Annotated in this window: 107 protein-coding genes; 58 read left to right on the top strand and 49 right to left on the bottom strand. The window is 41.2% G+C overall.

Annotation, left to right across the window (positions count from 1 at the left end; genetic code table 11):
• Nucleotides 1-17 precede the first annotated feature (17 nt).
• Together V7K32_RS09530 and V7K32_RS09525 are read left to right on the top strand one after the other, a co-directional pair.
• Entirely contained in the window at nucleotides 18-824 is an 807-nt protein-coding gene (locus tag V7K32_RS09530; RefSeq protein WP_442938717.1) for a sensor histidine kinase, read from the top strand.
• 183 nt (nucleotides 825-1,007) lie between these two features.
• Nucleotides 1,008-1,994 (top strand): DUF4351 domain-containing protein, encoded by a 987-nt coding sequence (locus V7K32_RS09525; RefSeq protein ID WP_334992459.1) that lies wholly within the window; start codon nucleotides 1,008-1,010, stop codon nucleotides 1,992-1,994.
• A gap of 276 nt (nucleotides 1,995-2,270) precedes the next feature.
• Here V7K32_RS09525 and V7K32_RS09520 read toward each other — a convergent pair whose 3' ends face one another.
• From V7K32_RS09520 to V7K32_RS09480, 9 genes are all read right to left on the bottom strand, one after another.
• Nucleotides 2,271-3,848 carry an NAD(P)H-quinone oxidoreductase subunit 4 gene (locus V7K32_RS09520; RefSeq protein ID WP_334992457.1) on the bottom strand — a complete coding sequence of 526 codons (1,578 nt, stop codon included), beginning with the start codon at nucleotides 3,846-3,848 and terminating at the stop codon, nucleotides 2,271-2,273.
• 266 nt (nucleotides 3,849-4,114) lie between these two features.
• Nucleotides 4,115-4,501: a HEPN domain-containing protein gene (locus V7K32_RS09515; protein ID WP_334992456.1), complete on the bottom strand. Its 387-nt coding sequence runs from the start codon at nucleotides 4,499-4,501 to the stop codon at nucleotides 4,115-4,117.
• A complete protein-coding gene (locus tag V7K32_RS09510; RefSeq protein WP_334992454.1) occupies nucleotides 4,498-4,821 on the bottom strand; it encodes a nucleotidyltransferase domain-containing protein in 324 nt (107 codons plus the stop codon). The genes V7K32_RS09515 and V7K32_RS09510 overlap by 4 nt, the downstream gene beginning before the upstream one ends.
• A 168-nt stretch (nucleotides 4,822-4,989) precedes the next feature.
• The gene (locus tag V7K32_RS09505; protein ID WP_334992452.1) at nucleotides 4,990-5,217 is read right to left on the bottom strand and encodes a type II toxin-antitoxin system MqsA family antitoxin; all 228 of its coding nucleotides are present in this window, start codon (nucleotides 5,215-5,217) and stop codon (nucleotides 4,990-4,992) included.
• Complete coding sequence (locus V7K32_RS09500) at nucleotides 5,214-5,501, bottom strand: DUF4258 domain-containing protein (protein ID WP_334992450.1); 288 nt, start codon at nucleotides 5,499-5,501, stop codon at nucleotides 5,214-5,216. Before V7K32_RS09500 ends, V7K32_RS09505 begins: the two co-directional genes overlap by 4 nt.
• A gap of 430 nt (nucleotides 5,502-5,931) precedes the next feature.
• Nucleotides 5,932-8,034 (bottom strand): NAD(P)H-quinone oxidoreductase subunit 5, encoded by a 2,103-nt coding sequence (locus V7K32_RS09495; RefSeq protein WP_334992479.1) that lies wholly within the window; start codon nucleotides 8,032-8,034, stop codon nucleotides 5,932-5,934.
• Nucleotides 8,035-8,225: 191 nt separating this feature from the next.
• A complete protein-coding gene (locus tag V7K32_RS09490) occupies nucleotides 8,226-8,612 on the bottom strand; it encodes a thioredoxin family protein (RefSeq protein ID WP_334992448.1) in 387 nt (128 codons plus the stop codon).
• Nucleotides 8,613-8,733: 121 nt separating this feature from the next.
• Nucleotides 8,734-8,859: a hypothetical protein gene (locus V7K32_RS09485; protein ID WP_334992446.1), complete on the bottom strand. Its 126-nt coding sequence runs from the start codon at nucleotides 8,857-8,859 to the stop codon at nucleotides 8,734-8,736.
• A gap of 154 nt (nucleotides 8,860-9,013) precedes the next feature.
• Nucleotides 9,014-9,736 carry an NnrU family protein gene (locus V7K32_RS09480; protein WP_334992444.1) on the bottom strand — a complete coding sequence of 241 codons (723 nt, stop codon included), beginning with the start codon at nucleotides 9,734-9,736 and terminating at the stop codon, nucleotides 9,014-9,016.
• Nucleotides 9,737-9,947: 211 nt separating this feature from the next.
• Here V7K32_RS09480 and V7K32_RS09475 point away from each other — a divergent pair, with 211 nt between their 5' ends.
• From V7K32_RS09475 to V7K32_RS09455, 5 genes are all read left to right on the top strand, one after another.
• Complete coding sequence (locus V7K32_RS09475; RefSeq protein ID WP_334992442.1) at nucleotides 9,948-10,961, top strand: LysR family transcriptional regulator; 1,014 nt, start codon at nucleotides 9,948-9,950, stop codon at nucleotides 10,959-10,961.
• Nucleotides 10,962-11,229: 268 nt separating this feature from the next.
• On the top strand, nucleotides 11,230-12,630 hold the full coding sequence (locus tag V7K32_RS09470; protein WP_334992440.1) for a serine/threonine-protein kinase: 1,401 nt from the start codon (nucleotides 11,230-11,232) through the stop codon (nucleotides 12,628-12,630).
• A 25-nt stretch (nucleotides 12,631-12,655) separates the two neighbouring features.
• Entirely contained in the window at nucleotides 12,656-13,702 is a 1,047-nt protein-coding gene (locus tag V7K32_RS09465; RefSeq protein ID WP_334992438.1) for a PstS family phosphate ABC transporter substrate-binding protein, read from the top strand.
• Between the two features lie 729 nt (nucleotides 13,703-14,431).
• Nucleotides 14,432-14,983, top strand: coding sequence for a PEP-CTERM sorting domain-containing protein (locus V7K32_RS09460; RefSeq protein ID WP_334992436.1), 552 nt, complete (start codon nucleotides 14,432-14,434; stop codon nucleotides 14,981-14,983).
• Nucleotides 14,984-15,375: 392 nt separating this feature from the next.
• Nucleotides 15,376-17,283 carry a phospholipase C gene (locus V7K32_RS09455; RefSeq protein WP_334992434.1) on the top strand — a complete coding sequence of 636 codons (1,908 nt, stop codon included), beginning with the start codon at nucleotides 15,376-15,378 and terminating at the stop codon, nucleotides 17,281-17,283.
• A gap of 201 nt (nucleotides 17,284-17,484) precedes the next feature.
• Here the strand turns inward: V7K32_RS09455 and V7K32_RS09450 are convergent, their stop codons facing one another.
• Nucleotides 17,485-17,652 carry a hypothetical protein gene (locus V7K32_RS09450; RefSeq protein WP_334992433.1) on the bottom strand — a complete coding sequence of 56 codons (168 nt, stop codon included), beginning with the start codon at nucleotides 17,650-17,652 and terminating at the stop codon, nucleotides 17,485-17,487.
• Nucleotides 17,653-17,677: 25 nt separating this feature from the next.
• Between V7K32_RS09450 and V7K32_RS09445 the strand changes: the two genes are divergently transcribed.
• Together V7K32_RS09445 and V7K32_RS09440 are read left to right on the top strand one after the other, a co-directional pair.
• Nucleotides 17,678-18,403 (top strand): hypothetical protein, encoded by a 726-nt coding sequence (locus V7K32_RS09445; RefSeq protein WP_334992431.1) that lies wholly within the window; start codon nucleotides 17,678-17,680, stop codon nucleotides 18,401-18,403.
• A 110-nt stretch (nucleotides 18,404-18,513) separates the two neighbouring features.
• A complete protein-coding gene (locus V7K32_RS09440) occupies nucleotides 18,514-19,557 on the top strand; it encodes a PstS family phosphate ABC transporter substrate-binding protein (protein ID WP_334992429.1) in 1,044 nt (347 codons plus the stop codon).
• A 32-nt stretch (nucleotides 19,558-19,589) separates the two neighbouring features.
• On the opposite strand, the gene V7K32_RS09435 is transcribed toward V7K32_RS09440, so the two are convergent.
• A complete protein-coding gene (locus tag V7K32_RS09435; protein ID WP_100901811.1) occupies nucleotides 19,590-20,309 on the bottom strand; it encodes a Crp/Fnr family transcriptional regulator in 720 nt (239 codons plus the stop codon).
• A 525-nt stretch (nucleotides 20,310-20,834) separates the two neighbouring features.
• Here V7K32_RS09435 and V7K32_RS09430 point away from each other — a divergent pair.
• The gene (locus V7K32_RS09430) at nucleotides 20,835-21,602 is read left to right on the top strand and encodes a DALR anticodon-binding domain-containing protein (protein ID WP_334992427.1); all 768 of its coding nucleotides are present in this window, start codon (nucleotides 20,835-20,837) and stop codon (nucleotides 21,600-21,602) included.
• Between the two features lie 179 nt (nucleotides 21,603-21,781).
• Here V7K32_RS09430 and V7K32_RS09425 read toward each other — a convergent pair whose 3' ends face one another.
• Nucleotides 21,782-22,651 carry a Cof-type HAD-IIB family hydrolase gene (locus tag V7K32_RS09425; protein WP_334992425.1) on the bottom strand — a complete coding sequence of 290 codons (870 nt, stop codon included), beginning with the start codon at nucleotides 22,649-22,651 and terminating at the stop codon, nucleotides 21,782-21,784.
• Between the two features lie 128 nt (nucleotides 22,652-22,779).
• On the opposite strand from V7K32_RS09425, the gene polA reads away from it, so the two are divergent.
• On the top strand, nucleotides 22,780-25,719 hold the full coding sequence (polA, locus tag V7K32_RS09420) for a DNA polymerase I (RefSeq protein ID WP_334992423.1): 2,940 nt from the start codon (nucleotides 22,780-22,782) through the stop codon (nucleotides 25,717-25,719).
• Nucleotides 25,720-25,995: 276 nt separating this feature from the next.
• On the opposite strand, the gene psb27 is transcribed toward polA, so the two are convergent.
• The 4 genes from psb27 to V7K32_RS09400 all read right to left on the bottom strand — a co-directional run bounded on the left by psb27 (nucleotide 25,996) and on the right by V7K32_RS09400 (nucleotide 29,106).
• The gene (gene psb27, locus V7K32_RS09415; RefSeq protein ID WP_334992421.1) at nucleotides 25,996-26,400 is read right to left on the bottom strand and encodes a photosystem II protein Psb27; all 405 of its coding nucleotides are present in this window, start codon (nucleotides 26,398-26,400) and stop codon (nucleotides 25,996-25,998) included.
• Between the two features lie 269 nt (nucleotides 26,401-26,669).
• Nucleotides 26,670-27,368, bottom strand: coding sequence for a phosphatase PAP2 family protein (locus tag V7K32_RS09410; RefSeq protein ID WP_334992419.1), 699 nt, complete (start codon nucleotides 27,366-27,368; stop codon nucleotides 26,670-26,672).
• A gap of 31 nt (nucleotides 27,369-27,399) precedes the next feature.
• The gene (locus V7K32_RS09405) at nucleotides 27,400-28,104 is read right to left on the bottom strand and encodes a COG4705 family protein (RefSeq protein WP_334992477.1); all 705 of its coding nucleotides are present in this window, start codon (nucleotides 28,102-28,104) and stop codon (nucleotides 27,400-27,402) included.
• 234 nt (nucleotides 28,105-28,338) lie between these two features.
• A complete protein-coding gene (locus tag V7K32_RS09400; protein WP_334992417.1) occupies nucleotides 28,339-29,106 on the bottom strand; it encodes a COG4705 family protein in 768 nt (255 codons plus the stop codon).
• Between the two features lie 303 nt (nucleotides 29,107-29,409).
• Between V7K32_RS09400 and V7K32_RS09395 the strand changes: the two genes are divergently transcribed.
• A complete protein-coding gene (locus V7K32_RS09395; protein WP_334992415.1) occupies nucleotides 29,410-29,895 on the top strand; it encodes a PepSY domain-containing protein in 486 nt (161 codons plus the stop codon).
• Between the two features lie 19 nt (nucleotides 29,896-29,914).
• Here V7K32_RS09395 and V7K32_RS09390 read toward each other — a convergent pair whose 3' ends face one another.
• Together V7K32_RS09390 and V7K32_RS09385 are read right to left on the bottom strand one after the other, a co-directional pair.
• Entirely contained in the window at nucleotides 29,915-31,147 is a 1,233-nt protein-coding gene (locus V7K32_RS09390; RefSeq protein ID WP_334992413.1) for a sensor histidine kinase, read from the bottom strand.
• Between the two features lie 67 nt (nucleotides 31,148-31,214).
• Nucleotides 31,215-31,889, bottom strand: coding sequence for a response regulator transcription factor (locus V7K32_RS09385; RefSeq protein WP_334992411.1), 675 nt, complete (start codon nucleotides 31,887-31,889; stop codon nucleotides 31,215-31,217).
• 538 nt (nucleotides 31,890-32,427) lie between these two features.
• Here V7K32_RS09385 and V7K32_RS09380 point away from each other — a divergent pair.
• On the top strand, nucleotides 32,428-34,125 hold the full coding sequence (locus tag V7K32_RS09380) for an alkaline phosphatase family protein (protein ID WP_334992409.1): 1,698 nt from the start codon (nucleotides 32,428-32,430) through the stop codon (nucleotides 34,123-34,125).
• Nucleotides 34,126-34,235: 110 nt separating this feature from the next.
• Here the strand turns inward: V7K32_RS09380 and cofH are convergent, their stop codons facing one another.
• From cofH to V7K32_RS09350, 6 genes are all read right to left on the bottom strand, one after another.
• Nucleotides 34,236-35,384: a 7,8-didemethyl-8-hydroxy-5-deazariboflavin synthase subunit CofH gene (gene cofH, locus V7K32_RS09375; RefSeq protein ID WP_334992407.1), complete on the bottom strand. Its 1,149-nt coding sequence runs from the start codon at nucleotides 35,382-35,384 to the stop codon at nucleotides 34,236-34,238.
• Between the two features lie 56 nt (nucleotides 35,385-35,440).
• A complete protein-coding gene (locus tag V7K32_RS09370) occupies nucleotides 35,441-37,375 on the bottom strand; it encodes an ArnT family glycosyltransferase (protein WP_334992405.1) in 1,935 nt (644 codons plus the stop codon).
• 248 nt (nucleotides 37,376-37,623) lie between these two features.
• A complete protein-coding gene (locus tag V7K32_RS09365) occupies nucleotides 37,624-38,454 on the bottom strand; it encodes an energy-coupling factor ABC transporter ATP-binding protein (protein WP_334992403.1) in 831 nt (276 codons plus the stop codon).
• Nucleotides 38,429-39,241: a cobalt ECF transporter T component CbiQ gene (gene cbiQ / locus V7K32_RS09360; protein WP_334992401.1), complete on the bottom strand. Its 813-nt coding sequence runs from the start codon at nucleotides 39,239-39,241 to the stop codon at nucleotides 38,429-38,431. The genes V7K32_RS09365 and cbiQ overlap by 26 nt, the downstream gene beginning before the upstream one ends.
• Nucleotides 39,238-39,540, bottom strand: a complete 303-nt coding sequence (locus tag V7K32_RS09355; protein WP_334992399.1) for an energy-coupling factor ABC transporter substrate-binding protein — start codon at nucleotides 39,538-39,540, stop codon at nucleotides 39,238-39,240. The genes cbiQ and V7K32_RS09355 overlap by 4 nt, the downstream gene beginning before the upstream one ends.
• A complete protein-coding gene (locus V7K32_RS09350) occupies nucleotides 39,527-40,213 on the bottom strand; it encodes an energy-coupling factor ABC transporter permease (RefSeq protein ID WP_334992476.1) in 687 nt (228 codons plus the stop codon). The genes V7K32_RS09355 and V7K32_RS09350 overlap by 14 nt, the downstream gene beginning before the upstream one ends.
• Before the next feature lie 474 nt (nucleotides 40,214-40,687).
• Here V7K32_RS09350 and V7K32_RS09345 point away from each other — a divergent pair, with 474 nt between their 5' ends.
• The 5 genes from V7K32_RS09345 to V7K32_RS09325 all read left to right on the top strand — a co-directional run bounded on the left by V7K32_RS09345 (nucleotide 40,688) and on the right by V7K32_RS09325 (nucleotide 45,196).
• Entirely contained in the window at nucleotides 40,688-41,713 is a 1,026-nt protein-coding gene (locus tag V7K32_RS09345; protein WP_334992398.1) for a multicopper oxidase domain-containing protein, read from the top strand.
• Nucleotides 41,714-41,884: 171 nt separating this feature from the next.
• A complete protein-coding gene (locus tag V7K32_RS09340; protein WP_334992396.1) occupies nucleotides 41,885-42,919 on the top strand; it encodes a helix-hairpin-helix domain-containing protein in 1,035 nt (344 codons plus the stop codon).
• 173 nt (nucleotides 42,920-43,092) lie between these two features.
• On the top strand, nucleotides 43,093-43,530 hold the full coding sequence (locus V7K32_RS09335; RefSeq protein ID WP_334992394.1) for a ferritin-like domain-containing protein: 438 nt from the start codon (nucleotides 43,093-43,095) through the stop codon (nucleotides 43,528-43,530).
• Between the two features lie 131 nt (nucleotides 43,531-43,661).
• Nucleotides 43,662-44,630 carry an FTR1 family iron permease gene (locus V7K32_RS09330; protein ID WP_334992392.1) on the top strand — a complete coding sequence of 323 codons (969 nt, stop codon included), beginning with the start codon at nucleotides 43,662-43,664 and terminating at the stop codon, nucleotides 44,628-44,630.
• A gap of 113 nt (nucleotides 44,631-44,743) precedes the next feature.
• The gene (locus V7K32_RS09325; RefSeq protein ID WP_334992390.1) at nucleotides 44,744-45,196 is read left to right on the top strand and encodes a hypothetical protein; all 453 of its coding nucleotides are present in this window, start codon (nucleotides 44,744-44,746) and stop codon (nucleotides 45,194-45,196) included.
• Between the two features lie 154 nt (nucleotides 45,197-45,350).
• On the opposite strand, the gene V7K32_RS09320 is transcribed toward V7K32_RS09325, so the two are convergent.
• Complete coding sequence (locus V7K32_RS09320) at nucleotides 45,351-46,286, bottom strand: ABC transporter substrate-binding protein (RefSeq protein ID WP_334992388.1); 936 nt, start codon at nucleotides 46,284-46,286, stop codon at nucleotides 45,351-45,353.
• Nucleotides 46,287-46,562: 276 nt separating this feature from the next.
• Between V7K32_RS09320 and V7K32_RS09315 the strand changes: the two genes are divergently transcribed.
• A complete protein-coding gene (locus tag V7K32_RS09315; protein ID WP_334992386.1) occupies nucleotides 46,563-48,062 on the top strand; it encodes a family 10 glycosylhydrolase in 1,500 nt (499 codons plus the stop codon).
• Nucleotides 48,063-48,107: 45 nt separating this feature from the next.
• On the opposite strand, the gene V7K32_RS09310 is transcribed toward V7K32_RS09315, so the two are convergent.
• The 3 genes from V7K32_RS09310 to V7K32_RS09300 all read right to left on the bottom strand — a co-directional run bounded on the left by V7K32_RS09310 (nucleotide 48,108) and on the right by V7K32_RS09300 (nucleotide 51,182).
• On the bottom strand, nucleotides 48,108-48,704 hold the full coding sequence (locus V7K32_RS09310; RefSeq protein WP_334992384.1) for a molybdenum cofactor guanylyltransferase: 597 nt from the start codon (nucleotides 48,702-48,704) through the stop codon (nucleotides 48,108-48,110).
• A 121-nt stretch (nucleotides 48,705-48,825) separates the two neighbouring features.
• The gene (locus tag V7K32_RS09305) at nucleotides 48,826-50,886 is read right to left on the bottom strand and encodes a thioredoxin domain-containing protein (RefSeq protein WP_334992382.1); all 2,061 of its coding nucleotides are present in this window, start codon (nucleotides 50,884-50,886) and stop codon (nucleotides 48,826-48,828) included.
• Between the two features lie 140 nt (nucleotides 50,887-51,026).
• A complete protein-coding gene (locus V7K32_RS09300) occupies nucleotides 51,027-51,182 on the bottom strand; it encodes a hypothetical protein (protein WP_334992380.1) in 156 nt (51 codons plus the stop codon).
• A 467-nt stretch (nucleotides 51,183-51,649) separates the two neighbouring features.
• On the opposite strand from V7K32_RS09300, the gene clpP reads away from it, so the two are divergent.
• Nucleotides 51,650-52,261: an ATP-dependent Clp endopeptidase proteolytic subunit ClpP gene (gene clpP, locus V7K32_RS09295; protein WP_196517036.1), complete on the top strand. Its 612-nt coding sequence runs from the start codon at nucleotides 51,650-51,652 to the stop codon at nucleotides 52,259-52,261.
• A gap of 249 nt (nucleotides 52,262-52,510) precedes the next feature.
• On the opposite strand, the gene V7K32_RS09290 is transcribed toward clpP, so the two are convergent.
• Nucleotides 52,511-53,329, bottom strand: coding sequence for a hypothetical protein (locus V7K32_RS09290; RefSeq protein WP_334992378.1), 819 nt, complete (start codon nucleotides 53,327-53,329; stop codon nucleotides 52,511-52,513).
• A gap of 207 nt (nucleotides 53,330-53,536) precedes the next feature.
• Nucleotides 53,537-54,424 carry a hypothetical protein gene (locus V7K32_RS09285; protein ID WP_334992377.1) on the bottom strand — a complete coding sequence of 296 codons (888 nt, stop codon included), beginning with the start codon at nucleotides 54,422-54,424 and terminating at the stop codon, nucleotides 53,537-53,539.
• A gap of 1,024 nt (nucleotides 54,425-55,448) precedes the next feature.
• Between V7K32_RS09285 and V7K32_RS09280 the strand changes: the two genes are divergently transcribed.
• The 3 genes from V7K32_RS09280 to V7K32_RS09270 all read left to right on the top strand — a co-directional run bounded on the left by V7K32_RS09280 (nucleotide 55,449) and on the right by V7K32_RS09270 (nucleotide 59,443).
• Nucleotides 55,449-57,797 carry a ribonuclease R family protein gene (locus V7K32_RS09280; RefSeq protein WP_334992375.1) on the top strand — a complete coding sequence of 783 codons (2,349 nt, stop codon included), beginning with the start codon at nucleotides 55,449-55,451 and terminating at the stop codon, nucleotides 57,795-57,797.
• Nucleotides 57,798-57,814: 17 nt separating this feature from the next.
• Entirely contained in the window at nucleotides 57,815-58,435 is a 621-nt protein-coding gene (locus V7K32_RS09275; protein ID WP_334992373.1) for a flavin prenyltransferase UbiX, read from the top strand.
• A gap of 309 nt (nucleotides 58,436-58,744) precedes the next feature.
• Nucleotides 58,745-59,443, top strand: coding sequence for a LapA family protein (locus V7K32_RS09270; protein ID WP_334992371.1), 699 nt, complete (start codon nucleotides 58,745-58,747; stop codon nucleotides 59,441-59,443).
• Between the two features lie 19 nt (nucleotides 59,444-59,462).
• On the opposite strand, the gene V7K32_RS09265 is transcribed toward V7K32_RS09270, so the two are convergent.
• Nucleotides 59,463-59,657, bottom strand: coding sequence for a hypothetical protein (locus V7K32_RS09265; protein WP_334885269.1), 195 nt, complete (start codon nucleotides 59,655-59,657; stop codon nucleotides 59,463-59,465).
• An 845-nt stretch (nucleotides 59,658-60,502) separates the two neighbouring features.
• On the opposite strand from V7K32_RS09265, the gene V7K32_RS09260 reads away from it, so the two are divergent.
• Nucleotides 60,503-61,048 (top strand): shikimate kinase, encoded by a 546-nt coding sequence (locus V7K32_RS09260; RefSeq protein ID WP_334992369.1) that lies wholly within the window; start codon nucleotides 60,503-60,505, stop codon nucleotides 61,046-61,048.
• Nucleotides 61,049-61,141: 93 nt separating this feature from the next.
• A complete protein-coding gene (locus V7K32_RS09255; RefSeq protein ID WP_334992367.1) occupies nucleotides 61,142-61,897 on the top strand; it encodes a hypothetical protein in 756 nt (251 codons plus the stop codon).
• A gap of 288 nt (nucleotides 61,898-62,185) precedes the next feature.
• Here the strand turns inward: V7K32_RS09255 and V7K32_RS09250 are convergent, their stop codons facing one another.
• Nucleotides 62,186-62,326 carry a pentapeptide repeat-containing protein gene (locus V7K32_RS09250; protein WP_334992474.1) on the bottom strand — a complete coding sequence of 47 codons (141 nt, stop codon included), beginning with the start codon at nucleotides 62,324-62,326 and terminating at the stop codon, nucleotides 62,186-62,188.
• 136 nt (nucleotides 62,327-62,462) lie between these two features.
• Between V7K32_RS09250 and argB the strand changes: the two genes are divergently transcribed.
• On the top strand, nucleotides 62,463-63,359 hold the full coding sequence (gene argB, locus V7K32_RS09245; RefSeq protein ID WP_334992365.1) for an acetylglutamate kinase: 897 nt from the start codon (nucleotides 62,463-62,465) through the stop codon (nucleotides 63,357-63,359).
• Nucleotides 63,360-63,399: 40 nt separating this feature from the next.
• Here the strand turns inward: argB and V7K32_RS09240 are convergent, their stop codons facing one another.
• Complete coding sequence (locus tag V7K32_RS09240; RefSeq protein ID WP_334992363.1) at nucleotides 63,400-63,876, bottom strand: hypothetical protein; 477 nt, start codon at nucleotides 63,874-63,876, stop codon at nucleotides 63,400-63,402.
• Between the two features lie 169 nt (nucleotides 63,877-64,045).
• Here V7K32_RS09240 and V7K32_RS09235 point away from each other — a divergent pair, with 169 nt between their 5' ends.
• Nucleotides 64,046-64,588 carry a tetratricopeptide repeat protein gene (locus V7K32_RS09235; RefSeq protein WP_334992361.1) on the top strand — a complete coding sequence of 181 codons (543 nt, stop codon included), beginning with the start codon at nucleotides 64,046-64,048 and terminating at the stop codon, nucleotides 64,586-64,588.
• Between the two features lie 434 nt (nucleotides 64,589-65,022).
• On the opposite strand, the gene V7K32_RS09230 is transcribed toward V7K32_RS09235, so the two are convergent.
• A complete protein-coding gene (locus V7K32_RS09230) occupies nucleotides 65,023-66,330 on the bottom strand; it encodes a glycosyltransferase (protein ID WP_334992359.1) in 1,308 nt (435 codons plus the stop codon).
• 215 nt (nucleotides 66,331-66,545) lie between these two features.
• The gene (locus tag V7K32_RS09225; protein ID WP_334992357.1) at nucleotides 66,546-68,045 is read right to left on the bottom strand and encodes a lipopolysaccharide biosynthesis protein; all 1,500 of its coding nucleotides are present in this window, start codon (nucleotides 68,043-68,045) and stop codon (nucleotides 66,546-66,548) included.
• Between the two features lie 1,139 nt (nucleotides 68,046-69,184).
• Between V7K32_RS09225 and V7K32_RS09220 the strand changes: the two genes are divergently transcribed.
• Both V7K32_RS09220 and V7K32_RS09215 read left to right on the top strand, forming a co-directional pair.
• Complete coding sequence (locus V7K32_RS09220) at nucleotides 69,185-70,087, top strand: DUF3153 domain-containing protein (RefSeq protein WP_334992355.1); 903 nt, start codon at nucleotides 69,185-69,187, stop codon at nucleotides 70,085-70,087.
• Between the two features lie 92 nt (nucleotides 70,088-70,179).
• On the top strand, nucleotides 70,180-70,587 hold the full coding sequence (locus V7K32_RS09215) for a hypothetical protein (RefSeq protein WP_334992353.1): 408 nt from the start codon (nucleotides 70,180-70,182) through the stop codon (nucleotides 70,585-70,587).
• Here V7K32_RS09215 and V7K32_RS09210 read toward each other — a convergent pair.
• Nucleotides 70,584-70,946: a winged helix-turn-helix transcriptional regulator gene (locus V7K32_RS09210; protein ID WP_334992350.1), complete on the bottom strand. Its 363-nt coding sequence runs from the start codon at nucleotides 70,944-70,946 to the stop codon at nucleotides 70,584-70,586. The genes V7K32_RS09215 and V7K32_RS09210 overlap by 4 nt on opposite strands.
• Before the next feature lie 149 nt (nucleotides 70,947-71,095).
• On the opposite strand from V7K32_RS09210, the gene V7K32_RS09205 reads away from it, so the two are divergent.
• Nucleotides 71,096-71,719, top strand: coding sequence for an FMN-dependent NADH-azoreductase (locus V7K32_RS09205; RefSeq protein ID WP_334992348.1), 624 nt, complete (start codon nucleotides 71,096-71,098; stop codon nucleotides 71,717-71,719).
• A gap of 162 nt (nucleotides 71,720-71,881) precedes the next feature.
• Here V7K32_RS09205 and pdxH read toward each other — a convergent pair whose 3' ends face one another.
• Nucleotides 71,882-72,526 (bottom strand): pyridoxamine 5'-phosphate oxidase, encoded by a 645-nt coding sequence (pdxH, locus tag V7K32_RS09200; protein WP_334992346.1) that lies wholly within the window; start codon nucleotides 72,524-72,526, stop codon nucleotides 71,882-71,884.
• 576 nt (nucleotides 72,527-73,102) lie between these two features.
• On the opposite strand from pdxH, the gene V7K32_RS09195 reads away from it, so the two are divergent.
• Both V7K32_RS09195 and V7K32_RS09190 read left to right on the top strand, forming a co-directional pair.
• The gene (locus tag V7K32_RS09195) at nucleotides 73,103-74,188 is read left to right on the top strand and encodes an AI-2E family transporter (protein ID WP_334992344.1); all 1,086 of its coding nucleotides are present in this window, start codon (nucleotides 73,103-73,105) and stop codon (nucleotides 74,186-74,188) included.
• A 280-nt stretch (nucleotides 74,189-74,468) separates the two neighbouring features.
• The gene (locus tag V7K32_RS09190) at nucleotides 74,469-75,107 is read left to right on the top strand and encodes a PsbP-related protein (RefSeq protein ID WP_334992342.1); all 639 of its coding nucleotides are present in this window, start codon (nucleotides 74,469-74,471) and stop codon (nucleotides 75,105-75,107) included.
• A gap of 11 nt (nucleotides 75,108-75,118) precedes the next feature.
• Here V7K32_RS09190 and V7K32_RS09185 read toward each other — a convergent pair whose 3' ends face one another.
• Nucleotides 75,119-75,658, bottom strand: a complete 540-nt coding sequence (locus V7K32_RS09185) for a COP23 domain-containing protein (protein WP_334992340.1) — start codon at nucleotides 75,656-75,658, stop codon at nucleotides 75,119-75,121.
• Nucleotides 75,659-75,827: 169 nt separating this feature from the next.
• Nucleotides 75,828-77,993, bottom strand: a complete 2,166-nt coding sequence (locus V7K32_RS09180) for a tetratricopeptide repeat protein (RefSeq protein ID WP_334992338.1) — start codon at nucleotides 77,991-77,993, stop codon at nucleotides 75,828-75,830.
• Between the two features lie 451 nt (nucleotides 77,994-78,444).
• Between V7K32_RS09180 and V7K32_RS09175 the strand changes: the two genes are divergently transcribed.
• Together V7K32_RS09175 and V7K32_RS09170 are read left to right on the top strand one after the other, a co-directional pair.
• Entirely contained in the window at nucleotides 78,445-79,275 is an 831-nt protein-coding gene (locus tag V7K32_RS09175; RefSeq protein WP_334992336.1) for a ScpA family protein, read from the top strand.
• A 231-nt stretch (nucleotides 79,276-79,506) separates the two neighbouring features.
• The gene (locus V7K32_RS09170; RefSeq protein WP_334992334.1) at nucleotides 79,507-80,676 is read left to right on the top strand and encodes an NDP-sugar synthase; all 1,170 of its coding nucleotides are present in this window, start codon (nucleotides 79,507-79,509) and stop codon (nucleotides 80,674-80,676) included.
• 213 nt (nucleotides 80,677-80,889) lie between these two features.
• On the opposite strand, the gene speA is transcribed toward V7K32_RS09170, so the two are convergent.
• Nucleotides 80,890-82,902, bottom strand: coding sequence for a biosynthetic arginine decarboxylase (gene speA / locus V7K32_RS09165; RefSeq protein ID WP_334992332.1), 2,013 nt, complete (start codon nucleotides 82,900-82,902; stop codon nucleotides 80,890-80,892).
• Between the two features lie 238 nt (nucleotides 82,903-83,140).
• Here speA and ndk point away from each other — a divergent pair, with 238 nt between their 5' ends.
• Nucleotides 83,141-83,590: a nucleoside-diphosphate kinase gene (ndk, locus tag V7K32_RS09160; RefSeq protein WP_229483831.1), complete on the top strand. Its 450-nt coding sequence runs from the start codon at nucleotides 83,141-83,143 to the stop codon at nucleotides 83,588-83,590.
• Between the two features lie 218 nt (nucleotides 83,591-83,808).
• Here the strand turns inward: ndk and V7K32_RS09155 are convergent, their stop codons facing one another.
• Nucleotides 83,809-84,531 carry a TerC family protein gene (locus V7K32_RS09155; protein WP_334992330.1) on the bottom strand — a complete coding sequence of 241 codons (723 nt, stop codon included), beginning with the start codon at nucleotides 84,529-84,531 and terminating at the stop codon, nucleotides 83,809-83,811.
• Between the two features lie 351 nt (nucleotides 84,532-84,882).
• Here V7K32_RS09155 and V7K32_RS09150 point away from each other — a divergent pair, with 351 nt between their 5' ends.
• The 7 genes from V7K32_RS09150 (at nucleotide 84,883) to V7K32_RS09120 (ending at nucleotide 86,711) form a co-directional block, all read left to right on the top strand.
• Nucleotides 84,883-85,119 carry a DUF433 domain-containing protein gene (locus V7K32_RS09150; protein ID WP_334992328.1) on the top strand — a complete coding sequence of 79 codons (237 nt, stop codon included), beginning with the start codon at nucleotides 84,883-84,885 and terminating at the stop codon, nucleotides 85,117-85,119.
• Nucleotides 85,116-85,205, top strand: a complete 90-nt coding sequence (locus V7K32_RS09145; RefSeq protein WP_334992326.1) for a DUF5615 family PIN-like protein — start codon at nucleotides 85,116-85,118, stop codon at nucleotides 85,203-85,205. The genes V7K32_RS09150 and V7K32_RS09145 overlap by 4 nt, the downstream gene beginning before the upstream one ends.
• Before the next feature lie 30 nt (nucleotides 85,206-85,235).
• The gene (locus V7K32_RS09140; protein ID WP_334992472.1) at nucleotides 85,236-85,337 is read left to right on the top strand and encodes a hypothetical protein; all 102 of its coding nucleotides are present in this window, start codon (nucleotides 85,236-85,238) and stop codon (nucleotides 85,335-85,337) included.
• 19 nt (nucleotides 85,338-85,356) lie between these two features.
• Nucleotides 85,357-85,707 carry a hypothetical protein gene (locus tag V7K32_RS09135; RefSeq protein WP_334992324.1) on the top strand — a complete coding sequence of 117 codons (351 nt, stop codon included), beginning with the start codon at nucleotides 85,357-85,359 and terminating at the stop codon, nucleotides 85,705-85,707.
• A 313-nt stretch (nucleotides 85,708-86,020) separates the two neighbouring features.
• Entirely contained in the window at nucleotides 86,021-86,197 is a 177-nt protein-coding gene (locus V7K32_RS09130) for a DUF6888 family protein (RefSeq protein WP_334992322.1), read from the top strand.
• Nucleotides 86,194-86,463 carry a DUF6887 family protein gene (locus V7K32_RS09125; RefSeq protein WP_334992320.1) on the top strand — a complete coding sequence of 90 codons (270 nt, stop codon included), beginning with the start codon at nucleotides 86,194-86,196 and terminating at the stop codon, nucleotides 86,461-86,463. The genes V7K32_RS09130 and V7K32_RS09125 overlap by 4 nt, the downstream gene beginning before the upstream one ends.
• Complete coding sequence (locus V7K32_RS09120; RefSeq protein ID WP_334992318.1) at nucleotides 86,460-86,711, top strand: type II toxin-antitoxin system RelE family toxin; 252 nt, start codon at nucleotides 86,460-86,462, stop codon at nucleotides 86,709-86,711. The genes V7K32_RS09125 and V7K32_RS09120 overlap by 4 nt, the downstream gene beginning before the upstream one ends.
• A 53-nt stretch (nucleotides 86,712-86,764) precedes the next feature.
• Here V7K32_RS09120 and V7K32_RS09115 read toward each other — a convergent pair whose 3' ends face one another.
• The 4 genes from V7K32_RS09115 to V7K32_RS09100 all read right to left on the bottom strand — a co-directional run bounded on the left by V7K32_RS09115 (nucleotide 86,765) and on the right by V7K32_RS09100 (nucleotide 89,458).
• A complete protein-coding gene (locus V7K32_RS09115) occupies nucleotides 86,765-87,205 on the bottom strand; it encodes a hypothetical protein (protein ID WP_334992316.1) in 441 nt (146 codons plus the stop codon).
• Nucleotides 87,206-87,272: 67 nt separating this feature from the next.
• Nucleotides 87,273-87,962 (bottom strand): hypothetical protein, encoded by a 690-nt coding sequence (locus tag V7K32_RS09110; protein ID WP_334992314.1) that lies wholly within the window; start codon nucleotides 87,960-87,962, stop codon nucleotides 87,273-87,275.
• Nucleotides 87,963-88,054: 92 nt separating this feature from the next.
• Entirely contained in the window at nucleotides 88,055-88,783 is a 729-nt protein-coding gene (locus tag V7K32_RS09105; protein WP_334992312.1) for a Uma2 family endonuclease, read from the bottom strand.
• Nucleotides 88,784-88,813: 30 nt separating this feature from the next.
• The gene (locus tag V7K32_RS09100) at nucleotides 88,814-89,458 is read right to left on the bottom strand and encodes a restriction endonuclease subunit R (RefSeq protein ID WP_334992310.1); all 645 of its coding nucleotides are present in this window, start codon (nucleotides 89,456-89,458) and stop codon (nucleotides 88,814-88,816) included.
• 225 nt (nucleotides 89,459-89,683) lie between these two features.
• Between V7K32_RS09100 and acs the strand changes: the two genes are divergently transcribed.
• From acs to V7K32_RS09075, 5 genes are all read left to right on the top strand, one after another.
• Nucleotides 89,684-91,657, top strand: a complete 1,974-nt coding sequence (gene acs, locus V7K32_RS09095; protein ID WP_334992308.1) for an acetate--CoA ligase — start codon at nucleotides 89,684-89,686, stop codon at nucleotides 91,655-91,657.
• 126 nt (nucleotides 91,658-91,783) lie between these two features.
• Complete coding sequence (locus V7K32_RS09090) at nucleotides 91,784-92,182, top strand: DUF4365 domain-containing protein (RefSeq protein WP_334992306.1); 399 nt, start codon at nucleotides 91,784-91,786, stop codon at nucleotides 92,180-92,182.
• 91 nt (nucleotides 92,183-92,273) lie between these two features.
• Complete coding sequence (locus V7K32_RS09085; RefSeq protein WP_334992304.1) at nucleotides 92,274-92,756, top strand: DUF4365 domain-containing protein; 483 nt, start codon at nucleotides 92,274-92,276, stop codon at nucleotides 92,754-92,756.
• 172 nt (nucleotides 92,757-92,928) lie between these two features.
• Nucleotides 92,929-93,609: a tetratricopeptide repeat protein gene (locus V7K32_RS09080; RefSeq protein ID WP_334992302.1), complete on the top strand. Its 681-nt coding sequence runs from the start codon at nucleotides 92,929-92,931 to the stop codon at nucleotides 93,607-93,609.
• A gap of 558 nt (nucleotides 93,610-94,167) precedes the next feature.
• A complete protein-coding gene (locus tag V7K32_RS09075; RefSeq protein WP_334992300.1) occupies nucleotides 94,168-94,803 on the top strand; it encodes a hypothetical protein in 636 nt (211 codons plus the stop codon).
• An 85-nt stretch (nucleotides 94,804-94,888) separates the two neighbouring features.
• Here the strand turns inward: V7K32_RS09075 and V7K32_RS09070 are convergent, their stop codons facing one another.
• The 3 genes from V7K32_RS09070 to folD form a co-directional block, all read right to left on the bottom strand.
• Nucleotides 94,889-95,344, bottom strand: coding sequence for a divergent PAP2 family protein (locus V7K32_RS09070; protein WP_334992470.1), 456 nt, complete (start codon nucleotides 95,342-95,344; stop codon nucleotides 94,889-94,891).
• 279 nt (nucleotides 95,345-95,623) lie between these two features.
• Nucleotides 95,624-96,556, bottom strand: coding sequence for a geranylgeranyl diphosphate synthase CrtE (crtE, locus tag V7K32_RS09065; protein ID WP_334992298.1), 933 nt, complete (start codon nucleotides 96,554-96,556; stop codon nucleotides 95,624-95,626).
• A 161-nt stretch (nucleotides 96,557-96,717) separates the two neighbouring features.
• Nucleotides 96,718-97,593, bottom strand: coding sequence for a bifunctional methylenetetrahydrofolate dehydrogenase/methenyltetrahydrofolate cyclohydrolase FolD (folD, locus tag V7K32_RS09060; RefSeq protein WP_334992296.1), 876 nt, complete (start codon nucleotides 97,591-97,593; stop codon nucleotides 96,718-96,720).
• A gap of 417 nt (nucleotides 97,594-98,010) precedes the next feature.
• Here folD and V7K32_RS09055 point away from each other — a divergent pair, with 417 nt between their 5' ends.
• The 3 genes from V7K32_RS09055 to V7K32_RS09045 all read left to right on the top strand — a co-directional run bounded on the left by V7K32_RS09055 (nucleotide 98,011) and on the right by V7K32_RS09045 (nucleotide 100,547).
• Nucleotides 98,011-98,478, top strand: coding sequence for a hypothetical protein (locus V7K32_RS09055; RefSeq protein ID WP_334992294.1), 468 nt, complete (start codon nucleotides 98,011-98,013; stop codon nucleotides 98,476-98,478).
• 189 nt (nucleotides 98,479-98,667) lie between these two features.
• On the top strand, nucleotides 98,668-99,105 hold the full coding sequence (locus V7K32_RS09050; RefSeq protein WP_334992292.1) for an NUDIX hydrolase: 438 nt from the start codon (nucleotides 98,668-98,670) through the stop codon (nucleotides 99,103-99,105).
• Nucleotides 99,106-99,443: 338 nt separating this feature from the next.
• Nucleotides 99,444-100,547: an AI-2E family transporter gene (locus V7K32_RS09045; protein WP_334992290.1), complete on the top strand. Its 1,104-nt coding sequence runs from the start codon at nucleotides 99,444-99,446 to the stop codon at nucleotides 100,545-100,547.
• Nucleotides 100,548-100,660: 113 nt separating this feature from the next.
• Here V7K32_RS09045 and V7K32_RS09040 read toward each other — a convergent pair whose 3' ends face one another.
• Complete coding sequence (locus V7K32_RS09040) at nucleotides 100,661-102,028, bottom strand: sensor histidine kinase (RefSeq protein ID WP_334992468.1); 1,368 nt, start codon at nucleotides 102,026-102,028, stop codon at nucleotides 100,661-100,663.
• Between the two features lie 272 nt (nucleotides 102,029-102,300).
• Here V7K32_RS09040 and V7K32_RS09035 point away from each other — a divergent pair, with 272 nt between their 5' ends.
• The 8 genes from V7K32_RS09035 to V7K32_RS09000 all read left to right on the top strand — a co-directional run bounded on the left by V7K32_RS09035 (nucleotide 102,301) and on the right by V7K32_RS09000 (nucleotide 111,166).
• Nucleotides 102,301-103,902: an alkaline phosphatase D family protein gene (locus V7K32_RS09035; protein ID WP_334992288.1), complete on the top strand. Its 1,602-nt coding sequence runs from the start codon at nucleotides 102,301-102,303 to the stop codon at nucleotides 103,900-103,902.
• 189 nt (nucleotides 103,903-104,091) lie between these two features.
• Entirely contained in the window at nucleotides 104,092-104,328 is a 237-nt protein-coding gene (locus V7K32_RS09030; RefSeq protein ID WP_334992286.1) for a type II toxin-antitoxin system HicB family antitoxin, read from the top strand.
• Between the two features lie 130 nt (nucleotides 104,329-104,458).
• A complete protein-coding gene (locus V7K32_RS09025) occupies nucleotides 104,459-104,656 on the top strand; it encodes an AAA family ATPase (RefSeq protein WP_334992466.1) in 198 nt (65 codons plus the stop codon).
• Nucleotides 104,657-104,681: 25 nt separating this feature from the next.
• Entirely contained in the window at nucleotides 104,682-105,881 is a 1,200-nt protein-coding gene (locus tag V7K32_RS09020; protein WP_334992285.1) for an AAA family ATPase, read from the top strand.
• On the top strand, nucleotides 105,881-106,588 hold the full coding sequence (locus tag V7K32_RS09015; protein WP_334992283.1) for a DUF4276 family protein: 708 nt from the start codon (nucleotides 105,881-105,883) through the stop codon (nucleotides 106,586-106,588). Before V7K32_RS09020 ends, V7K32_RS09015 begins: the two co-directional genes overlap by 1 nt.
• 101 nt (nucleotides 106,589-106,689) lie before the next feature.
• Nucleotides 106,690-109,305, top strand: coding sequence for a DNA mismatch repair protein MutS (gene mutS / locus V7K32_RS09010; RefSeq protein WP_334992281.1), 2,616 nt, complete (start codon nucleotides 106,690-106,692; stop codon nucleotides 109,303-109,305).
• A 337-nt stretch (nucleotides 109,306-109,642) separates the two neighbouring features.
• Entirely contained in the window at nucleotides 109,643-110,110 is a 468-nt protein-coding gene (locus V7K32_RS09005) for a hypothetical protein (RefSeq protein ID WP_334992279.1), read from the top strand.
• Between the two features lie 435 nt (nucleotides 110,111-110,545).
• Nucleotides 110,546-111,166: a Uma2 family endonuclease gene (locus V7K32_RS09000; protein ID WP_334992278.1), complete on the top strand. Its 621-nt coding sequence runs from the start codon at nucleotides 110,546-110,548 to the stop codon at nucleotides 111,164-111,166.
• Nucleotides 111,167-111,277 lie beyond the last annotated feature (111 nt).

Genomic DNA, 111,277 nt, shown 5'->3' with positions numbered 1-111,277 from the left:
ATAGGAGCTAATGAAAAATGAAAGATATCTCCTTTGCCTTAATACATTTGTACTATTGTTTTGCGATCGCCCTGTGCCAGTTGCGTAAGTCCTGTCAAAAGTCTAATGTTAATTCAACATCTGAGGTAGAAGCTCATATAGAAGCGATTGATCTTGACTTTATGGCAGAGGATTTACCTAAAATTTTAGTTTCCATGAAAATGGGAGCTAATCGCATTCGGGAAATAGTTCTATCCTTGCGGAATTTTTCTCGACTTGACGAAGCAGATATGAAGCCTGTTAACATTCATGAAGGCATTGATAGCACACTACTGATTTTACAAAATCGCTTCAAACCAACATCTGGAAATCCCGGAATTCAAATAGTAAAAGCTTATGGTGATATCCCTTTAGTAGAGTGCTATGCCGGACAACTCAATCAGGTATTTATGAATCTGATCGGTAATGCCATCGATGCCCTAGATAGTTATAACAATCAGCGAACTCTTGAAGATATAGAAGCTAACCCCAGCCAGATTATAATTCGTACTCAGTTACGCAACCCAGATCGCATAACTATACAAATTGCAGATAATGGACCAGGTATGCCCCCAGCAGTTAAGCAACGATTATTTGACCCTTTCTTTACCACAAAACCCGCAGGTAAAGGCACAGGATTAGGATTGGCAATTAGCGCTCAGATAGTCACAGAAAAACACAATGGATCTATTTGGTGTATTTCCGAACCAGGGGAGGGAGCAGAATTTTGGGTTGAAATTCCAATTTGCCAAAGCTGTAAAGTAGCTCCTGCAACTACTGCTAGTTTAGCAGTTTTAAATCATTGATTAAATTCTAATTTTGTATTCTTGCCTGCGAGACGCTGCACCAATGTGGGTTGTTGAACCGAATTATTAAATAACTCGGTCATTTGGATATGATATAGTTTTTTTAAATGATTTTGACTGCCATATCTAAGATAAGGCAAACCTAATATTGGGATTGGTTAAATTATTATCTGTAATTAATTCATGAATAATGTTAACGATGTCTACGACGGGCTACGCCTACGCGCTGATTTTGATAGCCCTTGGAAAGAAATTATAGAAGTCTATTTTCCCCAAGCAATGGATTTATTTTTTCCAGAAATTTATGCATTAATTGATTGGGAACGTCCATACCAATTTCTAGATAAAGAATTTCAGCAAATAGCTTGTGAAGCCGAACAGGGTAAGAGATATGCCGATCAATTAGTCAAAGTTTGGCAAATCCAAGGGGAAGAACTTTGGTTATTAATCCATGTTGAAATTCAGGCACAAAAAGAAGATAACTTTAGCAAGCGGATGTTTACCTACAATTTTCGCATATTTGACCGTTTTGATAAACCAGCAATTAGTCTTGCAATTCTCTGCGATTCAAACCGCGAATGGCGACCAAGTAATTACAGTTACAATTATCCCAATACTAGGTTAATTTTTGAATTTGGCAGTATTAAACTTTTGGATTACGAAAGTCGGTTTCAGGAGTTAGAAAATAGCAATAATCCATTTGCAACTGTCGTCATGGCGCATTTGAAAACGCAGCAGACGCGCTCATCACCCGAACAACGAAAAATATGGAAATTTAGCTTAATTCGTAGGTTATATGATTTGGGCTTAGAAGAGCAGGATATTCGCAACCTGTATCGATTTATCGATTGGGTTATGATATTACCAAAGACATTAGAAAATCAGTTTTGGGAAGAGTTTAAACAATTTGAGCAGGAACGGACTATGAGATATATAACTACAGGTGAGCGCATCGGCTACGAGCGCGGAAAACAAGAAGGTGAACAAGAAGGTGAACAACGGCTGATTTTAAGATTACTACAAAGACGAGTGGGAGAATTATCACCAGAATTGCAAGAGCGCATCCAATCTCTTTCTTTAAATCAATTAGAAACCCTTGGCGAAGCTTTGTTAGATTTTACTGCTATGGAAGATTTAATTAACTGGTTGCAAACAAATAAATCAGCTTAAAATCTATTTCTAGAATAATTGTAATAAATACATTTACTCACTTACACCAATACGCTTGGGTTAAGGGTTATTGGTGTAGATGATTGGTCTTTAAAGAGGCGATAGCGTCTCTACATAGGGGTTTTGGGCTACCCCATACGGGATTTTTAGACTCAGATCGATGATTTTTTTGACTTTACCGAATCAAAAGTTACGACTGAGTAACAAAAAGGGCAGGTATAAAACCCGCCCTCAAAGCAATCAATATTAGAACTAAACTAAAGTAGCGATCGCAACTTAATTACCAATTTGAGGCGCACTCAAAGAAACCTTTAGTGCATCGTCTTTTTGCTGTGCTAATGTCGGCACAGAATCACGCAATCTTGCTGTCAATTGTACAGTTGTCGCGTCATACATCTGAGTCAGCAATTTTGGATAGAAACCAATACCAATAATTGGAATTAACAAACAGGCAATGATAAATACTTCACGGGGTTCGGCATCTATCAAAGCTTGGTGAGAAACTAATTCCTTGTTTTCTTCTCCGTAGAAAATTTCTCGCAACATTGACAGTAGATAAATCGGAGTTAAAATTACTCCCACTGCCATCAAGAATACTACAATGACTTTGAAGGTAGAGCTATAAGCATCGCTAGTAGCAAAGCCAACAAATACCATTAATTCTGCTACGAAACCGCTCATCCCTGGTAATGCCAAAGAAGCCATTGAACAGGTAGTAAACATGGCGAAAATTTTCGGCATTCTCTTCGCAACACCGCCCATTTCATCCAACATCAGGGTGTGTGTGCGATCGTAAGTTGCCCCAACTAAAAAGAACAAACTCGCCCCAATTAACCCGTGCGAAACCATTTGCAACACTGCCCCACTCAATCCCAAATCGGTGAAGGAGGCAATACCAATCATCACAAAGCCCATGTGAGAAATTGAGGAGTAGGCAATTTTTCGCTTCAGGTTGCGCTGGGCAAAAGATGTTAAGGCAGCGTAGATGATATTAACTACCCCCAAAACCACCAACACCGGTGCAAAATAAGCGTGGGCATCGGGGAGCATTTGGGCATTCATCCTAATTAAGGCGTAACCGCCCATTTTCAGGAGAATACCTGCCAATAACATGTGTACGGGGGCTGTAGCTTCACCGTGGGCATCAGGTAGCCAGGTGTGTAAGGGAATAATCGGCAATTTGACGGCGTAGGCAATCAGGAAGCCAGCATAGGCGGCAAGTTGGAAATTGAGGGCGAAATCTTTTAAAGCGAGCGATCGCATGTCAAACGTCACCGTATCGCCGTAAAATCCCATTGTCAGGGCAGACAGCAAAATAAACAGCGAACCGCCGGCGGTGTATAAAATAAATTTAGTCGCTGCATACTGCCGCCTTTTGCCTCCCCAAATCGACAGCAGAAAGTATATCGGTACTAGTTCCAGTTCCCACACCAGGAAAAACAACAGCATATCCTGGACAGCGAACACGGCAATTTGACCGCCATACATCGCCAAAATCAAGAAGTAAAATAGCTTGGGCTTGAAGGTAACAGGCCAAGCTGCTAAAATCGCCAGCGTGGTAATGAATCCAGTCAAAATAATTAGGGGCATGGATAAGCCATCTGCCCCTACTGACCAATTCAAATCTAGTTGGGGTACCCAGGGGTAACTTTCCACCAACTGCAAATCTGGATTGGAGAAATCATACCCAGTATAAAAAGCATAAACAATTAGTGCAAAATCTATCAGCCCTACGATGAGGGAGTACCAGCGCACTGTTTTGCCTTCTTTATCTGGGATGATGGGAATCAGTAGTGAGGCGGCTATCGGCAACAGAATAATCGTCGTCAGCCACGGAAAATTAGCTGTATTCATCACAATTCGTCTGCTATCAAAATCATGTTTGGCAAAAAGTCACTAGTTATTAAGTAACAGCTTTTTGGGGATTTCGTCTTCCTCGTTAGGTTGATTTAATTAAATTGGCAATCCCCTATTTTTCCTCTTGGGAGTCTTTTTTGACATTTGCGGGTGGGGAATGTGCGTTGTGATACTTCCAGTCAAGTCAAAAATTTACTTTAAAAAAGCCGATAAAATATAGTTTAGCGGTGCGCTCGCAATGATAAAGCTCTTTTTGTGCTTGTTCAAGAGGATAAAGAGTCAATATTTGCTTTGGCATAATTAAGAATTTCGAGAGTTCTTTGAATAATCTGATCGGCATCAGCTTGGGTAATATTAGGATCGGTATTATAGTCACCGCGTAAACGAGTTCTTTCTGCATCAATTAAATAACGATGAAATTCACGAGGAACTCGTTGTGGACGTGCAAATCTTTCTCCAAAAGCAGCAATTACGGCTGAATGTTTAGAGTAAGCCAGTCCTTCCCCTTCTAAAAAAGCGGTAGCAATATAAAACATCGCGTAATAGCCACGAGATGCTGCAAATTCAGCAAAACCTTTTTGGTTGAGTTCTTCTGCGGCTTGCAAACTTCTCTCCGCTTTTTCTAGGAGTCTTTGTTGTTCAGGGGTCATATTAATAACCCATCTTGTCTGACATTACGAAAGAAACCACTATTATAATTTTCTAGTTGTTCACTAGTAGCAAAAGCACAACTAATTAAAACATTATATTCTAAACATAAATCAGCAATAATTTGACTTATTTTTTCACTTTCTTGAGAATAGTTAAAGACATCTTTCAATACAATTAAAATATCAATATCTGAGTCTGGTTGTGCTGTTCCTCTGGCTTGTGAACCAAATAAAATTAGTTTGTCTAATTGTTCTCCATAGAGTTGTTTTAAATTTTTGCGTATTTGGGGTAAAACTGTTGAAATTTGTTTAGATAGCATAATTTAAAATAAACAATTCTTTGTTTTATGTCTATGCTAACTCAAAAACGATGTCTTCTCTGTAAGACGCTTTGCAAATAGCGATCGCAGCTATCACTAAAAATATACGTTCCTGTTTAGTGGTTGTAGACAAAAGCAATTTGGTGCAAAAAAAGCATAAAAATAACATTAAGCTACATATCTAATAATCTCCAATTCTGCTCCATTATTAATAGCTGACTCTGCTTTTTCTAAGACCTGTTTGGTAACTGCATCACTTAAATAATATTCACCGCAATTATCACAAATTTCTGCTGGAACTTTTTTTAAAACAATAATACATTCATCTCTTTCTAATGTCACAGTTACTAAACCAGGTTTAGTTTCTCCATGCTGACAAATTACACATTTCATCATCTTTGTCTCCTAGTTGTAAAACCATCTAACCAAATATTAGTATCAGGAATATAAGCTGTTACTACGTATCCTGTATCTGTAGCTTCATTGTAGGAAAATACAACATGAATCGGTTTACCTTCATTAAAATCCAATATTAGATAACTGGGGTAGGGTGTATCATCAGGATTTTCTTCTATCACTTCTCCATAGGAAATCGCAGTTTTTACTTCTTTTTGACTGATGCGACGATAAAACATTTGTTGGATAGCATGACGGGAGAAAACTAGATTTTGACAATACATGACATGAATTATTTTTTTTAAATTATATTTAGTGAAAAATTTATTATTTTGCTAAATGTTGGGCTTATATTAATTTTTCGGGTGGGTTACGGCTAATAGTTGAAAAAGAAGTTACTGAAATCATCACATGCGGTAAAAAAAAGGCCGCATTAAAATTATCTGCTTACGTTTGTTGTAAATGTTATGAACGATTTTATTCTTTGAAGAGCATTAAACATCTTGAAAAAATCAGAGCTGAACTAGAAGGCTAAACTTTTATGGCTTGAATTAAAAAATCTTGTCATCTTTTCAGACCCAACTCTCAATTCCTCTGTGCCACTCTGTGCCTCTGCGTGAAACAAAAAAGATTTAGTTCACTTACCTGAAAATGGCTATATCACAAAATTCAAAAAATAATGTAGGGGTGGACGATCGCCCACCCCAATAAAAATCAGGTAACACCAAAGACAATCACTAAGCCCAAAACCGCCCCAAATACAATCAAGGCATAGAATTGAGCGCGACCGTTTTCTAGGTACTTCAGACCTTCACCGCTAACAAGGGTAAAAAAGCCTGTGAGGTTAACAGCACCATCGACAACGCGGAAGTCAACTTCCATAACTTGTCTAGCTAGGCGACGCAAGCCGAGAACAAAAACCCGATGGTAAATGTCATCAAAGTACCACTTGTTGAGGGATAACTCGTAAAGTGGTTGGATTTTAGCAGCGATCGCAGCCGGGTCAATTTTACGGCGCAAATACATCAGCGAAGCCAGGGTAATCGCAATTAAAGAAATTCCGACTGAAGCACCCGCCATGATGTAGAATTCCGTCGGATTGAACTCGGAAGCCTTTTCTATAACTTCGGAAAGGGTTTCGCTAGGAGGAAAGATAAACTCTTCAAAATAATTGGCGTAGGGAGTTCCCACCAAACCAATCAAAATCGAAGGCACTGCTAGCAGTGCCAAGGGTAGGGTCATTGTCCACGGCGATTCGTGGGGGGAGTCGCTGTGATGCCCGTGGGAGTCATGGGAATCATGCTGCTCACCAGTTGCCGCCAATTCTCCTTTCTTCATCGCCCCAGGCCCAAAATTCGGGGCTGGTTCTGCTGACTCTAATTCCAGGACAATTGTCGCGGCTGCCTTCTTGAGTTTTTGTTTGATTTTCTCGTCATTACCCCGGAATTTGCCTTCAAATGTCATGAAATACATTCTAAACATATAGAAAGCAGTAATCCCGGCAGTTAGCCAGCCAATCAACCAAAGAAATGGGTTAGCCTCAAAAGCTTTCCCCAGAATTTCATCTTTTGACCAGAAACCAGCAAAGGGGGGAATACCAGAAATTGCCAAGCAACCAATCAAAAAGGTAGTTGAGGTGACGGGCATATACTTTCGCAATCCACCCATCAAGCGCATATCTTGTGCTAAGGCGGGGTCGTGACCAACGACACCTTCCATACCGTGAATTACTGAACCTGAACCCAAGAACAGCATCGCCTTGAAATAGGCGTGAGTCATCAAGTGGAATAGTCCAGCACTGTAGGAACCTATTCCCATTGCCATCACCATGTAACCAAGTTGGGAAATGGTGGAGTAAGCCAAGCCTTTTTTGATGTCGTTTTGGGTAATAGCAATGCTTGCCCCCAAAAACGCCGTAAACGCCCCAGTAAAGGCAATGACGTTCATGGCAACTGGAACATCTTCAAATACTGGGTACATCCGGGCAATTAGGAAAACACCCGCCGCCACCATTGTTGCCGCGTGAATCAAGGCAGAAATGGGGGTGGGGCCTTCCATTGCATCTGGTAGCCAGACGTGGAGGGGGAATTGGGCTGATTTTGCAACTGGCCCTAAGAAAACTAAAATCGCTAACAGGACAGCGAGAAAATTGCTGATAGAACCTGATTCTACGAGTTGAGCGAGGCGATCGCCCATGATATTAAAATCAAAGCTTCCTGTTGCCCAGTACAGCCCCAAAATGCCCAGCAGCAAACCAAAGTCGCCCACGCGGTTGGTGACAAATGCTTTTTGAGCGGCATCGGCTGCTGACTTGCGATCGTACCAAAAACCGACCAGCAAGTAAGAACACATCCCCACCAGTTCCCAGAATATATAAATCTGTACTAGGTTGGGGCTGATCACCAGACCTAACATTGAAGAGCCAAACAAACTGAGATAGGCGTAAAACCTCACGTAACCGGCATCGTGAGCCATGTAGCCATCGGTGTAAACCATGACTAAGCAGGCTACCGTTGTGACAATCACCAGCATTAGGGCTGTCAGGTGGTCAATAGTGTAGCCCATGCTCAGGTAAAAATTACCTGCTGCGGCCCACTCAAAGGTGCGAATATAAGGCGCGTGTCCTTGAATTTGACTCCATAGCAAGGCAAACGACAACCCCATAGCTGCTGCCATCATGGAGATAATCACCACAGCGTTAAGCTGGCGGAGGCGGTTGGTCACCTGATTCAACGAGATTAACCCTAGACCGACCAGCATTGCCCCAAGAAGAGGGAACACCGGAATCAGCCAGGCATACTGATAGATTACTTCCATCACTGACGCCTACTTTTAGAATTCTTGATTAGCGTGTCGAAACTGTTAATAATTGTGACACACGCCCTTTAGGATAAAATAACCCACCCAAGACTGATTGGGTGGGGTGTTAAGCATGGTTTTAGATTTGGTCATTAGTCATTGGTCATTGGTCATTAGTCTTTAGCCCCATGCCCTATGCCCAATATCCATCAGGCTGACCGATATTCTAAGTCCACTGTTTTTGAACTCTTGTAAATTTTCGGGCAACTGCTGTACTTAGCTTTAATCTCTTCTAAAGCTAGACGTAAATCTTCTCTACCGCGAAAGCATTCCAAGCGATGGCGAATAGTGCCATTTTCAATCAATAGTAAAGTGGGTAGTGATTTGAGCCTATAAGTAGTTGACAATTTAAAATTTTGATCGGCGTTAACCCCAACTAATTTAATTTCTTCGCCACACTGGGCTTGAAATTGCAATAACAGTGGGTGGATAATCCGACACAAGCCACACCAAGGTGCTTCAAAATTAACTAAAACAGGAATAGGTGATTCTAAAACTTCTTCAGTAAATGTCCGCTCACTAACCGACAAAACCATGATGCCTCTTGGATTATAAGGTTTTTATATTAAACTACCTATCAGCTTTGAAGTGAAAGATTGGCAAGTCAGTAACTACCGATAGATGCTTTCAGGAACCAAAACTCAGGACACAGAATAATTAGGGAAAAATCGAGCGCGTTAATGTGTCTCTGAGAAAAAAGCCACCGTGCAATTCGCGCTGGCTTTTTTGGATGTTTAACTCCTGATTGCCGTGGCTACCTGGGGATCTGACTGAATCTGCCATTTTTTCCCAATGAAAAACAACTGAGCAACAACTACCAATTTAAAATCTTAACTCGACTCAGACCACCCCCATTGATAGATGTTTGAACTTATCCTACATTGATTTAGGGCAATTGATAAGCTGAAATCGATTTTATGCTGACACTGGGGATCGCCTAGATTTCCCATCTTATCTTACTAGTTGCTTCGAGCAACAAAGGATGCGACAACCAAAGCAAAACTATAAAAATGGCAACTCCCAAGTAGGAAGGACGAAAAAATTCCTGCCATTTGATAGATTGACGCCCGTCGAGAATTGCTTTAAAGGGAATAATTGAAGTCCGTTGTTTGGCAATTTCAAAGGCTTCTCCATAGCGATCGCTCAAACGGCGATCCCCGTGCCAAACTCCAAACAAGTGATGCAACACCAATCCAATGGAAGTCACAAGTGTAAAGGTAGTACCCAGCCACAGAGTATGGGCAATACACCAAATTATTTGTCCTACCATCTGGGGATGACGAGTAATCCGAATAATTCCTGTTTCGTAGAGATGAACTTGGGGCTTTTGAATGGCAGCAATTTCTAGTAGATTGAAGGTAGCAGGATATAAAAATAAAAACGAGATAGCTGACAGCAGCCAAACAAATTCTTGCACTCCTGGTACTCCTTGTACCTGCCAAAGTTGCAAACCATCATAGCGATGCCCAAAAAAGTAAATAATTAATATGACAGCCAAAGGTAGGCTAACTAATGCAAAGAGAACGCGATAAAGCCTTGAACCAATATATTTTTCGGCCCTTGGACGCAAAGCAGCGCCTCCACTGTGAGCGATCGCAAATACTATTTGTAACCCCAGTATGACAAAATGACTGGGTGTGAACCAAGAAATCAGCAGCATATATACGGGTGAAGTAATTTAAAGAAAATTGAACTCAGTACAACCAATACCACAAAGTATTCAAAAGGGACTTTAGTTAAGATGTTGTGCTACTGTCTTTTTCGAGTCAAGCCTTCAAGTTTAATATGCAACAAATCATGCCCAGATGATTGCTGCCAAACCTGATTTTTTGTGTGCATCTGCTCCTTTTAAAGTTTGTGGATTGAGCCTTATGTCTGACCTTCCTTTCACTTTAGATCAGTTACGTATTTTAAAAGCGATCGCCCAAGAAGGAAGCTTCAAGCGTGCCGCTGATAGTCTTTACGTTTCGCAACCTGCCGTCAGCTTGCAAGTGCAAAATCTCGAACGGCAGCTAGATGTCCCCCTATTCGATCGGGGAGGACGACGCGCCCAATTAACCGAAGCAGGGCATCTACTTCTAAGTTACGGTGAAAAAATCCTCAGTCTGTGTCAGGAAACGTGCCGCGCGATCGAGGATTTACAAAATCTCCAAGGCGGTACTTTAATTGTCGGTGCTTCTCAAACCACCGGCACTTATCTTTTGCCCAGAATGATCGGCATGTTCCGACAAAAATATCCAGATGTGGCAGTGCAATTACACGTCCACTCTACCCGGCGGACTGCTTGGAGTGTCGCTAACGGACAAGTTGATTTGGCAATTATCGGCGGTGAAATTCCCGGCGAACTATCAGAATCCTTGGAGGTTGTTGCTTACGCTGAAGACGAACTAGCGCTAATTTTACCTGTTTTTCATCCCTTTAGCAAACTGGAAAAAATCCAAAAAGAAGACCTATACAAATTACAATTCATTGCCCTAGATTCCCAATCGACCATCCGCAAAGTAATTGACCAAGTACTAGCACGCTGTGAAATTGATACCAGACGTTTTAAGGTGGAAATGGAATTAAATTCTATTGAAGCAATTAAAAATGCTGTGCAATCTGGTTTGGGAGCTGCCTTTGTTTCAACTAGCGCGATCGCTAAAGAGTTACAAATGGGTGTTCTGCACCGTACCCCCATTGAAGGTGTTGTCGTCAAACGGACACTCTGGCTGATTTTTAATCCTAATCGCTATAGATCCAAGGCCGCAGAAGCTTTTAGTCGGGAAATTTTGCCCCAGTTTGCTAATCCTGGATGGAGTCAAAATGTGTTAACATTGGCACAAAAAAGCATACTGATATCTACATTAGATATAGCGACATCCACCTCTGCCGCCGACGACTAAATGGTGATTAGTCCTACCCTTAGGGCGTCTACGATATTTGTTCGATGTTTTTTGTGAATGACCAATGACTAAATAATTCTTAATTCGTAATTCGTAATTATTATTTCATAGCTTTTGGCGTAGCCTACCGTAAGCAAACTAAGAATTTGACATCAGTTAAAAAGTTTCCTGTTCTTGATAAAGAGATTTAGTTTCTATGTAACCTGAATGAATTACGAATTACGCATTATCAATTACGAATTATTTTGACTAATGACTAATCACGAAAATGGAAGTTTACTGTACTCGTCCACGTTGCCCACGCCCACAAAACTATTTTGCCGATTTAGATGATATTACGACGTTGAAAACAACGCAGCAAAAATACTGTACTACCTGTGGTATGCCATTGCTGCTAGATGGTCGATATGTCACCGTGAAGCTACTGGGAAGGGGAGGATTTGGAGCAGCCTTTTTGGCACGCGATCGCCGAATACCAGGAATGCGTCAATGCGTAGTTAAACAGTTTCAACCTGCCGGAAATTTAAGCTTAAATCAACTACAACAAGCACAGTTGATGTTTGAGAGAGAGGCAGAAGTTTTATCACAACTGGGTAACGATCACGAGCAAATCCCGGACTTGTTTGCTTTCTTTCCAGTCATAATTAATGGTTTGCAACCAGGACAGCAAGACCAGTTTTTTTACTTGGTACAAGAATACATTGATGGGCAAAACTTAGAAGAAGAATTAGTTCAACAAGGCAAATTTTCTGAGCAGCAAGTGTTGGAGGTGCTGCAAGAAATCCTGAAGGTGCTAAAGTTTGTCCATCATAGAGGCATTATCCACAGAGATATTAAACCCTCTAATATCATGCGCCGTCGTGATGGGAGACTTTTTTTACTAGATTTTGGGGCAGTTAAACAAGTAACAAATGTTGCACTTGGTTCTGCTGCTTCTTCCACAGGAATTTATTCTATGGGATTTGCACCGCCAGAGCAAATGGCTGGGGGTCAAGTATTCCCATCTACGGATTTATACGCTTTGGCTGTAACTATTATTATTTTGTTGACAAATCAAGAAGCAGTTCAACTATTTGATGCCTATAGTAACCAGTGGAAATGGCGAATGCAAGTAACTGTCAGCCCACGCCTTGCTGACGTATTAGATAAGATGCTGCTACCTGCTGCTAATCAGCGCTTCCAGTCAGCCCAAGAAGTTTTAGATGCACTTAACTCACAAGCGGCTCAAGCCGCTACACAACTTAATTCGCCCTCTGTAACCCTTCCGCCACAACCACCTAATTCTAGTCCCGTCGTCCCCCAGCGTTCACCAACTCAACCAGCGTTTTCGACAGTGGAATTGCTGGGTGGGGCCGCATTTAGTGGATTTGAAGGGGGATTAATTGCGATCGCTCTCTTCAGTCTAGTAAAATCACCAATAGTTACTTTCACTGTTGCATGTGTGATTTTAGGTATACTAATTTTTGCCCAAACTAGGCGGTGGATTGAAAAGTTCGATTTATTAATTATTCCAACAATTAGTTTTGCTGTTATTTTTTTTATCCCTTTTTTACAGGGGGGTCTTGGTATTCAGACAGTAGTAATTTTATCAGTTGCAGCAGCCTTAGTAACCATTTCACTAACAGCCGTATTTCGACTTATTTATAAATTATTATCTCTCTTACTTTAAAAAGTTTTGGTGCTAACAGCTAACTATGTCTCAGAAAAACGAAACACTTAGCCTTTTCTTAGCTACTATCATCACCATTGGCTTAATCTTTAGTGGCTTATGGTTTTTTATGGAACGGTTGGCGCAAATAAGTGGAACTGGTTCTAAAACTTCGGAGAGTAGCAACACAGATAATCCCACAAACCAGTTTGTCAACAACAAATGTAACGTGCCAAATCTCCCACAGGGAACATTTAACTATGGTGGTAGCACAACCTGGGCACCCATTCGTAAAGACGTAGACTCTGCACTAAAAAGCCTTTGCCCTCAATTTACTTTACGCTATAGTCAACCTCCTTCAGGTCAACCAGGATCTGGAACTGGCATTAGGATGTTAATAGATAATCAACTAGCTTTTTCTCAATCTTCTCGCTCAGTTAAAGCTGAAGAAAATGCCGAAGCTAAACAAAAAGGATTTAGTTTGAAAGAAATTCCGGTGGAGATTGATGGAATTGCGATCGCAGTTAACCTAAATCTCAATATCCCTGGTTTAACTATCGCCCAACTCAAAGATATCTACACCGGCAAAATTACTAATTGGCAACAGCTGGGTGGGCAAAATTTACCAATTACAGTCTACTCTCGCAGTAAAGAAGCTGGGGGAACAGTGGACTTTTTTGTGGAAAATATTTTAAATAAAGAGAATTTTGGTAATAACGTTAATTACATTAGTACCACCACAGAAGCAGTACGAAAAGTAGCTGCAAGCCCTGGTGGAATTTACTATGCTTCCGCCCCAGAGGTTGTACCCCAGTGTATGATTAAATCCCTACCACTAGGGCGGACAAGCACTCAATTTGTGCCTCCCTACCAAGAACCCCTTGTACCTCAATCTGAATGTCCCAATAAACGTAACCACTTAAATAGTCAGGCGTTTCGTAGTGGAGATTATGCAATTACTCGCAATTTATTTGTAATTGTTAAACAGAATGGTCAAACAGATGAGCAAGCTGGGGAAGCTTATGCAAATTGGCTGCTAACACCTCAGAGTCAAGAACTGATTGAAAAAGCTGGATTTGTTAGAATTAAATAATCGAGTGGTTTTCTTTAATTCTCAGAGTAACTATAGCCAGTCTTTAAAGTCGGAGTTTATCTCATCTGTTTTCCTAGAGGGTGGACAGGTATTGAGCGAATTTCAATACGGTTCGGTTAAGCCCAAAAAATGAAAATATGTAGGTTGGGGAGCCACTTTGCCGTTGCGGTTTCCCGATTTGTCCCTTGTGCGTCTCCCTTTGGACTTTGGGAGAAGCAAGTGGCGTTTGAGGAACGAAACCCAACATATTGTAGAGTTTGTTGGGTAACACGAATGTTCAACCCAAACTACAAATATTCTTAACCGAATCGTATTGGAGCGAATTTGACTTATCCAAGGCAGATTTTATGGAATGATTTTTTCTTAATTGTGAGAAATCCCGCTAATACTGCCATAACTATTAAATAAATTTTGCTTTTTCTTAACTTTTTATTAATTTTCAGGTAACAAAATATAGAAGTGGGGATTTTTAGCAACTGGTGAGGTAGGAGTACTACCAATTCACGAAAATCCTGATACATATAGATTTCTCGTAAGGGCTAGGCAATGCCTAGCCCTTACCATATTATTTGTATCATTATTAAAATGAGATGGTATAACTACCGAATCCAAAAGGCTGTTTTCTTTATACCTTCAAGCCTAGCCATAGCAGCGTCTTCACTTTGGGATTATTTTCGGTGTGTAAAAAGCGCACTTACCTATATGGGCAAAAATACTAAGACTAAACTTATGCTGAGTGCAACACCTTTGAGAAGGTTATCGCAAGCAACTGCCACCGCAGCGCTTGGTTTTGCTATGCTTGCAGCTATTGGCAATCCTGCCCAGGCTGTCAATTTTAAAACATTTAATATTTCTGGAAATTTTGCTCCTGCATCTGAGGATGGTTCAGTAGGGCTACCTGTGAATTTAGCAAATGCCTCTTTTAATGGGAGTTACACAGTAGATGTAGATCAATTACCCGCTTCTAGTTCTTTTGTAAATTTGACAAATTGGACAATCAACTTAGTCAAGGATAATACTATTGTGCGAACATTATCCAAAAACTTGGCTGGCAATACAGCTTACATTCAAGAGAATATACTTGCTTTTTCAGACGCAGGCTTATTGACAGGTAAAAACAAGAATTTGTACAGTTTGGAGATTGATTTTGACAGCAATTTCACAGGGACGGGTAGTACCAATAATGGGAAATTTTTGGACAATAGCAACCTTGGAAATGTTCAAAGTTCTGGCATTACTGCCGTTGGTTTCGTTAAAAGCGAGCCTGCTCCTGAACCTTAAAGTTTTGCTGAAACAGTAGTTTTCGCTACTATCTGTTTGTTGCTTAAATTGCAGCCTAATTATGCTTGTATCAAACGGTGTTAAGGTTTCTTAAAGTTGGGAAACACAATAAAGCACGGCGGAACCAAAATACCTATTCTAAATTAATCAAATGCTTGCGGTATATGAATACTACTTATAAATTCCGCATAGAGATATTAGCTGGATAGAAATTACTAAGGAGATATGTTTTGAGAAAATTTACGAAGTTCTATTTTGCTCTAACATTGCTACTTTCCTCGTCGATCGTACCGTCCATGTTTATCGGTTCGGCGATCGCAGACGAGTCTTCTGCACAGCAAGCTTCGCCAGCAAAGTCAACCGTCACAACTCAGCCAGATGCAACATCAGACGTGGCGCGATACTTAAACGATCCAGGCAAAGAACCCCAGCTACCACCGAAGTTGCTCACAAAGCTACTTCAGGAGCGGATCAAATACGTCTTCGTCATCTTTAACGAGAACCACTCCTTCGACAACGAGTATGGCACATTGCCCGGTGTTAACGGACTCTACTCAGATGGACAAAAGCCTCGTAACCCAGAAAAAACACCGGGCTTCACCCAGACCTACACCGATGCCAACGGCGCAACCGTCACAGTTGAGCCATTCCGAATCGGATCTGAGCAGAACGCCAGCGCCGTTGACAGCGTTGACCACTCACACACCGGACTGGCAAACAAAATCCACGTTGTGGACGGTAAGCCACAGATGGATCAGTTTGCCTATGACGAGTACACGCGCTTCGCGGCGAAGGGTGGAGCAGCCAACATTGCTGAGGGCAAGCAGTTCGCCCGCCTTGTTATGTCGCACATCGACTGCGATACCATTCCGTTCTTCTGGAAGTGGGCTAGTCGCTTCACGGTCTTCGACAACATTTTTGCAACCGAGGACACGCCCTCAACCCCGAATGCAGTAGCGATGCTCGCGGGGCAATCGGGTGAAACACAGTGGGTCAAGCACGGTGCAAGTGGCAAATCCTACACCGTGGGCAGCCACACAGGTACAACGCAAGGTGTACCCTTGGTCAACGATCCACAGCCCTTTTATGGCTCCCAATTCGACACAACGACAGACAACAAGCAACCTGCTGGTGCGAAAGAGAGCTACGCCGATGGCAACATCTCCTCGAACCTGACCTTCGCCAGTCTACCACTCACCTTCCAGGGGCGCGATATTCGGTCGGTCTTGGCTAGCAACAGGAATCCTTTATTTGACCTAGCCGACATCCAGCAAGATATCCCTTATATCCACAAACTCCAGACTGAGCCGGTCAATTGGCGCTGGTATCAAGAAGGCTACGATCTCGAACCGACCGATACCAACAAGATTGCTTCACACAATGCCTATGTCAGCCATCACAACGGCGCACAGTATTTTGGCTATATTGCCAACACGCCGCAGGTGAGCAAAAATCTCCGAGGGCTGAATGACTTTTTTAGCGACATAGCCAATAATTCGCTGCCCAAAAGCGGCGTGTTCTACATTCGTGGCGGTTATACAAACCAGCAGGGACTGAAGCCGCCGATTACGAACCCTAAAACACCGGCAGATGAGATCGCTGCAATTAATGCCGCAAAGTCAGGTGATGACGACCATCCAGGCTATAGCGATCGCCAACTCAGTGAGGGGATGGCGGCTAGGGCGATCAACGCGATCGCGTCAAATCCAAAAATCTGGCAGCAGAGTGCCATCATCATTACCTACGACGAATCCGATGGCTTCTACGACCATGTACCACCAAGGATCTTGTCCTATGGACCTGATGGGCTGCCGCTGTCCCGTGGTGTGCGTGTACCACTGATCCTCATCTCACCCTACGCCCGGACGCACGCCGTCTCGCACGTCGAGGGCGATCACAACTCGGTGATCGAGACGATCAACACGATTTTTGGTTTGCCTCCCCTTGCCAGCTTACCCGATGAGGCACAGGCACTCGCTGCTGGCAACTCCCCAGAGTTCAACAAGTTCGGCCCTGCAGGATTCGAGCAGAAGTACCTCGGACCACGGGACATCAATTCGCCGATCACCGATAGCTTGCTGTCGGGCTTCGATCCCAAGCGCCTACTCGGTGTCTCGCCGCCACTGCCAGCCTCATTTGCGAAGATTCCAGATAGTGTGGTGAACACACTACCGCACTACAGCGGTAAAGGCTGTCGGGCGATCGGGGTCACGCCAGAGGACAAGCGCCAGGGGATAGATAATAAAATCCCCAAGGGTTTCAACGCGCTACCAAGCACTTATCCAGCCGCTAACCCTTAAAGACAAGGATGGATGAGGCACACCCCATCCATCTTTCAGCCCAAAACACCTTTTGATCGCACTGAGTGCTGAGTAAAAAAGTGAAATTCCCCACTCAGCACTCTTCATATCCCCGTTTTTCCCCATTCCCTGAGGATAATTCATGCGCTTTGTGTTAGTCTTCCTGACTCTGTTTGGTGTCTGCTGCTCGATTTCCGATGCTCAGGCGGGTTCGGTTATCAAACGTGTCAAGGAACGGAATGTGGTTCGCTGTGGCAGCGTCGAGCGGACGGGTCTAGCAACTTCAGCCGAACCAGGTGGCTGGAGTGGTCTAAACGTCGATATCTGCCGTGCGATCGCCGCCGCCGTGCTGGGAGCTTCTGGCCGCATCGAATATCATCAGTATGAGATACCGATGGACTTCGACGCCGTGCGTAACCAACAAGACGACGTATACTTCCTCACAGGATCGGAAATTGAGGAGCAGAAATTGGCTGGTAAGCTGCTGCCTGGCCCTACTGTCTTTGTAGAATCTAATGCGGTAATGGTGGCGTCCACCTCGGCTGCACACCACGTCACGGACTTAGCCAAAGAAAGCATCTGCTTTATGATTGGCAGTTCAGTTGAGCGGAGCCTCACAGCTTACTTCGGTGCGCTCCACAAAAACTGGTTGCGTCGGCCGTTCTCTGAGGATGGGGAGATGATCGATACATACAACGTGCAAAATTGCCACGCCATCGCCGGTGAAATCACGACTCTTGCAAAGATCCGCCTCGACCCTGGGGTAAACCAATTATCGAGCCGCATCCTCCCAGAGTCCCTGACGAGCTTTCCGGTAATCGCCGCCACCGGAACCCAGGATGCTCAGTGGTCAGCGATCGTCACCTGGACAGTTCATACATTGATCAATGCAGAGAGGCCGGAAACACACTGGTATGCGGGCGGTGCTGAGGCGATGCCGATCTTTGCACCAGATTTAGGTCTTGACAAGGAATGGCAGCGCCGCGTTCTTACATCTGTAGGCAACTACGGCGACATCTTTAATCGCCATCTGGGGAAAGGCTCCCTACTCAAGCTCGATCGCGGATTAAATACGAACTATTTCCGGGGAGGACTTCTTCTGAGTCCGTTCCTTGAGTAATTTCAACCAAGCATAGAGGTGTCAGAATTTGTGAATAAAACACCCGTCGTCCAAATACAATCTCAAGTAGCACAAGCACTTATATTGAATGGAAGCGGGGGTAATTTACTATGTCTCAAAAAAATGAAACAACTATTCTTGTATTATCAATTCTGATTACGGTCGGGCTAATAGCTGGCGGTTTTTGGTGGTTTACTAAAAAATCTGGTATTAACCTAAATACAATTAATTCTGGTAGCACCAAAACGCCCCAAACTGAATCAGAACATCCTAGTGGCAATATCACTTCAGTACAGGATGTTCCTACAGGATTATTCAATTACGGAGGCAGTACATCTTGGGCACCGATTCGGCTGGTAGTTGATCCAGCAATTCAAGCCGCGCGGCCAGAGTTTCGCCTGCGCTATGTCGAACCCAGTAATGCATCTCCTGGTTCTGGTACTGGCATTCAATCTCTAATAGACGGTCAACTAGATTTTGCCCAGTCCTCCCGACCAGTTTTAGATCAGGAATTAAGCCGCGCCCAGCAGCGTGGGTTCACTTTAAAAGAAATTCCTGTGGCAATTGATGGTTTGGCGATCGCAGTTAACCCCAAGCTTAACATCCAAGGGCTAACGATAGACCAGTTAAAGTCAATTTACACAGGCAAAATCAATAATTGGAGCCAGGTGGGCGGCCCCAATATCCCGATTAAGCCTTATTCCCGCCGCATTGCTGATGGCGGTACGGTGGAACTTTTTGTCCAAGATATCTTGGGTGGTCAACCTTTCAGTTCCAATGTGGAATTTATCTCCACAACCACCCAAGCCTTGCAAAAATTGGCTGGTAGTCCTGGTAGTATCTACTACGCTTCTGCCCCAGAGGTGATTCCTCAATGCTCAATCAAAGCCTTGCCGTTGGGGCGGACGCAAGGGCAATATATTGCTCCATACCAAGAACCATCTGTCCTCCCGTCCCAATGTCCTGGTAAACGGAACAAATTGAACATTGAGGCTTTCCAATCAGGAAAATACCCGATTACCCGCAATCTGTTTGTGGTGGTCAAACAGAATGGTCAGACCCAGCAGCAAGCAGGTGTTGCTTACGCCAACTTGCTGCTGACTGAGCAGGGACAGGAACTTATTTCCCAAGCTGGGTTTGTCAAAATTCGTTGACAATAGCGATTGATTACACTCAGGTAGAGGCTTTAACCAGCTCTATTAATTGACTCTGCTGGCAAGCATATTAAATTATCCCCTTGGGTAAGGATTAAGCCACGTTGACGTAGCTTACCCATCAAGCGGGTGACGGTGACACGGGTCGAACCAATCGCGCTCCCAATTTGGGCATGGGTGAGCGGGAAGGGCAGACAATAGCCGCGAATCACATCAGGATCAGTGTCGCTCATTGCTGGTTCTCCATATTCCTCAATTAACAATGTGAGAAATCCTAAGAGTCGGTCAATCGTGCGGCGTTGTCCCAAGGCACTCAGCCACAGTAGCTTACGCTGGTGCTGATACCTAAAGGCATCCATAACTTCACGACGGAAGTGAGGCCAGTTGTCTAAGTCATGCCAGTACATCCACAACACCGCAGTTTGGTCAACATGGGCGTAGGACTGGAGTGTGAATGGTGATTGGGCAACAATTTCAAATGGCTGTCCCGCTCCCACAAAACCCAAGAACGCTTCTTCTGGGGTTCTGTTAATTCGTCGAGACGTTAGCTGGCTGGCAGTTGCACTAACTTGGGCGGTTCCTACCATACGGATCGCACCCCTTTGCACCAAATATAGCAATCCAGGCCGGGCTGGAATGCGCTCATCTTTGCTAAAGGTACGGCAGCGGTAGTGTTCTTGAGCCCAGTCAAGAATGCGTTGCCAAGTTAAAAAAGGCCGTGATGCCTCAGAAAAGGAGGATGGAGATTGCATAGGTAACAAAGAGCGTTCGGCTGAAGACAAAGACGTAAATAAAAGGGTGCAAGGAGTGTCTTTGTGTTGGCAAGGCAGGCTTAACGCCTAACAGCGCCAGCCAATCCAAAGAATAGAAAGCAAATTACTCTCTACTCTTTTGTTATACTTCCTACTGTACAATGATGGTAGTAAAGTTTACTTACTATTCATCCATTATTCATCAAATTTTATCCTCTTCTCATTTTTCTTCATCTAAATTAAGTTTATACCGCAAGACGGATGACAAAAAAGTAACAAATATATCTTACATGATGATTTAAATAATATTACGTGCATTATAAATTACAAATTAGCAAATATACGTCAATCAAACAGTTAGTCTACAGTTATTTAATAAATTCACTAAGCATTGATACTTATAAAACAGAAAATAAATGCCTAAATGATGAGAAAATTCCTCTATATAAAGGTAGAGATAATAAAAGAGTTTTCTACACCTCAAATGTGTCTCTGGGACTATCAAAATCTCAGAATCGAAAAGCGATGGAGCTTGCCAGTGCGATCGCCTCAGATATATCAGGGATCTGTGGCGACGTTTTTAGCATCCAAATAGTTCCCCCTGGTTTGATACATTTTGAATTAACTCACTCGACGTTAGGGACTTGGTTACAAAGTCTTGTAGAGGGGAGTTTGGGGGGGCAGGGGGATGAGGGAGCAGGGGAGGCAGGGGAGGCAGGGGAGGCAGGGGGGGCAGGGGGGGCAGGGGAGGCAGGGGAGGCAGGGGAGGCAGGGGAGGCAGGGGAGGCAGGGGAGGCAGGGGGAGAAGAATTAATAACCAATGCCCAATGCCCAATGCCCAATTTGTTTGCTGTTCAATATGCTCATGCACGTTGCTGTTCGCTAGTGCTTCTGGCTCATCGAGAGGGATTGATTAAACTTAGAGAACCAGTTCCAAATAATAGTCCAGCTTTTTGGAGTGTTATCTCTCCTAACCCTTTACCTTGGCTTAATTGTGACGGAACATTGCGGCTAAATCACCCAGATGAGCGTCGTCTAATTGGTGAGTTAATACAAGTGGTAGACAATATAGAATGCCCTGATGTTAAGGGTTCTGTGAAATGGGAAAAAGTAGCGCTGAGTTTGAGCCAAGCTTTTGAAAAGTTTTGGTGTAATTGCCGGATTTGGGGTGAGGTGAAAATTACCTCACCAGAGTTAGCCCAAGCTAGACTCGGATTGCTTATGGCTACTCAGTCAGTATTAAGATTTGTGCTAGAGGAAAACTTGGGTGTTTTTGCGCCCTTGGAGTTATAAATCGGTAATGTCGCTTAGGCAAAAATAAAAACTTTTATATATCTATTGACTCAATGCATCACCTCAGCTACATTAACAGGTGTGTGAGGAGCGAACCAGCTAGGACACCGAGACGAAACACGGCCAGTCGTCGGTGTCCTTTCTGATTTATATGGGTTAGGTTTGAAAAATTGCCCTGATTACAGCAAAAACTTTTCAATTGCTACAGCGGCTCCATCTTCCTCTACACTAGGAGCTACCCACTGCGCGATCGCTTGCACTCCTGGTGGTGCGTTGCCCATAGCTACACCCAGTCCAACATACTCCAGCATTTCCACATCATTGAAGTTATCGCCAATCGCCATAACGTTGGCTATCTCTAATCCCAGTAATTCTTCGGCTAGGTAACGTACAGCAGTTCCCTTATTCACAGAGGCGTTAGTTGCTTCAAAAAAAGTAGCAACAGATGTTGTCAAATAAAGTTCAGCAGGTGTGTATTGACGGCGCAAATTCCCCAATAGCTTGTCGATCACATCAGTGTCATCACACAAAGCGAGAATTTTTGTCGGTTCATTTGTTAAGGTTTGGCGCAAATCACCCACCGGAATCGCGGTAATATCAGAACGTTCTGCATAAATTTGGGTTTCTCTGGTTACTTCACGGACGTATAGTTGATCGTTGATGTAGAAGTGGACAGATAGGAGCGATCGCAACTCAGGCTGTTCAAAATAGTCGAGTAACTGGTGGGCGATTTCTCTGGAAACAACCCAATGGCGATGAATTTTTTGAGTGATCGGATCTTGAATCCAGGCTCCTTGATAGGCCATTAATGGTAGGGTAGAGCCGATATATTGGTGAAAGCGCAAGGCTGAACGATACATCCTACCTGTTGCGATCGCTACTTTAATTCCTCGTGCTTGGGCTGCAATAATCGCTTGCTTTACAGGTTCGCTAATGGTGTTAGAATGCCCTGCGATCGTGCCATCTATATCCAAAACTAGTAGTTTAATGTCTTTTGTAGCAGCCTGATGATCATTAGATGCCAAATGTGGGGCAGATGCTTTCGGCATAATTTCCTAGATTTTAAGTTCCGGTAAGAGGTTATACCATTTTGGATTTTAGATTGGGAATAGCGTTCTAGAATCTGAGTTTACTGAATTGCGATCGCAGTAACGAAGCTTCTGGCTAAAATAGGGCTATGTCTGAAATCACTTCTGCAACCGCAACACGCCCCACGTTCATCCTCGTAGATGGACACTCCCTGGCGTATCGTTCATACTTTGCTTTCGCCAAAGGGCGAGATGGAGGGCTGCGTACTAAAACGGGGATTCCTACAAGTATATGTTTTGGTTTTGTGAAGTGCCTCCTGGAGGTAATGGGAACACAACAGCCACAAGCAATGGCGATCGCTTTTGATTTGGGTGAGGCCACTTTTCGCCACGAAGCTGACGAGACTTATAAAGCCGATCGCAAAGAAACCCCAGAAGACTTCATTCCCGACTTAGCAAACCTGCATGAGTTGCTCAATGGCTTTAATCTACCAATTTTCACTGCCCCTGGTTTTGAGGCTGATGATGTTTTGGGAACCTTAGCACAAAGAGTCACTGCTGCTGGGTATAGAGTGAAGATTCTGACTGGCGATCGCGATTTATTTCAACTAATCGACTCTGACAAAGAAATCACTGTTCTAAATTTTAGTCCAGATGCCCTAAAACGCTCTACAAATAGCATCACGGAATTTGAACCAGAACAAGTCAAAGAAAAAATGGGGGTTTTACCTTCACAAATTGTTGATTTTAAAGCTCTTTGTGGTGATAAATCAGATAATATTCCTGGTGTCAAGGGAATTGGCGAAAAGACAGCAGTGCAGCTGTTAAATACTTATGCTTCTCTTGATAATATTTACGCTGCGTTAGATGAAATTAAAGGCGCAACTCAGAAAAAACTGGCAACGGGTAAAGAAGATGCCGATAAGTCTCGCTATTTGGCAACCATAGTTTTAGATGTTCCTATAGAATTTGATTTAGAAAAATGCAAATTAAAAGGTTTTGATATAAGCGTATTATCACCCATTTTAGAAAAGTTAGAATTCAAGTCTTTTTTAGGTAGAATTAACGACCTACAGCAACGTTTTGGTGGGCAAGTTGAAGAAAAGCAAGAAGCTAAAACAGACGTAATTAATCCCAATACTAACTCAGAATTCAGCGCTGATGAAGATAATGATTTGTGGTTTTTTAGTGCTAGTGATACAGCAGCATTTACACAAAAATCTACTTCCCCAATTACACCACGCATCATCAACACTGAAGCAAAATTAACTGAGTTAGTGAAACTTTTGCAAACATTCACTAACCCAGATATTCCCGTTGCTTGGGACACTGAAACTACAGCTTTAGAACCAAGAGACGCTGAGTTAGTAGGAATTGGTTGCTGTTGGGGAATGCAACCAGATGAGGTAGCCTATATTCCTGTGGGGCATAAAACTGGGGAAAATTTGCATAAAGATTTGGTGCTAGAAACATTACGCCCAATTCTCGAAAGTGCTGATTATCCTAAAGCTTTACAGAACGCCAAATTTGACCGCTTAGTTTTAAAGTGTCAAGGAATTAATTTGGCGGGAGTAGTGTTTGATCCCATGCTGGCAAGTTACATTCTAAATCCCGATTCAAGTCATAATTTGATGGATTTGTCGCAGCGATATTTGGGATTGATAGCAAAAAGTTATTTGGATTTAGTTCCTAAAGGTAAAACCATCGCTGATATAGATATTTCCGCCGTAGCAGATTACTGCGGTATGGATGCTTATTCTACCTTTGGTTTAGTGGCGAAATTGCGTGAAGAACTTGATAAAATTCCAACTTTGTCTAAGCTGTTAGTGGAAGTAGAACAGCCACTAGAAGCGGTTTTAGCCGAAATGGAATACACGGGTGTTCGGATTAATTCAGCTTATTTGCAAGAACTTTCGCAGCATTTAGAAACTGAGTTAGCCAGGTTGAAAGAGGAAGCAACTAAAATAGCTGGGGAAAACTTTAACTTGGGTTCTCCAAAGCAATTGAGCCAAATATTGTTTGAAAAGTTGGGGTTAAGCACTAGACATTCTCGCAAAATTCAAACGGGCTTCTCTACAGATGCAGCAACGCTGGAAAGACTTCAAGAAGATGATAACACTGGATTTGTTGAGGCGATCATTGAGTATCGGACTCTATCTAAATTAAAGTCTACTTATGTTGATGCATTACCTGCATTGGTGCGTCCAGATACCCAACGAGTGCATACTGATTTTAATCAAGCAGCAACATCAACTGGTAGATTATCTTCTTCTAATCCAAACTTGCAAAATATCCCCATTCGTACAGCTTTTAGTCGCCAAATTCGGAAGGCATTTTTGCCCGAATCTGGTTGGTTAATGGTGGCTGCTGATTACTCACAAATTGAATTGCGGATTTTGGCTCATTTGAGTCAAGAGCCGATATTAATACAAGCATATCAGCAAAATGAAGATGTTCACACTGTGACGGCACGGTTAGTGTTTGAAAAAGAAAATATAACCTCAGAAGAACGAGGGATGGCAAAAACTATCAATTTTGGCGTGATTTATGGAATGGGTTCTCTAAGATTTTCGCGCTCAACTGGGATAGATAAAAACATTGCCAACGAGTTCATTAAGCGGTTTAATGAACGATATCCGAAAGTATTTGCATATTTAGAACGAGTCAAAAAAGAAGCGATCGCTCTTGGTTATGTAGAAACTATTTTCGGTCGTCGTCGTTATTTTGACTTTACTAATAACAGTTTACGCAAATTAAAAGGGACTAATCCAAAAAATATCGATCTGAGTAAATTGAAGAATTTAGGTGCTTATGATGCAGGTTTACTACGCTCTGCTGCTAATGCACCAATTCAAGGTTCCAACGCTGATATTATTAAAATTGCAATGGTGAGATTGCATGAGGTTTTAAAGAACTATCAGGCGCGTTTGTTGTTGCAAGTTCACGATGAATTAGTGTTTGAAATTCCCCGTGATGAGTGGGAAGAATTACAACCACAAATTAAGTTGGTGATGGAAAATGCAGTCGAGTTGAGTGTGCCGTTGCTGGTGGAGGCGCGTGTCGGTGAAAATTGGATGGAGACGAAGTAAGGGATTTCTAAGAAATAAATTATCTAAGAAGACGAACCACAGAGGCGCAGAGAACACGGAGAAAGGAAGATGAGAGAGGATTGTTGTATGAGATTTTTGGATGTTTTTTAATTTGGAAGTCCCTAAGTTGAATTTTGAGCAGGCTTTTAGCTAGAAAAGTGTCAATCAGTTTAGTTGAAAATTTAAAACTCTTATGTATATCAAGTGGACAAAGTAATCAAGAGTCAAAAGTATTGACTCTTGACTCTTGATGATGGAGTAGGCAATAGTTAAGAATTAACCGCCACGCTTCAGTGCTAGTTCTACCTGCTGTAACTCCTTCTCTAAACGATTTTTGAGTTTTTCGGGTACTGCACGATTTGGGTAAGAACTGTAGTGTCCAGCTAGGGAGTTGAGGGCTGTTCGCATGGTTGTAAAGGAGCCAAGACCAGAAACAGAGTTAACTCGCTGATAGCGAGCTGAAAAGTCATTAATTTTTTGACGCGCTTCTGCTTGAACTGCTGCTTTTTCTGGTGAATCTTGTGATATATCCAGAGCTTGTCTCATAACATTGACCACAGCTAAGGTGTCTTGGCGATAATCCCCAGTCAAGCTATCTGGACTGCCAGAACAGCCCATTAAGCCGATAGATACAACCAAAACCAGCGCAAGCAAACGCGACCAATAGCGCTTCATATTCATTAAGTAAAAGGATACGTAAATCAACGTCTATCCTATCTTGGATTGGTAACTTGGGGATCAATTGAATGGGGAATGGGGAGAGACGCGATTAAACCAATTCGATGCATTTTTAATTCGCAATGATGCTCCTGCGTCGCTAAGGCTGCGTTCGCGGAGCGTCTCGTAGAGAAGAGAGCAATTACGTTTTGTAACGGGGATTTAAATTAGGCATTCAATTCTTGCTGCGGTCGTTAGGCTCTTGAATTAAACCACGAAACTTTGTTAAAGATTTAATCAACTAATTTTTCTTGCCTCAATCTTTGCAATTTAAGCATCGTAATACATATCATCAGCCATAAAAAACCGACTCCATAACCTGCAATTATGTCTGTAGGCCAATGGACTCCTAAATATAAGCGGCTGATCCCAATAGCTGCAATTAAAATAACAGTTAAACTGTAAATAAATTTCGCAAAATTAGGATAGTGAGTTGCCAATTCGTAAGCAATAAAACCATAAAGTACAACAGAGCCTAGTGCATGACCGCTAGGAAAACTAAAAGATTTTTCAGAAATCAATTGATGCCACAATTCTGGGCGAGATTTAGAAAAAAACAACTTTAGCCCTGTATTTAAAATTAACCCTCCTAAGCAAACAAATATAAAAACTTTCGCTTCTTCTTGGTAACGTCGCCACCAAAGTAATAAAACAGTAATACCTGCAACTATAACCACTGTACTAGGATTACCAAGATTTGTAACAAACAGCATTAAATTATCTAAATTTGGATTGGCAAACTGATGTAGCCATAACAAAAAATTAGTATCAAATGCAAAAGCATCTCGCTCTAAAACCTCTTGTGCAAGTTTTGCTACAACAAAAAGGATCAGCAGACAACTAGCAAGTCCAACAATACCAATTGTGGCAATTAAGGGAGCCAAACGAGGATGTATATGACGTAACCAAAAATTAGAAATTTGTCGGAGCATACTTTAATTTTATTCATTATGCTTAAATGCATCACTCAATTGGGTGACGCACTTTTTTCTCCTTTCGCACAGAAAAGAATAGCACAACTGCTAGTAGAATAAAGGCGATCGCGGAAGCATAGCCTCTTGGTAGTGATAGACCGCCACTTTTGATTGGTTTTGTCAAAAAATCTCCAAAGGTGGCTCCGAAGGGACGTGTGAAGATGAACGCAAGCCAGAATAGGAGGATATCGCTCAAGTTTGTTACGTAGTGAAGGGCGATGACAACACCAATCACGCTGGCACTCACCAATGCGCCCTGGATATAGCTTAGTCCCAAGTTGCTTGTCAGAAAGTCACCAAAGGCTGTTCCCAAACTGTTGGAGAACACGACAGCCAGCCAGTAGGTGGTTTCTGCATCTTTCCTAGCGATCGGATAAACGCTCAGATCGCGATCGCGGTAATACCAGATGGTAAGAACGCTCAACAGACCGGCTACCAAGATAAGCGATCCCACGGCGTAGCCTAGTCCAAAAGATCGATCCATCAGGTCTGAAACTTCGGTTCCGGCTGTGGTTGTAGCGATGATGGCCGTCCAATAAAGGACTGGACGATATCTGTCGGATTGAATTTGAAAAAACAGGAGAATAATTAGAATGGCGAACGTTATGGCAAAGGCTACGTAATACCCCAGCCCAAGAGACATTGAGATGAAGTCACCTGCCGTTTCGCCAAGCGTCGTGGCGATGATCTTCATTATCCAGAAGAAAATTGTGACTTTTGCAACTTTGTTCATTTATTTTTCAGAATAAAAAATAGTAAGTTATCGTTTTTAACACTCATAATATTAAATTAACTAGACGCTAAGGGACTTCCAAATAAAAAAATGTTCCAAAACTGACGCAAAAACTCTCTCTATTTCTTCTCTCTGCGTTCTCTGTGTCTGGACTGGTTCGTTTATTGGAATAATTTATTTCTTGGAAGTCCCTAATCAGTCTTGTCGGTCAATCGGCAGTAAGGCTGGTTTCTTCTGCTTAAGACTTAAGTAAATAACCAAACTCACGATTATAGAAAGAAAAAGTATACTGGTTCCGATAGTACCAAAACCAAAACCACCATTTGTAGCAGATTGGGATAGTAAATCACCCATAGATGCACCAAGCGGACGAGTCAAGATGTAAGCTAACCAGAATGCCAAAACTGCATTCATTCGGAAGTAATAATAACCTATCGCTATAATTGCAATTGAAGCGCCAAATATCAGTGCTGATTGTGCATAACCCAGTCGCAAAGACTCTGCTAAGAGGTCTCCTGTTGCAGTGCCTAATGCAAACGTAAACAAAACAGCCACCCAATAAAAAAGCTCTCTTTTAGCTGTATTAATGGAGTGCATGGCTAATGTTTTTTCGTTTGAATACCAGAGGGCAAAAACTACCAACAAGGAAACACTAAAAATTATAGTAGTTGTCACCAAACTAACTCCAAGTTCGTCTACTAATCTATCAGTGATCAGTGTGCCAACGATACTTATCAAAACGACTACAAACCAGAAACTTGCTGGAACATAGCGTTTAACCTTAAACTGGTTCAACAGCGCAATCAGTAACACGGCGCTCATAATGTAGGATGTAATGCCTAAACCAAGGTTCAATGTTGCTGACAGAAAATCTGCTGCGGTTTCACCTACTGTGGTTGCCAGAACCTTAATAATCCAGAAGTAAATTGTAACCTCTGGAACCCTGTTTAACATCTTTTTCATGATCTTTCTCCTTCTTGATTTTTTCGTAGAAGTGAGATTACATCACATCTTAAAGTTAGCTGTATTCTCATAAATCACTGAGTGATTGTACTTTACACAGCAAAAGTCAAGAAATAGTCAAGATTTGATTGAAAACGGAATTTTATCCGAATAGAGGCACTAAAAATAGCTGAAATCTCTACTTAAAAATTAATTTCCCTATTTGATATTAAATTTATTGAACTTAAACTAATCTTGACTATTTCTGGACTTTTATTACTTACTGTGAAAATACAAACCCAGACTTTGAGGAATTTTACAAGTATGAAAACTCAAACAAAAATTATTTTGGTAGCAGCTTTTGTTGGTACTTTGGGACTTGCTGGATTGTCGAAAGTTGTGTCTGCAAAACAACCACAATCTTTTGTAGCAATTGCACGTCAACATCATAGTGTTACCAAAGTTGCTGAAGCCAGTGATGGGGATGGTGAAACCAACGACGATGCACAAGAAGCGGCAAAACTGCAACCGCTAGCTAAAATTACAGCAGAACAAGCACAGCAAGCAGTTGAAGCATCTGTGGGAGGTAAGGCAAAAAGTGTCAAACTCGAAAATGAAGATGGCAACTTAATTTATGCTGTAGAAATTGGTCAGCAAGAAGTTACAGTAGATGCTGGTAACGGCAAAGTTCTCTATGTTGAAAATGCCAATCAACAAGATGAGAAGAATGAAGCAACTCGTCCCAAGAGTAGTATTCAAGTTAAAGAAACTAGTGATGGCGATCGCGAAACCAATGATGATGGTAAGTAGGGAACTTAAAATCACATTGTCAAGAAGTTGGTAAACGCACAGTAAAACAACTACCAACTCCTAATTGACTCGTAACACTAATTAATCCACCATGATTTTGAGCAATAGCTTGAGCGATCGCTAGCCCTAAACCAGAACCACCTGACCAATAAGAACGAGACTGATCTGTTCGCCAAAAACGCTCAAAAACCTTGTCAATATGCTCTGGTGCAATTCCCAAGCCTGTATCTTGCACGTTGACATAAAGCTGGGAACCGACGCGACTAGTTTTAATTTCAACTATACCTCCCGATGGTGTATAATAGAGGGCATTTTCAACTAAATTAGTAAACAGTCGCGTTAATTGAACTGAATCACCTATTAGCTGAAGATTAGCAATTAATTGAAATTTCAAGTTAATTTGTTTGGCTTCAGCTTGAGGTTTATACAGTTGTATTAGCTTCTCTAATATTGAGGTTAAATTGATACTTTCCCTATTCTGAGTCGGGACTTTATCGGTGCGTGCTAACAATAATAAGTCTTCTGTGAGGCGAGTCATCTGGTTAGTAGCACTGGCGATCGCTTGAAACTTTTCTGCATCTTTTGGCCCTATTTCTTCTGGATATTCTAGCGGTAACTCAGCATTAATTTTGATCGCCATTAACGGACTGCGTAGTTCATGGGAAGCATCAGCAGTAAACTGTTTGAGTTTTTGAAAGCTCTCTTCAATGGGTTGCATTGCTTGACGAGTTAGCAAAATTCCGCCAATACCACTAAAAACCAAAGTTATAATAATTCCACCGCCTAATACCCAGTCCAGTTTTTGCAGAGTTTCATCAAATTCTTCTAAAGATTGGCTCACCCTTACATACCCAACTAGCTCACCATTCTCACTAGTAATAATTGGAACAGTCACTACTTGGATAGGAACTTTACCTGTCTGAATTTGTACCATTTTGCTTGGTAAAAAAGGTAAAGTTAAAACGGTTTTTCCTTGTTGAGTAATTAAATTACCTTGAGTATCAAACCACTGTAATCCTTGATGATAAGCAATTAAGTCTTGGGGACGAAAGTCAGTTTCAACTGTTAGGCGACCTTTTTCAAGCTCTACATTTGCAGCCGCAACTTTGCCTATGCCTATGAGTTTATCTGTTATTTGTTCGCTCAGACTGCGAGTGAAAGCAAATCGGACTGCGATCGCAAATAGTCCTAGCAGCGATGCAAACACCACTAAATAAGATAACAATAAACGATATCTGATTCTTTGAAACACATTATTTTCGCTATCTAGTTAATTAATTAGATAAATTATATCTAAAATTAATATTTTTTTAGTTACTTTAATTTTGTCCTAAACGATAACCAATGCCATAAATATTTTCAATCAAGTCTTCTGAACTTCCAGAGGCTTTAAGTTTATTCCGCAAATTTGTAATATGAGTTTTAATACTTCCTTCTCCCGAAGATTTATCAAAGTCCCACAGTTTGTCAAGAATTGCAGAACGAGTGACAACTTGATTGGGATTTCTCAAAAAATATTCTAATATCATATATTCTTTAGGAGTTAATGATATGATATTTCCTGCATAAGTAACCTGTTGAATTGCTGGGTCTAGTTGCAAATCACCGTGGATTAAAATCTGGGGACGAATTTCTGGAGTTCTTCGAGCTAAAGCCCTGATGCGTGCTGCTAATTCTTTTAGTTCAAATGGCTTAACCAAGTAATCATCAGCACCAGCATCGAGTCCGATAATTTTATCGTCTGTTGTATCTCGTGCTGTCAGCATTAAAATCAAAACATTAGATGAAGTAGCGCGTAAACGCTTACATAAAGTAATTCCATCTAATTTAGGAAGCATTAAATCTAATAAAATTAGCTCATATAATCCTGACTGTGACCATTCCCAGGCTGCAAAACCATCGGTTGTTATATCCACAATATGGTGTTGTCGTCTTAAAAATTCGGCCAATGGTTTAGCAATGCGATCGTCATCTTCAACTATCAAAATTCTCATAATGCTCCACCTTTAAATTATTAGGGCTTGCTAATACCGAATCAGGATTATCTTACCTACAAGGTTAATCTTAAAATTTTTATCATATATTCTTAACCTGAACTTAATTCAACTTGATTAATGTTCCTATAAATGCTCAAAATATGTCATAGCAATCAAGCTGATTCCTTAAATGACCAATTCCTAAATTAAATACTTTGATAGGAATAATGAGAAATAAGTAGGTAGGCAAGATAAAACCAAATTATGTAACGAAAAGTAAAATCTCTGTATTTGGCTCGTAGTTACGCTGTATTTGCTAAAGCGCAAGTACGAGCCAGTGATGATTATTTGCGGGCACTTACTTAGAGGAATTTAAGCTTGTGTAATTTAGTAAGCAAATACCTTTGCAAGTAAGTCTTCTCGACAAAATTTTGTATTGTTTTAGGTGAGTTATTTTCGGTTATTTAACTATTAATTTCTGTTAATTTACAACGTTAATAACCACAAGTCTAGAACAATGCATAGGTTACTTTATCAATGAAAGGAAATAAATAAAATGACTCGATTTAGCACTTTTCATCTACCTACTGTTTTAAAAACAGTGATTTTCAGCACAACTATTTTAGCAGGGCAGACATTTTTACAATTTAATAACTCAGCAGCAACAGCAGCCAGCCTTTATCAACATGTGTTGCTTTTATCAGTAGATGGACTACATGATGCTGATATTGCTGATCCTTTGCTTCAACCTTATTTATCGAATATTAAGAATTTGCAAGCAGATGGTGTTACTTACACGAATGCCTTTAGCAGCATACCGTCGGATTCCTTTCCTGGTGAATTGAACTACTTAACAGGAGCAAGCCCAAAAACTACAGGGGTTTATTATGACAATTCATATAGTCGCTTATTATTAAGTAAACTAGGGAGTCCTGCTGGTACTGAAGTTCTGTTTGATGAAAGCATTGATAAAAACCCTAGTCTTCTTAGTGGAGGAGGTGATTTTGGGAAAGGTAGTATTGATTCAAGTAAGTTGCCTGTAGACAGCACGGGAAAACCTATTTATCCTCATAACTACCTGAATGTCAATACAATTTTTGAGGTAGCCCACGATGCCGGGTTACACACCGCATTTATTGACAAACATCCTGCCTATGACCTTGCTAATGGGCCTTCAGGCAAGGGAGTTGATGACTTTTATGCTCCAGAAATAAATGCGAAAGTAGCTTTGGAAAATGGCAAGTTAGTCGATAAATCAACAGCCAAAAATCCTAGTAATCTCACATTTAAAACCACAACTAAAAGCACTAGTTTTACAGAGGCTTATGATGACTTAAAAGTAAATGCGCTTTTAAACCAAATAGCTGGTAAAGATTCTCAAGGCATCACTAATCCGGGAACTCCTGCTATTTTTGGCATGAACTTTCAAGCTCTCAGTGTCGCTCAGAAAGATGCTAGTAACGATGGTGGGATTGCTGCTGATGGAACACCTTCACCAGGTTTTGTTGATGCTTTACAGCATACAGACGCTAGTATCGGTAACATAGTTAATGCCTTGAAGCAACGAAATTTGTTTGATTCAACATTAGTAGTATTGACAGCAAAACATGGTCAAAATCCCCGTGAGGGAACGGCTACTCTGATTTCTGAAAACACATTTACAGATGTCTTAAAAAAAGCTGGGATTACTGTAAATCAAGCAACACAAGATGATGTTGGCTTATTTTGGCTTGCAGATCAAAGCCAAGCTGATACTGCGACAACTCTTTTAAAGAATCTGAATAATCCGGCAATTAATGAGGTGTTATCTGGTGATGCCCTACAACAAGCAGGTTTTGGCAATCCGTTGTCAGATGACCGTACACCAGATTTAATTATTAAATTGAACCCTGGATATGTAATTTCAGATAGTACAAAAAGGGCTGAACATGGAGGTTTTTCGGATGACGATACCCATGTTGGATTAATTGCTGCTAGTGGGATTTTAGCTTCTGGACTCAAAGGGACAATTCAAACGCAGACGGTAAAAACAACTCAAGTTGCTGTTACGGCTCTAGATGTATTGGGGTTAGATCCTGAGTTATTAGAGGGTGCTGTGAAGGAAGGTACTAAAAAACTTCCTGGGTTAGAAATTTCTGATACCCGTGCAGTTCCAGAGCCAAATACGAATCTTGGCTTGTTATCTTTTATGGGCTTGATGTTAACTGTTTCTCTATGGAGACGATGCAAGCAACTCATAGATGGTTGGAACTAAGTTAAGGGTTGAAGACTAGCTGAGTTGTAAAGTCTGTTTTTTTCTGCGCCTAATATGGTGAAATAAATTACTTTTAAACCGCAGAGGCGCAGAGAACACAGAGATAAGAGTTAAGAGTAACTCTTAACTTTTTGATAAAGAGTATTGCGTTGTTGGTAAGGTCTTCCTAAAGAAGCGATCGCATTTTCCAAAGTTTCCACTTCCATACATGTACCACCCAAAGCACCCGCCATTGTGGTAATATGCTCCTCCATCAATGTGCCGCCGATATCGTTGCAACCCCAAACTAAAGCTTCCGTTGCACCAGCAAGCCCCAGTTTTACCCAACTTTGCTGATGGTTAGGAATCCAATTACCTAAGTAAATCCGTGCCACAGCGCCTAGTAGGAGTGCATCACTCAAAACTGGTTGATCGCGTCCGACACGGCGACGTAAGGGTTTGGGCGCTTCTTGCCCAACGAAGGGTAATAAAATAAACTCTGTGATCCTTGCTGGATATTCCTGATTGATGGCGGTTTGTTGGAGCGATCGCAATTTTTCTAAATGCCCAATTTGCTGTTCGTGGGTTTCAATATGCCCAGATAACATGGTGCTGGTGGTATGTAAGCCTAATTTGTGAGCGGTGCTAACAATTTCTAGCCAAGTGGCTGTGTCAATCTTCTCTGGACACAGTATCCGCCTAACTTCATCGTCTAACACTTCGGCTGCTGTTCCTGGCATTGAGCCAACACCAGCATCGCGCAAAGCAGCAATTACATCAGCATATTCAAGTCCATCAAGTCTGGCGATAAATTCTACTTCTTGCGGAGAGAAAGCATGGAGATCTATGTGGGGAAATTCCTGTTTGATGGTTTCCACGACCTTGAGATAATAGGGCAAAGATTTACCATTTATCTGCGCTTGTGGATTTAATCCCCCCTGCATACAGATTTCCGTCGCACCCCGTTGCACTGCATCTGTCGCTTTTTCTAAAATTTGCGCCGAATCTAACCAGTATGCACCTGCATCACCATCATCTCGACGGAAAGCACAAAAACTACAGTGCTGCTCACAAATATTAGTAAAATTAATATTACGATTAATTATGTATGTAACCGTATCGCCTGCTTGAGTGTGGCGGAGTGTATTGGATGTATCACGTATCGCTGCGATCGCCTCTTCGTCAGTTTGTTGTAACAATACCACTCCCTCTTCGAGAGATAAGTCGTATCCCATTAAGGCACGCTCAAGAATTTTTTCAACAGCAATTTTTGTCAGCATTACTTTCTTAACTTCTGAGTAAATCTTAATTTGAGGATATTGTAAATAATAAAACTCTACTTAATAAATATACCAAGTTCTGGAGAATCCCAAGATCGGACATAAGTTTTATCTTTAAAATTAATTTCTTGAGATTTCTTTTGTTTACTTTTTTTAGTTTCCATTGAAATAATTCCACAAGGCTCAAAACCTTGATAGGAAGCCTCTGTTTCTAATCTTGCGGAAATATTAGTAACATTAATATGTTGAATTTTAAATAATTTTTGATTATTTTGCTGCAAAAGTACCCATAAAGGGTATTCCCAAGGGTCGTTTCCCATTGATAGCCCAATATTCGAGCATTTTTTGGAATTTAAAAACTCAACCGCTCCTGTGTAAGTACCTTTGAGGAATGGTCTATTACTAAAATACTGCTCAATTCTGGGAGTTTGGAATATATTGTTGCTATCAATAATAGGTCTGTATCTGTTAAAAAACACCCACGGCAATGATGAGATTAGCATAAGTGTTACTATAACAATGGCGATTTTCTGCTTTTTCAGCTTAGATAACACAATACCTACAAATGGAGAAAATAGGACAAAAAAAGGTAAATGCAGACGACTATTCCAGGCTTGCCATTTTACCAAGTAGCAAAATATCAAAAATGTAGACACGGTAGCAATGAGATAAGTAAAAATATAACTTTCTTTTCGGAGGGATTTTCGATTCAGAAAAATAATCATACATATCAATATCAGTGCTATATGTAATAAATTACCAGCACTATTTTCATTACCACTTATCCCAATTGTTGGCCAACCTCCTGGTACAAAGAATGTCTGGGAAAAAGTTATCCGAGGATCGTTATAATCTACACCGATGAATATATGTATAAGTTGAATTAATCTGTTCGCTTTTCCATTCCAGAAACCAATCGGTGTTCCTATATGTAAAGCAATATTTCTCAAAATATTAGAAATGAGTATATTAACACCGAATATTTCATTACGATAGCCACTCGCTTCACCAAGTGGCGAAGCAAATAAATTATAATTGCGTAAATAGTGACTAATATTAAGCAATAAAGATATACTTACTACTATCAAAGCAGGCTTCCATGCTTGCCACCGTAAGCGTTTAACCAGGTAAAAAGCAAACCAAATTAAGAAGGGAAATACATAAAAATAAGCAGTTCCCTTGCTCAAAAGGGCTAATCCTGTGCTACTACCAATATTAAATGAATTCGTCCAAATATCGCTTTTTGCTGCTTGGATAGTTGATAGTAAGTAGTAAGCAAGAGAAACTAACCAAAATGCAACTACATAATCATTTTGAGTGCTTGAAGCTTGCAATATTCCCATAGGAATTGTTGCAGTTACAACCGCAGATAAAACTTGACCTCGTAAATCTGCTCCAAGTTGTTTGGCAATTAATGACACTCCAATAATACAGCCAATCATACTAAACCATTGAACTAAGTTAGCGAAGTAGTCACCACCACTTAAAATCTGAAAATGCAAAATCACGAACTCTGACCAAGGGTTTTGATATAACTGTGGAGTATAACTTGTTGGATAATGAGCAATGCTATGATTTTGTATCCAATGAGCAACACGACTCATATGATAGTCCATAGAATCCCAGTTATTGGGGGGTGCGATGATGGCAATTAATCCAACTGTCGCTACAACGAAACCTATGCCATATAACAAAAAATTTACTTTAATATCTTTTTTTATTTTAGAAGAATTTATTTGTTCTGGATTCGGTATTATTTGCTGATTTAGCCGAAAGTATATATAAATTAATGTGATACATATTAATCCCCAAGTTACTAATATCCAGCCAAAAGTAATTAATTTAAAAAGACTTAAAAATTCGGTGATTGCAGTGAGTAAAATTCCCCAGTAAGTAATTGCTAATATCAGCGACTCACGCCAATCGGTACGTTTTTTATTAATTAACAAAAAAATAGTAGTTAAGGAAATAAGAGGCAAAAATATAAACATAAGTAAAACGGCGTAAATAATTAAAGGTTTGTAGTAATACCATTTCTTTGTGAGGCTGCGCCAAACCCTCTTAACTTCTTCTTTTTTTCTTTGTGTTCTTTGCGGACTTTGCGGTTCGTTTTTCTTTCTTGTACTTAAATATGGTTTAGCGCATCTTCATACAGAATTGGTATAAGGACTAAAGTCCTTACTACCAAATCGATTACAGTAATTTGGCTTTGGATTCTCATCTTGAATAAATTTACTCGCTATAAATAACGGAATAAGTTAAATATCCTTTGCCGCAAACGTTCTAAAAGTGGTTCTTCTTCGGGTGATACCTCAGCAAATAGCATCTCATATATCAATGGCACTCCTAGCTGTAAGTCTTCGAGAACTTCGCGTTGGGTAAACACATCTTGCGGTTTTCCCTCCATTATAAGTTGTCCCTGATCCATTACAAATATCCAGTCTGCCCAACGATAAACTAAATCAAGGTCATGGGTTGCCATGAGTATAGTTGTACCATCTGCATGAATCTTTTTTAGAGTTGTCATTAAGTTACGAGTATGCAACTTATCTAAATAAGCTGTTGGTTCATCTAACAATAATAGTTCTGGTTTTAGCACCATGACATCAGCTATAGAAACTCGCTTTTTTTGTCCTAAGCTAAGATGATGCACTGGTCTTTGAGCTAATTCAGTAAGTCCAAATTCTATTAAGGCTTGCTCAACTCGCTGTTTAATTTCTCCTGTTGGCAATTCTAAATTACACAAGCCGTAAGAAATATCTTCTTCAACAGTAGAAGCTACCAGTTGTTGCTCTGGATCTTGAAAAACTAGCCCTACTTGTTGCCGTAATTTTATCAGTGATTGACGGTCATATTGCAGAGGTTTTCCTTGCCAATACACTTTACCTTGACGAGGTTTATATAGACCGTTAGCTAATAAAAATAATGTAGTTTTGCCACAACCATTTTGCCCGATTAACGCACATCTTTTGTTAAAAGGAATCCGCAGATTTAAACCATTCAAAGCTAATTGTTGTGCGCCAGGATAAGTGTAATGTAATTGCTCAAATTCGAGTAAAAATTGTTGCATGATCGTACCAATCCAAGGCGATTAATGACAGACATCCTAAAATTGCTTCGATAGCATATCGCTTGGATATATGGTAGCGATGAGGATGCCAAACTTTAAATTCTCCATTGAAGCCCCGTGATGCTAAAGTCAAAGAGACTTGACGATAGTTTTCTAGGGTTCGTTTGAGTAATTGTCCAATTAACATAGCTAAACTTTTCATGCCAATCCTAAAAGTGCAGTAGCCACCGCGAGATTGTTGAGCAGTCCATAATTCAGAGGCTGTGTTTAATAAGACGAAAATAAAGCGGTACATTAGTAATAATAGGTCGGTTAGCAACACAGGAAAACCCACGCGACGCAGGACTTGTAAAAGCTCGGTAAAGGGGATAGTTAACATGATGAAGTATAAGCAGGAAAGAGAGGCGATCGCTCGTGTTAAAATTGTCAATCCCTGCTGAAGACCGTGAACACTAATATACAGATAATATGAGCCAATATACAATCCTGTTACTGAGTCATTTTGCACTAAATGTAATTGAGAAATATCTACGCCATTGATAATTAAAGCTGGTAAACTTGTCAACCAAAAAAAACTAGCAACATACACTAGTTTAAAATAAATTTTGCTAGGAATCCTTGCATAGATAATTGTCCAAGTACTCATCCAAACTGCAATCAAAACTTGAACTAAGGGATGAGTAAAAGCAGCGATGATTAGCAGTGCGATCGCAAACAGTAATTTCTGCTCTGGTGCTAACCACCGCAATCGATTCGTATAAGCAAGGGTATCTATTTGCAGACTCATTCCTTATTCCTTTGCTGCTGAGAACGTCCCTTATATAAACCAATGACATAACCAATAACTCCAGCCCCCAAAGCCGCTTGTGAAGAAAATAACAAACTTTCTATTTCACTACTAGGGGGTTGAAATAGGGGTTTAAACCAGCGTTGATATCCTGGGTGTACTTCACTAATTGCTTTTTGGGCTTGATCGTCTGAACCTGTAAATTTACCACCACGGACAAATATTAAGGGTACAACTGCTAAAGCGATCACTGCTACTACTAAAAGCCAGTTACTCAATCCCTTTTTAGACTGTTTCATTGTGTTGAGGTTCCCGTTGGATTAATTTCAAAAATTCCAGTTCTTGCGGCGTATAAGATTGTAGCCAATTCCATACCAGCACAGTCAGGAATCCTTCACTAATTGCTAGAGGAACCTGAGTAATTGCAAAAATACCGGCAAATTTAATGAATGAAGCAATAAACCCACCAACTGGGGCGGGAAAAGCCAAGGCGAGTTGGATAGAAGTAATAATGTATGTGAGCAAATCTGCTATGGCTGCGGCTAAAAAGATCGCTATTTTTTGCTTACCAGTTAGGCGCATCGTCAAATGATATATCCAGTAGGCGGCAAAAGGGCCTGCGATCGCCATTGAAAACGCATTTGCTCCCAATGTCGTCAAACCCCCATGAGCTAGTAGCAGCGCTTGAAATAACAGAACTAAACCCCCCAACACCGACATCGCTAACGGGCCAAATAGTACTGCTCCTAAGCCAGTACCTGTAGGATGGGAACAACTACCCGTGACTGAAGGCATTTTTAACGCCGACAACACAAAAGTAAAAGCTCCCGCCAACGCTAAGAGTAATTTTAGTTCCGGGTTGGCTTGGGTGATGCGAGTTAGCGATCGCAATCCTAAAACAAAAAATGGTAACGCTACTATCCACCAAAAAAGCGCCCAATTTCCTGGTAAGTAACCTTCCATAATGTGCATAGCATAAGCTGGTGCAGATGCTCCAACAACTAAATAAAAGCTCAGAATCCCTATCAGGATGAGTGATGCGCGTTTTGACTTAAGGGTAATTTTAGACACAATTTATACCTTACAAATCCTACATTTTGCTGCATTCAGCATGACAAAAACTTACTTCTAATAAAATATCCTCTGATCCTGATTGTTTGTCCTTCAGGTATTGCTAAGGCAACAAGCATATCAGGAATAGGCATGAAACAGTTAGTTGCCTTTGAAGATTATTTATACAGAACTCACTGTATAAATGCTGTAATATTTAAGTAAATTAAACTAAAGTTTTCAGGAAAAATTCTTCCTTTCTCTAAATTTAATAACTTCAGTAGCAGTTTTGAAGCGCTATAAAATTATTGACAATAATTACTAATTCCTCTAATATTTAGAAGCAATTGCAAATCTTTTGCAATTCTTTTTTGGTGCTAACCGTAACTAAATGTCATGCCCAACAACTTTGCTCTAGGTAACGGAAAACCTTGGAGCCGCCGTCAATTATTGCAGCTGGGACTAGCATGTGCTGGAGTGACTGGTGCAGCTGGACTTTGGCAGATGCTAAATCTCCAAAGTAAGTCAATTGTCAAAGTGCCAGCATTCGATATTCAAGTACCAGACGACGTTACGAACCCGATGAGGATGTTAAGGGATTTTGATTATGGGACGGTAAAGCAAGAAAATGGGCGGACTATCCGGGAATTTCAGTTAACTGCCGGTACTTCCATCATTCAACTCAATAGTGCTGTCTCTTACAACATCTGGGATTTAAACGGTCGCATACCAGGGCCAACGCTACGGGCAAAACAGGGCGATCGCATCCGGGTAGTATTTCTCAACAACGCGGGACATTCTCACTCTTTACATTTTCATGGCGTTCATCCGGCAGAAATGGATGGTGTTCGCCCAATCAGCAATGGTAGTGCCACAATTTACGAATTTGATGCTGAACCTTATGGCGTTCACTTGTACCACTGCCATATTGAACCAGTCACCCGCCACATCGCCAAGGGACTCTATGGGATGTTTATCATCGATCCACCTACTCCCCGTCCCCCGGCTGATGAGATGGTACTAGTGATGGGTGGGTATGACGTGAATGATGATAGCCATAATGATTATTACGCCTTCAACGGTCTGCCGCACTATTACATGCACAATCCGATTCGCATTTACAAAGATCAGTTGATTCGGCTGTATGTCCTTAACATTATTGAATACGATCCGGCGGTGACGTTTCACCTCCACGCCAACTTCTTTGATGTCTATCGCTACGGCATGAGTATGACTCCTAGCGAGAAAGCTGATGTGATTACGATGGGTGTCGCAGAAAGGCACATCTTAGAATTTGCTTTTCGCTATCCAGGTAAGTATATGTTCCATCCGCATCAAGATGCGATCGCAGAAAACGGTTGCATGGGTCAATTTGAAGTACTTGCTGATACTAGCTCTCAAAATTCTGTTAACAATTCCTGACAATATTATTAGGAACTTTTAATTAATTTATCAAAATTTTAGATAAATAGTTGATAAAAAATCTCATTATGTGAGAAAGTAAAATCTATGACAATGTGTCAAACAAACTACTTTCTAGTAATAGTTTGAAATATTTCAATTAATACATTTTTAGTTGTGTGAGGAGCAAAGATGATAAAACTTCGTTATATGTGTTTAGCAGCAGCAGCAGCAGTAATAGTTACCTTGAGTTCATGTAGTAGTACACCAACCGCAGAAAATCCATCAGCACCAGTTGCTAGTCCAGCTACAGAGGCAGTAAGTAATAACAGTCATAGTAGTCACGGTGGCAAAGAAAAAATTAACATTAACAGTGCTATATTGTCAGATTTAGATAAATTTGAAGCCAAACTAGGCGTTCCGGCTTTATCGAACAAAATCCAGGCAAATCGTCCCTATGGTAGCCCAGAAGATTTAGTTACTAAAAAAGTCATTACTCAAGAACAGTTCGACCAAATTAAAGACCAGGTTGGTGTTCAAGAAGTGGCACTTACGGGTGAGGCAAAAGATGTTGACTACATGTCTAAATTAGGCTTAATGAAAGGGCATCTTTTAGTAGCACGAGAACTGCTGGATCAGAATCAGCCAAAACAGGCAGAACCTCATATTGGACATCCAGTTGAAGAGATTTATGTTGGTGTAGAAGACCAGTTGAATGAGCGCAAAGTCAAAGAATTTAAGACAACATTGGTAAGTTTGCAAGACTTAGTGAAATCTAACCCGAAGGATAGCAAAGTTAAAACTAATTTTACTTCTTCAGTGCAAGCAGTTGATTCTGCGATCGCAGCATTGCCAGAATCTCAACGCTCAAAACCAGGATTTGTGCTAAAGGTAATTAACGAATTGCTAGATTCAGCCAACTCAGAATATGGCGCTGCGATCGCAAATAATAAAATAACCGCGCCAATTGAGTATCAAGACTCCCGTGGTTTTGTCTTTTACGCCAATGAATTATACAAAGGAATTTCTAGTCAAGTAGCTCAAACAGATCCCGAAGCACACAAAGCGATCGATACTAGTTTCGCTGAACTCATAAAAGTTTGGCCTGCTCCCATCCCACCAGCAAAAGCAGTCAAAACACCTAGTGATGTTACCAAGCTAGTGAAAACCATTGAAGAAAACTCTCAAAAAGTGGTTGACAAATCCAATACCCAAGCACAGCGATAACACTTTCTTTTAATGGGAAGTATATGGTAAGGAGTTTAAAATAGTTAGATAGTTATGAGTTAAGAGTTATGAATTATGAGTTATGAATCCCGAACTGTTAACTCCTAACTTCCAACTCCTCACTTATAACTCCTAACTAATTACACTCCATTCGTTACTTGAACTAACAACTGATGCAAGAACTTGACCATAAAAAGACCATTGACCTGCTGAACGCCATCATGGAATTTGAATTAGCAGGGGTAGTGCGCTATACACATTATTCTTTGATGGTGACTGGCCCTAACCGTATTCCAATTGTGGCTTTTTTCAAAGCACAGGCAACTGAATCTTTACTTCATGCTGAACAAGTGGGAGAAATTCTCACCGGTTTAGATGGGCATCCCTCCCTGAAAATTGCCCCAATGGAAGAAACCTATCAGCATAAAGTCAAGGATATCTTAGAAGAAAGCTTATCCCACGAAAAAAAGGCATTGGATCTGTATAAAAATCTGCTCGATACTGTTACCAATGCCAGCATTTACCTTGAAGAATTCGCTCGCGGTATGATTGGACAAGAAGAGATGCATAATCTCGAACTGAAAAAGATGCTACGCGATTTTGGTTCATAGTTATTAATGTAGAGACGTAGCAGTGCTACGTCTCTACAAGTGTTCTGGATAACGCATATTTAATTTCTGGAAATGTTTATTAGTTATTGGCTAAGGACTAATGACAAAAGACAAAGGACAAAGGATAAAAGATGGATTTTAGTACTGCTCTACCTACTTTTGTAATAACGCTCCGAGAAGGAGTAGAAGCTGCCCTTGTTGTTGGTATTGTGCTAGCTTTGCTGAAAAAAGCTAAACAATCTCGACTCAACTCTTGGGTATATGCTGGTGTCGGCGTTGGTATTGTCGTCAGTGCCTTAATAGGCGTACTATTCAGTTGGGTAATTCAAATACTAGGAGCAGCGAATCCTCAATACACCACCGTAGTTGAACCAGCGTTAGAGGGTGTGTTTAGTGTGTTAGCGATCGCAATGCTCAGTTGGATGCTAATCTGGATGACTAAACAAGCCAGATTCATGAAAGCTACAGTTGAGGGAGCAGTTACACAAACGCTGACACAAAACTCAAATGCTGGTTGGGGTGTTTTTAGTTTAATTTTAATTGCCGTTGTCCGCGAAGGCTTTGAAACTGTTCTGTTCGTTGCAGCTAATTTTCAACAGGGATTAATGCCAGCCTTGGGTGCTATTGGTGGTTTGGTAGCCGCATCTGCCATTGGGGTGCTGCTATTTAAATGGGGTGTCAAAATTAACATCCGCCAGTTTTTCCAGGTAATGGGCGTTTTATTAGTGTTAATTGTCGCTGGGTTGGTAGTTTCAGGCTTGAAACATTTTGACGAAGCAGTAGGTAACCTTGCCCTTAGCAGTCGCGCCACAGAAGGCCTTTGTTTATATTACGAACGCTTTACAAAAGTCCACTCCTGTATTTTGGGGCCAATGGTTTCCAATACTTCCACAATCTTGCCTGACGAACAATTTCCTGGCATTATCCTCAAATCTTTATTTGGTTATAGAGACAATCTCTATCTTGTGCAAGCAGTCGGATATGTGACGTTTTTACTCACCATTGGAGGACTGTATTTCCGCAGCCTTGGAAGTGCTTCTCCTGAAGGGAAAAAAAATATCCCCTTTGGTCAAAAACCACTTAGTTCTACAAAAGATTAAAAGCACAGTCAGTTGCCTTGTTCCCAGTCTATACTATGACTGGGAATGGCCTTAGCGATCGCCACTTGTCACCAACACAAAGTAATCAAAGCTGCCCTAGAGCGGATTAGGCAATGAGTAAAATTTTTATATTAAATTCCTTACTGTTGCTTTCTCAAATACCTAATCCAGAAGCCAAATTTTTAGATTTAAAAAATCAATTAGAAAAAAAAGGGTTTCAGGTAATCATTGCATTACCACCAAAGCGAGGAGCTTATGGGTTACTAAGAGAAGCTGACAAAAAAATTTGGATTAATCCCGTAGTGTTTGAGTTACATATTGGGACTCAAACACTAATCCATGAAACTGTTCATGCAGCGCAGGTATGTGCCGGAAAAGGAAAAATAAAAACTTTAGGCTTAGACATTCAACCAAGCAATTATGCTAGACCATTTTTTAGACGCTATACCGATGTTAAACGACAAGATTTAGAAAGAGAAGCCTATGCAGTACAAACTCAACCTAATAGTTTTGAATTAGCTGTATCTCTTCTTCAACAACATTGTAAATATAGCAATCCGATTTGATTTCTGAAAACATATTGAGACTGAAAAGCCCGTTTTATCAGGGTTTTATAGCATTTCCTAATCATACAAGGTACATCATAGTCCCCTCCTCGCTCGCGGGGCTACGGTGTACACACAACTAATCCCAATACTGCGACATTCTCCCATTATTGAGCTAAGTACCTTGCGCTACAAACAACGCTTGCTTAAGCTGCTGACAAGCCTTTTCAATTGCATCTATACTACCGGGATTCACCAGCCCATAATAATCAAACACATAAATTCGGTTATTTTTAGTTGCTTGCAATTGTTGCCAAAAAGCTTCCTTTTTCAACGAATCTAAAAGCGCTGCTTCCGAATTGCCTTGTGGGGGATTAACCAAAATTATCACCTCTGGATTTGCTTCTAAAACTTTCTCAGCCGAAAGCGTCACATAGCCACCAATAGGGCTTTTCCCTTGTAAATCTGCTGCTATATTTTTCGCCTGAAATTTCGCCAGTAAATCCCCTGCCCAACTATTTTTATTCGGCGCTAAAATTGGTTGACGACTAACCAGCGCTAGAGTAGAAAAACCTTGAGTTGGCTTTTCTGGCAAGAAAGTTTTGTAACGATTTAACAAAGGCTGAGGATCGGCGTCAATTGATTTAGCAAGTGTTTTAGTAAGTTCTTCCAGAGATTCCCAGTTATTCACCTTAGTGATAAAAGTCGGAATTCCTAGCTGCTGAAGTTTTTGAATTGGGATATTAGAAAAACCTTCTGCACCAATAACTAAATCTGGTTTGAGTGTTATCACTTTTTCTAAATTTGGCGGGCTTTGCCCTTCACTAACACGGGGAATATCCTTAAATCTTGAGTCATTCTTAAATAATTTACTACCAGTGATGCCAACAATTTTGGTTTGATCGAGTCGAGAGATAATGTCAGCAGAAAGAGAAGAAAGAGCAACAACTCTTTTTGCCGATCCTTTTGATAATTGCTGAGAATTTGTGTTTGTCGTCTCAGTAGGGTTTGTGATTTTTGTTAGTGGCTGCTGAGTGGTTGCAGTCGTGCAAGCAGCTAAAAAGATACTTATCAAAAGTGCTAAAGCAGATAACAGCCAACGACGATGCATATTAAAATTCCTTTTGGGGTAAGAATGGAATAAGATGATTTTCACTAACTAAGGTACTACCCAATAACAGACTAAGGTTGGTGTATATTCAGATGTTTTATACTGCCATATATATGTTTATGTCTTTATCAAAAAATGCAGCAACACAAATAAGCTTTTAATAGTCTTAAAAAATAGGTTTTAAAATTCCTGTTATTTAAATGTATAATTTAATACATTAAACCCACGATTATCGGAATTGGGGTCGATGATTATTGTGTCCATCTACTGCTAGATATGTCTAACCATCCCTTGAACGTTGCAAGATCAACATTATTTTGGCGGCGTCTATTCGCTATTGTTTTCACTAGTAGTTCGTTGCTCTCCAGCTTGGGAAGTGAACCAGCAAGGGCGCAATTAACCCAGTATTGTCAATTATCATCAACGGCGGCACAAGAAAAAGAAAACTTACGTTTGTCAGCCCTCAAAGGCAAACCAGATGGCCAAACCCGCTATCAAAACATACTACAAGAACAGGCACAGCAATTACAGGAGTGCCGCACGCGGACTTGGCCGCAAATCCAAGCGATTTGGTTGCGCTTGTATCCCTGTGACATTCAGCCAGGAATAGTTGATCAGATTATGGATCGGATTGTCAACCGTGGCTACAACCAAGTTTATTTAGAAGTATTTTACGACGGACAGGCATTATTGCCAGCAAAAACTAACCCGACGGTTTGGCCTTCTGTAATTCGCACCCCAGGAGCAGAAAACGCCGATTTACTCGCCACAGCAATTAAAAAAGGTCGGCAACGCGGTTTAAAGGTTTACGCCTGGATGTTTACGACCAATTTCGGCTATACTTACGCCCAGCGCCCTGATAGAGAAAGTGCGATCGCTCGTAATGGCAAAGGTCAAACGAGTCTATATGTAGTAGATAACGGCTCTCAAGTATTTATCGACCCCTACAACTTGCAAGCAAAACGCGACTACTTCCAATTAGTAAAAGAAATTTTGCGCCGTCGCCCAGATGGGTTGTTATTAGACTATGTGCGCTATCCCCGACAAGCAGGAAGTGATTCCATCGCCACCAAAGTTTCAGATTTATGGCTATTTAGTCCCGCAACCCAAGAAGCTTTATTTAAACGAGCATTAAATTACAAAGGGCTGGAATTGATTCGGCGCTTTTTGAGTAAGGGATTCGTCGGCGCTGGAGATATAGCGGAAGTTGATAACCTTTATCCCCAAGAAGGCGAACCCCTGTGGCAAGGACGCATTCCTCCACCAGCCCAAAAATCAATTCTGCCTGCAACCGATAGACAGCCGCTTTTACAATGGGAATTATGGCAGCTTGCTGTTGCCCACGCCATGCAAGGAATTTTAGATTTTGTCACCATAGCCAGTTATCCAGCAAAGCAGCAAAGTATTCCCACAGGAGTGGTGTTTTTCCCTGATGGCAACCAAACTGTAGGACAAGGGTATGATTCCCGTTTGCAACCTTGGGATCGATTCCCCACTACATTGCAGTGGCATCCTATGGCTTATGGGAATTGCGGTAATGTCAGTTGTATTGTGACACAAGTGCAACGAGTTTTGAGTATGGCAAAACCGGGTACGCAGATTATCCCAGCTTTAGCAGGCAAATGGGGAGAATCGATTAGTAATCGTCCATCCCTAGAAGCGCAAATGGACGCACTTCGCCAATACGCCCCCCAACTGAAGGGAGTTAGCCATTTTGCCTATTCTTGGCAATATCCTGAGAGTGATAACGATCGCAAATTTTGTCGCAGTCGGTAAGAAGAGAATTGCACAATATATACTCTAATACGCTTGAGTTAAGGCTTAACTCTTAGCCAAGTCCTCTGGTGTATTACAGTTAAATAGCATTTCGGGTTCTGCTAAAGGCAAAACTTCTACAGGATATTGCCGCAGCCACTGCTGAAACGATCGCCCCCCTTGGTTGATAAACTCTAAAAGTTGTAGCAAACAGCGACGGCGATAGAAACCACACAGAGGTTCCCAACCTTTGGGATGATGAGCTAAAGCTGCGATCGCATTATCCCCCACGCTATCAAGTCTAGTTACCCAATCTTGCAACACCTCAACCCGCAACCTCGGCAAATCGCAAGCTAGCAACAGCACCCATTCTGTTTGCACTTCGGCTAGCCCTTGGGCAAACCCAACTAAAGGCCCGTGGGCTAGCGATTCTCCAGATAAAGGCACTTCTCGGATAAACTCACAACCAGGCAAAAGCAAATCTTGATAGCATTCTGGCCAGGGAGTGACTATATAAATACTATCTGCACAGCTTTGAGCGATCGCACAAACTCGCTGTAACAACGGCACTCCTTGAATGGGAATCAAGGCTTTATCTTGACCCATCCGAGAACTCTTACCTCCAGCTAACACAATCGCTGTTAATTCGCTTCGGCTCTTCATAGTTATACATCAAATTGAGTTCTGGGGACTAAGTGCAGAATTTTGTAAGTTCGTAGCGAATTCTCTTAAAAAAACTCAGCGTACCTCTGCGCTTTCCTCAGCGTCCCTCTGCGTTTAAAAATCATCCTCTATTTTGACTTTTCTGGACTTGCTGCAATAAATGCTCTACACTCTCTGCTGGTGCAAGACACTTCAAACCTTGACAAACTAACCCAACGCTTCCCTCTGGTAAATCAGATGTTACGTTAAACACAGCCGTTGGTAAAAACTTGGGGATCAAAGCATTAATCTGCTCAGTGGTGCTGCGAATCAAGGTAGAGTTACGATACCAATCCAACGCTGTAAATAAACTAGGACTTGCTTGAGGAGCGCGATGCATTACACTTCTAAAAGCTTTCAAACCAAGTTCCGCTAAATCCAAATAATCTAGATTATCGGTGAGTAAGGCGAGACGCACAAGATTAGCGATCGCAATTCCATTAGCTGATGGTGTAGCATTATCAACGTAACTGCGCTCCCGCACAATTAAATTTTGACTAGAATCACTTGATGTGTTATAGTAACCACCTAACTCTCCACTCCAGAGAAATTCGTTGAATTCATCTTGGATAGCGATCGCTTTTTCTAACCACAGCTTATGCTCAGGGTTGGAAGCTTGTAAATCCAAGAGAGCTTTAATAAAAAAGGCGTAATCTTCAGACTGCGCTAAAACGCTTGGTTCTCCTTGATAGTTGAGTCGGTGGAAACGTCCATCGACAAACTGATTTTCCAAAATAAAATTCGCTGCTCGTGCTGCTAATTCCAGATATAACGGTTCTTGGAAAACCCCAGCAGCTTTAGCTAGTCCAGAAATCATCAAGCTATTCCAAGCGACAATCATCTTCGTATCCGTCACAGAGGGAATGCGACCTGGCCAGTTAGTGGTTTTTGCTTCCTGGTTGTTACGAGCCGGAGGAAAAGTTTCTAAAGACTCAGAGCTAATGCCATAGCGAGCGGTAAACAGCTTGCTCAGAGCGGTTTCCAGCGTTGCACTCAGTTGCCCAGAATAGCGTCTTTGCAAGACATTACGCCCTTCAAAGTTGCCGTTAGGTGTCACCGTAAACTGTTCTAATTCCCTTAATTCTTCAGGTGTTAACAGTTGTTGTAGTTCGCTGTAACTCCAGACGTAAAAAGTCCCTTCTTCTGGTTCTACCTCTGTGGGTTGGGTGAAGCTGTCGGCATCTTGAGCAGCATAGAAGTAACCTTCAGGCGCGGTCATTTCCCGCTTCAGCCATTGTACCGTACCAGCAACTGCTCTTTCAAAGGCTGCTTCTTCTACTCCTGCACTCCATAAAGAAGCTATATACTCCACAATCTGCCCATTGTCGTAGAGCATTTTTTCAAAGTGGGGTACTGTCCAAGTAGCGTCAACAGTATAGCGATGAAAGCCACCGCCCACATGATCGTAAATGCCTCCCAGCGCTAAGTCTAATCCCCGTTGGGTACAAACTTGCTTGCCATCATAGCGAGATTCAAAATTAAATCGAGTTCCCCGCAGTGCTAATTTTGCATAGGGAATCATCGGAAAGCTGTTACCAGATTCACTAGGAGTAATTACAGCTGTGCTGGTTTCCCAACCTTGGCGGAGTAATTCATGGTCTTCATCTTCAAGCTCATCTGTTGTACCATCTTGCAACACCGCAGAGGTGAGCAGCGACTCAATAATTAAGGCTTTGCGTTGCTGTAATTCTGCTTTTTCTGTATCGTAATAACGGCGAAGGGCTTGCAACACCTGCAAAAATCCCGGACGACCATAACGCGGGTCTACAGGGAAATAAGTACCAGCGTAAAACGGGACTAAATCTTCTGGGGAAAGAAATACGTTTAAAGGCCAACCCCCTTGACCACTCATCATCTGCAAAGCTTGCATATAGATGCTATCGAGGTCAGGTCTTTCTTCCCTGTCTACTTTAATGGGAAGATAATTAGCATTCATGTAGTCGGCGATCGCAATATCAGAAAAAGCCTCGCCTTCCATGACTGTACACCAATGGCAACTAGAGTAACCAATGGAGAGAAAAATCGGTTTATTTTGCGCCCTTGCAGTTGCAAGTGCTTCGTCACACCAAGACCACCAATCAATCGGGTTTTCGGCGTGTTTGCGGAGATAGAGGCTTTTAGCTTCAGCAAGGCGATTAGTCATGATCAAATGCAAATAGTTGCCTTCCTTGCTCAGTCTATCCTGTTCCCAGGAGTCTTAGCCCAGACGGCTATGTAGATAAGCAAGAAATACTACGAGCGAATTATCCCTTGAGTAAGACTTATGCAATTTATGAAAAATTCTTACTGAAAAGATCGCAATACTAAGCTAACAATATTTGGTGGCGCTTCTCGCACAGGTGATGCTGTCTTTGACTGAATTAAAGTATTTGGGCTAAGTATTGCTATCAGATGGAGCAAGAAGGTGATGATGGCAGCTTGTACAAGTTTTTCCAACATGGCACGTCTCTCTGGATGGATAGCATTTCAAATATGACTAGTTATTCTAAATACATTTAGTTGTATAGACTTACTGAATGTAACAAAAATAATTTGATATTTGCCGAGGTAAATCCTAAAAAAATGTTGAAATTGTTACAGGATTAACATAATTCCCTAAGCAAGTCTGATTTTGGTTCTCGGTCTAATCACCACATCGCCAAAGTTGTCTAGCAAATGCCGAGATATGAGGTTGGCGATGATTAGAGTTTTTTGATTTGTTCTTCATGGGATATTCTTTTAGACGCCTTTTGCGGTTAAAAAGTGCCTTTGGGGGTTGAATTTATCGCAAAATCATCTTTTGTCCTCTTTTTGGGCAAGGGAAAAGGATAAAGGTTTAAGTTATCTGCTTGCCAACAGTAGAGATAAACCCCAGTTTCGTGCTGTCACCGATAAAATGTATTTAAAGTAGCCACAAACACGCTTCCATGATTCCTATCGTTATTGAACAATCGGGTCGAGGCGAACGCGCCTTTGACATCTACTCACGGCTGTTGCGTGAGCGCATCATCTTTTTGGGACAACAAGTTGACAACAACATTGCTAACTTGATTGTTGCCCAACTGCTGTATTTGGATGCCGAAGACTCGGAGAAAGACATTTATATGTACATCAATTCTCCCGGTGGTTCGGTGACGGCTGGTATGGGCATTTTTGACACTATGAAACACATTCGCCCTGATGTCTGTACTATTTGTACCGGATTGGCGGCGAGTATGGGCGCTTTCCTTCTCAGTGCTGGTGCTAAGGGTAAGCGGATGAGTCTACCCCATTCTCGGATTATGATTCATCAACCTTTAGGCGGCGCTCAAGGACAGGCGACTGATATTGAAATTCAGGCGCGGGAGATTCTGTACCACAAACGGCGGCTAAACGACTATTTAGCTGAACATACAGGTCAACCAATTGAGCGGATTGCTGAAGATACTGAACGTGACTTTTTCATGTCACCAGAGGAAGCCAGAGAATATGGCTTGATTGACCAAGTGATTGATCGTCATGCTGCTGGTAGCCGTCCAGCAGTTGCTGTTCTTAATTAATAGTCATGATTGGTAAATGGTGATTTACCACTTTTAATTTCCTTAAACCGCAAAAATAACCCCTCTTTATAACGTGAAGAGGGGTTATTTTTGGAAGGGGTGGTCTGCTCAGGTACTTAATACCGATTTGGACAAATGACTAACTAAAATCCTGCTAGTGGTCTGTCAAGTCAAGTTTGCTAGGTTCGTAGTGAGCGCTTTAGCGCTCAAATCAAGGACTTTAGTCCTTACTGCGAACTTATTCATCCATCAAAGTTGGTCTGGTGGACTTGGCTGAGATTGGAGATATTGGAAGAATTCGTGCAATTCATCATCCGTCAGCAAAGTACGCGATCGCTTACCATAAGTTTTAATCAGATACTCCCGTCCCTGTTCAGGTGTCAACCCTAAACGCTGCATTTGGACATCGGTTTTATCCAATATCTGAGATAAATCCTCAGAAGATATTCTAGTAATTACATTGTCTGATTCTTCTGAGTATGTAGAGAAATCTTGAAACTCTTCATATTCCGTATCAAAATCAGTGGGGGATTCTACTGTAGGTAGAGATACAAGGTATTGGAAGAAGTCTAATAATTCAAATTCTATCAGTAAAGTACGCGATCGCTTATCATAGTTTTTTTTAAGATGTTCCCTTTCCTCTTCTCTTGTCCAGCCTAATCGATGCATTTCAACATTAATTTTAGCAATCATAATTTCGTATAATGTTGGTGATGCCGATTGAGATGCAAGGTATTGGAGGAAATGTAGTAATTCAAATTCTGTAAGTAAAGTAAGCGATCGCTTCTCATAGTAGTTTTCCAGATGTTCCTGTCCCTGGTCTGTTGTCCAGTCTAATCGCTGCATTTCAACATTAATTTTGGCAATCATAATTTCGTGTAATGTTGGTGTCGGTTGAGATACAAGGTATTGAAGGAAGCCTAATAATTCTACTTCTGTGAGCAAAGTATGCGATCGCTTCTCATAGTAGTTTTCCAGATGCTCCCGTTCCTGTTCTCTTGTCCAGCTTAATTGCTGCATTTCGACATCTATTTGAGCAATTACTTCAGAAAAATCTACAGGTTCCATAGCTCAATACGCTCGGCTTTGTGAAAAATTGCTTTGTTGGGTTTCGTTCCTCAACCCAACTTACACAACTTAAGGTTTTTGGCCTTAACCCAAGGTATTGTTCCATAGCTTCCTTACTGTTTCAATAGCCTACGTTATCAGTCATTAGTCCTTACAAATGACAAATGACAAATGACAAATGACTAATGACAAATGACTAATGACTAATCAAAATCCCGCTATTGGGTCTGGCTGAGATTGGAGGTATTTGAGGAATCCGTGTAATTGTTCTTCACTTAGCAAAGTACGCCCCCGTTTACCATAAGTTTCTATCAAATGTTCCCGCCCCTGTTCTGGTGTCCAGCCCAAACGCTGAAGTTCGACATCTGTTTTAGCAATTACATCCGATAAATCCACCGGTTCAGCTTTCTTCTTTCTCTTTCCTGTGACTGACAGGGTGGCGACATCCTCTTGAGCGCTGTAACTCCGAGGTGTAAATGGTGTGACATTATTGGCAGAAATTGCTGGAAAGGTTTGATTTTCCACCTGATTATCAAAGGTTATTTCTAAGTTTTCCACTGGAGGATCAAATTCTAGCTCCCGGTTGGTAGTCACAGGAAAGTTGTGACCTAAATCCTGGCTATAGGTATCGCTTGGTAGGGACGCAGCATTGCTGTACCCGTACTGTTCATTATTATTTGTTATTACTTCTGGTTTTATGTTCCGTACTTTAGAAGGCGGTATCGATATTTCTTTGTCGTTAACCACTGGCCACTGACTACTAACAAAATCCTCATCTTTTGCAGAGGAATAGCCAGCAGACTCTTCTAATCCACCTTTGGTATTCAAGGAAGGGTTTAGCTGCGCTGGGGGAATTGAATTTGAGCTAAATGCCACTGATTGCTCTGGCGCATTTGTAATACCCAAAACTATCAGCGCCCTGGTTCTGGCTTGGTCTTCTGCTACTTCTACTGTTTCTGCTGCTGCCATACCCGTAGCACGGGTTACGCCTTCTATTTGCACGCTTGCCCGGACAATATATTTTCCTTGAAAAATTTGCACTAATTCAGAAATCAGACTGCCTTGGGGATACAAGCTCTGGAATTGAGCCAACATAATACTGCTACCAATTTAAATCTGTTGGGACTGGGGACACTTTCGACTTGCTCAGTGCATCGCTGGGGACTGGGTACTGGGAAAGAATTATTTTAACAAACTTTGGGGCTTTAAGTCCCCTGCCTCTATAGGCAGCACATTTTGTGTCGGGGTCTAAATCCCCGCTCCCAAAACGTAATTACGAATTACGAATTACGAATTACGAATTATTTTAATCCTAATCCCCAATCCCCAGTCCCTTTTAAAGTGATATTCTTGCTTTGTCTCGTGTTCCAATTGTAGCAGTAGCTCTTTTTTGACGAAATTTTTGGCTAGTGCTAACTTATCTGGGTAGTCTTACCTGCAATGCTATACTGATTACCCAACTCGATATCTAGAAGTATTTTTTGGAAGTGCGCTCTAAATCTACAATAATGGAGATAAGGTTCGCCCTCACTGCTTATTAAGCTGCTCACCTAATTGTTACCGATTCTACATGTGGGAAAATTGGGTTAACGGCAGTTTTGCTTAGTTCAAAATCAGAGTCTAATGTCGTAAAATTACCTTCACTCTAGACAATCAAACACCTGTAGTTTTCACGCCGCTTGCTCCACTTAGGGAAACCCCAAGACGGGGGCTGCCTCACCGCAGTGGCTCCCCTGCATAGCGCTTTTGAGCAGTATGGATTCTCTAAACCCAGCTTCTCAAAAACCCGTCGCGTAATTACCTAGCGGGGCTAAATCCTATTCAGGCGTGTAATCTTAAGTTTGGTTAGGTGAAGAGACTTGAACGCAGGCAAACTCTGAGAGCATCGTGCAGTGAGAAGTTTGTAGACGCCCAGAGTTATCTGTGGGTCGCCTTCCTTTGCTCCCAACTGCGGGAGTAGTTTATCGCTCTTGTGGGGTCGGGCTTCCTTTCCTTAGAACTTAGGAAGTCTTTCCTCTGAGCAATTCGTTTCTAACTTGTTTCTGTAAACCGTGAGGGTATACAGAAAAGAACCAGATTAAACAAAAAATGATGTTTTGACCAAAGGTCGGTTCACTGCATGGAATTTTCAATCGCTACACTCCTTGCCAATTTCACCGATGATAAATTGGTAGCTCGGAAGGTTTTAGAAAAGAAACTTGGCTGTGAAGATGAAAAAAGTTTACAAAAACTTCACATTGCCTTAGATGTTCTGGAAAAAATCGGTATTTTAGTGAAGGAACGGGGCAAGTATCGCCGTGTCTCAGAAGAGGGAATAATCGAGGCAAAACTCCGTTGTTCTAGTAAAGGCTTTTGCTTTGCTATTCAAGATGTGGAAGGGGCTGAGGATATTTACATCCGCGAAAGTCATCTGAGTAATGCTTGGAATGGCGATCGCGTTTTGGTTAGAGTTCTCAAAGAAGGTAGTCGCCGTCGCTCTCCCGAAGGGGAAGTGAAGCTGATTTTAGAACGTTCCAACCACACCTTACTGGCACGAATTAAGCAGGTGGAAGCTGGTTTTAGGGCTGTGCCTTTGGATGATCGATTGCTGTTTGAACTAAAAATCCAGCCTAACGGAGCAAAGTTAGAAGAAGCGATCGATCACTTGGTTCATGTAGAAGTTTTACGTTACCCATTGGCACAATATCCTCCCCTTGGTCGAGTCGTGCAAATCCTCGGTAGCGATGCCGAAGCTGCGGCCGATATAGATTTAGTTACGTGCAAACACGACCTTTCCCGGACTTTTCCCGATAATGTCCTAGATGCAGCCGCTAAGTTGCCCAAAAAGCTACTCAAAGCAGACCTGAAAAATCGGCTGGATTTACGCAATTTATTTACCTTCACCATTGAAGGGGTAGGCGATAGCAAAGTTATAGAAAACGCTTTTAGTTTAGAAAAAAACTTAGCCGGAAATTGGCTTTTAGGCGTTCATATCACCGATGTTTCTCACTATGTCCAACCTGACGAAGCCCTAGATAGAGAAGCTCTCAAACGGGGCAAATCAGTATATTTGGGAGAATTAGTGCTGCCAATTTTGCCCCCAGGTGTGGCAGAACGCTGTTCTTTAGTACCTGGGAGCGATCGCTTAACTATCTCTTTTTTAATTACCATTGATCCCCAATCGGGACAAGTCCTGGAGTGGGAAATTCAACCCAGTGTAATTAATGTTGAAACTGCACTGACTACAGAACTTGCCCAAGCAATTCTCACAGGTGAAGCTCAAGAATCCCCACAGGTTTCCCAAATCCTGCAAGACCTCCAAGCCTTGCAAACAGCCGTCAAACAGGTACGCTTGAATCGTGGTAGCCTCCAGTTGAATCTGCCGCCCAGCCAAAACGCCTACTATGATGAGGGGATTCTCGGCGCTGTAGTGGTGAATGATTTACCAGTGCGATCGCTACTCACGGAGTTGGTACTGTTAGTTAATCAACTGATGGCAACTCACTTAAATGCTCTTGGTGTTCCCGCCATCTGGCGAGTCCAAGGTACACCCGATGTTGAAGATGTCCAGGAAATGCTAAAATTAGCAGTCAATTTAGGCGTTGACCTCACACTAGATCCAGAAGTCGATATCCAACCTTTAGATTATCAACATTTGACCACAGCTTTTGCGGAATCTCCCTCTGAGCAAGTTCTTACTTACTTATTACAAGATACACTTAAGCCGTCTGCATACAGCACCACCAAAGGATCTCATTTTGGTCTGGCACTACCGGAATATGTCCACTTTAGCGCTCCCTTGCGGCGTTACCCAGATTTGCTGATGCAGAGAGTGTATTACGCGCTACTTGAAAACGGACGCGATCGCCGCAATACCCGTGTGAGAGAGCGCGTTAACCTGCGCCACTCCTCCAGCCACGAGGAAATTAACTGGAACGTTTTACCCCCAGAATTGCAACAAGAACTGCAAAGCGATTTAACTAGGGTAATTGTCCAAATCAACGACCGAGAAAAAGAAGTCCAAGAAGCCGAAGCCGATTTAGCCGGACTGCAAAAAGCCCAACTGATGAAGCAACGCATCGGTCAGGTATTTCAAGGCGTAATTACCGGGGTTCAATCCTACGGTTTCTTTGTCGAAATTGAAGTACCAGCAGCCGAGGTCGAATCCAGCAGTAATCCTGGTGTGCCTTTGCGGGTAGAAGGATTGGTACATGTCAGTTCTCTCAAAGACGATTGGTATGAATATCGCGCCAGACAACAGGCACTGTTTGGGCGCAAAAATCGCGCTTCTTATAGGTTAGGCGATCGCGTCGCCGTGCAAGTAAAAAGTGTTGATTACTACCGTCAGCAAATTGATTTGGTAACAGTCGGCAGCGATGGTGTACCTAGAGGTTTAACTGGTAATGGTTCCAATGAGGAGCTTTCAGACCTCTACTTACCAAATGATATTGAGCCTGATGACCTAGACTCTTACTCTGATGAGGAGTAAAATTAAGTAATATTTACGTGTTAAATAACACCAAACCTCTAATTTTAGGCGTATCGGGCGCATCTGGTCTGATTTACGCTGTTCGCGCAATCAAATTTTTGCTAGAAGCGGAGTTTAGTATTGAATTGGTTGCCTCTAAATCTACTTACATGGTTTGGCAGTCAGAACAGGAAATTCGGATGCCAGCAGAACCAACCGGACAAGAACAATTCTGGCGAGAGCAAGCTGGAGTCGCAATTTCGGGTAAACTCCGCTGCCATCCTTGGGGTGATGTTGGAGCCGGGATTGCCAGTGGTTCCTTTGCCACTCTGGGGATGATAATTATTCCATGCAGCATGAGCACAGTGGCAAAGCTAGCGGTTGGCTTGAGTTCCGATTTACTAGAACGGGCGGCGGATGTCCAACTCAAAGAAGGACGAAAGCTGGTCATTGTTCCTCGTGAAACGCCTTTTAGCCTCATCCACCTTCGTAACTTAACATCTCTAGCAGAAGTTGGAGTCAGAATTGTCCCCGCTATTCCTGCCTGGTATCATAATCCCCAAACCATTGAGGATTTAGTGGATTTTGTAGTTGCCCGGGCTTTAGATCAACTAGATATTGACTGCATCCCCATTCAACGGTGGCAAGGTCGTCGCTAACATCCTGAATAGATTTATTGTAAATTTCACAATAGTCCTAAAAAGGTAATGATAGAGATGGCTGATAGTGTCAGTAGTCAGTCAACAGTAATTAGCGAAGAATAATCAGACTGATAACTGACAACTGACCTTTATAGGCAGGGGAGTAGGGAGCAGGGGGCAGAGGGAGAAAGATTCTGGAATTCCCGGCTCTATTAGGGTCTCAGAGCGAATAAATTTATTTATAGGGTGTTTCCCCCCAGCAAGAACTGCCCCCTGCCCCCTTTCCTCTTCAGTGACCACTGATAACTGACAACTGACAAAATTGCTATGGCTGTAATTCGCTTAATTCTATTGGTGGCAGTACTGGGAGGACTAACGCTGTTATTAGTCCAAAATTTCTCACCTGCCCTATCGCTAGTATTTTTGGGCGTGCGAACTCAACCATTACCACTAGCTATATGGATTTTGTTCAGTACTGCCACTGGTGCTTTCACATCTATATTGATTGCTACTTTGTTTAACTTATCTAATTATTTTGGGGGAAGACAACGCCAAACTCCTAACCGCCAAAGCGCAACGCCTCGTGCGAAGGCAACCCGTAGAGAAGAATTTACATCTCGCCCTGCCAGTTCTCCACCACCAGCTAGTAAAAAAGAAGAACCTACTAGTGATGTATTTGATGATTGGGAGACAAATAGCAGTAAAGATGATGATTGGAACTTTGATGAAAAGTCAGAGGAAACACCTACTCCTAATCCTCAAGCTCAACAGCCTAAAGACTCTAAAACTTACGAACCTCAATCAGAAGCCAAAAGCAGTTCTCAGTCTGGTTCAGTTTACTCCTACAGCTACCGGGAACCAAAAAATACGGCTGCGGGAAAAACTGAATCTGTTTACGATGCTGATTACCGCGTAATCATCCCCCCTTATCAGCCGCCGACTACCAATCAAGCCGATGATGATGATTGGGATTTTTTTGAGGATGATGATGATTTTGAGGATGATGGTAAACGCCCCCGTCGGTGAGATGTAGCAGGCTACGTGTCTACTTAATGCCACACCGCTCTCTAGACTCTTGCTTGACCTTACCTGTCATGGCAGCTTCCTGCAAAGTCATGAAAGCATTAAAATCTTCTAAGTCATACCGGGTAGTCAACAATTGTCGTAGTTGATTTTCTGCTTCCACTGTCAAATAGCCAGTTGCTAAAGCTTTTTGTACAAGGTCACGAATTCGAGTCATGGTTGACGCCTCATTCATACTATATTTATTCATTCAGGCTTATTGGGGTGAAATATGCAGTAGTCTTGGTGCCGAAACTTCAACTTGGCAAGATTTTTTTGGACGATCGCAGGATATAAGTCATTATTTACACCTTTACCAGAAACACTTAATTGATTGGCGCTTGTTATAAGTGAACTTTTAGAATAAAGACCCTGTGCTAGTAGAAACACAGTATTTGGGATACTTAAAATTACCCACCAGAGTGAAAATTCGGATTATTTAGATAGACAGAAATTGTTTAGATAAAGTTTCAAACAAGCTATATTAATTTTTTGGTTAAGCATAGCGATCGCTATACAGCAAATACCAAGTTACATCAGGGATATTACTACATTTTTGAGAAATTCATCGTTTATTTTTTATAGTAATTTCACAGAGGAACCTTAATTTATTGCCTTAGTTACTTTAAATACATTAATAACGGTAATCACGACCTGACTTTTCACGGTAAGTCCTCAAGCCTCCAAAAAGCGTGGGTTTTTCAACAGTCTAATTCTCAATAGCTTTGAATTAATGAAAATATCTAACGGAAAAATCAGGGTTTAGAAAACCGCTAAAATCAGCTTTTCCAGATGGCGTAAAAAGCGAGTAATCACGACAGTTGATTCCTCTTAAATAGAAGATAAATTTGGATAACTTAAAAATAAATAAAAGCTTTCAAATAAATTCAAGTTGATAGCTTATTTTTTCTGGCCCAAGAACTTACCAGATGAAAATTAAAGTATTTTTAAATCCGACATTAAGTCATTGAGTCTATAATTAGAAACTGTGACTCAGCACTCAGAATTGGAGCGAAGCAACTGGTGAGCAGCTTATTACAAGGAGTCAACCTGTATTTAATTGGGATAATGGGCGTTGGTAAGACGACAGTAGGGCGCTTACTGGCGAAGGAATTGGGTTATGGGTTTGTGGATACCGATAATGTTATTGCCCAAGCAACAGGTAAATCTATCAATCAGTTATTTGCACAAGTTGGTGAACCAGGGTTTCGCAAGCTAGAAAGCGACGTACTTTCACAAGTTTGTGCTTTTACAAAGTTGACTATTGCAACCGGTGGTGGTATTGTACTGCGGCGAGAAAATTGGGGTTACTTACACCACGGTTTGATAGTGTGGCTAGATGCGCCAGTGGAGATAATTTACAGCCGTTTAGCTGAGGATACCACAAGACCACTATTGCAAGATGCTGATCCTAGAGGTAAGTTGCGATCGCTCAAGGAACAACGAACACCACTTTACTCTCAAGCTGATTTGCACATCACCGAACGAGAGGGAGAAACGCCTGAAGACGTTGCCAAGCGAATACTTGAGGCAATTCCTAGTGTCCTCAAACCACACCTCCCTCTATAGGGCGGGGAGGGATAGTGGGCAATATTTTGGGTTCGATGCCCAAAATATTGCAATCTTTGTGCTATGATTTGGATGAATAATTAACTCATCCAAATGCAAACAATATCTGTAAAATGCAAGCTTCAAGTACCCGTAAAGTTTCGGTCTGAGATAGACCGCACCTTGCAGGGATTCGCTGACGCTTGCAATCAGATACATGAAGTTGCAAAACGGGAAAAATGTTGGAACACTGTAAAACTGCACCATCTTGTATATGCACCAGTTAAGGCACAGACAGGCATTAAAGCAAATCATGTCTGCCAAGCTATTCGCCGTGTAATTGGTAATGCCAAAGCCGTTAAGCAAGTTCACAAGTTTAGACCAACATCCTTGAATTTGGATGCTCGGACTTTTCAATACTTGGAAGAACTGCAAACTGTGGGCGTTACATTGATGTGTGGTCGAGTTAAGTTCAAGTTGAGTATTGGTAATTACCAGTTGGCATTGCTCAAAGGGCAAGTACCGACAGCAGCAACTTTGAATAAAACCAAACACGACGACTACTACATCAACATTTGTGTTGACATTCCCACCAACCCAACGGGTAAGACTCCCAAGGTAATTGGTGTCGATTTGGGAAGGCGCGACATTGCCACCACTTCCAACGGTGACTCTTGGAGTGGTAAACAGATTCAATCTACTCGTGACCGATTCATTTTGCTCAGAGCTAATGTTCAATCCAAACGCACTAGGAGTTCTAGAAAACTTCTTAGAAGGCTCTCTGGGAGAGAACAAAGGTTTCAAAAGTGGTTGAATCACAATATATCCCACATTCCGCACTTCAAAATGTATTATCTATCTTTTCAATAAAAATTCCTAATAATGTTCAAATTATTAAGTATTAATATTGAATACCATTGGCGATTTATGTTGTTGATTTAACCATTTTTTTCCACCTATGGGAAATCTACGCATATTACACGATGAAGTGCGGAAAGTCGGATATATCTAAACAGCTTGTTCACGATGCCAAACAAAGTAATTCTGCTTTGGCATTTGAATCCCTAGCTTCAGCCGAATGATTTCAATTTTAGAGGCTTGAAGGAGCGATCGCTTGCTTGTTATGTCGGGTAATCTGGGAATAGTGATTTTTTAGTATCAGTTATTCCCAACACTACCATCAGGCATAATAGTTCTACAGAATATTGCTCCTTCCAGATTTGCACCATCTAAAATCGCGCCTTCCAAATTGGCATTAGTTAGATTAGCATTACTGAGATTTGCATAACTTAGGTCAATATTTTTACAAATCCAGCCAGATTGCTAGAGTCATTATAGTACAAATATACTTAAATTTAGCATCAGAGATTGTGAGGAGTTACAAAGTCTTCTACACTGACTGAAATAACTTTTAACTCTCTCTGTTAGGCTCCTCATGACGGACAACGATTCTGAATACATCAGGCAAACTGAAGCCACTCGTGTACGTGTACTAAGCGAAGCACTACCTTATATTCAACAATTCGCCGGTCGCACTGTTGTTGTCAAATATGGTGGCGCAGCGATGAAAGATAGCACACTCAAAGACAAAGTTATCCGCGATATTGTATTTTTATCCTGCGTGGGCTTGCGTCCAATTGTAGTCCACGGCGGTGGGCCAGAAATTAACAGTTGGTTAGATAAGCTGGGCATCGAACCACAATTTAAAAATGGTCTGCGAGTCACTGACGCCGCGACAATGGATGTGGTGGAAATGGTTTTAGTTGGTCGAGTTAATAAAGAAATTGTTGCCCTAATTAACCAAGCTGGTGGATTGGCTGTAGGACTTTGCGGTAAAGACGGTAATCTATTTACAGCCCGTCCCCAAGGTCAAGAAGGCATCGGTTTTGTGGGGGAAGTCAGTAATGTAAATATCAAGATTTTGGAGACCCTCGCTAGCAATGGCTATATTCCGGTAGTCTCTAGCGTCGCCGCCGACGAGACAGGACAAGCTTATAATATTAACGCCGATACTGTAGCTGGAGAAATCGCTGCTGCACTAGGAGCCGAAAAGTTAATTTTACTGACTGACACCAGTGGAATTTTAAAAGATTACAAAGACCAATCTACTTTGATTCCAAAAGTAGATATTCGTGAAGCCCGCGAGTTGATTGCCAATGGTATAGTTAGCGGTGGGATGATTCCCAAAGTCAGTTGTTGTGTGCGATCGCTTGCTCAAGGAGTCCGTGCAGCACACATCATCGATGGTCGCATTCCCCACGCCCTATTACTCGAAATCTTTACTGATGTTGGGATTGGGACGATGATTCTGGGTTCGCAGTTTACGGCGTAGGAGTTAGGAGTTATGCTCCTCTGCTCCCAACTCCCTGAGCCTATTGAGGATAGGTAATAATAACCTGCGATCGCCCGCCGCTAAATGGTCTAGGATGCCATGAGTTATCTATAATCACCGGATTAACTATGGTTGAGTCTTGAATTGCCGGATTAATCAAAGTTGGATTAATCAGGGTGGAATTTCTCACGTTTTCCCTGAACTGGGGATAGGAATAATTGTAGTAATCAGTGCGTTGTGGTATTAGTCCCGTTCCTGGGTCTACAAGCATAGGTGTGGGAATCGGACTACCATAAATGAAGGAACCGACAGGAGGCGATCGCCTGGCTCCATAATCGGGTGTGGGAATCGGACTACCATAAATAAAGGAACCGACAGGAGGCGATCGCCTGACTCCATAACCACCATCAATCACGATTACACGCTGGGCAAAAGCTGGAGCAATGCTTACACCCATCACTGCTAAAGTCATACCTGCTAAGAGCCAATTGAGTTGTGAATGCTTGATTTTCAACATATTTTGCTCACCTGCATTTGATACCGAAATTTTTAATCAGAAAATAGTCGCAGCTACTTAGTTAAAATTTTAGAAGTTTATTTACTTTCAGGTTGCCACCTTCTAAAAAAATTCCAAAAACATTGCTGATATTGGCAAAATTAAAATAGTGGTAATTTTTGTATAAGCCGTGAGTGTAGAAAGTTTAGAAATTGCTAAAACCCGCTACCAGGCTGGGAAAGTTGCCTTTGAAAATGGGCAATACCGCCAAGCCATCGAAAATTTAGAAAAGGCCAGCGCCCTGTTAGCTCGTAATTCTCGCCTTGGGGGGGAAGTAGAAATTTATCTGGTGACAGCTTATGAAGCAGCTGGACGCACCGATGATGCGATCGCTCTTTGCGAAAGACTCAAACGCCATGCCCATTTTGAAATTAGCAAACAAGCGCGACGGATGCTTTACATCTTAAAAGCACCAAAGCTGAAAAGACCCAGCGAGTGGATGACCGAAATCCCAGATTTGGGCGCACTATCCGATAATGAACTCAAAATTTCTATTGCCGCTAAGTCTACTAAATCTTCTGTGCAGCAGAAGCCTAAACTTACGGAGCCAGAATTCGTTGACCTCAGTCAGGTAAATACCAGAGATAATCGCTTTATCTGGGTGGCGCTAATTGCCATTGGTTTAAGCATCTCTTACTTGGTTTGGTTGAATTTTTCAGGAAGCCCAGGCTAGATACTAACTCACATTAGATTAAGGGACTGACAAATAAAAAAATACCCAAAAAACTGGCGAAAAAACTCTCTCCTCCTTATTCCTCTGTGTTCTCTGTGTCTAATAAGGTTCGTTTATTTGAGTAATTTATTTCTTGTCAGTCCCTAACGTAAGTTCGATGAACCTCACCCTAAGCTCGACTTTATCCAAATCAAAGAAGGTAAGCTTCGTTATTTGACAAAATTCTAGCTTTTGGGCAAACACTTTTTCCATCATCACCTCAAATCAGTGACGATGGAAAAAGCAAAATCATAGCTGCATAAAGGTTTCAGCATCAAGTTCTCCGTTTCATTGAATCCCACTAAATATCCGATTTAGTGGGAGACTTAAACCCATTTATTTATAGTTACATTTAGTTTTGGTTTGAAAATACCGGGAAGTGCAGGTTGCTACTGCTATATGAGATTCGGATTGGATATAATTTTATAAATTTCAATTAATTTGTCATTTAATATACGAATGTCGTAGTTTTTTTCCACAAATAAACGACCTGCTAAACCCATACTTGACCAAGTTTCTGGATGCTCGACTAAATAACCCAATTTGTCAGCTAAAGCCTCCACATCCTTTTCTGGTACTAAAAAACCTGATTTACCATCCAGCACACCATCAGGAATCCCATTGTGCAATGTAGATAACACCGGCAATCCCATAGCTTGTGCCTCTTGTAAAACTAGTCCCTGTCCCTCTTTATCTCCATCCGAGGCAGTTACACTTGACAGAATAAAAATGTGGGAATCAGCATAAATTTGGCGGATTTCATCTTGTGTTTGCCATCCTAAAAATTTAACTTTATTTGTAATTTTAAGTTCGGTGGTTAGCTTTTCTAGTGATTTACGAATAGAACCGTCACCAATGATATTATATTCAATATTTGAATAATTTTTCAAAACCCTGGCTACTGCCCTAATTGAATATTCAATCCCTTTTTTCTCAACTAATCTTGCAACTGTGATAAGTTTTATAGTTTCGTTAGCTCGAAGTGTTTTTTCTTGGAAATTATACTCTGATATGTCAAGACCTACAGGAAGCTTAAAAATTTTATTTGGTGGGCAACCTAACTCTATAGCCATATTACCTGTAAAAGTTGTATTAACAGTGTACGAATCTCCAAGAGAAAGAATATGCTTATACATTTCTACATATTCTCTCATAAATTTTTTATTGACATCATAACCATGAAAAGTTGTAATTACTCTTCCTCTAATTACACCTAGTTCTCGCAATATTAAAGCTTTGATGCCATTAGGAGCAAAATGACAATGAATAATGTCATATACTGGACGTTTATCTAAAAGGTGAACAGTTGCATAAAATAAGGTTAAAGACGCAGATATTTTTCCATATTTAAAAACATTAAGAGTCTGTAAGATAATCAGAAAATTGTCCCAATTCTTCCTTCGGATTAGATGATAGATTAGTAACTTAAGCGCTTTTAAAATCCTCCAAAAGTAATTACCAGGTTCTTCAAAATAGAATGTATGCTCCAAAAGATTATAACTTACCACCTTTGAGTGTATTTTGACAGTATCAGCAATTCGTTCAGCATAAATATCAACCTCATACCCACGATCCACTAGAGATGTTATCTGCTCTAAGATAAAAGTTTCGGATAAAACTGGGAAGTGATTAATCATGAAGGCTATTTTCATAATAGGCTTACCTAAAATTTTCCAAAAATTAAAACGATCCAGAACCCACATTTACTTATCAAAACAATAATTCTTGAATTAATGGGACAAATAGCGTATTTGTCATGGAGTTTTTTGTGAAGTTTTCGATCCACTAAATCATCCAATTTCTGATAAGTTTATTGAAATAGTTTTTTGGTAAGGTGATAAATTACCTTACAAAAGTATAAATTGTGTTTTGATTAGATGTTTAAAGAAATAATTAAAATTTTATTCCAGTTTATATTTTATTTTTTTAATTCCTTGAATAAATTTAAATAATAATTTTTCATCTTAAATATATAGAACAATAACCCAAAATATACTAGGCTCATTACAACAGAATAGATAATCAGTATTGCCCATAATGGTAAACTGTTTCCAATACTAATTTTGATGCCTAATACTACTATACTTGCTACTACAGATGATATGAATACTTCTTTGATTGCTTGTAAGATATCAAGAATAGTGATTGGTGTGCCTCGTGTTGCAAAATAGATGCAAGGAACTGCCTGTAAAAGCATTGCGATCGCATAAGATAAAGCAACTCCAAATGCTTGATATGGCAAACCTATAAAAAATGATGTTACCAGCCAGGAGGAAGAGAGCAAACCCCATTTGAACATATTATCAGTTCTGCCTCTGGATATATACAGCCAACCTGTAGTATTACAAATAGGTTGAACTAATGCGGATATGCTTAACAATCGAAAAATTAGGCTAGCATCTCGCCATTGGGAACCAAGAAGAAATACAATAATTTCTTCTGAAGCCACTATCATAAAAACAATAGTTGGCATGGTTAAAAAAGCAATTACTGAAATAGCTTTGAGGTAATACTGGCGAAATTTTTGTGGGTCGTGCTGCAATCTGCTTAAACCAGGAATAGCGACGGCAGTAATTGGTGCATTAATCTGATTAATCGGCAGAAGTAGCAATTGATAGGCTTTAGCATATAGACCTAATTGTTGAGTACCCCAGAATCTGCCGATAAGAACATTATCAAGATTTCGCGCAAAGTAATTAATAGCTGTGAACCCAGTGAGATTTCCTCCAAAAGCTAGCATTGAGCCTATTCCTGATTGCCAAGCAGGTGCGCTGGGACGCCAACTGCAAGCCATCCAGAGTCCGATAGTGTTGACTAATCCCAAAACAATTGGAAAAATCACTAGTGACCAGTAGCCAAGTCCACATAAGGCAGCAATGATTGCAGCTATGACACCAAAGAACATAGAGATAACATCATTCAACATCAATGCCTTGTAGTGCATCTGGCGATTTAGCAAAGCATTGTGCTGAACACCTAACCCGCTAAAAATAAATCCAGATACTAGCGCCAGAGTAATCCAAGTCAAACGGGGTTCGTGATAAAACCAAGCAATTGCCGGTGCGAGTACTGAAGCAACCAGTGCAGCAAATACACTAAGTGCTACGTTCACCCAAAATAACGTACTGACTTGCTCATGATTAATCTTTTCCTTCTGAACGGTTGCCATCGACAATCCCAAGTCTTTGAATAGACTGACAAACCCAATAACCGCAGTTACCATACCTATCAAGCCGTAATCCTCTGGTGTGAGTAATCTGGCTAACACTACGTTAGATATTAAGTTCAAGCTAAACTTCAAAATTTGGGCGCCCATAGTGATTGCACCACCACGAACAGAACGACCTTTAATATCTCCTTTGAGGTGATCTGTATTAAAATACTCGTCGTCTTTTTTTCTAAAAGAGAAATTTTTCATAAATATGCTCAAAAATTTCAGATGCTTAGACCCTTATTAAGTTAATAACGACGAGATAGACAATCAATCACAATTATTATAATAATATTCTCAGAAAACTCAATAATTAAAATTAAAGGATCAGAAAAACTATTGAAGAAGAATTCACAAGTCAGAATTAATAAGTCGGGGATTGGAATCCGCGACTGATTTAAAACCACTAAATTTTATTGTTTTGTGGGGGTCTTAAACCCAATTATTCATCCCTCAGCCGCACAGAATACCCAACTGAATTCTGGCGACTGACGCATTTATTCTGTCCGATAAAATAATAGGTATAAAATTATTTATCAATGCTAATGCTTACCTTATCTAATTAGTTGGATTTTTTTTATTATACCAGTATTTGGTCTTGTCCACTTGGGAGCATCCCTATTTGGCCAAAAAGACGAAGAAGGGAGAAATATTAGCGATGATACCTTGCAAATTAGGGAGGACTATACGGATGCTCTCCATAACTGAGAAAATTATCATAGTTAGAGAATATGGTTAAAATAATGACACGACAAAAGAAAAAATTAGCAAAACACACTTACTAATTATTCACTTTTTATACAGCTATTAAAATATTTAATTAATATAGACCTATTGCAAAAATGATTCGTGGTAAGATAATAAACTTTTAACTTTGTGTTGGCGCTCCATTTGAATCAGATATACCAATGAGGTAATAAAATTTCTCTGTATCGATTCTGATGTGCATTTTTAATAAATCCCTGACAATTGCGACAAAATAATTTTACAATAGCTCTACTATACTACTAAGTAAAATATAAATTTGCTAAAGCTACAAGATTTGACTTTATTGGCAAATTTTTGAAAGTCTTGTTTAATAAGCTAAAGCTGGCAGAGCTGAATAGACTTGACTTTAGACCATTAAAGTGTAACAGTCTGATAATTTTTGAATATTCGTGAGGAGTTCCCCTAGAGTCCGCATAAATTGGGAAGCTTTTCAGCAGTTTCTCCAAAAGAGCTAGTCTGTTGGGAACTTTCCCAAAATTATAGAAACTGGCGTGGAAACCTCTAACACCAGATTGCCTTCCTTTGAGGTAAAAGTCAAGATTGGTTAAAAAGTTTGACTTTTGGGGAGATTTATTGTTATGAATTCTTCAATTTTCGGAAACATTTTCTTGTGGTTAATCACACCATTTAGTTTTGTGTTAGCAAATATGAAATTTATCTCACCACTGAATGGTCAAAATCGAATCAAACCGGTCTTTCCCATGCGAAATCCTATTCTGTGGCTAGTGGTGTTAACATCCCTGTTACTGACTGGCTGTGTTAAGTACGATGTAGGGCTTAACTTTGACAACTCAAATAGTGGCGAACTAGTACAGCATATTAAGTTGGGAGAGCGGCTAACTAGTTTTAGTGGCGATTCTGTGTACGAATGGTTAAATAGCATAGAGCGCCGCGCCCGTCAACTAGAGGGAAAAACGCAGCGAGTTTCCACTGAAGAAATCATTGTCACAATTCCTTTTAGTAGTGGTAGGGAATTACAAGAGAAGTTTAACGAATTTTTTAACTCTCGTGCGAATCAACCCTCTGAGTCATTAGGGAGCCAATCTGACTCAGAACTGCCGAAAATTGAATCAAATGTCCTCTTAGAGCAGAACAATTTTTTACTTTTAGTCCGAAATCGGTTAATTTATGATTTGGATTTGCGATCGCTATCCTTAATTGCCAGCAAAGGTAACGTCCTGGCTAATGCTGGTTCAATTCTCGACTTGGAATTTAGCTTGAAGACTCCTTGGGGAGCCAAAAATATTCAACTAACTGAAACTGCAATAGAGCCAGAAAAAAATCGCAATCGATTAGTGTGGAAACTCCAGCCTGGTGAGCTAAACCACATAGAAACCGTTTTCTGGCTTCCCAGTCCCCTTGGAATTGGTGCGTTGTTAATTATCCTGTTTGTCTGGGGAGGATTGTACTTGAGATACAATTTTATGCCAGATCCCAGACTTCAGTTCTCTCCCAAGGCAGCAGCGATCCAGGAACAGTAGACTATTTATCTGTTCAATATGTCAGTTAAGCCGATGGAAAATGCATCGGCTTTTTTAGACTTTCCCCAGCTTTTTGTAAAAATACGCCTTCTATGCAGGAACAACACATCAAGAAGATCAATGAGATTCTGCTTGGCTACTTCTGTGGTCATCCATTACTCGACGTTAACGCGACCAAAGACAACATTCCTCTAGTTGCTGCCAACGTCCAAAAATCGACGCATTCTTTTTCGGAAGGTCAATTGCTGTACATCTACAATGTGTTCTGGGGTATGAACAAAAAGGCTCTAGTTGTTGGTCGCTATCGTCGTAAGCATCGACTAATCCTTGGTGTCTGCCCGATTTCATCATTAAGCAATTTCCGACTGAAATTGGTCTACGAACCGACTGTCATCAGCAAACTGCACGGGAGATATATTGATCGCGGTATCTTTATAAGATTCTTCGATCTACCTGGTGAGTTTATTAATCTTAGAGATTACATTCAAGCAATCAGTTAAACGTTAGTGTTGCTATGTTCCCGTTGTGCGCTGCCATACCAACGTTCAGCAAGTGCATTGAGTTGATGAAGGATCTCAATGAGTTCCTGACCACGTTCTGTGAGACCGTAAGTTACTTGGGGTGGGACAGTCGGTTTATAGTGGCGATAAATAATTTCTGCTGCCTCAAGCATCCTCAGTCTTTCCGTCAAAACTTTGGTAGAGATGCCCTCGACTAGCTGCTTCAATGCACCAAAGCGAGTAGGCCCACTATTACATAACACCCATAGTATATACATTGTCCAGGGACCTGATAGTAAGCACATCAGAATGTTGACAGGGCAAGCATCAGGATTTTCAGGATTTTTAGAGACAGACATCGATAAGTTAGCTAAAATTGTGCGGCAGTTACTTTATGGTAACTACTTTACTTTAGTAACTAGTTACTTTTAGTATCTGATGTAATGCTTTGAAATTTAGACTCAAAAAAAGTAAAAGCAAAAATCCTAGCTAATCAGGAGATTATTTGGTGGTAAACATTCTACATATTGATTCCAGTCCCCGTGGAGAGCGATCGCACTCCAGAGAACTATCTAAGGAATTCGTCAGTGGTTGGAGGGCAGCGCATCTTGAAGATGCGATCGCCTATCGAGATTTAGGGCATTACCCAGTTCCTCACGTTAATGAAGCTTGGATTGCGGCGGCATTTTCACCACCAGAAACCCATACCCCAGAATTGACTGAGGCACTTAGGATTTCTGAGGAACTGATTGATGAGTTTTTGGCAGCCGATCGCTACGTCTTTGGAGTGCCAATGTACAACTTGAATATACCTTCCACTTTTAAGGCTTACATCGACCAAATCGTTCGCGCTAACCGGACTTTTGCTATAGATGCTCAAGGCGGTTTGAGAGGGTTAGTCGAGGGTAAAAAGGCAGTTATCATTACAGCTAGCGGCGGTGATTATAGTGCAACATCCCCTGCTGCTGCCTATAACTTCCAAGAACCATACCTGCGGGCGATTTTCGGGTTTATTGGGCTTACAGACATTCAATTTATTAACGCTAATAGTCTGAGTGGAGGTGATGATGCCCGTACCCAATCTTTATCAGAAGCACGGGCAGCAATTCAAGATGCGATCGCTCACTGGTGACGCGGGGCATTGAGAATTGGGCATTGGGCATTGGTTATAGATTCTGCTCCCCCTGCTCCCTCTGCTCCCCCTGCTCCCCCTGCTCCCCCTGCTCCCCCTGTGCTCCCGCTGCTCCCCCTGCTCCCCCTGCTCCCCCTGCTCCCCCTGCTCCCTGCCTCCCCTTCACGGTGACAACCGCTCTATTTTCCAAGTGTGATTATCTAAACGGCTATAGAGCAAGCGATCGTGCAGACGACTGGGGCGGCCTTGCCAAAACTCAATTTCTGTAGGGATCACTCGTAAGCCTCCCCAATGAGGCGGCCGGGGGATCTCCTCATTTTCATATTTGCTCTTAAACTCCTGTAAACGTCGCTCAAGAACTTCTCGGCTTTCTATCACTTCGCTTTGATTAGATATCCACGCACCCAGACGACTTTTGGCAGGGCGACTGTGAAAATACTGGTCGGACTCAGTTTCGGAAATTTTCTCCACATACCCCGAAATTCGCACTTGACGTTCTAGTTCTGCCCACCAGAACACTAAAGCCCCCTGAGGATTTTCTGCCAGTTCTTGTCCTTTGTGACTGTTGTAGTTGGTAAAGAAGGCAAAGCCTCGTTCATCAAAATCCTTGAGTAACACCATTCTGGCTGATGGCTTACCGTCTGGTGTGGCAGTAGCAATGGTCATGGCATTGGGTTCTGGGAGTTGCGCTGCTAGTGCCTGATCGAACCATTTTTTAAATTGGATAAACGGATTGAGGTCAACTTCAAGTTCGCTCAAACCTTCCAAGGTGTAGTCTTTGCGAAGGTCAGCTACAGTTTTGTCCATTTTGATTTGGTTCCTTGCTATGAGATACGCTTATACATGGCTTTGTTAAAAATATCTGTCAGGAACCCTATGCCTTTAGGCATAGGGCTTGCATGAGAAATCATCAAGCCATTCTGACCCGACCACCCTGAGCGTAGTCGTTCGCGCTAGCGTCTCCGAAGGAGAAGGGTAGCCGTTATTTGAGTCACGACACCTTGGGATACGCAGCCAGTCCCCCGCTCTGTCGCTTGTGATTAAACAGTTCTAAGGTCACTGGAACAGTGTTGCAAGCCCAAAAAGCTCTTATAACAGGTCAAGGCTAACATAACCCCGAAAGGGAGGTTTCGCAAGGAACAAAACCGTTATGCGTACAGGATTGGGAGACTCGAAATGGTCATTGTCCCGTTGAAAGTGCAACACACTCATTACACCGAGTTAAACAATCCCAGGGCGGTAATGGTATATAAACCCAATATAAAGCCGTCCTTTATGACGGGGTTTCTACCCCATTTTCTGATGGCACTGATCATTATCTGATCAGTGCCATCAAGAATTTTACAAATTCTCTTAAGGAATATCTAAAATAGGTTGCATAAAATGCGCCGTTCGACCTCCCTTCGACGCCTGTTAATTTATGGTCTAAGCGGCCCGATTATCGCTCTCAATGTCTGGCTGCTGTCTGTCCTTTTTCGCTATTTTCAGCATCCCATTACTGTCTTGATCATTGCAGCGATTCTGGCTTTTCTACTAAATTACCCAGTTAAGTTCTTTGAACGTGCCCGGATCACGCGCACTCAGGCGGTGATCATAGTTTTACTTGCAACATTAACCGTGTTGGTGATATTGGGCGTCACTCTAGTGCCGTTGATCATTGATCAAACAATTCAACTGTTAAATAATATCCCTGATTGGTTAGGCGCCAGTCAAGAAAACTTAAAGCAGTTTGAGACGCTGGCAAAACAACGACGTTTGCCAATTGATTTGAGGGTTGTGAGCAGTCAAATCAATGCTAATATTCAGAATCTGGTACAACAGCTAGCTTCTGGTGCAGTGGGATTTGCTGGAACACTGCTCTCAGGATTACTTGACGCAGTGTTAGTAATCGTGCTTGCGTTTTATATGCTTTTATATGGCGATCGCGTCTGGTATGGTCTGGTCAATCTTTTGCCCTCGAATATTGCAGATCCCCTTACCGCATCCTTGCGCCTAAATTTTCAGAACTTTTTCCTCAGCCAGTTATTGCTAGGACTGTTTATGGTGCTAACCCTGACGCCAATTTTCTTAGTGATGAAGCTGCCCTTTGCCCTGTTGTTTGCCATATTAATCGGGATCTCGGAACTCATTCCCTTTATTGGGGCATCTCTCGGCATTGGTCTAGTGACGATTTTAGTACTGCTGCAAAATTGGTGGTTGGCAGTTCTAGTTGCCATAGCGGCAATTCTCATGCAGCAGCTTAAAGATAACTTGTTAGCTCCCAGGTTACTCGGCAAGTTTATTGGGCTGAATCCCATCTGGATTTTTGTAGCTATTTTGATGGGATTTGAGATTGCTGGGTTGTTGGGGACGCTTGTTGCTGTTCCCATTGCTGGTACTATCAAAGGCACTTACGATGCGATAAAGAGCGGCAAACCGAGTGATTTTGTCTCACCTGTCACCATTGCTCATGACCCGCCCCCAGATTAATATCTACGGTGTATACACAAATCGAAAAACCTGCTCCACATTAACTTTAATTTCATAGGGTGCGTTAGGACTAAAGTCCTAACGCACCGAAAATCTCTGACAGTGCCATAGCGTTGGTAAGATTAACACACTCGACAAAACTACAAATCTTTAATTATTCACGTCCACTTACTTAGGTAGATTTCTCGCTAATAGCCAAACTCCAGATAATGCTAATTTTAAATTAATCTGATTGGAGTTCCTCCTTATAAATCTATAGCTATAGCAAATATTAAAACTAATGATAAAAAACAATAAACTCTCCCAATTCTTCCAGTCTTTGAAAAAATTTTATCAAGAACATACTATAGAAGTAATTGCAATTGTTCTTGGCTTACCTGCAACTTTAATTGCTTGGATTTCTGTTCCCAAAGACATAGGTAATAAGCTGTTTCCCGAACCACAAAAAGCTGAATTCACTTTATATGAAAGTACTGATTATGGAATCAGCATTCAGTATCCCAAAAACTGGGAAGTACAAAATATTTTTAACCCAATTACTGGAGATGTAGTTCAGTTCATTTCTCCTAAAGAAAATAATTCTGATAATTTTCAAGAGCGAGTAACTATTAGGGTGGAAAAAAAAGCTAATTTTACATTGAAAGCATATACTGATTTGGCTAAAAAAGATATATTAAAAAATACTAAAAATGCCAAAATTATCGAACAAAGTGAGAGTAATTTAGTAGACAATAAGGGTTATAGATTAGTTTATACTGGTTTAGATGAAAGTCTCCGTTTAAAAAATATGGATGTTTGGAGTTTGAAAAACTTCCAGGCATACTATATTAGCTATAATGCCGAACAAGATAAATATGACAAGTATTTACCAATAGTAAACAGCATGGTTAAGTCATTACAAATCAAAGCTAAGAAATAAAAGTGAAGTATTCACTTAAGAGCAGTAGAGTCTAAATACAGTTTTAGATTAATAGCAATAGCACTATCGTCTCCACTTTGATTCAATATTTTTCCTGCTTCTATCCCACGCGGGTCTAATATTCTCTCCAATGTCTCTTCAGGTTTACTACCAGGCTTAAATGTGAATAACAAAGTATTATTCGTACAAGGATCACTAGTGTTCATCGCAGCACATAAAACTGTTTGCTTATTGAAACTGCCAACTTTTAGGATTTTTAGAGTACCGTTGTCATAATTTTTCTGAAGTCTTTCAGATACCTCTAGACAACGTTGCATCGGTGTCCAGGGAGGAGGAAATTCACTAGAAATCCAGCTAATAACTGGGATCTTTCCCCCTTGTTTACGGAGTACGTAAGTTGTGGGTACACCGTCTTTATTCACATCACAGGAAAAGTTAGTACTTTGTGCATAGCTGGGCTGATCTGAGGTTGCAGTAATAATAAAGGCTGTAAGTGACGCTATACTAACCGCAGCCACCGGAAATTCTTTAGCAAATAACTTTAAAATCATAATTAAGTAAAATTTATGGTATTGAGAGTTTTAAACTCCTACACAAAGACACATACATTTTTTATTTCAGTGTTTGGAGTCTTGACAAAATGTACGCTCTTTTAAACTATCATGATTTTTATCAGTACTAATTTTTTGGCAAATACTCCCTTGACTTTTAAAAGAGTTGCTACTGTTGATATTTTAAAATCAACTCTAACGTTTTTTTGTATGACTCGTTATCTCCTTGCTGTTTGAATAGTTCAGCCGCTTTTTGTAAATCTTGAACTCCTCTATATTTATCTCCAGATTCAGCACGGATATTACCCCGATTTTTATAGGCATTTGCATAGTTTGGATTGATTCCAATAGCTTGGCTAAAATCCTCAATCGCTCCTTGTTTATCTCCCGACAAGTAGCGTGCAGCACCCCGGTTGTGATATGCACTCGCATCATTTGGATTAATCTTGATGGCTTGGCTTAAGTCTTCTAATGCTCCTTTGGTGTCTGCTAATTGAGCACGGATACCACCCCGGTTTGTGTAGGCTTCAGCATAGTTGGGATTGATTTTGATGGCTTGGGTTAAATCTTCTAATCCTCCTTGCTTATCTCCTAATTTATAGCGAGAAGCACCCCGACCAGCAAATGCTTCGGCATCGTTGGGATTAATTTTCAGAACTTTATCAAAATCAGCGATCGCCTTTTTGTAATTTCCCTGCTGAAAACGGATTTGACCACCGCCTTTATAGGCTTCAGCATCGTTAGGATTAATTTTGAGGATGCCATTAAAATTTTCCAGCCTAGAGTAAAGGCTAGTATCAAGCTTGATAGCTTGTCTGTAATCGGCAATAGCCCCTTGTTTATCTCCCAAACCATCATGGATAAGCGCTCGTAAACTGTATTTGGACGCATCATTGGGGTCAATTTTGAGAGCTTGGTTTAAATCTTCTAACGCCCCTTTTTTATCTCCCGATTCAAAACGAGCAATACCACGGCTATGGTATGCCTGAGCATCGTTGAGATTGAATTTGATGATTTGGTTGTAATCGGCAATTGCGCCTTTCCAATCTTCAAATATAGCAAGACTAGTGGCACGTGTTCTATAGGCTTCAGGATCGTTGGGATTGAGTTTGATAACTTGGGTAAAATCAGCGATCGCTGCTTGCTTTTCTTCGGAATTAAAGGTAAAAGGAACATTTTTGGAATTAGAGCGAATAATTGCCAAACTCAAGTGGGCATGACCCCTTACAATGTAGGCTTCGGCATAATTGGGATTGACCTTAATCGCTTGGCTGAAATCCGCAATTGCCTCTTGGCCGCTCTTTATAACTTGGTCGCGTTCTGCGCGTTCTGAAAGTTTCTCAGAACCAGGGAGCATCCCGCGCGCCTGACCGCGTTGGACATAGGCTTCGGCATCCTTGGGGTTAATCTTAATAGCTTGGTTAAAGTCAGCAATAGCCCCTTGTTTATCTCTTAACCCAAAACTACGGATAACACCTCGTAGTTTATAAGCTTCGGCATACTTGGGGTTGAGTCTAATCGCTTCATTGATATCAGCGATCGCGCCTTCATAATTCTGATTTTTCTGCTTTTCTTGAGCTTTGATAAAAAAGTCATCTGCTTTCGGTGCAGCAGCGATAACATCCGGTAGGCGCACTCCTACATCTATACCCACAGTTGACAACTGTCGCAAAGCTGAATAAATAGTGATGCCTAAACCCGTCAATATCTTGGTCTCACTCTTATCATTAATTTTTTGAGGGTCAACCCTACCGTGAATTGCTACTACTTCGCCCTGTTCATTTAGCACTGGTCCGCCGCTCATCCCCCCTAAAGTATCATTATCGTAAATGATGTTATAACCTTCGCCCTGTGGCGCACCGTTCGCTTGAACCTGTCCCTTATTGAAAAATAAAGTCGGATTGGGAATTGCTCCTCTCGCTACAGGAAATCCTGTTACATATACTGTTGTACTGGCTGTGGCTTTGTCTGAATTTCCGATTTTGGCAATTTGATGATTGTTACTGCTGTTAAACTCAACGACGGCTAAATCTACTCCTGATAAGCGTTTAACAGATTGAACTAGATTGCTTTGTTGATCTGGTGTAATGATTTCGTACTTACTACTATTTTCCACCACATGATAAGTAGTCAGCACGGTGTAAGTGTTGCCGAAATGCTTAATCAGAACTCCTGAACCAGAACGAATTGGTTTTTCGGTATCCACAATCCGCACAGTAATTTCTCTACCAATGTTTGCTACCTCTTGCGAAGATAGGGCCACTACAACTTTGGCATGTACTAATACAATGGATACGCCTATCAATAAGGATGGAAGTGTGTAGTAGTACTTCATTTTATAAAAAACTGTATTTCTTTATTTTTTTGAAAGTATAAGAAGCTACAACTAAGTTTTACAGTATTTCGGAATTATGTTTATATATATCAATAAAAATATAGTCTTTAAATGAAGAAATCATAAATATAGTTAAATACCCTAACACTCTGGCATCACTATGCCAAACCAAGTAAATTATCCGTTAATGCTGTAACCAAGATGGAGTAGGCTTTTTAAGAATTACTTTCTAGCATCCATTGGTAAAATAACTAAAAATCGCCGTTTCAAGTACTTGAAATTTTCAATTCTGACAAAAAACCTTTTTTGGCATCGTGATGCCAAAGCAACGAAGCGAAAGAAGCGAAAGTTGCACAATCTGATCTCACAATTCACAATGGTGATTGATTACAAATTTCAGGGAATACTGCCAACAGGCAATTTCTGTCATTAATTAACTTAAAACCCGTTAATGGAAGCTTCCGAGCTATTAGAAACAATCACACTCCTGATTTACCAAGCCCAACAGGGAGAAATTGACCCTTGGGATGTCCAAGTGATTGAGGTGATTGACCGTTACTTAGAACTGATGGTACCGGAGGGAATAGGAAGAGGTTATGAATCGGACTTGTCTCAATCTGGACAAGCATTTTTGTCAGCATCAATGCTGGTATTATTCAAAGCAAATACCTTGATGCAATTGTCAACAGTAGAAGATATCCAGGATGGTGTAGTAGATGATGCCTTATTGGAAGATGAAGACGGAATATCACATCAGGGTCATCGGCTACCATTAGAACGGCAATTGCGTCGTCGTGCATCGGCAATGCCGCCACCAAAGCGCCGGGTGACTTTGCAAGAGTTGATTAAGCAATTGCAGATTATGGCGAACCAGCTAAAACTGGTAGAAAAAGTCAGCAAACCTATCCGTCCCAGACGGCTGCCTAGCGTCCAAAGTATGCGGGAGGCGCTGGAGTTAGCTCACCAGGAAAATCTGACGGAAGTAGCTAGGGAACTGGAGCAGGTGTTGAATATGTCGGCAAGGGAGCTAAATTTAGAACAAAATTGGTTGAATCTAGAACAACTTGTACAGTTGTGGACTCAGACAAAGCATTTCAACCAAAATGGGTCTGGACATGATTCTAAACACAGTCATTTAGTTAGCGTTTTCTGGGCGCTACTGTTACTCTCGGCTCAATCGAAAGTAGAGCTATTTCAAGAGGAGTTTTATCATGAGATTAAAATTAGGCTACTTACAGATTCAGCTAAGACTGGTAAACCTTTTGAGCAGTCGATGAACTAAAAATGCGAAAAGTAGCTTTACAGATAATTTACAGATTTTTGATTCAGTCCCAAAATCCGAGTAAATTGAAAAGATAAGCGATCGCTTGTCATCTAAGTATACCTATGGTTGCAATAACCACTAAATTCCTGTTATCCCTGTTTAAGGGATAACTTAGAGCAGAAATAAAAACTGATGATTAAGTATCACTCGATGAAAGTAAACTGGCTTGTGGTTGAGGAATAAATTTTTATGAAAGCGATGATTCTCGCGGCTGGCAAGGGTACTCGCGTGCGTCCGATTACCTATACAATTCCCAAACCAATGATTCCCATCCTGCAAAAGCCAGTGATGGAGTTCTTGCTGGAACTGTTACGCCAACATGGATTTGACCAAATTATGGTCAACGTTAGTCATTTGGCTGAGGAAATAGAAAACTATTTTCGTGACGGTCAACGGTTTGGGGTGCAAATTGCCTATTCCTTTGAAGGCAAAATTGATGATAACGGGAAACTAGAGGGAGAAGCAATTGGTTCAGCTGGAGGGATGCGCCGTATCCAAGACTTCTCGCCCTTTTTTGACGATACCTTTGTGGTGTTGTGCGGTGACGCTTTAATTGATTTGGATTTAACTGCGGCGGTTAAATGGCATAGAGCTAAAGGCTCGATCGCTACTATTATTACGAAATCTGTCCCCAAGGAAGAAGTTTCTAGCTACGGTGTGGTGGTCACTGACGAAGAGGGGCGTGTTAAAGCTTTCCAAGAAAAACCTTCAACTGAAGAAGCCCTCAGCACCAACATCAACACAGGTATTTACATCTTTGAGCCAGAGGTTTTTAACTATATCCCATCTGGTGTAGAATATGACATTGGTAGCCACTTGTTTCCCAAATTGGTAGAAATCAAAGCTCCCTTCTACGCCATCCCTATGGACTTTGAATGGGTAGATATTGGTAAAGTACCAGATTATTGGCGGGCGATTCGCGGTGTACTCCTGGGTGAAATCAAGAATGTGCAAATCCCTGGTCATCAAGTCGCCCCTGGCATCTACATTGGCTTAAATGTCGCCGTAAATTGGGACAAAGTGGATATCACAGGCCCAGTTTACATTGGCGGGATGACGAGAATAGAAGACGGAGCTAAAATTGTCGGACCAGCGATGATTGGCCCTAATTGTTGGATATGTAGTGGCGCAACAGTAGAGAACAGCGTGATTTTTGAATGGTCGCGCCTGGGACCAGGAGTGCGTTTAGTCGATAAGCTGGTGTTTGGACGTTATTGCGTGGATAAAACTGGCGCTGCAATAGATGTTCAAGCGGCTGCTTTAGACTGGCTGATTACTGATGCCCGTCAGACTCCGCCATCACATACCCCTCTTGAGTTACAAGCGATAGAGGAATTGTTGGGGACAAACGCAAGTTAAAGTTAGGAGTTAGGAGTTAGGAGTTAGGAGTTAGGAGTTTGGAGTTTGGAGTTTGGAGTTTGGAGTTTGGAGTTTGGAGTTTGGAGTTTGGAGTTTGGAGTTTGGAGTTATTATTTCGTGTTTTCCTCTTCACTTCTAACTCTTAACTTTATTCCTAACTCTTCACTCCTAACTCCTAACTTTATTCCTAACTCCTAACTTTATTCCTAACTCCTAACTATTTAGATACGTATATCTTCTGAGACTCTGTTCGTAGGTTTGTAGCAGTCGCTGAGATTCTGCTAGGGTGATGCGGTTTTCTTCTAATGCTTTCTCGCAACGCTGGCGAATGTTTTCCACCATATCTTCGGAGTCATACTGGACATAGCTTACTACTTCGCTCATTGTGTCACCTTTGACAACGTGTTCAATCTGGTAACCTTTGGGCGTTAATTGAATATGAACGGCGTTAGTATCCCCAAATAGGTTGTGCAAATTGCCCATGATTTCCTGGTAAGCTCCATTCAAGAACATTCCCAAATAATAGGGTTCTCCGGGCTTGTAGGTGTGTAGTTCTAAAACCGATTTGACATCGCGCAGGTCTATAAAGCGGTCGATTTTACCATCACTGTCGCAGGTGAGGTCTGCCAAAATTCCGCGCCGCGTTGGTTCTTCATCCAAGCGGTGGATTGGCATAATCGGGAATAGCTGATCGATCGCCCAGCAATCTGGTGCTGATTGAAACACTGACATATTCACGTAGTAGATGGAAGCCATGATTTTTTCTAGGTCTTCCAGTTCATCGGGTACGTATTCTTGCTGTCTAGTGATCTTGAGAATTTTCTGACAACAAGCCCAGTACAGGCGTTCGGCTTTGGCTCGTTCTCTGAGGCGTAAAATTCCTAAGTTGAAGCGGCTAATGGCTTCTTCTTTGAATTGTGCAGCGTCGTGGTACAACTCTTGGTAATTCTCTTGGTTAATGGATTGGTAGCTTTCCCAAAGATAATTAATTATTGGGGATTCTCCCTCTTGTGGTGGTTCTGGTGAATCAAGGGGGACATCGCTAGTACTGAGAACGTCGAAAATCAGCACCGACTGATGGGAAGCGATCGCTCGTCCACTTTCGCTAATCAGTGTTGGTACGGCAATCTGCCGCTCTGCACAGGTATCTTTTAACTCTGCCACGATGTCGTTAGCATAGTTCTGCATGTTGTAATTTTTCGATGCATAGAAGTTGGTTTGGGAGCCATCGTAATCTACGCCCAAGCCGCCGCCAACATCAAGGTATTTCATATCTGCCCCCAGCATCGACAATTCTACATAAATGCGGCTGGCTTCTTGGATGGCATCTTTAATCACATTAATGGCAGAGATTTGTGAGCCAATGTGGAAGTGCATTAACTGCAAAGAATCGAGCAGGTTAGCTTCGCGTAATTTGTCAACAGCCTCGATTACCTCAGGCATTGTCAAACCAAATTTAGCGCGATCGCCACTGGAGGCTCCCCAACGTCCCATACCTTGGGTACTGAGTTTAGCACGAACACCTAATATTGGCTTAATACCTAACTGGCGATTGGCATCAATTACTAAATCAACCTCTTCAATCTGTTCTAAGACGATGATTGGTGTTTGCCCTAGTCTTTGGGCTAACATTGCCGTTTCGATGTATTCTCGGTCTTTGTAGCCGTTGCAAACTAACAACGCTCCTGGTGTATCCAAAACAGCCAGAGCAATCATTAATTCTGGCTTGGAACCAGCTTCTAAACCAAATTGATGGGGTTTGCCAAATTTTACTAAATCCTCAATCAAATGCCGCTCTTGATTGCATTTGACGGGAAACACGCCACGGTAGACACCAGGGTAATTGTAGCGGGCGATCGCTTTGGCAAAACAAGCATTCAACCGCTCAATCCGGTCTTCCAAAATATCGGAAAAGCGAATCAACATGGGAAGTCCCAAGTTGCGCTGCTTCATGGCGTTGACCAATTCAAACAAGTCAAGAGATCCCCCGCGATCGCCTTTAGGTGCCACGGTCACGTGACCAGCAGCGCTAATGGAAAAATAAGGTTGTCCCCAACCTTCAATGCGGTATAAGGCTTCACTATCTTCAATTTTCCAGGAGCGAGGTAAATCTCCCGTGGTAGGACTAGGTGGTAACAGCTTTTTTTGCTTATGGTTTTTCACTTCTTTGTGTCCATTGGACGGTAGTACCACCTCTTCAGATGTAGCAGTTGAATCAGCACCCATTTCTTCCTAACCTCTGTTTTTCGCCCACGACTTAACAATTTAACGCATTCATTTGGGAACGTATATGCACCTAAGGATAATTTCTGAGATAAACTCTGATTGGTCAGCCCCTTTGGGGAAGTCAAAAGTCAAAAGTCATTGGTCATTAGTGGAAAACCCTTGGACTCAAGACAGAGGACGACAATTGACTTTTGACTTTTGACAAAATAAAAAATTCATTAAGTTTTTGGAGATAGCTTTGGAACGCACATTTTTAGCAATTAAGCCAGATGGAGTACAACGGGGATTAGTGGGGGAAATTATCCGTCGCTTTGAAACTAAAGGTTTTACCCTGGTTGGTTTAAAGTTCCTGAAAGTCAGTCGGGAATTAGCCCAACAACACTATGATGTTCACCGAGAACGTCCCTTTTTTGCTGGTCTAGTCGAATTTATCACTTCTAGCCCAGTGGTGGCGATGGTATGGGAAGGTGATGGTGTTGTTGCATCTGCCAGAAAGATTATTGGTGCAACGAACCCCTTAACATCAGAACCAGGAACGATTCGCGGTGATTTTGGCATAAATATTGGTCGCAACTTAATCCACGGTTCTGATGCTCCAGAAACCGCGCAAAAGGAAATTGCCCTATGGTTTAAGGATGAAGAATTAGTAAATTGGCAACCACACTTAACACCTTGGTTGCACGAATAACGAAAGTTAGGAGTTAAAAGTGAGGAGTTAGGAGTTAAAAATTCATAACTAACGTCGTGTGCAACTTGTACTCAAACCTAACCCCCTAGCCCCCTTCCCTCATAGGGAAGGGGGAAAAATCAAAGCCTCTCTCCTTTTAGGAGAGAGGTTTGGAGAGAGGTCAGAATATTAAGTTGCACATTGCGTTAACTAATAACTCCAAACTCCTCACTCCTAACTTACTTAGAGACTTCGCTCTTTTCCGGCTCTACTTCGGTCAATTCTGTGCCAACACGCTTGGAAAATCCCCAGCCTAAAATCAGGAAGATCGCAGCAATCATGATCCATTCTGGTGGAACTAAACTATCGTTTACCACTTTCAACAACAAGCGCAAGCCTACCAACGCTACCGTTACATAGCCTGCGTCTTCTAGGTTTTCATATTCGTCTAGCCAACGGATAAATAATCCCGCCATGAATCGCAGCGTGATAATACCAATTGTTGCACCCGTCAGTACTAGCCATTTTTCTTGAGAAACTGCGATCGCAGTTGTCACGCTATCCAAAGAAAATGCCAAATCTGTAAATGCAATCACGGGTATCGCTTGCAACAATGATTTAAAACGCGGCCCGTGATGGTGATCGTCTTCACTTTGCCCTGAGCTAAAGTGTTGAAATACCAACCACAGCAGGTAAGCAGCGCCCAATAATTCAAATTGCCAGAATTGTTGCACCCAAGTGGCAGTGAGAATCAGGCTGATTCGCAGCACATAAGCAACGACTAAACCAAAGTTGAGGGCTTTACGCTCCAGTTCCTTGTCTTCCAACCCCTTTGCGATCGCAGCCAGGGCGATCGCATTGTCGGCAGATAACAGCGCCTCTAAAAGCACCAGGATCGACAGAACTATAAGGGCTTCAAGGCTGAAATGAAAGTCGAGGTAATCAAAAATTTGGTCTAGCATTCCGGGTTTCTCAAGCAGAAAAAATTAAAATTTGACAAGATCAGAGATTTGCATATTAAAAAGCGCAATAAATTGCCACTCTGATCCAGCTTAACGTGGTTGTGGTGGATTTTGAAGGGGGTTGAATGGATGCGATCGCAGTGCGAGTGGGGTAATTTTCGTATAAGTCAATACACCCAAGGTTTTAACATTTAGTGAATGCGATCGCAATGGACTCTAGTCAGTTCGCATCTAAAATTAGAAGATGAGAACAAAAATATGGTAACTGGGTCAAAAAAACAAAGCTTTGAGAAAGACTCAGGCGCTATAAGCTCAATTAGGTGAACGTAACTTTTTTGGATTACTGACAGCATGGAAGACACACTTCTACAACGTATAACTCATAACCCGGATATCTGCCACGGCAAACCTTGTATTCGAGGACTTCGTTATCCAGTTGAGTTTATTTTGGAACTGCTCAGTTCTGGTATGAGTAATGAAGAAATATTGAAAGATTATGACGATTTAGAATCTGAAGATATTTTGGCTGTCTTGTTGTTTGCGGCTCGATTGTGCCAAGTCAAAACCATTCATCAAATTGCCTCATGAAATTTCTTGTCGATGCTCAGTTGCCAGTTCGTCTTGCTCGTTTTCTCAAAACTTCAGGTTATGACACAATCCACACCAGAGACTGACCTGGAGAAAATGCAACACCAGATAATGAGATTAATGCCATATCAATTCAAGAAAATTGGATTTTAATTACTAAAGATGTAGATTTTGTCAACTATTTGTTAACATTCAGCAACCTTATAAACAACTTTTAATTACGACAAAGAGAACATAATGTCTAAACCAAACCCTAACTTTCATACCGTCAACAAAAATGGAACTATTATCTTACACTCTAACCACTTAGGTGATGTTGTAGAAGTTCATATAGACAAAGTAAAACGTAGGTTTTACGGTATTCGAGAAGACGGTACTGTAATAGAAGATAGCGCTGATTATGGAAATGATTTTAAACAACCTGTGATGATCTATAAAATCTACTATTCCTTTGAAAAGGATGCTTGGGGAATGAATTATATAACTAAAGATAACAACGAACATAAGTGGATAGATGGTTTTAATACAGCTAGAGAAGCTTGGTTATATAGAGAAGTATTAATTGCTGAAGGTATAGCTATAAGATAGATAACTGTATGATTAAAACAAGCTTGCTATATATTCATCCAGGTCACTGCCCTTAACCTACCAACTTCTACCAATCATTTTAGCTTTTAGCGTCCCCTCATTGAGGGCGTTAGTACCCACTGCTTCCGAAGAACTACTTTAACCAGGATGAGCGATGCTTTTAGAGAAGACCAAAAACTAAATTCTCCATTACAAAGATAGGGTGTGTTAGCCCATAAATACGGCAGGATTCCTATTTAATAGAGGCTGCGTTAATGACGCACCCTGAAAATTGGAGATTTTTTACTAGTATTTGATTTGCTAATGATGCTGAATGAAACCAACAAATGAACAAGCAATTGAATTATTTAAGGTGTGTCAAGATTTAACTCAGATGTACCTACCAATTTACTTAGTAAGATTAGATGAACGGACGACACGCATTTACGTTCTGGCTCGACAAAGCTTTGAAGTAGAAATATTGCCAAATGGGAGGGTAATATATTTATGACTAGGAAAAATTTTCAAGGGATGACTAAACAAGAGTTAAGAGCTTATGTGTTGCAACATCGAGACGATCAAGAAGCTTTTCATGCATTAACGGACAAACTTAGAGAAAAACCAGGGATTGAAATTACCTCAACAGAGCAGATGCATGAGCTAATTGAAGCAAGGTTAGATGAGGCTGATGTAAGAGATGCTTATACAACATTAGAAGAAATTGCAGCGACGGGGATAATACCCTTTGAACACATTAAAAGGGAGCTAGGGATATGAGCTATCAAATAGCATTAACACCTTCATCTGTCCAGAAAATTACAGAATTAGACTCAGTGGTACAGCGACGACTAGCACAAAAGTTAGAGGAACTAGCGTTAAATCCACGTCCAGAAGACGCTCATCCATTGAAGGACACCGAACGGCTGTATAAGGTTCGTTTGGGTGAATACCGCATTATTTACCAGATTCAAGAACAACCCTTACTAGTAACAGTGGTAAAGATTGCACATCTAAAAGATTATTAAAATTTGTTTGAAAAAGCGATCGCCTATATGCCACCCAATCGCAACTAAAAATTTCACAAAATCTCTGCTAACTCTACCACCAAAGTATCTGCTAAATCCAGTAACCTGATATCATCTGTATCAATACTATTTCCTTCACCAGCTAACAGATTTTTTACCGCAGATAACCTGTCATTAGGTTCAAAAATTCTCCAAGATTCTTCTAAGTTTACTGCAAAATCAAATAGCGATCGCTCTCCTAAATGCTCTCTTACTTTCACAGCTACACTATCATTACTTACCAAAAACTCCTTAATAGTATCTAATTGAAAATTACCTAATATTTCGTCATTTCCCCACGTTTCTAGCCAGTCTCCCTCCACATCTTCAACGTAAATATTGACAAAATCAACCCCATAAGTTAGCCAGTTCTGCTGCATTTGTCGCGCTGTTGCTAAAGCTTCAGCAAATGTATCTACTTGATTGTTGCAGTGAGTTTCTCTTTTATTAGCCATAAAAGCTCTAATTAGCACGTAAGTATATAGGCTAGACACAAATCTGAAATATCAAATTCCTGAAAAGTCACGAAAATTTTAAATATTTGCCACCAGAAAGGTAATCACTGTTATACAGGGCCACGTTGACTAACTGGTTGACAAAATTAGCATCCTTGGGATTGTAACTTAAGAACAGTCCCCTCTCGATTTCCCACGATCGCAGTGTATTTTGCCAAGCTTCGTACTTTTGCTGATTGAGTTCTTCACTAACACTGGTAATTTGAATGCACAGTGGTTGATTGTTACGACTAACAATTAAATCTGTTGCCATTGAAAGGTCGGCTATATAACGCTGCCAAAAACTACCTTCTCGCTGAACAATATCTTGGGCTATTGATTTAATAATATCATCATCTACCTGATTAAATTCGCCTGCCATCAATTTTTGTTTCCAAATATAAAACTTGGAGTCACTTGCATTAAACCATCTGGGAAATAGATAACCATACCAATATCTCTCAATCGGCGTCATCAGCTGGAACTTTGCTTTTTGTTCTTCTTCTGAAGGTAAGGATTTGATTATCAGCCAAATTGTCGAATCAGTAATTACCTCTAGCAGAAAGGCAAGTACAAAGGGTTTTGCAGTCAGGGAACCTGGTTTGGTGTCTTTTATCCAACGATTGATTTCATCTAATCTTCTCGCTAAATTATAATCTATCGAGGAGGCTTGGAGGGTAAGGGACTTTAGCTGATCCTTAATTTCTTTTGCTTGCAAACGATGCCCTACTTTCAGAAGATTACGCTTTTTTTACACACTGATAACTAGATTTTAACTTGAAAGTGTCTTTAATTAATTTCCTGATGTCATCAAATATTCTCTAGGTCGATGCCTTGTTTACGTAAAACCTCCCGCAGTCGAGCAATTTCTTGCTCTGCTCGTTGGGCGCGTTCTTCTGCCTGCTCGGCACGTAAACGTTCTTGTTGGGCCAATTCTTCTGATGATAGTATCAATTCATTTTCAGTAGTGAAGAATCTTAATTTACCTTCATAAACTCTCAAATAAAGTTCTAACTGCTGACTCCACAAACGGCCATCAGTAGTTACTTGGATTTCTTGATACTTCCCATCAACTAAATGAAACCCTTGAAGTTCCATTGTCACAGGGTCAAACCAGAAATAATCTGGTGTACGGAAGGTATCTTGGTAAATTTGTTTTTTTAAACCTTTATCAACTGCTGTCGTTGAACTTGACAAAATTTCCACAATCACATTGGGATATTTCCCGTCTTCTTGCCAAACTACCCAACTCTTACGGTCTTTTTTCTCGGTTCCCAAAACTACAAAAAAGTCTGGGCCACGGAAATGTTCTGATTTTTTCTGGTTAGGACTGTAATAAATCGTTAAATTGCCAGAAGCATAGAAATCTTGCCTTTCTCGCCACCATAATTTAAGGATGCGAATTAGCAAATCGATTTGTTCTCGGTGCAAGTCACTTTCCAAGGGTGGTTCGTCACTCAGTATATCGCCAGGAGGAAAAATAACTTCGTCTTCTGAAATAATATCAGAAATGATTTCTAGAGTAGCAGGTTCAGACATCAGCGATCGCCCCGCAATTATAGGTTAATTTTACTGAAAATTCGGTAACTTGCAGATGCTTTTAAGAACTTGTAACAACTTAATTGCACCGGGAGATTCATTCAGATTTAATAATGGCATTAGCTGATAATTTGGCTGTTCGTCATGTCTTAAATAAACAAATTGATAACGTAGTCCGTTAGTTACTAAGCCCCAAACTGATGGTTGTTGATATAAACTTTTAAAAGCATAAGTGAGTAATTGAGGTAAACCCTCACCCACTTCAACCGCACTATTTTTCGTTTCAATTACTAGAACCAAAAAAGGCGGCGCAATATTACTTTGAGGACTGTTGATTGCTAAAATATCCATCCGTCCGGTAATTCTTCTGTCTTCATCTTCGATAGCGATCGCAATGCTATCTTCCATTGTCAACCGAATCGGCACATCGTAAAATCCAGCTAACCGCATTAAAGGTGCGATCGTTAAGAATTTAACTAAACCTTCAGAAATTTTCCGATCGCTTAAATAGCGACGGAAGTCATTTCTGATTCGCAATAAATCCTGCTGTTCAAACTCAGAGAGTGGTTCTAGAGTTAAAAAGTCTGCGAATGAACCATTGGAAAGTTCTTCTAGTTTGAGAAAGCGATGAACGTCATTGAGAGATAGGCTGCTGGCTTCGACGGTGAGGGGCATAGTTTCAGGCTTTGTTTGTCAAGATTACTTACATTTTGCAACATTTCCGGTAGATAGGTCGCAAAACGTCTTTACTTTTCTTGATCGCTTGCTTTCGGTAGATGAAAATCAATGTAAACTAAATAACTCGGCAATTTCTACCTAGCTTAACGAAAATCTAAACATCGTCTAGCACAACTAAGCTAAAAATAGTTTTTAGTATCAATACCGTTTGTAAATGTAACCATGTCTCAACCAACCATAGAATCAATCCTAAAAGAGAATCGCCTCTTTCATCCAGCTTCGGAATTCTCGCAAAAAGCCCATATCAAAAGCTTGGAAGACTATCAGCGTCTCTACGATAAAGCAAAAGCCGATCCGCAGCAATTTTGGGCAGATTTAGCTGTAACAGAATTAGAATGGTTCCAAAAATGGGATACAGTATTAGACTGGCAACCACCTTTTGCTAAATGGTTTGTTGGTGGTAAAATTAACATTTCTTACAATTGTCTTGACAGACATCTCACAACCTGGCGCAAAAATAAAGCAGCATTGATTTGGGAAGGAGAACCAGGTGATTCGCGTACCCTCACATACTCCCAACTGCACCGGGAAGTTTGCCAGTTTGCTAATGTATTGAAGCAACTGGGTGTACAAAAAGGCGATCGCGTTGGTATATATATGCCGATGATTCCCGAAGCTGCTATCGCTATGTTAGCTTGTGCGAGAATTGGCGCACCTCATAGTGTGGTATTTGGTGGTTTTAGTGCCGAAGCTTTGCGCGATCGCTTAATTGATGTTCAAGCTAAACTGGTAATCACGGCTGATGGTGGTTGGCGCAAAGATGCGATCGTTCCCCTCAAAGAACAGGTAGATAAAGCCTTAGCTGATGGTGCTGTTCCTAGTGTAGAAAATGTCCTCGTTGTCAAACGCACCGGACAAGAAACTTATATGCAGTTGGGCGGACGGGATCATTGGTGGCATGATTTACAAAAGGGTGTATCAGCAGATTGTCTTCCAGAACCGATGGATAGCGAAGATATGCTCTTTGTCCTCTACACTTCTGGCAGCACGGGCAAACCGAAGGGCGTAGTGCATACAACTGCTGGTTATAATTTGTATACCCATATTACCACCAAGTGGATATTTGACCTGCAAGACACAGATGTATATTGGTGTACCGCCGATGTCGGTTGGATTACGGGACACAGCTACATCGTCTACGGCCCCCTTTCCAACGGTGCAACAACCCTGATGTATGAAGGTGCGCCCCGTGCTTCTAATCCTGGTTGTACATGGGATATAATTGAAAAATACGGCGTTAATATTTTTTATACTGCACCTACAGCAATTCGGGCATTTATTAAGATCGGTGAACAACATCCGAATGCGCGAAACTTATCTTCATTGCGTTTGTTGGGAACCGTTGGCGAACCGATTAACCCCGAAGCTTGGATGTGGTATCACAAAGTAATTGGTGGCGATCGCTGTCCAATTGTTGATACTTGGTGGCAAACGGAAACAGGCGGTATCATGATTACACCGCTACCAGGAGCAATCCCCACTAAACCGGGTTCTGCAACTTTTCCCTTCCCTGGAATTATCGCAGATGTCGTAGATTTAGAAGGAAACACCGTACCCAATAACGAAGGCGGTTATCTAGCAGTACGCCATCCGTGGCCAGGAATGATGCGGACAGTTTACGGCGATCCAGAACGCTTCCGCCGCACTTACTGGGAACACATTCCCCCCAAAGATGGTAACTATACTTACTTTGCTGGAGATGGTGCTAGAGTTGATGAAGATGGCTACTTCTGGGTGATGGGTCGTGTAGATGACGTACTGAATGTATCAGGGCATCGACTTGGTACAATGGAAGTAGAATCAGCCTTAGTTTCGCATCCAGCAGTTGCAGAAGCAGCAGTAGTTGGTAAACCTGATGAACTTAAGGGTGAAGAAGTAGTTGCTTTTGTGACATTAGAAGGCACTTATCAGCCAAGTGAAGAACTGAGTAAAGAACTCAAACTGCACGTTGTCAAAGAAATTGGTGCGATCGCCCGTCCGGGAGAAATTCGCTTTACAGACGCTTTGCCGAAAACGCGATCGGGTAAGATTATGCGGCGCTTGCTGCGGAATTTAGCCGCCGGACAAGAGGTATCTGGGGATACTTCGACATTGGAAGATAGAAGCGTGTTAGATAAATTGCGAGAAGGGACGTAAGTAATTCAAATTTATCAAAATCTGAGTCTGTTAACCACAAACGAACACAAAGCAATTCTTAATAATGTAGGGTAGGCAAAACAGCCTGCCCTTTGCTAAACAGGCTCAATTAAAATAGGTCTATAAATGAGTGATGCACTAGGGCAAAGAGGCGAAGCAATTTTTACAGTATTAATGACCGAATTTCACTCTCATGCTGGCCCTATTTTCAAGCCGCAGTTTTTAGGAGACAAATGGCAATATGTTGATTTTATTGTAGAGTTGGTAGGGTCTGGTAAATCTGTTCCTTATTTTTTTGTGCAAGTGAAAACAACAAGAAAAGGTTACACTAAAAAATATAACCGTTTGAATGTGAAAGTGCTAAAAGAAAATGTAATTGGTTTAGCATCTTATCCAGCACCAACTTATATAGTAGGTATTGATGAAATTCAAGAGGTAGGTTACATGGTTTCTGCAAATGGTGAAAGTCTTAAGTCTATGTCAAGCCTTTCTACTCAATTTAAAATTATCAAACAAAATAGATAACTGCTATGGCAGGAAGTTGATGATTTTTGGAGCAGATACCATACTAATCACTTAGTTTCCAAATTTGCCGATCAAGACTGGAGATAAAACAATGAAAACCACAGCACCTTGGTATATTGGAAGACGGGCAGAATCTCTTGCCATTGTTTACTTAACTCGTCGTGATGACTTGATTATTTCTCAGCCAACACCAAAACCAAATCAAGAATTAGACTTTTTAATCACAATTACCAAAGATGGAGTTTATACTGGAAGACTCTTTGGCATTGAAGTAAAAGCAATAGATTCTACATCGAATTTAAACAAGCATAATGATATTTTAAAGTTAGACAAAAATAGGTTAAATATAGTACAAAAATTCCAAGATTTACCATTCCCAGTTTGCCTATTTTTCTTTATTTTAGAGAACGATAAAGGTTATTATAAATGGATTTTAGAACCTAAAATAAATGGACAAAAGCAAGTTAGCTTGAACTTTAACGAAGATGAGGAACTGAAAAAACTTGATGACAAAGAAATAGCTAATATTATTTCAAGTGTAAATAGTTGGTATGACCAGAGAAATAATACATGAACATGTACATACCAATTTATTCTTATAAAACAAATAGGCGCGATCGCCTGCCCCTAAAATTTTAATGACACCGTGCCGTCAGTATATTGACACACTTTTTAGGGCATTGCAGACTTACTAATGCCTCTTCAGATTATTATAAGAATAGAACATTATTGAGGCATTCAGGGCGATGAAGGTAAAGCGCAAACTGAAATCAGCATTTGTTCAATCTTTTAGCGGCATGACGCTGAGTATTATCACTGTAATTAGTTTATCACCATTAGCGTTAGCGGTTCCTGCAACAGTTTCTTTGCATTCTCCTGGACAGTCGGTTGAGAGACAACCACAAAAACTAGCACAGTTTTCAGACACAGGACCATCACAGAGGGAGCAGATGCTGCAACAAGCCAATGCTTTATTTAATCAGGGAGAGTTGACAGGCGCAGAGGAAAATTTACGCAAATTCGTTAAACAATTCCCAGACGATGCCTTCGGACACTTTCAACTAGGAAATGTGCTTTTTCGGCAAAAGAAACCAGAAGAAGCAATTAGTTCTTATCAAAAAGCCATTCGCCTCCAGCCAAAATATGCTCTAGCTTACAATGCGATCGGTATGGTTTACGCAAGCCAAAGTCGCTGGGAAGAAGCCATTACTCAATATAAAAAAGCTCTAAAAATTAATCCTAATTATGGCGAGGGGCTGACTAATTTTGCACTGGCATTATGGCAAACAAATAAAAAAGATGAGGCGCTATCTTCTTTAGAAAAAGCTTTAAAAATTTTCAAAGAACAGAATAGAGTTGAAAAAGCTAACCAAGTCGAACAAATTTTGCGAGAGATAAAAACGGCTGACGATCCTAGTGTTTCATGAAAATCATATTAAAGAAGTCGTTTCCCTGAAGTACAGTTTTGTAACGAAGAGTGCTGTTGTGGGGACGGTTTTGGTCCACAAAACTTCGGGGGATTTAGCGCTGCATAGCGGTCTTGGTGTGGAACCCAAGAGAAGCAACTTTGTAAGACAGACCCCGTCCACATACTTACGGCTTCTTTTGTAGCCGGGGACAAAAAAGCGCCGAAGTTTGTTAATCAGTGAATAAAAGCCTTTTTCTCTAGGGTAGTGACATTAACTACGGTTTTTATACCAAAAAACAGTAATTTTTTTTCCATAAATCTACCACAAATTATCTCAAGAAGCAAATTTACCATATCCTCACCAAAAATACCAACAGCCGCACCAATTGCCCAGTCGCAAAACGTTTACCAAGCGATGGTCAATCAATTACTGGTCATTCAATTATTAAATAGAGACAAGTGCTATATTATTTTGGGGAAACAAAATATTTTTTTATAAAATCTTCTAAGACACCTTAATTTACATAATCTAACTTTTGTGCATAGATTTCAGATACCAAGTGTTTTAAGATTAGCGATGTCTACGACGATCTTCGCTTACGCAGGGTTGATTTGTGGCATGAGTTCTGTCTTTGCCCAACAAGCCGTTTCCCCTTGTCAACCACCAACTCCGGGTGAGTATCTTTTATTAGTAGTCAGTCCCACGGCAGATAATCAAAAGCAGTTGCGTAGTGCCTTACCGCCGGAACTGAAGACGATTAACTGCAAATATCTTAACGAAACTGTGACGCGGATAGGGGGCTTTAACAAAATTGATGATGCCAATCGATGGGCAAGGTATGTTAGCAATATTGTTGGGTTGTCTGCCATCATCACCACTCGACCAACAACGCCAGATGTGCAGCCACAGCAACAGGCACCAATACAGCAACCTCAGCAGACAGTTAACTATAATCCTCAAGCATTAGGAGAAGGTTATGCAGTGCTGGTAGATTATTACAACCGTCCAGAACTAGTAAATAGTGTGCAACAAATAGTGGGAGGTAACGTAGGTTTTGTTTCTTATGGACAACGCCCTTACTTGTTGGCAGTTTATACTACCAACCAAACTGAAGCATACAACACCTTGCAGAAGCTGAACAATGGCGGTTTTGTTGCCACCATAGTTGATAGTCGTAAGGTAATTCTGCTGCGCTCAACTGTACGGTTGTAGTCATTAGTCATTAGTCATTAGTCATTAGTCATTAGTCATTAGTCATTCGTTAATAAACTGTAGACTGAATCCTTACGACTATTGACTAATAAGCAGACCTAGCTAACCAATATATGGTTATGCCCAAAGCCGAGCCAGCTATTACCTGAACTGGTGTATGTCCGAGTAATTCCTTCAGACGGTCTTGGCTAAAGTCTGGTTTTTCATGAAATAATTCATCAATCATTTGATTGAGGATACGAGCTTGCTTACCAGCCGCTTGGCGAACTCCGGCTGCATCATACATGACGATGATGGCAAAAACTATCGCAACGGCAAAATCAGGAGATGCCCAACCGAGTGTTTGCCCGACACCAGCAGCAAGAGCTGTAACTAAAGCTGAATGGGCGCTGGGCATACCTCCGGTTGTCACCAAAACACGCACATTCAATTTGCGATTTTTGACGACCTCGACTACGAGCTTTAGGGCTTGAGCAATTAAACAAGCTATCAGAGCAACCAGCAGCACCCGGTTGTCTAAAATGTTGCCTATGTCCTGCATGGTATTTTGGTTAGGTTGGTAGATATTAGCAGCAGTTGTTGGTTGAGGAAACATTTAGATTCAACCCAAAATCCAAAATTAACCTAGTACATCACGGTGGAAACTGACCAACTATAAATCAAATTCACCCAAAAGCTTACTTAGTAAACTTTTTGGATTTTGATATGAGTGAATTTTGAATTTCGCTAGACGGTGTAGTATAGCATGGCGTGAATCAACCACCCATTCCAAATCAATGAAAGCTTACGAATTACGAATTACGAATTAGCCAAAGCGTTACTAGTTATTGCGGCTGATGATAAAATGAGCGATCGCTTGGAGTGATTTGGCTCTCTCTCCAAATGGTTCTAATTCCGCACAAGCTGCTTTAACTAGCTCTTGGGCTTTTGAGCGAGATTCTTCAAGTCCCCAAAGGCTAGGATAGGTCACTTTCTGCGCTTTTTGGTCTTTACCCGCAGTTTTACCTAATTGCTCTTGGGTAGAAGTGATATCCAAAATATCATCTATGATTTGGAATGCTAGCCCAATATTTTGAGCATAACGGGTCAGTCGCTGCACATCTTCAGGTGATGCCCCAGCTATGATCCCGCCACAGACTACGCAAGCTTCCAAAAGGGCGGCTGTTTTGTGTTGATGAATGAAATTTAGGGTTTCTAGGGAAATATCTGATTTACCTTCCGACTCTAAATCGACAACTTGACCGCCGACCAAACCAGCTGCCCCCAGCGCCCGACCAAGACGGGCAATAACCTGCAAGACTAGCTCTCTGTTAACGCTTTGGGGGGTTTCAATGGCAACAAATTCAAAAGCCAAAGCCAACAAGCCATCCCCAGCCAAAATCGCCACATCTTCGCCATAGACTTTATGATTCGTCAGCTTCCCACGACGGTAATCGTCATTATCCATCGCCGGTAGGTCGTCATGAATCAAGGACATTGTATGAATCATCTCCACAGCACAAGCCGTTGGCATGGCCATTTCGATGGTTCCACCCATCATTTCACAGGTAGCAAGGCAAAGAATGGGACGTATACGCTTGCCTCCAGCTAATAACGAGTAGCGCATCGCCTCATAAATCTTTTCTGGATAAATGATGGGGATAGCCCGATCTAAAGCAGTATCACAAAGCTTTTGCCGCTCTTTCAGATAAGCTGCTAAGTTAAACGTGGCTTCCTCTGGTGGTGTCTTTTGAACGTTATCAGTTGCTACCATTCTTAAATTCCTGACATTTTGGGATTTTTGTCTTATACGTCACAATTTTAAGGTGCTGTGGCGCTGAAAAAATGAAGAATTAGGAGTTAGGGGTTTGGAGTTTGGGGTTTGGATTAATAATTCTTAACTTTTAACTCATCACTTCTCATTCCTCACTTTTCTTATCTTGCCACCTTGGAATAGCTGGCAAATGTATTTTGCAACAATATGGCGACAGTCATAGGGCCAACACCACCAGGAACGGGGGTGATAAATTCTGCTACAGCAGCTGTTGATTCAAAGTGGACATCGCCAATTAAGCGACTTTTGCCATTAGCATCGGTGACGCGATTCATTCCCACATCTACCACAACAGCGCCCGGTTTTACCATATCAGCAGAGATCAGTCCGGGACGACCTACTGCTGCAATTAGAATATCAGCATTTTGGGTGATGCTTTTGAGGTCATGCGATCGCGAGTGAGCGATCGTGACTGTAGCATCAGCTTCTAGTAGCATCAGTGCCATTGGTTTACCCACCAAAATACTGCGTCCCACCACTACTGCCTGTTTTCCCTGCAAGGCAATCTCATATTCTTCTAAAAGCCGCATCACACCAGCAGGAGTGCAGCTGCGTAAACCGCTTTCTCCCCGGACTAGTCGCCCCAAGTTAACTGGGTGCAGTCCATCAGCATCCTTATCGGGATCAATTTGATGTAGCAAAGCCACAGCATCCAAGTGGTTAGGTAAGGGCAGCTGCACAAGAATGCCATCCACCCGTTCATCGTGGTTTAGTGCAGCTATTACCTCTTCTAACTCCTCAAAGGTAGTTTGGTCTGGAAAATGCTGACCAAAAGAGGCGATCCCAACTTTCGTGCAAGCTTTTTCTTTATTACGAACATAAGCAGATGAGGCTGGATTATCGCCAACCATCAGCACTGCTAAACCAGGCGATCGCCCAATTTTGGGTTGTAATTGTGTAATGGCAACAGAAAGTTCTTGCTGAATTTTTGCCGCTATTGCTTTCCCATCAAGGAGTTTGGCAGTTTTTTTTTCCATGAGAATTCCCAGCTATATTCGCCTTTTGTCAAAACACTTGCAACAAGTTTTTCCCTCTGCCCCTTAATTGATGTCGTAGCGTTTTTTTCACAGTGAATCCATAATCTTTATTTTCTCAGATCAATGGCGTTATCTGAAGAATAAAGAAATAAACCACGTCTATCTTGAAACCTCTAGTTCTTCCATGATCAAAAGGATTTGCCCTCATCCCCCAACCCCGAATCCCTCTCTCTGGGATTCGGGGAGCCAGAATTTCAAACTCCCTCTCCCAGAGAGAGGGAGAGGGATTTAGGGAGAGGGTGAAAACTACGGTTCTCAACTAAGATTTGGTTTAACAAGGAAATTCAGAAGATTTTTTACTCAGTTGAGAGTGTGTTTCTGAAAGTGCAGAGAATAGTATAGATGGGAACAGACCTGATGAAACTGGCGACACAAGCAGTGAAGCAAAAATTTGCTCAATCGGTGGCTTTCATGCAACAAACGAGAATGCCCCTTTCATTCTTGTACGGATACAATATTGTTCCTTACCGCCTGGGGTTGATTTTTATATTCGTGGTGGGACTTTCTAGTTGTGGTATTTTAACGTCGTCTGGCTTGAATGGGACTAATTTTACAATTGGTAGCAATGTCACCTCAATTCGAGAAATTAAACCAGAACAAGACAATAAGGCTACAGTTTACATCCAAGGCAAGGTTGAACATAAAGCTCCTTTGATGAAGCAATGGGCTTATCAAATTAGTGACTCAACTGGCAAAATTTGGGTTGTCACCAATCAAAAAAATCTGGCTGAGGAGGCACAAGTGGTGATTAAGGGTAAAGTTCGCTACCGAAGTATCCCTTTAGCTGGTAAAGAATTGGGGGAAGTTTATCTAGAAGAAGAGTAAGTCGGTGCGAATAAATTGAACTATGTTAATTAATGTAAAAATATTGTCATAGATTTTGTAGTAAGGACTTTAGTGCTTACCCAACGGCAAAGTTAGTCGCTCATGGGGGTTTCCCCCATGAGCGCGCTAACTTACTACAAACCTTTAATTATTTACGCCGTTTTACTTAATTAGCAATTAAACTAACACATGAACAATCAACCGATACATGTAGCGATCGCAATTCTCTACCAAAAAAACAAGTTTCTCATGCAATTGCGAGACAACATCCCCGGTATTCTCTACCCTGGTTACTGGGGGCTATTTGGCGGTCATATCGAACCTGGGGAAACGCCAGAGGTAGCAGTGAAGCGCGAAATTTTAGAAGAAATCGGCTATACCTTACCACCCTTTGTTGAATTCGGCTGTTATCCTGACGAAAGAGTTGTTCGTCATGTTTTTCATGCACCACTCTCAGTGGAATTAAATCAACTGGTTTTGAATGAAGGCTGGGATATGGGATTATTGACCCCAGAAAATATTCACCAAGGTAACTGTTATTCGCAAAACGCTGGTGAAGTGCGACCTTTGGGGAATATGCATCAAAAAATTATGTTGGATTTTATTCAGACAAACCAACAAACCTAGTGCCGCAAGGCAAAAGTCACGCATTCACGCATTCAAAAGTATTATGGAATAAGCTCTTTAGGGATTTTAAATGGTTGCTCTATTTCCGCCGACCTATACTAGTTTATCCCTGCTTGCGTATATTGTAATTGCAGTACTATCTCCTAAATGGTTAAGTAAGTGGGTGAAATTAAATATAAAACCTCACCCTGAATCCGGCTGACCCCGACAATATTAAGGAGAGGGATTGAGGGTGAGGTTTGATATAGATATTTAATTACGCCTACCAACTTATATACTTTTTCATGAATCAAAATCAAAGCCGAAATAAAGTTATAACTCTTGTGGAGTAATCACTAATGCAATCAGTAAACAAACTACCGCGATGGTTAACCATAGGATTGGCATTTCCGATTATTATTCTCAACGGCTGGCTATTGCTCCAGGTTGTCCAGTATTTTCAACCCTTAGTCAGCGTTATCGCCGCCGCCATCCTGCTAGCTTTTGTCTTGAACTATCCAATCCAGTTTCTCCAAGAACAAGGGGTAAAACCCAACGTGGCGATCGCTGGAGTGTTACTTTTGACTGTAGTGCTTTTAGTGGCTTTAGGCATCACCTTGGTTCCCCGGATTATCCAACAACTCGTTGAGCTAGCTAATATATTGCCCAGTTGGATTGATTCTGGTACTCAACAGTTGCAAACTTTCCAAGATTGGGCGTTAAATCAACAACAACTTCCGATTAATTTAAGTGGTTTATTTACCCAAGTTCTTGAGCGATTATCTAACCAGCTTCAGTCCTTCACTGGTAGAATTCTTGGTTTTGCTGTCGATACTATTGGTATTGTGCTGAACGTGCTGCTGGCGGTAGTGCTGACTATCTACCTAATATTGAACGGTGAACGTCTTTGGGACGGAATTTTTCAGTGGTTTCCCCCTCATATTGGGTTAAGAGTCCGAGAATTACTGCGAGAGGATTTCCACAATTACTTCATCGGTCAAGCAACATTAGGAGCTGTGTTAGGAGTAACAATTACACTGGCATTTTTGGCGCTGCAAGTTCCCTTGGCTCTACTTTTTGGTCTTGGTATTGGTTTATTTTCTCTTTTCCCCTTTGGTACAGGAGTAGGTATCGCTATAGTAAGTTTGTTGGTGGCGCTGCAAAATTTTTGGTTAGGAGTTGAAGTATTAGGTGTAGCTGTTGCGATAGATCAAGTTAATTCTAATTTTATAGCACCGAGAATTCTCGGCAATTTGACTGGACTAAATCCTGTGTGGGTAGTAATTTCTTTGCTGTTGGGAGCAAAGTTGGGAGGAGTGCTGGGTTTGTTAATTGCAATTCCTATTGCCAGTTTTATCAAGGATATAACAGATAGCTGGCGGGCTGGAGAGTTTAACAAAATACATGATATCGTGTCAGAACCTATAAAGATTACAAGTGAAACAGCAGGAACTTATAGTTAAAATTCAATATCTAAATTAAGGGAAATGGACAATATTGACTATTTATCAAAATGTCTCTTGTTTGCTTATTGCTTGTTTTTTACTCTCAAGTTTTACGTTAAGCCTTCCTGATGTTAAGAATTAAGTTGAGCGGGAATTTTAATAATGAACTCAGTCCCTTCGCCAAAAGCAGATATGCATTGCAGTTGACCCCCGTGTTTTTCTACAACAATTTGATAGCTGATAGATAAACCTAATCCAGTTCCTTGTCCAACAGGTTTAGTGGTGAAAAAGGGGTCAAACAATCGATTTTGATAACTCTCTGGAATTCCAGACCCATTATCGCAAATGCGAATTATTACTTGCTTGTCATCAGTAAGTTCAGTCCGAATACAAATTTTTGCTTTATCCCTTACCGATGACGAATGAGTAATAACTAATGACTCTTCTATAGCGTCAATAGCATTCGCCAATATATTCATAAATACCTGATTGAGTAACCCAGCGTAGCAATCAACTTTGGGAAGCTCACCGTATTCCTTAATTATGTTTATGCTTTCACCTAATTCGTCGAGACGACTTTGTAAAATTACCAGTGTGCTATCAATACCTTCATGAATATCAACTAATTTTTTATCAGATTCATCGAGACGAGAAAAATTTCTTAAGGAAAGAATGATTTCCTTGATTCGCTTGGCACCAACCTTCATAGAGTTAAGAAGACGGGGGAGATCAGTACTTAAAAAGTCTAGGTCAATTTGTGCGATCGCAGTTTTAATTTCCGGTTTTGGTTCAGGATAACATTGTTGGTACAATCTAATAATATTGAGTAAATTTTGGCTGTATTCAATGGCGTGGACAATGTTACCAGCAATAAAGTTGACGGGATTATTGATTTCGTGTGCAATACCAGCAACGAGTTGTCCTAAAGCAGCCATTTTTTCATTCTGGATTAACTGCGTATAGTTCTGTTGAAGATTGCGAAAGCCTGCTTTAGCGACTCTAGATTGTTCCTCTACCTGCTGTAGTTCAACAAGTGTTAAAATATGAATTTGGGAGTAAGCTAAAAGTAATTGATGAAAATCGACGAGCTTATATTTTCCAGACGTAGTTTTAACTAAAATTGGCTCATAAGCAATTTCAGGTGGTTGTTGCAAAGTTGCCTGAGTAGCATTGACAATGAGCATATCTTCAGAAAGTGTTAATACCTCTTGTTGAAAAAACTTGTAAAGAGTTTTAATCGGTCTTGTAGAAAATAGTGCCAGACTATAGGTTTGGCTCATATACTCAAAAAATTTTCGCCGCGAAATCATCCCTACATACTGTTGATTATTATTTAGAATAATTCCTGGTAATAAAGGCTCTTGCTTAAAGAGCATAGCCAAATCATTGCCAAGACACTCTACTTCGATGTGAACCTGCCAAAACGGTAATTCTTGCAAAGTTGACTTTAATCGCAATTTCGACTCACTAGCATTTGTCACACCATCCATAGCCAGCATACTCTCAAGTCTTGACTGCTGAGGTAATATTTCTGGTAACATCCTGAATATCCGTCTCTATAATTTTAAAGTTTTCAATCGTTATAAACTTATCTTTCCCAGATTGCTACCCAAAATTCACAAGATAGATGTATGGATAAAATTTATATTAATTTTTATTACGAAAAAGGGTTTTTTATTAACCATTGGATAACCCAATCTTTACTTGTTGGCATAACAGAATGTGCTAAAAAATTATCTTGTAATACTTTTTAAGCTTGCCATTATTTATCATGGAATCTAATCGGCCATCGCAACTAAACCGCCGCCAGTTTTTGTTCCGTTCAACTATCACAGCAGGTGGAATTATTGCCACAAATCTTGTATCCAAATCACAAGTTTTTGCCCAAGCGCCTGCCATTATCACCTCAGACAAAATGCGTCCTACTATACCTTATGGTGTAGCTAGCGGAGATATTTCTAACGATCGCATTGTTATTTGGAGTCGTAGCGATCGCCCCGCCAAAATGATTGTAGAATATTCTACCAGCGAATCTTTTAAAAATGTGCAGCGAGTTGTAGGCCCCAATGCTTTAAAAAATAGCGACTTTACAGCACGACTTTATTTAACGAACCTGCCACCAGACCAACAATTATTTTATCGGGTAATCTTCCAAGATTTAAATTATCAAGGCACTTACAGCGCTCCTGTCAAAGGCACTTTCCGAACTCCCCCCAAATCTGAGCGAGATGTATTCTTTGTGTGGGGTGGTGACACCGCCGGTCAGGGATGGGGGATTAATCCTGATTTCGGTGGGATGAAAATTTACGAAACTATGCGCCAACTTCATCCCGACTTTTTTATTCATTCTGGCGATAATATTTACGCCGATGGGCCGATTCAATCAGAAGTAACTTTAGACGACGGTACTCTTTGGAAAAACATCACCACACCAGAAAAATCCAAAGTAGCAGAAACTCTCACAGAATTTCGTGGTAACTATATCTACAATTTACTCGATAAAAACATCAAGGGTTTCAACGCTGAAGTTCCAATCTTGGCCCAGTGGGATGACCACGAAACAAGGAACAATTGGTATCCTGGGCAAATTATCCTGAACGATGACCGCTACACAGTTAAGGATGTTAACTTGCTATCAGAAAGGGCAAGGCAAGCATTTTTAGAATATCTACCGATTGGGTATGAAACAAACGATCCAGATAAAACGAAAATTTATCGCTCCTTTAACTATGGCCCATTATTAGACATTTTCATGCTAGATGAGCGCACTTACCGGGGGCCAAACTCTCCCAATAATCAGCCAGTACCAAGTAAAAAAACAGACTTTTTGAGCAAAAAACAAGTGGAATGGTTGAAAGGGCAATTGCTGTCATCAAAAGCAACATGGAAAGTGATTGCAAGTGATATGCCTTTGGGACTGATAGTTAAAGACGGTAGCACTGATTTTGAAGCTTGGGCTAATGGAGATGGCCCAGCTTTAGGAAGAGAATTAGAACTTGCCGATTTACTACGATTTATCAAAAATAAAAATATCCAAAATGTTGTTTGGTTAACTGCTGATGTACATTATGCAGCAGCCCACTATTACAACCCCGCCAAAGCACAGTTTACCGACTTTAAGCCTTTTTGGGAGTTCGTCGCCGGGCCTCTTAACTCTGGCACATTTGGCCCCAATCAATTAGAAAATACCTTTGGCCCACAATTGGTATTTCAAAGTCTTCCACCAGGTACGAAAGCAAATCGTCCCCCAAGTGAAGGTTTGCAATTCTTTGGAGGAGTTAAAATTAATGGAAATACAAAAGTGATGACGGTAACACTGCGTAACTTGGTAGGAAAAATTGTTTACAGTGTAGATTTACCGCCAGAAAAATAAATCCTCAAAAACTTAGCGAAATATAGCCAGTTAGATAGAGTAATTACGCAATTTTTTACTTTTTCCGCTGGCTTTGTTGTTTTTGGTAAGACGTTAAATGATGAAAAACTTGTGCGATGCCTGCGGCGGGCTTTGCCTACGCTAGTGTTAGGAGCTAAATTTAGATAGATACTGGATTTTTTAATTGCTATGCTGGCAAGCTATATTGACCAAGCAATGGTACTAGCGCTTTATGAGATCAGTGAAGATGATCAAACTTATTGGGGCGAAATTCCAAGCTTACAAGGAGTTTGGGTAAATCATCAAACTCTAGAAGGATGTAGGTGGAAATTAAGAGAAGCTTTAAGTGATTGGTTAGCGCTACGGTTACATTTAGGGTTAACCATTCCTGTAAATGCTGGTATCATTAGTGAATTGAAAGTTTAAATTTAAACGCATAGGCGCTTCGCCTTCCCTCAGGGTAGGAATGCAGAGTTGAGCGCAGATGATGGCAGAGTTTTTATATTAAGTCTGTCGAAATAGGAAAAGTAAATTTTTAGCATTTTTGGAGTTGATCGTGCTTAAGCAACTCATCCTAGAAAATCGGAAAAGTTTCCGTTATGCAGAGCTTCCACTTGACTCGTTCACTGTTCTGATTGGGGCAAATGCGAGTGGTAAATCTAATGTGGTTCAAACTTCTAACATCATGTTATCATTGGATATTATGGAATTTGTTTGCATAGTTACTAGCATCTATGACATTAATAAAATATAGATAATTAACTAAATAGGAAAATTGAATGGAAGGTAAAAGATTTATCCGCACTCTGCGATTAGAAAACTTTCTTTCCTATGGAAGTGAAGGTGAAGAAATTGAACTGCAACCGCTCAATGTCTTAATTGGTGCTAACACTTCAGGTAAATCGAATTTAATTGAAGCAATTGGAATTTTAAAAGCAACACCGACAGACTTACCCGCCCCATTTAGGCAAGGGGGAGGCATTAGCGAATTTTTGTGGAAGGGTGGACAAGAAAATCCAGTAGCCAAAATAGAAGCTACTTTAAATTATCCTCAAAGATCCCAAAATTTGCGCTATTATGTGAATTTGACTTCAATTGTTCAAAGACTAGAGTTAGTGGACGAAGCTGTAGAAAATGAACAAAGATATACAGGTGAAGGAGATGTCTATTTTTACTATCGTTACCAAAAGGGTCGTCCAGTTTTAAATATCAACAAAATGGAGAATAATGGAGAACCATTAAAACGCTCTCTTCGCCGAGAAGATTTGATTCCCGATCAGTCTGTTTTATCTCAAAGAAAAGATCCAGATTTGTATCCAGAACTCTCTTATCTAAGCACAGAATTTTCCAATATTGCTTTATATCGTCACTGGCAAATGGGGCGATATTCAGAAGCAATAAATGCTCAAAAAACTGACTTACCCCAACATCCTTTACTAGAAGATGGGAGTAATTTAGGTTTATTTTTAAATGATTTACAATACAAAATAGGTAGAAGAAAACTTATTGAAAAGCTGAAAAGATTTTATGATCCAGTAGAGGATCTGGATGTAAGAATATATGGTGGTACAGTACAGATATTTATTCGTGAAGAAGGACTTATTCAACCAATTTCTGCAAATCGTTTATCTGACGGGACACTTCGTTACTTATTTTTAATGGCTTTACTGCTTGACCCAACTCCACCACCACTTATTTGTCTTGAAGAACCAGAGATTGGTTTACATCCAGATATTCTATCCACAATTGCAGAAATGCTAATCGACGCATCACAGAGAACACAATTAATAGTTACAACTCATTCTGATGCTTTAGTTTCTGCTTTGAGTGAATATCCCGAATCAGTAATAGTTTGTGAACGAGATAAAAAAGGTAGCCACCTCCATCGTCAGGAACCTGAGAGATTAAAAAAATGGTTGGAAAAGTATACCCTTGGTGATCTCTGGCGGATGGGGCAAATTGGTGGAAATCGTTGGTAATGAACATATACATTTACATTGAGGGAGCTGGAGATGAAGATGATATTGAACAGCTACCTAGACAACGCCCTGGCTTCCGTAGTGGGATTAGAAGTGGAAAAGAAACCACAACTGGACTACGCCAAGGTTTTATAAAATTTTTTCAAAATCTATATGATATTGCTGGTGAAAACATTAAAATATTTATCGTTATGTGTGGCTCACGGAGTGATGCTTATGAAAATTTTAAAATAGCTTTAGAGTCTCAGCCAGAAGCTTTCAATGTTTTATTAATTGATGCTGAATCTCCAGTTTATTCCACTGTTACACCTTGGGAACATTTAAGAAATAGAACAGAGGATCACCCTTGGATTTTAGATGCAGTCAATTTTGAAGATGATTGGTGTCACCTAATGGTGCAAACGATGGAAGCATGGTTTATTGCTGATATTGATGCTTTAAGAGAGTTTTATGGTAAAGGATTGAGGGAAAATATAATCCTTCAGGGAATGGCACGAAATCGTAGCGTAGAAACAATTTCTAAAGCTACTCTAAAAGTATGGCTTGAGGCAGCCACTCGCCGTACCGAGAAGAAAAAATACCATAAAACAAGACACGCTCCGAAGCTTTTAGCGTTGTTGAATGTAGCTAGGGTTTGTCAAGCTTCGACATACTGCGATCGCCTCTTCACCACTTTAACAGCAAGAATGGCTACATCAGCAAGCTAATATAACGAAGGGTAAAATATCCTTGAGCGATCGCCCTTTGCCTATAACATCACGTTATCATCGGATATTGGGGAATTTCCGCGCGTAACTCGATAGCATCTATGACTGCCTCTCACTCTGAAACTCCATCTACCAAGCCTGATGCAAGTACTTTTATTTCTGACCATCAACAGGTAGATCGCAGTAAGCTAAGTCAAATGTACCTGCACTATGTCGAGACGAAGGATAAATATCCTCACGCGGTATTGCTGTATCGGGTAGGAGATTTCTTTGAATGCTATTTTCAAGATGCTGTAAAATTAGCCCAAGAATTGGAATTAGTCCTGACTAGCAAGCAAGCTGGAGAACAGGGACGAGTGGCGATGTCTGGTGTTCCGCATCACGCTTGGGAACGCTACGCAACGCTGTTGGTAGAAAAAGGTTATGCAGTCGTAATTTGCGACCAAGTAGAAGATGCTTCTGAAGCTGCTGGTAGATTGGTGCGACGCGAGGTAACGCGCATCCTCACCCCAGGCACTTTGCTGGAAGAGGGAATGCTCAAATCAAGTCGCAATAATTACCTCGCAGCAGTAGTAATTGCCGCAAATCATTGGGGTTTAGCCTATGCAGACATCTCCACAGGGGAATTTCTCACCACTCAAGGTAGTGATTTAGAACATCTGACACAAGAATTAATGCGCTTGCAACCTTCAGAGGTGTTAGTTCCGACAAATGCGCCTGATTTAGGTAGTTTGCTACGTCCCGGAGAAACTTCTCCACATCTCCCCCAGTGTTTGCCAGCATCATTTTGCTATAGTTTGCGATCGCAACTTCCCTTTTCCCAAGGCGAAGCTAGACCTAGATTATTGCAGAAATTTAAGGTGCGATCGCTCGAAGGACTCGGTTGCGATCATCTTCCCCTCGCCGTTCGTGCAGCCGGCGGTCTTCTAGAATACTTGGAAGATACTCAAAAAGAAAACCCCGTTACCCTTCAAAGACTCCGCAGCTACACTGTCACCGACTACCTAATTGTTGACAATCAAACCCGCCGTAACCTAGAAATTACCCAAACGGTTCGGGATGGCACATTTCACGGTTCTCTACTCTGGGCATTAGATAAAACTAATACAGCGATGGGTGGGCGGGCATTGCGGCGGTGGTTGTTGCAACCCTTGCTCGATATTAAAGGCATTCGGGCACGTCTTGATACCATCGAAGAATTGATGGAAAATACACCTCTGCGTCAAGATTTGCGGCAATTGTTACGCAAAATTTATGATTTGGAACGCTTGACGGGAAGGGCAGGTTCTGGTACAGCTAATGCTAGGGATTTAGTAGCTTTGGCAGATTCCCTCTCACGCTTACCAGAATTATCCAGCTTAGTAACCCAAGCGCGATCGCCATTTCTCAAAGCTTTGCAGAAAGTCCCAACTGTGTTGGAAGAATTAGCACAAAAGTTACACGCCCATCTTGTCGAGTCGCCACCCATACTAATCAAAGAAGGCGGATTGATTCGCCCTAGTGTAAATCCCCTGTTGGATGAGAGAAAGGCAACTGTAGAAGCGGATCAGCAATGGATTGCCAATTTAGAAGTTGACGAGAGAGCTAAAACGGGTATTTCCACTCTGAAGGTAGGATTTAACAAAACCTTTGGTTATTATATCAGTATTTCCCGCACCAAAGCTGACCAAGTACCCGCTAATTACATTCGCAAGCAAACTCTGACCAATGAGGAACGTTACATCACCCCAGATTTGAAAGAACGGGAAGCCCGGATTCTCACAGCGCGGGATGATTTAAATCAGTTGGAATATGAGATTTTTACGGCGTTACGGGAAGAGGTAGCACAAGAGGCGGAGGTAATTCGCAATCTGTCTCGGGCGGTGGCGGCGGCGGATGTGTTGTGTGGTTTGGCTGAGTTAGCGGTGCATCAAGGTTACTGTCGTCCAGAAATGTTACCCGGAAGGGAAATAAACATTGTTGATGGGCGTCATCCGGTGGTGGAACAGTCTTTACCTGCGGGTTTCTTTGTGCCGAATTCGACGCATTTGGGAAGAGAGGAAACGAACCGCAGAGGCGCAGAGGACGCAGAGGAGAAGGAGAAGAGTTTCTCCTCTCCCCCTCCTGACTTAATTATTCTCACGGGGCCAAATGCGAGTGGCAAAAGTTGTTATTTGCGTCAGGTGGGATTAATTCAGTTAATGGCACAAATTGGTAGTTTTGTTCCAGCTAGGTTTGCCAGATTGGGAATATGCGATCGCATTTTCACTCGTGTAGGTGCAGTAGATGATCTTGCAACTGGTCAATCTACGTTTATGGTGGAGATGAATGAAACAGCGAATATTCTCAATCATGCCACATCTAGGTCGCTGGTGTTGTTAGATGAAATTGGCCGGGGAACGGCAACATTTGATGGTCTTTCCATAGCCTGGGCGGTGGCAGAATATATTGCAGTAGATATTCGAGCGCGAACGATTTTTGCTACTCATTATCATGAATTGAATGAACTAGCTAGTATTTTGCCGAATGTCGCTAATTATCAAGTGACGGTGAAAGAATTACCCGACCAAATTATCTTTTTGCACCAAGTCCAACCAGGAGGCGCTGACAAGTCTTATGGTATTGAGGCGGGAAGATTGGCGGGTTTACCAGCCGTAGTTATTCAACGAGCAAAACAAGTGATGGGACAGATTGAGAAGCATAGTAAGATTGCGATGGGGCTGCAAAATCTAGATTAAAATAATTCGTAATACTTCGACTTACCCCGACTTCGCTCGGCACAAGTCGCTCAGTGTACCCTGAGCGGAGTCGTAAAGCCTGCGGCATAACTACGCAAAACGGGCAGCGTCTCGTTGGCGCAGCCTAAGAAGAGAAGAGAAGGGTACAAATTCGCAACTCGTAATTACGTAATGCGCGTGGGGATTTAACCCCCAAACTTTGTTAAAAGTCAAGCGATCGCTCTGGTCACTGGCATGAAAGGTATAAAAAAAAATCTTAATTTACTTAAAAATCACTATAACTCCCTGAATAGCTTGGGGAATACTGAAATTAAGTACCATATAAGGTGTATTAAAAATGTCAGAAGTTAAAATTAGTGCCAGACTTTCCGCAGTGGAACGGCAAGCCGTCATGGATGCGATCGCTACTATCCGTGAAAAGTTAACGTTTTTGATTGATTTGACCACAGAGGAGCGTAAATCTTTACCCAAGCTGGGAGATAAAAGTCGGGCATTTGTGACTAAAGCATTGGAAATAGCGACACAAAATCCTGACTTCTTGCCCCGTTCTTTTAATTTGGATGAAATGCGCCGAGATATCGAACTATTTGAAGCATTATATCCAATTTTGCTATCATTAACACAACTGCAAGAACTGGTAGATGATACATCTGTAGCCGTTGGTAGTGAAGCTTATGGTGCGGCGTTGATGGTTTATAACTATGCCAAAGCTAGTGGTAAGGGCGCTGGTTTAGATTCAATGGTTGATGATTTAGGGCGGAGATTTGCCCGTAAATCGAAAAAAGTGCAACCACAAGCCTTGTAAGTCGAGAAATTAACTCGACGCTTTTAACTAAAAACATAAAACTTTTAGCTCTGCTCTCGGATGTTCTAGTTTAAAATGAAAAACTCCGAGTTCAGAGCTTAAGTTTTGCAGTTCTAAATAAGAACGTTTTAGTTAGAAGTGACAATGTTCGTGTTTGAAACAGAAACTTTTTAGTTACAAGTGAGAACATTCTAGTTAAAAGTGAAAACGGTTTCGTCTTAAGTTAAACTTTTTGTATTCAGAACTAAATATCCTAGAAACAGCCAACCTCCGCTTCGGCAAATTTAGCTTGCTCGTAGTAAACATCACCAATAACACCAACGCTACAATAAATATCTGGTGACAATGAATGTAGAGACGTAGCAGTGGCACATCTCTGTTTGTTTCAACAAGATGATCAATTTTCCATGAAGCGATATGGAAGGTAATAAATTTATGACTCAAGTCTTACGTAAAATAGTTACATTCGATGAATTCCTTGCCAAATACCCAGACAACTCTGTTAAACGTTATGAACTGCATGATGGAACAGTAATTGAAATGGCACCACCAACAGGCGACCACGAAGAAGTTATTGGCTTTTTAGTCTATGAAATTACTAGAGAGTGTATCCATTCAAATCTCCGCTACATCATTCCCAAAACAGCCTTTGTCAAACCATTCAATAGTGAATCAGCTTATTCACCAGATGTACTGGTATTAAATCAGCCTAATTTAGTGAATGAACCTCTGTGGAAAAAAGGATCAACCGTTAGCCTGGCCGAATCTATACCGATGGTGATTGAAGTGGTTAGCACCAATTGGCGTGATGATTATCTGACAAAAGTGGCTGCTTATGAAACGGTAGGCATCCCCGAATACTGGATTGTAGATTATGCTGCTTTAGGCGGTAGGCGGTTTATTGGCAATCCCAAACAACCGACAATATCAGTCTATTCATTGGTTGAGGGTGAGTACCAACTCAACCAGTTTCGTGGGAGCGATCGCATTATTTCACCCACATTAAGGGAATTGAATCTAACCGCCGAACAGATTTTTCAAGCTGGAGGTGTGTAACTTGTGCTAGGGCAGCCGAAGCAGATTTTTTGATTTGCCAAATAGTTGAAATGTTGTCAACCTTTATGCTTAAAATTGCACAAGAGGTTTATTTAGCATCTACTAAAAGCT

This window comes from Nostoc sp., from assembly GCF_036917635.1.
Lineage (GTDB): Bacteria > Cyanobacteriota > Cyanobacteriia > Cyanobacteriales > Nostocaceae > Nostoc.
This window is presented reverse-complemented; position numbering and strand designations above follow the sequence as displayed.

Excerpts from the sequence above, each read along its gene's own strand:
- V7K32_RS09530 (WP_442938717.1), top strand. The coding sequence starts at position 18 with ATGAAAGATATCTCCTTTGCCTTAATACATTTGTACTATTGTTTTGCG.
- V7K32_RS09525 (WP_334992459.1), top strand. The coding sequence starts at position 1,008 with ATGAATAATGTTAACGATGTCTACGACGGGCTACGCCTACGCGCTGAT.
- V7K32_RS09520 (WP_334992457.1), bottom strand. The coding sequence starts at position 3,848 with ATGAATACAGCTAATTTTCCGTGGCTGACGACGATTATTCTGTTGCCG.
- V7K32_RS09515 (WP_334992456.1), bottom strand. The coding sequence starts at position 4,501 with ATGACCCCTGAACAACAAAGACTCCTAGAAAAAGCGGAGAGAAGTTTG.
- V7K32_RS09510 (WP_334992454.1), bottom strand. The coding sequence starts at position 4,821 with ATGCTATCTAAACAAATTTCAACAGTTTTACCCCAAATACGCAAAAAT.
- V7K32_RS09505 (WP_334992452.1), bottom strand. The coding sequence starts at position 5,217 with ATGATGAAATGTGTAATTTGTCAGCATGGAGAAACTAAACCTGGTTTA.
- V7K32_RS09500 (WP_334992450.1), bottom strand. The coding sequence starts at position 5,501 with ATGTATTGTCAAAATCTAGTTTTCTCCCGTCATGCTATCCAACAAATG.
- V7K32_RS09495 (WP_334992479.1), bottom strand. The coding sequence starts at position 8,034 with ATGGAAGTAATCTATCAGTATGCCTGGCTGATTCCGGTGTTCCCTCTT.
- V7K32_RS09490 (WP_334992448.1), bottom strand. The coding sequence starts at position 8,612 with ATGGTTTTGTCGGTTAGTGAGCGGACATTTACTGAAGAAGTTTTAGAA.
- V7K32_RS09485 (WP_334992446.1), bottom strand. The coding sequence starts at position 8,859 with ATGGCAGATTCAGTCAGATCCCCAGGTAGCCACGGCAATCAGGAGTTA.
- V7K32_RS09480 (WP_334992444.1), bottom strand. The coding sequence starts at position 9,736 with ATGCTGCTGATTTCTTGGTTCACACCCAGTCATTTTGTCATACTGGGG.
- V7K32_RS09475 (WP_334992442.1), top strand. The coding sequence starts at position 9,948 with ATGTCTGACCTTCCTTTCACTTTAGATCAGTTACGTATTTTAAAAGCG.
- V7K32_RS09470 (WP_334992440.1), top strand. The coding sequence starts at position 11,230 with ATGGAAGTTTACTGTACTCGTCCACGTTGCCCACGCCCACAAAACTAT.
- V7K32_RS09465 (WP_334992438.1), top strand. The coding sequence starts at position 12,656 with ATGTCTCAGAAAAACGAAACACTTAGCCTTTTCTTAGCTACTATCATC.
- V7K32_RS09460 (WP_334992436.1), top strand. The coding sequence starts at position 14,432 with ATGCTGAGTGCAACACCTTTGAGAAGGTTATCGCAAGCAACTGCCACC.
- V7K32_RS09450 (WP_334992433.1), bottom strand. The coding sequence starts at position 17,652 with ATGCGGCCAGAAGCTCCCAGCACGGCGGCGGCGATCGCACGGCAGATA.
- V7K32_RS09445 (WP_334992431.1), top strand. The coding sequence starts at position 17,678 with ATGGACTTCGACGCCGTGCGTAACCAACAAGACGACGTATACTTCCTC.
- V7K32_RS09440 (WP_334992429.1), top strand. The coding sequence starts at position 18,514 with ATGTCTCAAAAAAATGAAACAACTATTCTTGTATTATCAATTCTGATT.
- V7K32_RS09435 (WP_100901811.1), bottom strand. The coding sequence starts at position 20,309 with ATGCAATCTCCATCCTCCTTTTCTGAGGCATCACGGCCTTTTTTAACT.
- V7K32_RS09430 (WP_334992427.1), top strand. The coding sequence starts at position 20,835 with ATGGAGCTTGCCAGTGCGATCGCCTCAGATATATCAGGGATCTGTGGC.
- V7K32_RS09425 (WP_334992425.1), bottom strand. The coding sequence starts at position 22,651 with ATGCCGAAAGCATCTGCCCCACATTTGGCATCTAATGATCATCAGGCT.
- polA (WP_334992423.1), top strand. The coding sequence starts at position 22,780 with ATGTCTGAAATCACTTCTGCAACCGCAACACGCCCCACGTTCATCCTC.
- psb27 (WP_334992421.1), bottom strand. The coding sequence starts at position 26,400 with ATGAATATGAAGCGCTATTGGTCGCGTTTGCTTGCGCTGGTTTTGGTT.
- V7K32_RS09410 (WP_334992419.1), bottom strand. The coding sequence starts at position 27,368 with ATGCTCCGACAAATTTCTAATTTTTGGTTACGTCATATACATCCTCGT.
- V7K32_RS09405 (WP_334992477.1), bottom strand. The coding sequence starts at position 28,104 with ATGAAGATCATCGCCACGACGCTTGGCGAAACGGCAGGTGACTTCATC.
- V7K32_RS09400 (WP_334992417.1), bottom strand. The coding sequence starts at position 29,106 with ATGAAAAAGATGTTAAACAGGGTTCCAGAGGTTACAATTTACTTCTGG.
- V7K32_RS09395 (WP_334992415.1), top strand. The coding sequence starts at position 29,410 with ATGAAAACTCAAACAAAAATTATTTTGGTAGCAGCTTTTGTTGGTACT.
- V7K32_RS09385 (WP_334992411.1), bottom strand. The coding sequence starts at position 31,889 with ATGAGAATTTTGATAGTTGAAGATGACGATCGCATTGCTAAACCATTG.
- V7K32_RS09380 (WP_334992409.1), top strand. The coding sequence starts at position 32,428 with ATGACTCGATTTAGCACTTTTCATCTACCTACTGTTTTAAAAACAGTG.
- cofH (WP_334992407.1), bottom strand. The coding sequence starts at position 35,384 with ATGCTGACAAAAATTGCTGTTGAAAAAATTCTTGAGCGTGCCTTAATG.
- V7K32_RS09370 (WP_334992405.1), bottom strand. The coding sequence starts at position 37,375 with ATGTTTATATTTTTGCCTCTTATTTCCTTAACTACTATTTTTTTGTTA.
- V7K32_RS09365 (WP_334992403.1), bottom strand. The coding sequence starts at position 38,454 with ATGCAACAATTTTTACTCGAATTTGAGCAATTACATTACACTTATCCT.
- cbiQ (WP_334992401.1), bottom strand. The coding sequence starts at position 39,241 with ATGAGTCTGCAAATAGATACCCTTGCTTATACGAATCGATTGCGGTGG.
- V7K32_RS09355 (WP_334992399.1), bottom strand. The coding sequence starts at position 39,540 with ATGAAACAGTCTAAAAAGGGATTGAGTAACTGGCTTTTAGTAGTAGCA.
- V7K32_RS09350 (WP_334992476.1), bottom strand. The coding sequence starts at position 40,213 with ATGCACATTATGGAAGGTTACTTACCAGGAAATTGGGCGCTTTTTTGG.
- V7K32_RS09345 (WP_334992398.1), top strand. The coding sequence starts at position 40,688 with ATGCCCAACAACTTTGCTCTAGGTAACGGAAAACCTTGGAGCCGCCGT.
- V7K32_RS09340 (WP_334992396.1), top strand. The coding sequence starts at position 41,885 with ATGATAAAACTTCGTTATATGTGTTTAGCAGCAGCAGCAGCAGTAATA.
- V7K32_RS09335 (WP_334992394.1), top strand. The coding sequence starts at position 43,093 with ATGCAAGAACTTGACCATAAAAAGACCATTGACCTGCTGAACGCCATC.
- V7K32_RS09330 (WP_334992392.1), top strand. The coding sequence starts at position 43,662 with ATGGATTTTAGTACTGCTCTACCTACTTTTGTAATAACGCTCCGAGAA.
- V7K32_RS09325 (WP_334992390.1), top strand. The coding sequence starts at position 44,744 with ATGAGTAAAATTTTTATATTAAATTCCTTACTGTTGCTTTCTCAAATA.
- V7K32_RS09320 (WP_334992388.1), bottom strand. The coding sequence starts at position 46,286 with ATGCATCGTCGTTGGCTGTTATCTGCTTTAGCACTTTTGATAAGTATC.
- V7K32_RS09315 (WP_334992386.1), top strand. The coding sequence starts at position 46,563 with ATGTCTAACCATCCCTTGAACGTTGCAAGATCAACATTATTTTGGCGG.
- V7K32_RS09310 (WP_334992384.1), bottom strand. The coding sequence starts at position 48,704 with ATGAAGAGCCGAAGCGAATTAACAGCGATTGTGTTAGCTGGAGGTAAG.
- V7K32_RS09305 (WP_334992382.1), bottom strand. The coding sequence starts at position 50,886 with ATGACTAATCGCCTTGCTGAAGCTAAAAGCCTCTATCTCCGCAAACAC.
- V7K32_RS09300 (WP_334992380.1), bottom strand. The coding sequence starts at position 51,182 with ATGTTGGAAAAACTTGTACAAGCTGCCATCATCACCTTCTTGCTCCAT.
- clpP (WP_196517036.1), top strand. The coding sequence starts at position 51,650 with ATGATTCCTATCGTTATTGAACAATCGGGTCGAGGCGAACGCGCCTTT.
- V7K32_RS09290 (WP_334992378.1), bottom strand. The coding sequence starts at position 53,329 with ATGGAACCTGTAGATTTTTCTGAAGTAATTGCTCAAATAGATGTCGAA.
- V7K32_RS09285 (WP_334992377.1), bottom strand. The coding sequence starts at position 54,424 with ATGTTGGCTCAATTCCAGAGCTTGTATCCCCAAGGCAGTCTGATTTCT.
- V7K32_RS09280 (WP_334992375.1), top strand. The coding sequence starts at position 55,449 with ATGGAATTTTCAATCGCTACACTCCTTGCCAATTTCACCGATGATAAA.
- V7K32_RS09270 (WP_334992371.1), top strand. The coding sequence starts at position 58,745 with ATGGCTGTAATTCGCTTAATTCTATTGGTGGCAGTACTGGGAGGACTA.
- V7K32_RS09265 (WP_334885269.1), bottom strand. The coding sequence starts at position 59,657 with ATGACTCGAATTCGTGACCTTGTACAAAAAGCTTTAGCAACTGGCTAT.
- V7K32_RS09255 (WP_334992367.1), top strand. The coding sequence starts at position 61,142 with ATGCAAACAATATCTGTAAAATGCAAGCTTCAAGTACCCGTAAAGTTT.
- argB (WP_334992365.1), top strand. The coding sequence starts at position 62,463 with ATGACGGACAACGATTCTGAATACATCAGGCAAACTGAAGCCACTCGT.
- V7K32_RS09240 (WP_334992363.1), bottom strand. The coding sequence starts at position 63,876 with ATGTTGAAAATCAAGCATTCACAACTCAATTGGCTCTTAGCAGGTATG.
- V7K32_RS09230 (WP_334992359.1), bottom strand. The coding sequence starts at position 66,330 with ATGTGGGTTCTGGATCGTTTTAATTTTTGGAAAATTTTAGGTAAGCCT.
- V7K32_RS09225 (WP_334992357.1), bottom strand. The coding sequence starts at position 68,045 with ATGAAAAATTTCTCTTTTAGAAAAAAAGACGACGAGTATTTTAATACA.
- V7K32_RS09220 (WP_334992355.1), top strand. The coding sequence starts at position 69,185 with ATGAATTCTTCAATTTTCGGAAACATTTTCTTGTGGTTAATCACACCA.
- V7K32_RS09215 (WP_334992353.1), top strand. The coding sequence starts at position 70,180 with ATGCAGGAACAACACATCAAGAAGATCAATGAGATTCTGCTTGGCTAC.
- V7K32_RS09210 (WP_334992350.1), bottom strand. The coding sequence starts at position 70,946 with ATGTCTGTCTCTAAAAATCCTGAAAATCCTGATGCTTGCCCTGTCAAC.
- pdxH (WP_334992346.1), bottom strand. The coding sequence starts at position 72,526 with ATGGACAAAACTGTAGCTGACCTTCGCAAAGACTACACCTTGGAAGGT.
- V7K32_RS09195 (WP_334992344.1), top strand. The coding sequence starts at position 73,103 with ATGCGCCGTTCGACCTCCCTTCGACGCCTGTTAATTTATGGTCTAAGC.
- V7K32_RS09190 (WP_334992342.1), top strand. The coding sequence starts at position 74,469 with ATGATAAAAAACAATAAACTCTCCCAATTCTTCCAGTCTTTGAAAAAA.
- V7K32_RS09185 (WP_334992340.1), bottom strand. The coding sequence starts at position 75,658 with ATGATTTTAAAGTTATTTGCTAAAGAATTTCCGGTGGCTGCGGTTAGT.
- V7K32_RS09180 (WP_334992338.1), bottom strand. The coding sequence starts at position 77,993 with ATGAAGTACTACTACACACTTCCATCCTTATTGATAGGCGTATCCATT.
- V7K32_RS09175 (WP_334992336.1), top strand. The coding sequence starts at position 78,445 with ATGGAAGCTTCCGAGCTATTAGAAACAATCACACTCCTGATTTACCAA.
- V7K32_RS09170 (WP_334992334.1), top strand. The coding sequence starts at position 79,507 with ATGAAAGCGATGATTCTCGCGGCTGGCAAGGGTACTCGCGTGCGTCCG.
- speA (WP_334992332.1), bottom strand. The coding sequence starts at position 82,902 with ATGGGTGCTGATTCAACTGCTACATCTGAAGAGGTGGTACTACCGTCC.
- V7K32_RS09155 (WP_334992330.1), bottom strand. The coding sequence starts at position 84,531 with ATGCTAGACCAAATTTTTGATTACCTCGACTTTCATTTCAGCCTTGAA.
- V7K32_RS09150 (WP_334992328.1), top strand. The coding sequence starts at position 84,883 with ATGGAAGACACACTTCTACAACGTATAACTCATAACCCGGATATCTGC.
- V7K32_RS09145 (WP_334992326.1), top strand. The coding sequence starts at position 85,116 with ATGAAATTTCTTGTCGATGCTCAGTTGCCAGTTCGTCTTGCTCGTTTT.
- V7K32_RS09135 (WP_334992324.1), top strand. The coding sequence starts at position 85,357 with ATGTCTAAACCAAACCCTAACTTTCATACCGTCAACAAAAATGGAACT.
- V7K32_RS09130 (WP_334992322.1), top strand. The coding sequence starts at position 86,021 with ATGAAACCAACAAATGAACAAGCAATTGAATTATTTAAGGTGTGTCAA.
- V7K32_RS09125 (WP_334992320.1), top strand. The coding sequence starts at position 86,194 with ATGACTAGGAAAAATTTTCAAGGGATGACTAAACAAGAGTTAAGAGCT.
- V7K32_RS09120 (WP_334992318.1), top strand. The coding sequence starts at position 86,460 with ATGAGCTATCAAATAGCATTAACACCTTCATCTGTCCAGAAAATTACA.
- V7K32_RS09115 (WP_334992316.1), bottom strand. The coding sequence starts at position 87,205 with ATGGCTAATAAAAGAGAAACTCACTGCAACAATCAAGTAGATACATTT.
- V7K32_RS09105 (WP_334992312.1), bottom strand. The coding sequence starts at position 88,783 with ATGTCTGAACCTGCTACTCTAGAAATCATTTCTGATATTATTTCAGAA.
- V7K32_RS09100 (WP_334992310.1), bottom strand. The coding sequence starts at position 89,458 with ATGCCCCTCACCGTCGAAGCCAGCAGCCTATCTCTCAATGACGTTCAT.
- acs (WP_334992308.1), top strand. The coding sequence starts at position 89,684 with ATGTCTCAACCAACCATAGAATCAATCCTAAAAGAGAATCGCCTCTTT.
- V7K32_RS09090 (WP_334992306.1), top strand. The coding sequence starts at position 91,784 with ATGAGTGATGCACTAGGGCAAAGAGGCGAAGCAATTTTTACAGTATTA.
- V7K32_RS09085 (WP_334992304.1), top strand. The coding sequence starts at position 92,274 with ATGAAAACCACAGCACCTTGGTATATTGGAAGACGGGCAGAATCTCTT.
- V7K32_RS09080 (WP_334992302.1), top strand. The coding sequence starts at position 92,929 with ATGAAGGTAAAGCGCAAACTGAAATCAGCATTTGTTCAATCTTTTAGC.
- V7K32_RS09075 (WP_334992300.1), top strand. The coding sequence starts at position 94,168 with ATGTCTACGACGATCTTCGCTTACGCAGGGTTGATTTGTGGCATGAGT.
- V7K32_RS09070 (WP_334992470.1), bottom strand. The coding sequence starts at position 95,344 with ATGCAGGACATAGGCAACATTTTAGACAACCGGGTGCTGCTGGTTGCT.
- crtE (WP_334992298.1), bottom strand. The coding sequence starts at position 96,556 with ATGGTAGCAACTGATAACGTTCAAAAGACACCACCAGAGGAAGCCACG.
- folD (WP_334992296.1), bottom strand. The coding sequence starts at position 97,593 with ATGGAAAAAAAAACTGCCAAACTCCTTGATGGGAAAGCAATAGCGGCA.
- V7K32_RS09055 (WP_334992294.1), top strand. The coding sequence starts at position 98,011 with ATGAAACTGGCGACACAAGCAGTGAAGCAAAAATTTGCTCAATCGGTG.
- V7K32_RS09050 (WP_334992292.1), top strand. The coding sequence starts at position 98,668 with ATGAACAATCAACCGATACATGTAGCGATCGCAATTCTCTACCAAAAA.
- V7K32_RS09045 (WP_334992290.1), top strand. The coding sequence starts at position 99,444 with ATGCAATCAGTAAACAAACTACCGCGATGGTTAACCATAGGATTGGCA.
- V7K32_RS09040 (WP_334992468.1), bottom strand. The coding sequence starts at position 102,028 with ATGCTGGCTATGGATGGTGTGACAAATGCTAGTGAGTCGAAATTGCGA.
- V7K32_RS09035 (WP_334992288.1), top strand. The coding sequence starts at position 102,301 with ATGGAATCTAATCGGCCATCGCAACTAAACCGCCGCCAGTTTTTGTTC.
- V7K32_RS09030 (WP_334992286.1), top strand. The coding sequence starts at position 104,092 with ATGCTGGCAAGCTATATTGACCAAGCAATGGTACTAGCGCTTTATGAG.
- V7K32_RS09020 (WP_334992285.1), top strand. The coding sequence starts at position 104,682 with ATGGAAGGTAAAAGATTTATCCGCACTCTGCGATTAGAAAACTTTCTT.
- V7K32_RS09015 (WP_334992283.1), top strand. The coding sequence starts at position 105,881 with ATGAACATATACATTTACATTGAGGGAGCTGGAGATGAAGATGATATT.
- mutS (WP_334992281.1), top strand. The coding sequence starts at position 106,690 with ATGACTGCCTCTCACTCTGAAACTCCATCTACCAAGCCTGATGCAAGT.
- V7K32_RS09005 (WP_334992279.1), top strand. The coding sequence starts at position 109,643 with ATGTCAGAAGTTAAAATTAGTGCCAGACTTTCCGCAGTGGAACGGCAA.
- V7K32_RS09000 (WP_334992278.1), top strand. The coding sequence starts at position 110,546 with ATGACTCAAGTCTTACGTAAAATAGTTACATTCGATGAATTCCTTGCC.